This is a genomic window from Streptomyces sp. NPDC026062, assembly GCF_055568375.1.
Genome location: NZ_JBVHOQ010000013.1, coordinates 1 through 111,621 on the forward strand (window position 1 = coordinate 1; position 111,621 = coordinate 111,621).

106 protein-coding genes and 6 pseudogenes (1 of these 112 only partly in view) are annotated in these 111,621 nt (G+C 70.8%); 64 read left to right on the forward strand and 48 right to left on the reverse strand.

What is annotated here, in order from left to right; translation table 11 throughout:
• Positions 1-115 precede the first annotated feature (115 nt).
• The 8 genes from ACZ4LX_RS14180 to ACZ4LX_RS14215 all read left to right on the forward strand — a co-directional run bounded on the left by ACZ4LX_RS14180 (position 116) and on the right by ACZ4LX_RS14215 (position 6,961).
• Positions 116-760: an HAD family hydrolase gene (locus ACZ4LX_RS14180; RefSeq protein ID WP_467649965.1), complete on the forward strand. Its 645-nt coding sequence runs from the start codon at positions 116-118 to the stop codon at positions 758-760.
• 42 nt (positions 761-802) lie between these two features.
• Positions 803-2,002 carry an MFS transporter gene (locus ACZ4LX_RS14185; RefSeq protein WP_467649966.1) on the forward strand — a complete coding sequence of 400 codons (1,200 nt, stop codon included), beginning with the start codon at positions 803-805 and terminating at the stop codon, positions 2,000-2,002.
• Positions 1,971-3,140, forward strand: a complete 1,170-nt coding sequence (locus ACZ4LX_RS14190) for an acetoin utilization protein AcuC (protein WP_467649967.1) — start codon at positions 1,971-1,973, stop codon at positions 3,138-3,140. The genes ACZ4LX_RS14185 and ACZ4LX_RS14190 overlap by 32 nt, the downstream gene beginning before the upstream one ends.
• Positions 3,141-3,239: 99 nt before the next feature.
• Positions 3,240-4,055, forward strand: coding sequence for a phosphatase (locus tag ACZ4LX_RS14195; protein ID WP_467649968.1), 816 nt, complete (start codon positions 3,240-3,242; stop codon positions 4,053-4,055).
• Positions 4,056-4,183: 128 nt separating this feature from the next.
• Positions 4,184-4,396, forward strand: a complete 213-nt coding sequence (locus tag ACZ4LX_RS14200) for a helix-turn-helix domain-containing protein (protein ID WP_123460011.1) — start codon at positions 4,184-4,186, stop codon at positions 4,394-4,396.
• Positions 4,397-4,506: 110 nt separating this feature from the next.
• Entirely contained in the window at positions 4,507-4,605 is a 99-nt protein-coding gene (locus tag ACZ4LX_RS14205) for a 30S ribosomal protein bS22 (RefSeq protein ID WP_003948845.1), read from the forward strand.
• A gap of 232 nt (positions 4,606-4,837) precedes the next feature.
• Positions 4,838-5,917 carry an NAD-dependent epimerase/dehydratase family protein gene (locus ACZ4LX_RS14210; RefSeq protein ID WP_467649969.1) on the forward strand — a complete coding sequence of 360 codons (1,080 nt, stop codon included), beginning with the start codon at positions 4,838-4,840 and terminating at the stop codon, positions 5,915-5,917.
• Between the two features lie 15 nt (positions 5,918-5,932).
• Positions 5,933-6,961 carry a lysophospholipid acyltransferase family protein gene (locus tag ACZ4LX_RS14215; RefSeq protein WP_467649970.1) on the forward strand — a complete coding sequence of 343 codons (1,029 nt, stop codon included), beginning with the start codon at positions 5,933-5,935 and terminating at the stop codon, positions 6,959-6,961.
• 87 nt (positions 6,962-7,048) lie between these two features.
• Here the strand turns inward: ACZ4LX_RS14215 and ACZ4LX_RS14220 are convergent, their stop codons facing one another.
• The 3 genes from ACZ4LX_RS14220 to ACZ4LX_RS14230 form a co-directional block, all read right to left on the reverse strand.
• Positions 7,049-8,248: a DUF5667 domain-containing protein gene (locus ACZ4LX_RS14220; RefSeq protein WP_467649971.1), complete on the reverse strand. Its 1,200-nt coding sequence runs from the start codon at positions 8,246-8,248 to the stop codon at positions 7,049-7,051.
• A 224-nt stretch (positions 8,249-8,472) separates the two neighbouring features.
• Complete coding sequence (locus ACZ4LX_RS14225) at positions 8,473-9,249, reverse strand: ECF subfamily RNA polymerase sigma factor, BldN family (RefSeq protein WP_467649972.1); 777 nt, start codon at positions 9,247-9,249, stop codon at positions 8,473-8,475.
• 342 nt (positions 9,250-9,591) lie between these two features.
• Entirely contained in the window at positions 9,592-10,551 is a 960-nt protein-coding gene (locus ACZ4LX_RS14230; protein WP_467649973.1) for an HAD family hydrolase, read from the reverse strand.
• Positions 10,552-10,807: 256 nt separating this feature from the next.
• Between ACZ4LX_RS14230 and ACZ4LX_RS14235 the strand changes: the two genes are divergently transcribed.
• The 6 genes from ACZ4LX_RS14235 to hemB all read left to right on the forward strand — a co-directional run bounded on the left by ACZ4LX_RS14235 (position 10,808) and on the right by hemB (position 17,441).
• A complete protein-coding gene (locus ACZ4LX_RS14235; RefSeq protein ID WP_467649974.1) occupies positions 10,808-11,083 on the forward strand; it encodes a glutaredoxin family protein in 276 nt (91 codons plus the stop codon).
• A 272-nt stretch (positions 11,084-11,355) separates the two neighbouring features.
• Positions 11,356-12,120 carry a redox-sensing transcriptional repressor Rex gene (locus ACZ4LX_RS14240; protein WP_467649975.1) on the forward strand — a complete coding sequence of 255 codons (765 nt, stop codon included), beginning with the start codon at positions 11,356-11,358 and terminating at the stop codon, positions 12,118-12,120.
• Positions 12,117-13,613, forward strand: coding sequence for a glutamyl-tRNA reductase (locus tag ACZ4LX_RS14245; RefSeq protein WP_467649976.1), 1,497 nt, complete (start codon positions 12,117-12,119; stop codon positions 13,611-13,613). Before ACZ4LX_RS14240 ends, ACZ4LX_RS14245 begins: the two co-directional genes overlap by 4 nt.
• Positions 13,610-14,596 carry a hydroxymethylbilane synthase gene (hemC, locus tag ACZ4LX_RS14250; RefSeq protein ID WP_467649977.1) on the forward strand — a complete coding sequence of 329 codons (987 nt, stop codon included), beginning with the start codon at positions 13,610-13,612 and terminating at the stop codon, positions 14,594-14,596. Before ACZ4LX_RS14245 ends, hemC begins: the two co-directional genes overlap by 4 nt.
• The gene (locus ACZ4LX_RS14255) at positions 14,593-16,260 is read left to right on the forward strand and encodes a bifunctional uroporphyrinogen-III C-methyltransferase/uroporphyrinogen-III synthase (protein WP_467649978.1); all 1,668 of its coding nucleotides are present in this window, start codon (positions 14,593-14,595) and stop codon (positions 16,258-16,260) included. Before hemC ends, ACZ4LX_RS14255 begins: the two co-directional genes overlap by 4 nt.
• Before the next feature lie 182 nt (positions 16,261-16,442).
• A complete protein-coding gene (gene hemB, locus ACZ4LX_RS14260; protein WP_467649979.1) occupies positions 16,443-17,441 on the forward strand; it encodes a porphobilinogen synthase in 999 nt (332 codons plus the stop codon).
• 57 nt (positions 17,442-17,498) lie between these two features.
• Here the strand turns inward: hemB and ACZ4LX_RS14265 are convergent, their stop codons facing one another.
• From ACZ4LX_RS14265 to ACZ4LX_RS14280, 4 genes are all read right to left on the reverse strand, one after another.
• Positions 17,499-17,843: a hypothetical protein gene (locus ACZ4LX_RS14265; RefSeq protein ID WP_467649980.1), complete on the reverse strand. Its 345-nt coding sequence runs from the start codon at positions 17,841-17,843 to the stop codon at positions 17,499-17,501.
• A 159-nt stretch (positions 17,844-18,002) separates the two neighbouring features.
• Positions 18,003-18,809 carry a HEAT repeat domain-containing protein gene (locus ACZ4LX_RS14270; RefSeq protein ID WP_467649981.1) on the reverse strand — a complete coding sequence of 269 codons (807 nt, stop codon included), beginning with the start codon at positions 18,807-18,809 and terminating at the stop codon, positions 18,003-18,005.
• Between the two features lie 59 nt (positions 18,810-18,868).
• Positions 18,869-19,633 (reverse strand): DUF4232 domain-containing protein, encoded by a 765-nt coding sequence (locus ACZ4LX_RS14275; RefSeq protein ID WP_467649982.1) that lies wholly within the window; start codon positions 19,631-19,633, stop codon positions 18,869-18,871.
• 53 nt (positions 19,634-19,686) lie between these two features.
• The gene (locus ACZ4LX_RS14280) at positions 19,687-20,454 is read right to left on the reverse strand and encodes a DUF4232 domain-containing protein (protein WP_467649983.1); all 768 of its coding nucleotides are present in this window, start codon (positions 20,452-20,454) and stop codon (positions 19,687-19,689) included.
• 416 nt (positions 20,455-20,870) lie between these two features.
• Between ACZ4LX_RS14280 and ACZ4LX_RS14285 the strand changes: the two genes are divergently transcribed.
• Positions 20,871-22,397: a helix-turn-helix domain-containing protein gene (locus ACZ4LX_RS14285; RefSeq protein WP_467649984.1), complete on the forward strand. Its 1,527-nt coding sequence runs from the start codon at positions 20,871-20,873 to the stop codon at positions 22,395-22,397.
• A gap of 678 nt (positions 22,398-23,075) precedes the next feature.
• Entirely contained in the window at positions 23,076-24,092 is a 1,017-nt protein-coding gene (locus tag ACZ4LX_RS14290) for a MarR family transcriptional regulator (protein ID WP_467649985.1), read from the forward strand.
• Positions 24,093-24,107: 15 nt separating this feature from the next.
• Here ACZ4LX_RS14290 and ACZ4LX_RS14295 read toward each other — a convergent pair whose 3' ends face one another.
• From ACZ4LX_RS14295 to ACZ4LX_RS14305, 3 genes and pseudogenes are all read right to left on the reverse strand, one after another.
• Complete coding sequence (locus ACZ4LX_RS14295) at positions 24,108-24,905, reverse strand: DUF4253 domain-containing protein (RefSeq protein WP_467649986.1); 798 nt, start codon at positions 24,903-24,905, stop codon at positions 24,108-24,110.
• Positions 24,906-24,943: 38 nt separating this feature from the next.
• The gene (locus tag ACZ4LX_RS14300; RefSeq protein WP_467649987.1) at positions 24,944-25,183 is read right to left on the reverse strand and encodes a DUF397 domain-containing protein; all 240 of its coding nucleotides are present in this window, start codon (positions 25,181-25,183) and stop codon (positions 24,944-24,946) included.
• Positions 25,180-25,964 (reverse strand): annotated as a pseudogene (locus tag ACZ4LX_RS14305) (helix-turn-helix domain-containing protein). Before ACZ4LX_RS14305 ends, ACZ4LX_RS14300 begins: the two are co-directional and overlap by 4 nt.
• 152 nt (positions 25,965-26,116) lie before the next feature.
• Between ACZ4LX_RS14305 and ACZ4LX_RS14310 the strand changes: the two are divergent.
• Positions 26,117-26,530: an ATP-binding protein gene (locus tag ACZ4LX_RS14310; protein ID WP_467649988.1), complete on the forward strand. Its 414-nt coding sequence runs from the start codon at positions 26,117-26,119 to the stop codon at positions 26,528-26,530.
• A gap of 78 nt (positions 26,531-26,608) precedes the next feature.
• On the opposite strand, the gene ACZ4LX_RS14315 is transcribed toward ACZ4LX_RS14310, so the two are convergent.
• Together ACZ4LX_RS14315 and argS are read right to left on the reverse strand one after the other, a co-directional pair.
• Entirely contained in the window at positions 26,609-27,901 is a 1,293-nt protein-coding gene (locus tag ACZ4LX_RS14315) for a choice-of-anchor A family protein (protein ID WP_467649989.1), read from the reverse strand.
• Positions 27,902-28,243: 342 nt separating this feature from the next.
• A complete protein-coding gene (argS, locus tag ACZ4LX_RS14320) occupies positions 28,244-30,022 on the reverse strand; it encodes an arginine--tRNA ligase (RefSeq protein ID WP_467649990.1) in 1,779 nt (592 codons plus the stop codon).
• Between the two features lie 168 nt (positions 30,023-30,190).
• Here argS and lysS point away from each other — a divergent pair, with 168 nt between their 5' ends.
• Positions 30,191-31,954 (forward strand): lysine--tRNA ligase, encoded by a 1,764-nt coding sequence (gene lysS / locus ACZ4LX_RS14325; protein WP_467650030.1) that lies wholly within the window; start codon positions 30,191-30,193, stop codon positions 31,952-31,954.
• Between the two features lie 131 nt (positions 31,955-32,085).
• Here the strand turns inward: lysS and ACZ4LX_RS14330 are convergent, their stop codons facing one another.
• From ACZ4LX_RS14330 to ACZ4LX_RS14340, 3 genes are all read right to left on the reverse strand, one after another.
• The gene (locus ACZ4LX_RS14330; protein ID WP_467649991.1) at positions 32,086-33,639 is read right to left on the reverse strand and encodes a DUF2637 domain-containing protein; all 1,554 of its coding nucleotides are present in this window, start codon (positions 33,637-33,639) and stop codon (positions 32,086-32,088) included.
• Positions 33,640-33,967: 328 nt separating this feature from the next.
• On the reverse strand, positions 33,968-34,855 hold the full coding sequence (locus tag ACZ4LX_RS14335) for a DUF3558 family protein (protein WP_467649992.1): 888 nt from the start codon (positions 34,853-34,855) through the stop codon (positions 33,968-33,970).
• A gap of 135 nt (positions 34,856-34,990) precedes the next feature.
• The gene (locus ACZ4LX_RS14340) at positions 34,991-35,881 is read right to left on the reverse strand and encodes a prolipoprotein diacylglyceryl transferase (protein ID WP_467649993.1); all 891 of its coding nucleotides are present in this window, start codon (positions 35,879-35,881) and stop codon (positions 34,991-34,993) included.
• Positions 35,882-36,051: 170 nt separating this feature from the next.
• Here ACZ4LX_RS14340 and ACZ4LX_RS14345 point away from each other — a divergent pair, with 170 nt between their 5' ends.
• Entirely contained in the window at positions 36,052-37,245 is a 1,194-nt protein-coding gene (locus ACZ4LX_RS14345; protein ID WP_467649994.1) for an RtcB family protein, read from the forward strand.
• Between the two features lie 75 nt (positions 37,246-37,320).
• Here the strand turns inward: ACZ4LX_RS14345 and ACZ4LX_RS14350 are convergent, their stop codons facing one another.
• Positions 37,321-38,079, reverse strand: coding sequence for an SDR family NAD(P)-dependent oxidoreductase (locus tag ACZ4LX_RS14350; RefSeq protein ID WP_467649995.1), 759 nt, complete (start codon positions 38,077-38,079; stop codon positions 37,321-37,323).
• A 53-nt stretch (positions 38,080-38,132) separates the two neighbouring features.
• Entirely contained in the window at positions 38,133-38,468 is a 336-nt protein-coding gene (locus ACZ4LX_RS14355; protein WP_467649996.1) for a YnfA family protein, read from the reverse strand.
• A gap of 89 nt (positions 38,469-38,557) precedes the next feature.
• On the opposite strand from ACZ4LX_RS14355, the gene ACZ4LX_RS14360 reads away from it, so the two are divergent.
• Positions 38,558-39,079 carry a hypothetical protein gene (locus ACZ4LX_RS14360; RefSeq protein WP_467649997.1) on the forward strand — a complete coding sequence of 174 codons (522 nt, stop codon included), beginning with the start codon at positions 38,558-38,560 and terminating at the stop codon, positions 39,077-39,079.
• Positions 39,080-39,288: 209 nt separating this feature from the next.
• Here the strand turns inward: ACZ4LX_RS14360 and ACZ4LX_RS14365 are convergent, their stop codons facing one another.
• From ACZ4LX_RS14365 to ACZ4LX_RS14375, 3 genes are all read right to left on the reverse strand, one after another.
• On the reverse strand, positions 39,289-40,047 hold the full coding sequence (locus ACZ4LX_RS14365) for a Mut7-C RNAse domain-containing protein (protein ID WP_467649998.1): 759 nt from the start codon (positions 40,045-40,047) through the stop codon (positions 39,289-39,291).
• Between the two features lie 152 nt (positions 40,048-40,199).
• Positions 40,200-40,730 carry a GNAT family N-acetyltransferase gene (locus ACZ4LX_RS14370; protein ID WP_467649999.1) on the reverse strand — a complete coding sequence of 177 codons (531 nt, stop codon included), beginning with the start codon at positions 40,728-40,730 and terminating at the stop codon, positions 40,200-40,202.
• An 83-nt stretch (positions 40,731-40,813) separates the two neighbouring features.
• Positions 40,814-41,635, reverse strand: a complete 822-nt coding sequence (locus ACZ4LX_RS14375) for a DUF6597 domain-containing transcriptional factor (protein ID WP_467650000.1) — start codon at positions 41,633-41,635, stop codon at positions 40,814-40,816.
• 89 nt (positions 41,636-41,724) lie between these two features.
• Here ACZ4LX_RS14375 and ACZ4LX_RS14380 point away from each other — a divergent pair, with 89 nt between their 5' ends.
• The gene (locus tag ACZ4LX_RS14380) at positions 41,725-42,297 is read left to right on the forward strand and encodes a TIGR03086 family metal-binding protein (RefSeq protein WP_467650001.1); all 573 of its coding nucleotides are present in this window, start codon (positions 41,725-41,727) and stop codon (positions 42,295-42,297) included.
• Here ACZ4LX_RS14380 and ACZ4LX_RS14385 read toward each other — a convergent pair.
• The 5 genes from ACZ4LX_RS14385 to ACZ4LX_RS14405 all read right to left on the reverse strand — a co-directional run bounded on the left by ACZ4LX_RS14385 (position 42,230) and on the right by ACZ4LX_RS14405 (position 45,712).
• Positions 42,230-42,547 (reverse strand): hypothetical protein, encoded by a 318-nt coding sequence (locus ACZ4LX_RS14385; RefSeq protein ID WP_467650002.1) that lies wholly within the window; start codon positions 42,545-42,547, stop codon positions 42,230-42,232. The genes ACZ4LX_RS14380 and ACZ4LX_RS14385 overlap by 68 nt on opposite strands.
• A gap of 170 nt (positions 42,548-42,717) precedes the next feature.
• A complete protein-coding gene (locus ACZ4LX_RS14390; protein ID WP_467650003.1) occupies positions 42,718-43,254 on the reverse strand; it encodes a DUF3291 domain-containing protein in 537 nt (178 codons plus the stop codon).
• 49 nt (positions 43,255-43,303) lie between these two features.
• Positions 43,304-44,065, reverse strand: a complete 762-nt coding sequence (locus ACZ4LX_RS14395) for a helix-turn-helix transcriptional regulator (protein WP_467650004.1) — start codon at positions 44,063-44,065, stop codon at positions 43,304-43,306.
• A gap of 106 nt (positions 44,066-44,171) precedes the next feature.
• Entirely contained in the window at positions 44,172-44,780 is a 609-nt protein-coding gene (locus tag ACZ4LX_RS14400) for a hypothetical protein (protein ID WP_467650031.1), read from the reverse strand.
• Between the two features lie 344 nt (positions 44,781-45,124).
• Positions 45,125-45,712, reverse strand: coding sequence for a hypothetical protein (locus ACZ4LX_RS14405; protein ID WP_467650006.1), 588 nt, complete (start codon positions 45,710-45,712; stop codon positions 45,125-45,127).
• A 129-nt stretch (positions 45,713-45,841) separates the two neighbouring features.
• Here ACZ4LX_RS14405 and hemL point away from each other — a divergent pair, with 129 nt between their 5' ends.
• From hemL to ccsB, 7 genes are all read left to right on the forward strand, one after another.
• On the forward strand, positions 45,842-47,158 hold the full coding sequence (gene hemL, locus ACZ4LX_RS14410; RefSeq protein ID WP_467650007.1) for a glutamate-1-semialdehyde 2,1-aminomutase: 1,317 nt from the start codon (positions 45,842-45,844) through the stop codon (positions 47,156-47,158).
• Positions 47,155-47,856, forward strand: a complete 702-nt coding sequence (locus ACZ4LX_RS14415; protein WP_467650008.1) for a histidine phosphatase family protein — start codon at positions 47,155-47,157, stop codon at positions 47,854-47,856. Before hemL ends, ACZ4LX_RS14415 begins: the two co-directional genes overlap by 4 nt.
• Positions 47,857-48,327: 471 nt before the next feature.
• The gene (locus ACZ4LX_RS14420; RefSeq protein ID WP_467650009.1) at positions 48,328-49,590 is read left to right on the forward strand and encodes a polysaccharide deacetylase family protein; all 1,263 of its coding nucleotides are present in this window, start codon (positions 48,328-48,330) and stop codon (positions 49,588-49,590) included.
• Between the two features lie 67 nt (positions 49,591-49,657).
• Positions 49,658-50,266, forward strand: a complete 609-nt coding sequence (locus tag ACZ4LX_RS14425) for a TlpA family protein disulfide reductase (protein WP_467650010.1) — start codon at positions 49,658-49,660, stop codon at positions 50,264-50,266.
• Positions 50,267-50,270: 4 nt separating this feature from the next.
• Positions 50,271-51,032: a cytochrome c biogenesis CcdA family protein gene (locus ACZ4LX_RS14430; RefSeq protein WP_467650012.1), complete on the forward strand. Its 762-nt coding sequence runs from the start codon at positions 50,271-50,273 to the stop codon at positions 51,030-51,032.
• Between the two features lie 6 nt (positions 51,033-51,038).
• Positions 51,039-52,817, forward strand: coding sequence for a cytochrome c biogenesis protein ResB (gene resB / locus ACZ4LX_RS14435; protein WP_467650013.1), 1,779 nt, complete (start codon positions 51,039-51,041; stop codon positions 52,815-52,817).
• The gene (gene ccsB, locus ACZ4LX_RS14440) at positions 52,814-53,896 is read left to right on the forward strand and encodes a c-type cytochrome biogenesis protein CcsB (protein WP_467650014.1); all 1,083 of its coding nucleotides are present in this window, start codon (positions 52,814-52,816) and stop codon (positions 53,894-53,896) included. Before resB ends, ccsB begins: the two co-directional genes overlap by 4 nt.
• A 115-nt stretch (positions 53,897-54,011) precedes the next feature.
• On the opposite strand, the gene ACZ4LX_RS14445 is transcribed toward ccsB, so the two are convergent.
• The 5 genes and pseudogenes from ACZ4LX_RS14445 to ACZ4LX_RS14465 form a co-directional block, all read right to left on the reverse strand.
• The gene (locus ACZ4LX_RS14445; RefSeq protein ID WP_467650015.1) at positions 54,012-55,577 is read right to left on the reverse strand and encodes an ABC transporter substrate-binding protein; all 1,566 of its coding nucleotides are present in this window, start codon (positions 55,575-55,577) and stop codon (positions 54,012-54,014) included.
• Entirely contained in the window at positions 55,570-57,690 is a 2,121-nt protein-coding gene (locus tag ACZ4LX_RS14450) for a hypothetical protein (protein ID WP_467650016.1), read from the reverse strand. The genes ACZ4LX_RS14445 and ACZ4LX_RS14450 overlap by 8 nt, the downstream gene beginning before the upstream one ends.
• Positions 57,691-57,805: 115 nt before the next feature.
• Positions 57,806-58,261: a nucleoside deaminase gene (locus ACZ4LX_RS14455; RefSeq protein WP_467650017.1), complete on the reverse strand. Its 456-nt coding sequence runs from the start codon at positions 58,259-58,261 to the stop codon at positions 57,806-57,808.
• Positions 58,258-59,574, reverse strand: coding sequence for an aldehyde dehydrogenase family protein (locus ACZ4LX_RS14460; protein ID WP_467650032.1), 1,317 nt, complete (start codon positions 59,572-59,574; stop codon positions 58,258-58,260). The genes ACZ4LX_RS14455 and ACZ4LX_RS14460 overlap by 4 nt, the downstream gene beginning before the upstream one ends.
• A pseudogene (locus tag ACZ4LX_RS14465) lies at positions 59,572-60,264 on the reverse strand (type 1 glutamine amidotransferase domain-containing protein); the annotation flags it as partial. The pseudogene ACZ4LX_RS14465 and the gene ACZ4LX_RS14460, both read right to left, overlap by 3 nt.
• 181 nt (positions 60,265-60,445) lie before the next feature.
• Here ACZ4LX_RS14465 and ACZ4LX_RS14470 point away from each other — a divergent pair.
• Positions 60,446-60,910: a MarR family winged helix-turn-helix transcriptional regulator gene (locus ACZ4LX_RS14470; protein WP_467650018.1), complete on the forward strand. Its 465-nt coding sequence runs from the start codon at positions 60,446-60,448 to the stop codon at positions 60,908-60,910.
• Positions 60,911-60,965: 55 nt separating this feature from the next.
• On the opposite strand, the gene ACZ4LX_RS14475 is transcribed toward ACZ4LX_RS14470, so the two are convergent.
• Positions 60,966-61,364 (reverse strand): PLD nuclease N-terminal domain-containing protein, encoded by a 399-nt coding sequence (locus tag ACZ4LX_RS14475; protein WP_467650019.1) that lies wholly within the window; start codon positions 61,362-61,364, stop codon positions 60,966-60,968.
• 259 nt (positions 61,365-61,623) lie between these two features.
• Here ACZ4LX_RS14475 and ACZ4LX_RS14480 point away from each other — a divergent pair, with 259 nt between their 5' ends.
• The 3 genes from ACZ4LX_RS14480 (at position 61,624) to ACZ4LX_RS14490 (ending at position 64,743) form a co-directional block, all read left to right on the forward strand.
• Positions 61,624-63,081 (forward strand): menaquinone biosynthesis decarboxylase, encoded by a 1,458-nt coding sequence (locus ACZ4LX_RS14480; RefSeq protein ID WP_467650020.1) that lies wholly within the window; start codon positions 61,624-61,626, stop codon positions 63,079-63,081.
• Positions 63,078-63,995 (forward strand): menaquinone biosynthesis prenyltransferase MqnP, encoded by a 918-nt coding sequence (gene mqnP / locus ACZ4LX_RS14485; RefSeq protein ID WP_467650021.1) that lies wholly within the window; start codon positions 63,078-63,080, stop codon positions 63,993-63,995. Before ACZ4LX_RS14480 ends, mqnP begins: the two co-directional genes overlap by 4 nt.
• Positions 63,996-64,077: 82 nt before the next feature.
• Positions 64,078-64,743: a UbiX family flavin prenyltransferase gene (locus ACZ4LX_RS14490; protein WP_467650022.1), complete on the forward strand. Its 666-nt coding sequence runs from the start codon at positions 64,078-64,080 to the stop codon at positions 64,741-64,743.
• 11 nt (positions 64,744-64,754) lie between these two features.
• On the opposite strand, the gene ACZ4LX_RS14495 is transcribed toward ACZ4LX_RS14490, so the two are convergent.
• Entirely contained in the window at positions 64,755-64,889 is a 135-nt protein-coding gene (locus tag ACZ4LX_RS14495) for a hypothetical protein (RefSeq protein WP_326736853.1), read from the reverse strand.
• Between the two features lie 132 nt (positions 64,890-65,021).
• Between ACZ4LX_RS14495 and ACZ4LX_RS14500 the strand changes: the two genes are divergently transcribed.
• The 6 genes from ACZ4LX_RS14500 to ACZ4LX_RS14525 all read left to right on the forward strand — a co-directional run bounded on the left by ACZ4LX_RS14500 (position 65,022) and on the right by ACZ4LX_RS14525 (position 70,446).
• Positions 65,022-65,477: an Lrp/AsnC family transcriptional regulator gene (locus ACZ4LX_RS14500; RefSeq protein ID WP_467650023.1), complete on the forward strand. Its 456-nt coding sequence runs from the start codon at positions 65,022-65,024 to the stop codon at positions 65,475-65,477.
• A 49-nt stretch (positions 65,478-65,526) separates the two neighbouring features.
• On the forward strand, positions 65,527-66,690 hold the full coding sequence (gene mqnE / locus ACZ4LX_RS14505; protein ID WP_467650033.1) for an aminofutalosine synthase MqnE: 1,164 nt from the start codon (positions 65,527-65,529) through the stop codon (positions 66,688-66,690).
• Between the two features lie 125 nt (positions 66,691-66,815).
• Entirely contained in the window at positions 66,816-67,340 is a 525-nt protein-coding gene (locus tag ACZ4LX_RS14510) for a GNAT family N-acetyltransferase (protein WP_467650024.1), read from the forward strand.
• Positions 67,341-67,520: 180 nt separating this feature from the next.
• Positions 67,521-67,775, forward strand: a complete 255-nt coding sequence (locus ACZ4LX_RS14515) for a DUF4229 domain-containing protein (protein ID WP_467650034.1) — start codon at positions 67,521-67,523, stop codon at positions 67,773-67,775.
• Positions 67,776-68,234: 459 nt separating this feature from the next.
• Complete coding sequence (locus tag ACZ4LX_RS14520) at positions 68,235-69,581, forward strand: dicarboxylate/amino acid:cation symporter (RefSeq protein ID WP_467650025.1); 1,347 nt, start codon at positions 68,235-68,237, stop codon at positions 69,579-69,581.
• A 226-nt stretch (positions 69,582-69,807) separates the two neighbouring features.
• Complete coding sequence (locus ACZ4LX_RS14525; RefSeq protein ID WP_467650035.1) at positions 69,808-70,446, forward strand: TetR/AcrR family transcriptional regulator; 639 nt, start codon at positions 69,808-69,810, stop codon at positions 70,444-70,446.
• A 124-nt stretch (positions 70,447-70,570) separates the two neighbouring features.
• On the opposite strand, the pseudogene ACZ4LX_RS14530 reads toward ACZ4LX_RS14525, so the two are convergent.
• From ACZ4LX_RS14530 to ACZ4LX_RS14540, 3 genes and pseudogenes are all read right to left on the reverse strand, one after another.
• A pseudogene (locus tag ACZ4LX_RS14530) lies at positions 70,571-71,102 on the reverse strand (GNAT family N-acetyltransferase); the annotation flags it as partial.
• Between the two features lie 57 nt (positions 71,103-71,159).
• The gene (locus tag ACZ4LX_RS14535; protein WP_467650026.1) at positions 71,160-71,984 is read right to left on the reverse strand and encodes a MaoC family dehydratase; all 825 of its coding nucleotides are present in this window, start codon (positions 71,982-71,984) and stop codon (positions 71,160-71,162) included.
• Positions 71,985-71,989: 5 nt separating this feature from the next.
• Entirely contained in the window at positions 71,990-73,309 is a 1,320-nt protein-coding gene (locus ACZ4LX_RS14540; RefSeq protein WP_467650027.1) for a 3-oxoacyl-ACP reductase, read from the reverse strand.
• Between the two features lie 76 nt (positions 73,310-73,385).
• Here ACZ4LX_RS14540 and ACZ4LX_RS14545 point away from each other — a divergent pair, with 76 nt between their 5' ends.
• From ACZ4LX_RS14545 to ACZ4LX_RS14575, 7 genes are all read left to right on the forward strand, one after another.
• Positions 73,386-74,663: an acetyl-CoA C-acetyltransferase gene (locus tag ACZ4LX_RS14545; RefSeq protein ID WP_467650028.1), complete on the forward strand. Its 1,278-nt coding sequence runs from the start codon at positions 73,386-73,388 to the stop codon at positions 74,661-74,663.
• A 96-nt stretch (positions 74,664-74,759) separates the two neighbouring features.
• A complete protein-coding gene (locus ACZ4LX_RS14550) occupies positions 74,760-76,679 on the forward strand; it encodes an AMP-dependent synthetase/ligase (protein ID WP_467650029.1) in 1,920 nt (639 codons plus the stop codon).
• A 764-nt stretch (positions 76,680-77,443) separates the two neighbouring features.
• Complete coding sequence (locus ACZ4LX_RS14555; protein ID WP_467649354.1) at positions 77,444-78,388, forward strand: LLM class F420-dependent oxidoreductase; 945 nt, start codon at positions 77,444-77,446, stop codon at positions 78,386-78,388.
• A 10-nt stretch (positions 78,389-78,398) separates the two neighbouring features.
• Positions 78,399-79,184 (forward strand): SDR family NAD(P)-dependent oxidoreductase, encoded by a 786-nt coding sequence (locus ACZ4LX_RS14560; protein ID WP_467649352.1) that lies wholly within the window; start codon positions 78,399-78,401, stop codon positions 79,182-79,184.
• Between the two features lie 125 nt (positions 79,185-79,309).
• Positions 79,310-80,431 carry an LLM class flavin-dependent oxidoreductase gene (locus ACZ4LX_RS14565; RefSeq protein ID WP_467649350.1) on the forward strand — a complete coding sequence of 374 codons (1,122 nt, stop codon included), beginning with the start codon at positions 79,310-79,312 and terminating at the stop codon, positions 80,429-80,431.
• 254 nt (positions 80,432-80,685) lie between these two features.
• Positions 80,686-82,425, forward strand: a complete 1,740-nt coding sequence (locus ACZ4LX_RS14570) for an N-acyl-D-amino-acid deacylase family protein (RefSeq protein WP_467649348.1) — start codon at positions 80,686-80,688, stop codon at positions 82,423-82,425.
• Positions 82,422-83,885, forward strand: coding sequence for an aldehyde dehydrogenase family protein (locus ACZ4LX_RS14575; RefSeq protein ID WP_467649346.1), 1,464 nt, complete (start codon positions 82,422-82,424; stop codon positions 83,883-83,885). The genes ACZ4LX_RS14570 and ACZ4LX_RS14575 overlap by 4 nt, the downstream gene beginning before the upstream one ends.
• 51 nt (positions 83,886-83,936) lie before the next feature.
• On the opposite strand, the gene ACZ4LX_RS14580 is transcribed toward ACZ4LX_RS14575, so the two are convergent.
• Positions 83,937-84,668 carry a siderophore-interacting protein gene (locus ACZ4LX_RS14580; protein WP_467649344.1) on the reverse strand — a complete coding sequence of 244 codons (732 nt, stop codon included), beginning with the start codon at positions 84,666-84,668 and terminating at the stop codon, positions 83,937-83,939.
• Between the two features lie 349 nt (positions 84,669-85,017).
• On the opposite strand from ACZ4LX_RS14580, the gene ACZ4LX_RS14585 reads away from it, so the two are divergent.
• On the forward strand, positions 85,018-85,863 hold the full coding sequence (locus ACZ4LX_RS14585) for an LLM class F420-dependent oxidoreductase (protein ID WP_467649342.1): 846 nt from the start codon (positions 85,018-85,020) through the stop codon (positions 85,861-85,863).
• A gap of 83 nt (positions 85,864-85,946) precedes the next feature.
• Here ACZ4LX_RS14585 and ACZ4LX_RS14590 read toward each other — a convergent pair whose 3' ends face one another.
• Together ACZ4LX_RS14590 and ACZ4LX_RS14595 are read right to left on the reverse strand one after the other, a co-directional pair.
• On the reverse strand, positions 85,947-88,469 hold the full coding sequence (locus ACZ4LX_RS14590) for a DUF1963 domain-containing protein (protein ID WP_467649340.1): 2,523 nt from the start codon (positions 88,467-88,469) through the stop codon (positions 85,947-85,949).
• Positions 88,470-88,975: 506 nt separating this feature from the next.
• Positions 88,976-89,380: a type II toxin-antitoxin system PemK/MazF family toxin gene (locus tag ACZ4LX_RS14595; RefSeq protein WP_467649338.1), complete on the reverse strand. Its 405-nt coding sequence runs from the start codon at positions 89,378-89,380 to the stop codon at positions 88,976-88,978.
• 212 nt (positions 89,381-89,592) lie between these two features.
• Here ACZ4LX_RS14595 and ACZ4LX_RS14600 point away from each other — a divergent pair, with 212 nt between their 5' ends.
• Positions 89,593-90,357 carry a MerR family transcriptional regulator gene (locus tag ACZ4LX_RS14600; protein WP_467649336.1) on the forward strand — a complete coding sequence of 255 codons (765 nt, stop codon included), beginning with the start codon at positions 89,593-89,595 and terminating at the stop codon, positions 90,355-90,357.
• A 123-nt stretch (positions 90,358-90,480) separates the two neighbouring features.
• Entirely contained in the window at positions 90,481-91,572 is a 1,092-nt protein-coding gene (locus ACZ4LX_RS14605) for a hypothetical protein (RefSeq protein WP_467649334.1), read from the forward strand.
• Positions 91,573-91,695: 123 nt separating this feature from the next.
• Here ACZ4LX_RS14605 and ACZ4LX_RS14610 read toward each other — a convergent pair whose 3' ends face one another.
• Entirely contained in the window at positions 91,696-91,929 is a 234-nt protein-coding gene (locus tag ACZ4LX_RS14610; RefSeq protein WP_467649332.1) for a mycothiol transferase, read from the reverse strand.
• 98 nt (positions 91,930-92,027) lie between these two features.
• Positions 92,028-92,375 (reverse strand): annotated as a pseudogene (locus ACZ4LX_RS14615) (mycothiol transferase); the annotation flags it as partial.
• Positions 92,376-92,402: 27 nt separating this feature from the next.
• On the opposite strand from ACZ4LX_RS14615, the gene ACZ4LX_RS14620 reads away from it, so the two are divergent.
• Complete coding sequence (locus ACZ4LX_RS14620; RefSeq protein ID WP_467649330.1) at positions 92,403-92,864, forward strand: hypothetical protein; 462 nt, start codon at positions 92,403-92,405, stop codon at positions 92,862-92,864.
• Positions 92,865-92,918: 54 nt separating this feature from the next.
• Here ACZ4LX_RS14620 and ACZ4LX_RS14625 read toward each other — a convergent pair whose 3' ends face one another.
• From ACZ4LX_RS14625 to ACZ4LX_RS14635, 3 genes are all read right to left on the reverse strand, one after another.
• Complete coding sequence (locus ACZ4LX_RS14625; protein WP_467649328.1) at positions 92,919-93,992, reverse strand: hypothetical protein; 1,074 nt, start codon at positions 93,990-93,992, stop codon at positions 92,919-92,921.
• 300 nt (positions 93,993-94,292) lie between these two features.
• Positions 94,293-94,538 (reverse strand): DUF397 domain-containing protein, encoded by a 246-nt coding sequence (locus ACZ4LX_RS14630; protein ID WP_467649326.1) that lies wholly within the window; start codon positions 94,536-94,538, stop codon positions 94,293-94,295.
• Positions 94,535-95,401 carry a helix-turn-helix domain-containing protein gene (locus tag ACZ4LX_RS14635; RefSeq protein ID WP_467649324.1) on the reverse strand — a complete coding sequence of 289 codons (867 nt, stop codon included), beginning with the start codon at positions 95,399-95,401 and terminating at the stop codon, positions 94,535-94,537. The genes ACZ4LX_RS14630 and ACZ4LX_RS14635 overlap by 4 nt, the downstream gene beginning before the upstream one ends.
• Positions 95,402-95,536: 135 nt before the next feature.
• Here ACZ4LX_RS14635 and ACZ4LX_RS14640 point away from each other — a divergent pair, with 135 nt between their 5' ends.
• Complete coding sequence (locus ACZ4LX_RS14640; RefSeq protein WP_467649322.1) at positions 95,537-95,962, forward strand: ATP-binding protein; 426 nt, start codon at positions 95,537-95,539, stop codon at positions 95,960-95,962.
• A gap of 111 nt (positions 95,963-96,073) precedes the next feature.
• Here the strand turns inward: ACZ4LX_RS14640 and ACZ4LX_RS14645 are convergent, their stop codons facing one another.
• Entirely contained in the window at positions 96,074-96,280 is a 207-nt protein-coding gene (locus tag ACZ4LX_RS14645; protein WP_467649320.1) for a DUF7848 domain-containing protein, read from the reverse strand.
• Between ACZ4LX_RS14645 and ACZ4LX_RS14650 the strand changes: the two are divergent.
• Positions 96,242-96,406 (forward strand): annotated as a pseudogene (locus tag ACZ4LX_RS14650) (XRE family transcriptional regulator); the annotation flags it as partial. The gene ACZ4LX_RS14645 and the pseudogene ACZ4LX_RS14650 sit on opposite strands and share 39 nt — an antisense overlap.
• Positions 96,407-96,413: 7 nt before the next feature.
• A pseudogene (locus tag ACZ4LX_RS14655) lies at positions 96,414-96,497 on the forward strand (ATP-binding protein); the annotation flags it as partial.
• Positions 96,498-96,505: 8 nt separating this feature from the next.
• On the opposite strand, the gene ACZ4LX_RS14660 reads toward ACZ4LX_RS14655, so the two are convergent.
• Positions 96,506-97,033: a hypothetical protein gene (locus tag ACZ4LX_RS14660; protein WP_467649318.1), complete on the reverse strand. Its 528-nt coding sequence runs from the start codon at positions 97,031-97,033 to the stop codon at positions 96,506-96,508.
• An 84-nt stretch (positions 97,034-97,117) separates the two neighbouring features.
• Complete coding sequence (locus ACZ4LX_RS14665; protein WP_467649316.1) at positions 97,118-98,041, reverse strand: helix-turn-helix transcriptional regulator; 924 nt, start codon at positions 98,039-98,041, stop codon at positions 97,118-97,120.
• Positions 98,042-98,286: 245 nt separating this feature from the next.
• Between ACZ4LX_RS14665 and ACZ4LX_RS14670 the strand changes: the two genes are divergently transcribed.
• From ACZ4LX_RS14670 to ACZ4LX_RS14685, 4 genes are all read left to right on the forward strand, one after another.
• Positions 98,287-99,264 (forward strand): aldo/keto reductase, encoded by a 978-nt coding sequence (locus tag ACZ4LX_RS14670; protein WP_467649314.1) that lies wholly within the window; start codon positions 98,287-98,289, stop codon positions 99,262-99,264.
• Positions 99,265-99,431: 167 nt separating this feature from the next.
• Complete coding sequence (locus ACZ4LX_RS14675) at positions 99,432-100,283, forward strand: aldo/keto reductase (protein WP_467649312.1); 852 nt, start codon at positions 99,432-99,434, stop codon at positions 100,281-100,283.
• A gap of 291 nt (positions 100,284-100,574) precedes the next feature.
• The gene (locus ACZ4LX_RS14680) at positions 100,575-102,974 is read left to right on the forward strand and encodes an outer membrane protein assembly factor BamB family protein (RefSeq protein ID WP_467649310.1); all 2,400 of its coding nucleotides are present in this window, start codon (positions 100,575-100,577) and stop codon (positions 102,972-102,974) included.
• 222 nt (positions 102,975-103,196) lie between these two features.
• On the forward strand, positions 103,197-103,472 hold the full coding sequence (locus tag ACZ4LX_RS14685) for a DUF4333 domain-containing protein (protein WP_467649370.1): 276 nt from the start codon (positions 103,197-103,199) through the stop codon (positions 103,470-103,472).
• 115 nt (positions 103,473-103,587) lie between these two features.
• Here ACZ4LX_RS14685 and ACZ4LX_RS14690 read toward each other — a convergent pair whose 3' ends face one another.
• Positions 103,588-104,115, reverse strand: coding sequence for a GNAT family N-acetyltransferase (locus ACZ4LX_RS14690; RefSeq protein WP_467649308.1), 528 nt, complete (start codon positions 104,113-104,115; stop codon positions 103,588-103,590).
• Positions 104,116-104,341: 226 nt separating this feature from the next.
• Between ACZ4LX_RS14690 and ACZ4LX_RS14695 the strand changes: the two genes are divergently transcribed.
• A complete protein-coding gene (locus ACZ4LX_RS14695; RefSeq protein WP_467649306.1) occupies positions 104,342-104,953 on the forward strand; it encodes a TetR/AcrR family transcriptional regulator in 612 nt (203 codons plus the stop codon).
• A gap of 251 nt (positions 104,954-105,204) precedes the next feature.
• Positions 105,205-105,675, forward strand: coding sequence for an SRPBCC family protein (locus tag ACZ4LX_RS14700; protein WP_467649304.1), 471 nt, complete (start codon positions 105,205-105,207; stop codon positions 105,673-105,675).
• Positions 105,676-105,729: 54 nt separating this feature from the next.
• Here the strand turns inward: ACZ4LX_RS14700 and ACZ4LX_RS14705 are convergent, their stop codons facing one another.
• A complete protein-coding gene (locus tag ACZ4LX_RS14705; RefSeq protein ID WP_467649302.1) occupies positions 105,730-106,473 on the reverse strand; it encodes a GntR family transcriptional regulator in 744 nt (247 codons plus the stop codon).
• 161 nt (positions 106,474-106,634) lie between these two features.
• Here ACZ4LX_RS14705 and ACZ4LX_RS14710 point away from each other — a divergent pair, with 161 nt between their 5' ends.
• The 6 genes in view from ACZ4LX_RS14710 to iolD are tightly spaced (at most 32 nt apart) and all read left to right on the forward strand, a layout consistent with a single transcriptional unit that may run on beyond the window.
• The gene (locus ACZ4LX_RS14710; RefSeq protein WP_467649300.1) at positions 106,635-107,633 is read left to right on the forward strand and encodes a Gfo/Idh/MocA family protein; all 999 of its coding nucleotides are present in this window, start codon (positions 106,635-106,637) and stop codon (positions 107,631-107,633) included.
• A complete protein-coding gene (locus ACZ4LX_RS14715; protein WP_467649298.1) occupies positions 107,630-108,490 on the forward strand; it encodes a TIM barrel protein in 861 nt (286 codons plus the stop codon). Before ACZ4LX_RS14710 ends, ACZ4LX_RS14715 begins: the two co-directional genes overlap by 4 nt.
• Before the next feature lie 32 nt (positions 108,491-108,522).
• Positions 108,523-109,467: a 5-dehydro-2-deoxygluconokinase gene (gene iolC, locus ACZ4LX_RS14720; RefSeq protein ID WP_467649368.1), complete on the forward strand. Its 945-nt coding sequence runs from the start codon at positions 108,523-108,525 to the stop codon at positions 109,465-109,467.
• Positions 109,460-110,335, forward strand: coding sequence for a Cgl0159 family (beta/alpha)8-fold protein (locus ACZ4LX_RS14725; RefSeq protein WP_467649296.1), 876 nt, complete (start codon positions 109,460-109,462; stop codon positions 110,333-110,335). Before iolC ends, ACZ4LX_RS14725 begins: the two co-directional genes overlap by 8 nt.
• Before the next feature lie 11 nt (positions 110,336-110,346).
• Positions 110,347-111,186, forward strand: coding sequence for a 5-deoxy-glucuronate isomerase (iolB, locus tag ACZ4LX_RS14730; protein ID WP_467649294.1), 840 nt, complete (start codon positions 110,347-110,349; stop codon positions 111,184-111,186).
• A protein-coding gene (gene iolD, locus ACZ4LX_RS14735; protein ID WP_467649292.1) for a 3D-(3,5/4)-trihydroxycyclohexane-1,2-dione acylhydrolase (decyclizing) crosses the window boundary here: on the forward strand, positions 111,183-111,621 show its 5' portion. 1,418 nt of this gene lie beyond the right edge of the window; the window shows 439 of its 1,857 coding nt (coding positions 1-439); it begins with the start codon at positions 111,183-111,185; its stop codon lies beyond the right edge, outside the window. Before iolB ends, iolD begins: the two co-directional genes overlap by 4 nt.

Below are 111,621 nucleotides of genomic sequence, written 5' to 3' on the forward strand. Positions count from 1 at the left end.
TACTGCAGGGGGGACCCTGTGGGAGAGTAGGACGCCGCCGAACAATCATTGTGGAAAAGCCCCGTGCCCTTGTGGCACGGGGCTTTTCTGCGTTCCGACCGTTTAAGGTCATGACATGCGCTACGAACTGGTCATCTTCGACAACGACGGTGTGCTCGTGGACAGCGAGCCGATCGCCAACACCATCCTGTCCGGCTACCTCACCGAGCTCGGGCACCCCACCTCGTACGAGGAGTCCCTCCGCGACTACATGGGGTCCGCTGTGCACCGGGTGCACGACCTCGTCGACGAACGGGGCGGGGAGAAGCTGCCCGCCGACTTCGACGACACGCTCCACGCACGGATCTTCGCCGCCTTCCAGCGGGAGCTGGAACCCGTCCCCGGCGTGGAGGAGGTGCTGGGGGAGCTCGTCGCCGACGGGATTCCCTACTGTGTCGCCTCCTCCGGCAGCCACGAACGGATCCGGGTCAGCCACCGCAAGACGGGGCTCGACCAGTGGTTCGAGGAGGAGTGGATCTTCTCGGCGGAGGACGTGGGCCGGGGGAAGCCCGCGCCCGATCTGTTTCTCCTCGCCGCCGAACGGATGGGGGTTGCTCCCGAGCGGTGCGTCGTCATCGAGGACAGCCCGCTCGGCGTCGAGGCGGCCAGGGCCGCCGGCATGGATGTGTACGGGTTCACTTCGATGATGCCGGCGGACCGGCTGGCCGGTGTGACCGGGCATTTCTCCGACATGGGACAGCTGCGGGAATTGCTTGCCTGACGCGTCTACCCATGGGTAGAGAGTGGCTCTACGCTCGCGCACATGACAGATGCACGTTTGCGGCACGGCAGAGCTTCCCTCGCGTTGAGCTTCTTCGTGCAGGGCGTCACCTTCGCTCTCCTCGTCACCCGGATCCCCGCGATTCAGGACCGGTACGGGATATCCGACGGCCTGTTGCCCGTGTTCCTCGCGGCCGTGCCGATCCTGGCCGGGGTGGGCAGCGTGGTCACCGAGAAGGTGGTCGCGCGGGTGCGGCCCAGGGTGGTCCTGCGGTGGGCACAGCCGGTCGTGCTGCTGGCGCTGCTCGGCGTCGGTGCCGGGAGCGAGTTGTGGGAAGCGGCCCTGGCGCTCGGTGTGTTCGGGCTGTCCGTCGGTGCGTTGGACGCCTCCATGAACATGATGGGGGTCAGTCTCCAGCGGGCGTACGGGCGTTCCATCATGCTCGGCTTCCATGCCGCGTACAGCCTGGGCGGGATCGCCGGGGCGTCCATGGCGTGGGCCGGAGCGCACTGGGACCTGTCGCTGCTGGTCTCGTACCTTCCGGTGGTCGTGGTGCTGCTGCCCGTCGCGTTCATCGGGAGCCGGTGGTACGTCGAGGGGAAGCAGGAGGAGGAGCTGGGCGCGGAGCGGGGGACGGCCGGCTCGGTCTCCTTCAAGCTGCTGATGCCGCTCTGTCTGGTGATGTGTTTCGCGTACATCGGGGACTCGACGGTCTCCAACTGGAGCGCGAAGTATCTGCAGGATGTGCTCGGGAGTTCGGAGCAGCTCTCGACCGTGCCGTACAACGTCTACATGGTGACGACGCTGCTGGGGCGGGCTGTCGGGGACTTCGGGGTGCGGCGCTTCGGTGCTGTGGCCGTGGTGCGGTCCGGGAGCGTGCTGGCCGCAGCCGGGTTCGGGGTGGTGGCCGTCGCGGGCGGGGCCTGGATGGGGATGCTCGGGTTCACCATGCTGGGGCTCGGGCTCTGTGTGATCGTGCCGCAGACCTTCGCGGCCGCCGGGCGGATGTTCCCGGGGGCGAGCGATACCGCCATCGCCCGGCTGAACATCTTCAACTACGTGGGATTCCTGGTGGGCTCGCCGCTGGTGGGTGCGCTCGGGGATGCCTGGAGCTATCGGGGCGCGATGCTCGTGCCGATGGTGCTGGTGCTCGCGACGCTCGCGTACGCCAAGTCGTTCGGTGCGGAGCCTGCCCGATACGGTGGCGGGCATGAGCGGCCGCGCACAGTTGATGTGGGATGACGCAGTAACGGGATACGACTTCGGGGACAGTCATCCCATGGACCCGGTCAGGCTCGCCCTGACGATGGGGTTGGTGCGGGCGTTCGGTCTCGACCGGGCCGTGGACGTCGTGGCGGCCAAGGCGGCCGGGGACTCGACCCTGCGGCTCGTGCACCGGCCGGACTATGTGGCGGCCGTGCGGGCCGCGTCCGCCGATCCCCGGGCCGCGGACCAGAGCTACGGGATCGGGACGACGGACGATCCGGCGTTCGCCGGGATGCATGAGGTGTCGGCGCTGATCGCCGGTCAGTCGGTGGCGGCTGCCGAGGCCGTGTGGCGGGGCGAGACCGGGCACGCCGTGAACTTCACGGGCGGGCTCCATCACGCCATGCCCGGTGTCGCGGCCGGATTCTGTATCTACAACGATCCGGCCCTCGCCATCGCGCGGCTGCTGGAGCTGGGCGCGGAGCGGGTCGCGTACGTCGATGTGGACGTGCACCACGGGGACGGGGTGCAGGCCGCGTTCTGGGAGGACCCCCGGGTTCTGACGGTCTCGCTGCACGAGCACCCCCGGACGCTCTTCCCGCAGACCGGGTGGCCGCAGGAGACCGGTGCCGGGGCGGGTGAGGGTGGTGCGGTCAATGTGGCGCTGCCTGCCGGTACGGGGGACGCGGGATGGCTGCGGGCGTTCCACGCGGTGGTGCCGGAGCTGCTGGCGGACTTCCGGCCACAGGTGCTGGTGTCGCAGCACGGGGCCGATACGCACTTCGAGGACCCGCTGGCCCATCTCGCGGTGTCGCTGGACGCGCAGCGGGCCGTGATGGCGGCCTGCCACGACCTGTCCCACGCGTACGCGCAGGGGCGTTGGGTGGCGCTCGGCGGGGGCGGTTACGCGGTGGTGGACGTGGTGCCTCGGTCCTGGACGCATCTGGTGGGGATCGCCGCGCACACGCCGGTGGACCCGGAGTCGGTGATCCCGTCGTCGTGGCGGGACGAGGTCTACGCCCGGACTCGGCAGCTCGGGCCGGCCCGGATGACGGACGGGCGTACGCCGGAGTGGAAGGCGTGGGAGGACGGATACGATCCGGCCGACCGGCTGGACCAGGCGGTGCTTGCGACCAGGCGCGCGGCGTTCCCGCTGCGCGGGCTGCTGACCTGACCCGGAGCCCGGAGTGATGGCGCGTTCTGGTTGCGCCAACTGTGGGGCGTAAACCGGGTTTTGGTCCCTGGCCGCCGTGGGTGGGGGAGCATCGGCAGGGTGTTGAGCACCGGAGCGCTGCGTGCGCATCTGCTGGCGGCCCGGCTGGCCGGGCCCGTCGCCACATCGAGGGAATCGAGTCTGCGGAGCTATCGGCTGTTCGCGGCCAGGGATCCGAGGGTGACGCTCGGCCTCGATCCCGGACGGGGGTGGGGGGAGCGGGATCTGCTGCGGCTCATGGCCGACAGGTGCGGGGTCTCCGATGATCCCGCGCATGTCTCGGGTTCCGATGTGATCGATCCGGAGCGGACGGTGGCGGGGCTGGACGCGTTTGCCGAGCGGTTGTCGGATGCCGCGGCGCGGCGGTCGCCGGTGCTGTTCGGGACGGGGCATCCGCACCGGCTGCTCGGTTTCTACGCGGCGCTGGCAGACGCCTTGTCGGCGGTGGGATGTGCCGTGCTCACCCCCGCGCAGGGGCGACGTATCGACATAACGACCCGGTTCGGCGTACGCACTTACCACCTCGACTACGTACGGGGAGTCGCGATGGTGCGCGAACCCGGCGTGCGGATGCCCGGTGGTGGCACCGGCGCACATACCCACTCACCCCTGCCGCTGAGGGTGGCCCTGGAGGCCGCCGTGGACGCCCGGGGGCCGCTGCCGGAGCTCGTCGTGGGGGACCACGGCTGGGTCTGCGGGGCAGGTCAGCTGGGCATCGACGCGATCGGCCTGGCGGACACGGACGATCCGGCGCTGTTCGTCGGGGAGGCGGAGGGGCGGGTGTCGGTCGTCGTCCCGCTCGACGACGCCGTGCGTTCCGCGTACTACCTGCCGCTGACGCGCTATGTACTCAATCGGGCGTGTCTGTCACAGTAGGCGGCCGATCGTCTCTCCTCTTCCCCACTCGTATCACCCGCCCCTAACCTGGGGAGTGAGCGCACAACGACGAAGAGTCACCGGAGGGGAAGCCGGTGGGCGTCTCGTGCGGAAGGTACAGGTGGGTCATGGCTGCTGACAGCGAGAGGCCTCTCAACGAGGTCAAGTTTCTGACTGTGGCGGAAGTCGCCTCGGTCATGCGAGTGTCGAAGATGACCGTGTACCGCTTGGTGCACAGCGGTCATCTGCCGGCGATCCGGGTGGGCAGGTCCTTCCGGGTGCCGGAGCAAGCGGTGCACGAGTATCTCCGCGAGTCCTTCGTGGGGGTGGGGACGGCCTGACGTTCCCCTCGGATTACGTACCTCACGCGGTGGCGGGTAGGCTAGGCCGACGTAGGTCGTGTGGGCCCAGACGCCCCGCACCAGTGAAGAAGAAGTGAGCGAGGGTAGTCGTGGGCTCTGTTATCAAGAAGCGGCGTAAGCGGATGGCCAAGAAGAAGCACCGCAAGCTGCTCAAGCGCACGCGCGTTCAGCGTCGCAACAAGAAGTAAGCGAACGCAGTTCGTGACAATCGCAGCCCTCCCGCCGGTCCGGCGGGAGGGCTGCGGTGCTGTACGGGGAGTATCCGCGAAGGGTGCGCACATTCGGGCCAAGACGCGGAACCGGGCCGTCGCGCAGTCATCACAGGGCAACATCCACCCGCTACGGTGACGACCGGGGGAGTGTCCTTTCGCGGGCGCTGCCTCCACTCACCGCACAGAGGACCGACGGAAGGCGCTGATCTTGGGGAAGGTCGTGCTCGTCACGGGAGCGGCCCGGCAGCTGGGTGGCCGGTTCGTGCGGCGCATCCAGCGTGATCCGGACGTGGACCGGGTGATCGCGGTCGACGCGGTCGCGCCAGGACACCGGCTGGGCGACGCGGTCTTCGTCCGCGCGGACATCCGCCAGCCCGCCATAGCCAGAGTCATCGGCGAGCACGCGGTCGACACGGTCGTCCATCTCGACGTCAGCGCCAGGGCGATCGGGGCCCAGGGACGTACCGCGGTCAAGGAGACCAACGTCATCGGCACCATGCAGCTGCTCGGTGCCTGCCAGAAGGCGCCGTCGGTCCGGCGGATGGTGGTCAAGTCCAGCACGGGCGTCTACGGCTCCGCGCCCCGCGATCCGGCGGTCTTCCACGAGACCACCCCGCCCAAGTCCCTGCCCGGCGGGGGCTTCGCGAAGGACGCGGTGGAGGTCGAGGGGTACGTACGGGGCTTCGCCCGCCGCAGGCCGGACGTGGCGGTGTGCGTGCTGAGGTTCGCGAACATCCTGGGCCCCGATCCCGACTCGCCGCTCGCCGACTATCTGTCGCTGCCGGTACTGCCGACGGTGTTCGGCTACGACCCGAGGCTCCAGTTCGTCCACGAGGACGATGTCCTCGACGTCCTCGGCATCGCCGCGGGCGAACCGAGGCGCGGGACGCTGAACAGCGGCACGTTCAACATCGCGGGCGACGGAGTGCTGTTGCTCTCGCAGTGTTCGAGGCGGCTGGGGCGGCCGACGATGCCGCTGCTGCTGCCCGCTGTCACGTGGGTGGGGCAGGCGCTGCGGAGCGTCGGCATGACGGACTTCTCGCCGGAACAGGTCCGGCTGCTCACCCATGGCAGGGTGGTCTCCACGGTCCAGATGCGCGAGACCCTGGGTTTCCGTCCTCGGTTCTCCACAGCTGAGACCTTCGCCGAGTTCGCGCGCAGCCAGGGGCCGGGGCTGCTGCCGCCCGCGGCGGTGGGCCGGGCCGTCGACAAGGTGGCCGCGATGCCGTTCGCCGGGAGCACCGGTGGGTCCGGCGACGACACACACCCGACTCCGAGCGTCAGGTAGAGGAGCGCACCGACGATGGCGGATGCCAAGGTCATTCCGTTCGACGACGACCGTTCGCGGTCGGGGGGTGTGCCGCGCGCTGCGCGCAGGCGGCCCCCGGCACGGGGCACAGGGTCCGTCAGCGCCCTGCCCGGGCAGCCGGCGGCCGTGCCGTCGTCGCAGGAGGGGCAGGAGGGGGCTGTGGCTTCCGAGGGCGCGGGAGGCGGCGGCTGGGACCGTCGGATCGCGGGCGGGCTGGCGTTCCTGCGGCGGCGGGTCACGGGCGAGTACGACGTCGACGAGTTCGGTTACGACAAGGAGCTCACCGACCAGGTCCTGATGTCGGTGCTGCGGCCGGTGTACGAGAAGTACTTCCGGGTCGAGGTGAAGGGCATCGAGAACATCCCGTCGGACGGCGGGGCGCTCGTGGTGTCCAACCACTCGGGGACGCTGCCGCTGGACGGGCTGATGCTCCAGGTCGCGGTGCACGACAACCATCCGGCCGAGCGGCATCTGCGGCTGCTCGCCGCCGACCTGGTCTTCATGCTGCCGGTCGTGAACGAGCTGGCCCGCAAGGCCGGTCACACGCTGGCCTGTGCGGAGGACGCGGAGCGGCTGCTGCGGCAGGGCGAGGTCGTCGGCGTGATGCCGGAGGGGTTCAAGGGCCTGGGCAAGCCCTTCGGCGAGCGGTACAAGCTGCAGCGCTTCGGGCGGGGCGGCTTTGTGTCGACGGCTCTGCGGGCCGGGGTGCCGATCGTGCCGTGCTCGATCGTGGGGGCGGAGGAGATCTACCCGATGATCGGCAACTCGAAGACCCTGGCGCGGCTGCTGGGTACGCCGTACTTCCCGATCACGCCGACGTTTCCGTGGCTGGGGCCGTTGGGGGCGGTGCCGTTGCCGACGAAGTGGACGATCCAGTTCGGTGAGCCGATTCCCACGGACGGGTATCCGCTGGAGGCGGCGGAGGATCCGATGCTGATGTTCAACCTGACGGATCAGGTGCGGGAGCAGATCCAGCACACGCTGTACAAGCTTCTCGTGCAGCGGCGGTCGGTGTTCTTCTGACGCCGGTGCCCGGGGCGTCCTCGTGGGGCCCCGAGCACCGGGCCCGGACCGTGCCGGACGGGCTCTGCGGCCCATCCGGCGGTCTGTTCAGCTCCTGTCGTTCTCCGCGTCGATCCCGAGGCCGCCGATCAGGCCGGGGATCAGCGGCGGGAGGGTGATGTCCGGCGACGGAGCCGTGCTCGGGGTGTCCTGTGTCGGTGTGGTGGCGTCGGGCGACGGTGGGTCGAAGAGCCCGTCCGTGCCGCCGCCGAGCAGGCCTTCCGCGGGGGTGTTGCCCGAGTCCGACGGCCGGGGCGAGGAGCTGGTGTCCGTACCGCTGCTGCCGCGGGGGCCTTCGGGGGAGGAGGGGGACGGGGCGTGCGAACGGGAGGACGGGGCGCTGCCGGCGCCGGTGGTGCCGGACTCCTGGGATCCGTTGCTCGCCTCCGGGGGGCGGGGCAGCAGGGATTGCAGCGGTTCGACCTCGTCGTTTATGGCCGCGAAGACCGAACTGACCTGGTTGCCGACGTCGGTCAGCTGCAGGGGCAGGCTGTCGCGGAGGCTGCTCCAGCTGTCGCGGTGTGCGCGGGCGAAGGAGTCCAGGGTCTGGATGGGGCCGATCGTGCCGTCGCGTTCGTAGGCGGAGCGGAGGAGGCGGTGGCCTTCGGCGGCGTCGTGGGTCATGCCGTTGAGGGTGCGTCTGACCTCGCCGAGCTGTTCGTGGTCCAGGTCGCCGGAGCGGGCGCGCTCCATCAGCCTGCGGGCCTCGCTGAGCCGGGTCGAGGCCTGGTCGAGGTAGACCTCGCCGCGGTCCGTGTCGCCGTTGGCCAGGCCGAGGTGGATGTCCTCCATGCCGCGCTTGAGCCCGTAGAGGGAGTCACCCGGCAGGGCGTCGGAACTGGCCGCCGCCACTCCGCCGAAGGCCCCTGCGGCCACACCGACGGTGAGCCCGCCGGCTGCGAGGCTCTTCGTCCAGCGTGTCCTGGGGCGCAGTTTCCGGAGTGGCGAGGCCCGGTGGGCCCCCTTGCCCCGCTGTTCGGGCACCGTGGCGTCCGCGGCTGCGCCGCCCTCGGCGAACATGGCCTCCATGGCGGCGACGAGCTGGGCTCGCTGCACCACTTTGACTTCGGGATCCAACTCCGGCTTCGGTAGCTCACCGAGGCCGTTCGCCAAGGCCAACAGCGGTCCGGGGACGGCCTGTTCGGCCGGTTCCTCGGGCTGCGCGGCCGCCGCACCGTGGAGCGACTGCTCCTCCAGGGCCTGGGCGAAGGCGGCCGCCCGCCGGTGTGCCGAAACGTTTGCGATCACTGGCGGCACCTCCTCTCGTCATGACGGTCGACTCCCCTGTGAGTTCGGAAGGTTGCACACCTTGAGCGCATCCACTCGAATGAGTGAGCTTCTGCGGACATGGTGTGACGACAGGGGGCCTGCAACCGGCACAACGAGCGGCGCGGCACTTGGGTTACGCACGAAAGATGATCGGACCAGTGCGTGATGAACATATCGCCGAGAGTGACTCGGCTCGGGTGGGCTCAGCGGGCGTCGTCCGGAAGAAGTCGGGCAAGCGTGCGAACGGCGCGATACTGCAGGGTCTTGATCGCCCCCTCGTTCTTGCCCATCGCCCGTGCGGTCTCGGCGACCGAGAGGCCCTGCAGGAATCGCAGGGTGACGCACTCCTGCTGCTGGGGGTTGAGTCGGCGCACGGCTTGCAGCAGCGCGGCATTGGAGAGGGACTCCAGGACGGAGTCCTCGGGGCTGCGCTCGACCTCGTTGGCGTCGAGCATTTCGCCGGTGGTCACTTCCAGTCGGAAACGACTGGATTTGAAGTGGTCGGCGACCAGGTTGCGAGCGATGGTGACCAGCCAGGCGCCGAAGTCCCGGCCCTGCCAGGTGAAGGTGGAGATGCGCCGCAGGGCACGCAGGAAGGTCTCACTCGTGAGGTCCTCCGCTGTCGCCTTGCCGCCCACCCGGTAGTAGATGTAGCGGTACACGGTGTCGCTGTACTGGTCATAGAGGCGGCCGAAGGCGTCGGCCTCGCCGGCCTGTGCGCGCTCGACGAGATCCATCATGCGGGCGCTGTCGCTGTCGGCGGTCGGCCGGCGGACGGCGGACGTGGTCGTTGCGCCGCGGTTGCTGCGTCTTCCGACCGCCGCGCTGCGTTCGGCCAGGGCGTAGCAGGGGCCGGCAGGTGCAGGGGTGGCAAAGGCGGGTACGGCGTACGCGGTGGGGACGAAGCCGCGCAAACGGTCGGCGACCGTCGCGCGCAGCGTAGCCAGGCCCGAGGCGTCAACCCCGACGTGTGGGTACACGGGACTCCCAGAGGCAGAGCTTCCATCACGTTCAGTGCGAAACCGTCACTCGTCGTGGTGAGTGGTGGGTTCCGGAATGCGTCTGAGGAGAATAACGCTTCGTACAGGCAGTGCTACACCCAGTTGCTCAAATCACCGATTACGTCGCTTCTTTAGCGACTATTCGACGCATTAGCTAACACATCGCGATCGGTTATTGATCGGATTACTTCGGGATCTGCCTGGAGCCGCGACAGGTTGTGGTCGAGTGCGGGTAACCCGACTGGCCGGAGCGGTCGGTGGGCAGGGGGTCCCGATTGGTGGCGGGGGCCGGGCGTGGCCCGGCCCCCGCCGGGTGGTCCGTCAGCGGCGGCGGCGGTGCAGGGCGACGGCCGCCGCGGTGCCGCCCGCGAGGGCGCCCACGCCTGCCGCGGCCGGGATGCCGACCTTGGCGGCCTTGCGGCCGGTCCGGTAGTCGCGCAGCCGCCAGTCCAGGGCGCGCGCGTGCTTGCGGAGCTTGGTGTCCGGGTTGATCGCGTACGGGTGCCCGACCAGGGACAGCATCGGGATGTCGTTGTGCGAGTCGCTGTACGCCGCGCAGCGGGCCAGGTCCAGGCCCTCCGCCGCGGCCAGCGCGCGTACCGCCTCGGCCTTCGCCGGGCCGTGCAGCGGTTCGCCGACCAGGCGTCCGGTGTAGACGCCGTCGACCGACTCGGCGACGGTGCCCAGCGCGCCGGTCAGCCCGAGCCGGCGGGCGATGATCGTGGCCGTCTCCACCGGGGCGGCGGTGACCAGCCAGACCTTCTGGCCGGCGTCGAGGTGGGCCTGGGCGAGGGCGCGGGTGCCGGGCCAGATGCGGTCGGCCATGTACTCGTCGTAGATCTCCTCGCCGATCGACATCAGCTCGGAGACGCGGTGGCCCTTGACGATGGACAGGGCGCTGTCGCGCGCGTCCTGCATGTGTTCGGGGTCCTCGACGCCGGCCAGCCGGAACCAGGCCTGCTGCCAGGCGAACCTGGTGAGCTCGCGGCGTTCGAAGAACTTCCGTTTGTACAGCCCGCGGCCGAAGTGGAAGATCGCCGCGCCCTGCATGACGGTGTTGTCGAGGTCGAAGAAGGCGGCGGCCCGGTCGTCCCCGACGACGGGGAACTCGGGTTCTTCCGGCTCGCCGGGGTGTGTGTCGGAGGCGGCGTCCTCGGCAGCGGCGGACTGCTCGGCGGCGAGCGAGGACTTCCGTGCTGCCTCCGCCGCTGCTTCGCCTGCCAGCACGCTGCGTGCTGTCGCGGAACGCCTACGCGGTGTGAGCCATCCAAGAGCGGCCATGCCGTGAGCATAGCCAGTCGCCCCGCTCCATCCCGACCTGCCGGGATGCGGTGGCGTGAACTCTCGGAGGCCGGTGCGTTGAACGGGCGATTCGGGGCGTACCGGTCCAAGGTCCTTCCGGGGCCGGTGTGCGGCAGGTCCAGGGGTGTTCCGAGGGTGTCGGATGCGGCTTCGGGTCCGGATCGGGGGCGGTCCGCCGCCGGGGCGGGCCGGGGGTGGACCGGGCGCGGCCCGGGGGCGGCGCAGAATGAAAGGCATGAGTGCCCTGCTGCGTCGTACGAAGAAGAAGCCCGCCGACCGCGTGGTCACCCTGGTCGGGAAGCCGGGGTGTCACCTCTGTGACGACGCCAGGGCGGTGGTGCGGGCGGTCTGTGAGGAGACCGGCGCGTCCTGGGAGGAGAAGGACATCACCCGGGACGAGGAGCTGTACAAGGAGTACTGGGAGCAGATCCCCGTGGTCCTCGTTGATAACGAACAGCACACGTTCTGGCGGGTGGACGCGGCAAGACTGCGCAGCGCGCTGCTTTCCTGAGTGAAACCCGGTTACCATCGTGGGCGTTTTGAGTGGTCTCGGGGGCGTGGCTGTGAGGAGTGTGTTCCGCTTTGCCCCCTTCGGGCCCGCAACGGGCTGATGCGGTCCTCGGTTCCTGGATCGCGCGACGTGTATGCGTGACCCCGGTCACTTTGACCGGACAAAACGGACACCATCTTTGTGCACGCGTTCACAAAGACATAGCCTGCATTCGACGGGGCGGTCTTGGGACATACGGCCGCCTGCAGCCCCGCTCATCCCGCAGGAGCACCGTGGCAACTGGCCGAAATCACCGACCGGCGACCCGTAGCCGAGGAATTCCCGAGGCCACCGTCGCCCGACTTCCGCTGTATCTCCGCGCACTGACCGCGCTCTCCGAGCGCTCGGTGCCCACGGTCTCCTCCGAGGAGCTCGCCGCGGCGGCGGGGGTCAACTCCGCGAAGCTGCGCAAGGACTTCAGCTATCTCGGCTCGTACGGGACGCGCGGCGTCGGCTACGACGTCGAGTATCTCGTCTACCAGATCTCGCGCGAACTCGGCCTCACCCAGGACTGGCCGGTCGCCATCGTCGGCATCGGAAACCTCGGGGCGGCGCTCGCCAACTACGGCGGTTTCGCCTCCCGCGGCTTCCGTGTCGCCGCGCTGATCGACGCCGACCCGGCGATGGCCGGAACGCCCGTCGCCGGGATCCCGGTCCAGCACGCCGACGACCTGGACCGCATCATCAGCGAGAACGGGGTGTCGATCGGTGTGATCACCACACCGCCCGGCGCCGCCCAGCAGGTCTGCGACCGGCTCGTCGCCGCCGGCGTCACCTCCATCCTGAACTTCGCCCCGACCGTGCTCTCGGTCCCCGACGGCGTCGACGTGCGCAAGGTGGACCTCTCCATCGAGCTGCAGATCCTCGCCTTCCACGAGCAGCGCAAGGCCGGCGAGGAGGCCGCCGACAGCGTCCCCGACCCGGCCGCGCCGCCCGTGCGCGCCACCGGCGGACGGAAGGGCCCTGACGGGGACATGCCTGCGGTGATGCCGGCATGAGTCTCCTTGTCGTGGGCCTGAGCCACCGCAGCGCACCCGTCGCCGTGCTGGAGCGGGCCTCGCTGTCCGCCGACAGCCAGACCAAGCTGCTCCAGGACACCCTTGCCGCGGAGCCCGCGGCCGAGGCCGCCGTCCTCGCCACCTGCAACCGCATCGAGCTGTACGCCGACGTGGACAAGTTCCACGCGGGCGTCGCCGAGCTGTCCACCCTGCTCGCCCAGCACAGCGGCGTCGGGCTGGACGAGCTCACCCCGTACCTCTATGTGCACTACGAGGACCGGGCCGTCCACCACCTCTTCTCGGTGGCCTGCGGACTGGACTCGATGGTCGTGGGCGAGGGCCAGATCCTCGGCCAGATCAAGGACGCGCTGGCGCTGGGGCAGGAGCTCCACACCGCCGGCCGGCTGCTGAACGACCTCTTCCAGCAGGCTCTGCGGGTCGGCAAGCGCGCCCACAGCGAGACCGGGATCGACCGGGCCGGGCAGTCGCTCGTCACCTTCGGTCTGGAGCAGCTCGCCGACGGGCGCGACCCCGCGGCCTGGGCGAAGGGCAAGCGCGCCCTGGTGATCGGCGCGGGCTCGATGTCCTCGCTGGCTGCCGCGACCCTGGCCCGTACCGGCGTCGCCGAGATCGTCGTCGCCAACCGCACCCGGGCCCGCGCCGACCGGCTGGTCGAGATCCTGGGCCAGGACGGCGGTACGGGAGTGGCCGCCCATGCCGTGGAGATGGACGCGGTCTCCGACGAACTGACACGTGCCGACGTCGTCGTCTCCTGCACCGGCGCCACCGGGCTCGTGCTGAGTGCCGAGGCCGTCGCCGCAGCGCTCGGGCTGGACTTCGACTCCGCGTCCGAGGCGCCCGCCGCGCCCGTACCCGCGCCGGCCGCCGAGCCCGACCAGCAGCACGCCGCCTGGGTGGAGAACGGTTCCGCCACCGCGACCGCGCAGGCCCGAGCCGTGCGCCGGATCCCGGCCCAGTCCACCGGCCCCGTCCGCCTCGCTCTGCTGGACCTCGCCATGCCGCGCGACATCGACGGCGGCGCCGCCCGCCTCGACGGTGTGCGCCTCGTCGACATCGAGTCGCTCGCGGAGGCGTCCGCGGACGCCCCGATGGCCGCCGATGTGGACCAGGTGCGCACCATCGTCGCCGACGAGGTCGCCGCCTTCGGCGCCGCCCAGCGCGCCGCCCACATCACCCCCACCGTCGTCGCCCTGCGCACGATGGCAGCCGGAGTGGTCGCGGGCGAGATCGCACGGCTGGACGGACGCCTTCCCGACCTGGACGAGAAGCAGCGCGCCGAGATCTCGCAGACCGTGCGCCGCGTCGTCGACAAGCTCCTGCACGCGCCCACCGTGCGGGTCAAGCAGCTCGCCAGCGAGCCCGGCGGCGCCGGGTACGCCGATGCGCTGCGGGAACTCTTCGACCTCGACCCGCAGACGGTGGCCGCCGTCTCCCGGGCAGACCTGAACGACCCGAATAGAGGGCGGTCATGACCGACAACTCACCCCTGGGCGCGGGGTCCACCCAGCCGCTGAGGCTGGGGACCCGGCGCAGCAAGCTCGCCATGGCGCAGTCCGGCCTGGTGGCCGACGCGGTCAGCGAGGTGACCGGGCGCGCCGTCGAACTCGTCGAGATCACCACGTACGGGGACACCTCCCGTGAGCACCTCGCGCAGATCGGCGGCACCGGTGTCTTCGTCGCGGCCCTGCGCGACGCGCTGCTGAGCGGCGACGTGGACTTCGCCGTCCACTCGCTCAAGGACCTGCCGACCGCGCAGCCCGACGGCCTCGTGCTGGCCGCCGTGCCGGTGCGGGAGGACCCGCGTGACGTGCTGGTGGCGCGCGACGGGCTGACCTTCGGGCAGCTGCCGTCCGGTGCCCGCGTCGGCACCGGCTCGCCGCGCCGCATGGCGCAGCTCAACGCGTACGCCCGCGGTCACGGCCTCGACATCGAGACCGTGCCGATCCGGGGCAACGTCGATACGCGTATCGGATTTGTACGAAGCGGGGAACTCGACGCGGTGGTACTCGCCGCGGCCGGGCTCAGCCGCCTCGGACGGAGCGGTGAGGTGACCGATTTCCTGTCGGTCGACACCGTTCTGCCCGCTCCCGGCCAGGGAGCACTGGCGATCGAGTGTGCTGCCGGCAGCACCGACCTCGCCGCCGCACTCGCCGAGCTCGACGACCCGTACACCCGGGCCGCCGTGACCGCCGAGCGTGCCCTGCTCGCCGCCCTGGAGGCCGGCTGCTCCGCACCTGTGGGTGCGCTGGCCGACCTCCTGGCCGACGGCCAGGCTGTCAACGAACTGCGCCTGCGCGGTGTCGTCGGTTCCACCGACGGTTCCACGCTGGTCCAGCTGTCCACCACCGGTCCCGTCCCCACGTCGCACGACGACGCGGCGGCCCTCGGTCGCGAACTCGCGGCCGAGATGCTCGCCAAGGGTGCGGCCGGTCTTATGGGGGAGCGAGCACTTTGAGCCCCACCGGCCACGCCGCATCCGATTTTCCCGTCCTGTCCGCAGGGCACGTCACCTTCCTCGGCGCCGGTCCCGGCGACCCGGGACTGCTGACTCTGCGCGCTGTCGAGGCGCTTGCGAGCGCGGACGTTCTTGTCGCCGAGCCGGACGTTCTCGGTGTCGTCCGCTGCCATGCGCGGGCAGGCGTAAGCACGCCTGAGCTGACGGTTGTTGACGCACAGTCAACAGCCGCCGGGGTGCCCGTTCTCAGGGACGCGGTCAATCTTGTCATGGAGGCCGCGAAGGGCGGCAGGCGGGTCGTGCGTGCCGTCTCCGGCGATCCCGGACTGGACGGCAACGCGGGCGGCGAGATGCTGGCCTGCGCCGCCGCGGGCATTCCCTTCGAGGTCGTGCCGGGTGTGGCCAACGTGGTGGGCGTGCCCGCGTACGCGGGGGTGCCGCTGCGCGACGCGCAGGGCGCGGACGTCCGCTTCATCGACGCCCGTACCGCGTCGGACCGCTGCTGGAGCGAGGTCGGCGCGAGCGACTCCACCTGTGTGATCTCGACGCAGCTCGACGCGGTGGCCGCGGCCGCCGGTGAGCTGGTCTCGGCGGGCCGCAAGCCCGACACCCCGCTGACCGTGACGGTCGCCGGTACGACGACGCGCCAGCGCACCTGGACGGCGACGCTCGGCACGATCGCCCAGGTCTTCAAGCAGGGCAAGATCCTGCCCTCGCCGGACGGGCACCAGCCCGTCATAGCCGTGGTCGGGGAGCGCAGCTCCGCCGCCCAGCGCGACCAGCTCGCGTGGTTCGAGTCCAAGCCGATGTTCGGCTGGAAGGTGCTCGTGCCGCGTACGAAGGAGCAGGCGGCGTCGCTCTCCGACCAGCTGCGTTCCTACGGCGCGGTGCCGCACGAGGTCCCGACGATCGCCGTCGAGCCGCCGCGTACGCCCCAGCAGATGGAGCGCGCGGTCAAGGGCCTGGTCACGGGCCGCTACGAGTGGATCGCCTTCACCAGCGTGAACGCGGTGAAGGCGGTCCGGGAGAAGTTCGAGGAGTACGGGCTCGACGCGCGTGCCTTCGCCGGGATCAAGGTCGCGGCCGTCGGCGAGCAGACCGCGGCGGCGCTGGTCGACTTCGGTGTGAAGCCGGACCTGGTGCCCTCCGGGGAGCAGTCCGCCGCCGGTCTGCTGGAGGACTGGCCCCCGTACGACCCGGTCTTCGACCCGATCGACCGTGTCTTCCTGCCGCGTGCGGACATCGCCACCGAGACCCTGGTGGCCGGGCTGATCGAGCTGGGCTGGGAGGTCGACGACGTCACCGCGTACCGCACGGTCCGCGCCTCGCCGCCGCCCGCCGACACGCGTGAGGCCATCAAGGGCGGCGGTTTCGACGCGGTGCTCTTCACCTCGTCCTCGACCGTGCGCAACCTGGTCGGCATCGCGGGCAAGCCGCACAACGTGACGGTCATCGCGTGCATCGGCCCGGCCACGGCGAAGACCGCCGAGGAGCACGGCCTGCGCGTCGACGTGCTCTCCCCGGAGCCCTCGGTGCACAAGCTGGCCGAGGCCCTGGCCGAGTTCGGCGCCCGGCGCCGGGACGCGGCGAGGGAGGCCGGCGACCCGGTGACGCGGCCGAGCGAGCGTCGTCCGGGTGCGCGGCGGCGGCGTACGACGACCTGATCGGGTGCGACCCGTGCGGGGCCCGGCTGCTTCTGCGTGAAGCGGCCGGGCCCGCCGTCGTTCCGGGATCTTTCCCGCGGGCTTCCCGCAGTCCTTCCGCGATCCTTCCGCTGTCTTCCCGTGCCCTTTTCCCGGCGCGGGTGTCGGTAAGAGCGTGATGTGTACGGGTCTAGTCTCGAAGGATGACTGTGTACGGAAACTTCCCCGGCTCTCGCCCCCGACGGCTGCGGACGACCCCCGTCATGCGGCGCATGGTCGCCGAGACCCGGCTCGACCCGGCCAATCTGATCCTGCCCGCGTTCGTCCGCGAGGGCATCAGCGCCCCCGTCCCCATCGCGGCCATGCCGGGCGTGCGGCAGCACACCCTGGACACCCTGCGGAAGGCCGCCGTGGACGCGGTCTCGGCGGGCGTCTCCGGAATCATGCTGTTCGGTGTGCCGCTGGAGGAGAAGAAGGACGCCCGGGGCACGGCGGGCACCGACCCGGACGGCATTCTTCAGCTCGGTCTGCGCGCGGTGCGCGAGGAGGTCGGTGACGATCTCGTCGTCATGTCCGACCTCTGTCTGGACGAGACCACCGACCACGGCCACTGCGGCGTGCTGACCGAGGACGGCCGTGTCGACAACGACGCGACGCTGGAGCGGTACGCGGAGATGGCCCAGGTCCAGGCCGACGCGGGCGCCCATGTGGTCGGCCCCAGCGGCATGATGGACGGCCAGGTCGGCGTGATCCGCGACGCGCTGGACCAGACCGGGTACGAGGACGTGTCGATCCTCGCGTACACGGTGAAGTACTCCTCCGCGTTCTACGGTCCGTTCCGCGAGGCCGTCGGCTCCTCGCTCAGGGGCGACCGCAAGACGTACCAGCAGGACCCGGCCAACGTCCGCGAGTCGATGCGCGAGCTGGCGCTCGACCTGGCCGAGGGCGCGGACATGGTCATGGTGAAGCCGGCCGGCCCGTACCTCGACGTCCTGGCGAAGGTCGCGGACTCGGTGGACGTGCCCGTGTGCGCGTACCAGATCAGTGGCGAGTACTCGATGATCGAGGCCGCCGCGGCGAAGGGCTGGATCGACCGGGACGCGGCGATCCTGGAGAGCCTGACCGGTATCCGGCGGGCGGGTGCGCAGATGATCCTGACGTACTGGGCGACGGAGGTCGCGCAGAAGCTGGGGCGTCGCTGAGGGAGGGCCGGCGGCACGGTACCCCCGGCCGGCGTGCCGTGCCGGGGACGGCTGGGCTCAGGGCCAGTCGATCAGCGCGGCGAACGCCACGGAGGAGATGAACACCGTGGCCGGGGCGAGCACGGCGAGCGGGACGGCGGTGGCCGGCCGCCTGCCGCTGAGCGCCCAGCTCGTGACCAGCACGGCCAGGGCCAGGGTGAGCCCCCAGGTGAGCACGGGCCAGGCGGTGTCGAAGCTTGAGTCGAAGCGGTCCGACTGGGCCTCCGAGCACGCGTCGCAGGCCATGGGCGAGAACGCGCCGAAGATCCGGGCGAAGAACGCGAGCGGCAGCGTGACGAGCGTCGAGATCAGTGCGGCGATCCAGGTGCGCGGGCGCCGGGGAGTCTGGGTTCCTTCGGGCATGCGTACGAGTCAACTCGGTCCGGGCGCGCGCCGCATGAGTCGTCGTACTCAGCCGCGCGGGGCGGACCGAGCCGTTCGGCGGCCATGATTCCAGGTGGGCCTGTGGGCCTGTGGGCCTGTGGGCCTGTGGGCCTGTGGCCGGTTCGCCGGTGAGTCCGGCTAAACGGCTGTCCGTTCGGAGAACTCGATGGTCTCGCGCACGTCGTCGTGCGGGTCGTCGGCCATCCGCCGGAGCAGTTCCTCGACCCCGGGTGTGGACCAGCGGGACACGGCCGCGACCAGGGAGGCCCGGACGCCCGGGTCGGGATGGTCGGCCAGGTGGGCCAGTTGGCCGATCGGGCCGCGGCGTCGGTAGCCGAGCCAGTGCAGGGCGTCGCGGAGCTGGGCGGGGTCACCCGGTTCGCCCGCCGCCTCGATCCGGGCGAGCAGGACGGGAGTTGCGGGCGCCGGGCCGTCGAACGGGTGCGGTCGACGGCGGCGCAGGCGCTGTGAGCCGTACTCGCCGCGTACGCGGCAGCCGTCACAGGTGCACGGCTTCCGCGTGTGCGAGTCCGGGAAGTAGCGCCAGCCGTTCACCTGGCGGACGGCGCGTATGCGGTGGACCTCGGCCCGGGCGGCGGCTCTGGGGAGGAAGACCTCCCAGCCGCGGGGGTCCTCCAGGGCGGCCACGCGGCGCACTGCCTCGCCCGCCGTGGTGGCGGTGTGGGCGCGGCCCGGCCGGTTGCCGTAGTGGCCGACCGTGACGGGTTCGGTGTCCGGCAGCCGCAGATGGACGGCGACGAGGCCGCGCGGGCCGCCGCGGCGGGAGAGCTCGCGCAGCCACTGGTGGGTCAGTGTGTGGGAGGGCAGGACCGGGAAGCAGAACAGGCCCTTGCCCCCGTCGTGGCCATGACTGACGGCCCGTATCCCGGACTTGCGGATACGGGCCGCGTTCGCTGCGGGCGTCAGGTGGACGAACATGGCCATGGCGTCGAGGCTACGGGCCGGTCTGCGGGTACGGCCAGCGGGTTCTTCCCGGCCGTGGCTCAGTAGGTGAGCGCGTCCGCCATGTCGGTCTGCCAGTAGGTGACGAAGCCGTTGTCGTCCCAGGAGGTGGCGGTGGGGAGCGTCAGTTCGGCCGGGGTGCCGGTGGAGCCTTCGGGGCTCCTGCCGGAGAAGTTCACCTGAAGGTGCGTGGCCTTGCGCGGTTCCGGTCCGGCGCCGGGCTCACCGGTCAGACCGATGGCCGCGTACGCGGACCGGCCCGGCTCCAGCGTGACGACCGCCTGCGGCCGGCTGTCCTCCAGGATCGGGAAGACGGCCTGCGCGTCGTCGAAGCGGAGCTTGGGCGCGTAGTACGCGTAGCAGGGGCGGTCGCCCGTGTTGGTCACCGTCAGCAGCAAGTGGTTGATGGGGCGGCTCACCTTCGTGACGGTGGTCCTGGTGTTGCCGCCGGTGCAGGTGACGGGGGTGCGGTCGCGGTTCGCGGCGGTGTCCGTGCTGGTGTCCGTACTGCCCGTGTTGCCCGTGCGCTGTGTGGAGCCGGTGGTGTTCTCTCCGCCGGTCCTGGCGGGGGAACCGGCGGGGGGAGCGGTCGGCTCGGGCGTGCTGCCGGTGTGGGTGCCGGTGGTCTTCTCCGTCGCGGCCGGCGCGGGGGGCCGGGACTGTTCGGCTGCCGTGTGTGCTGCCGGAGCGGCCGCACCCGCCTTGGTGCTGTCGCTGCCGGCGTCACTGCCGCACGCGGTGAGCGAGAGGGCGGCCAGGAGGGCGGTGGCGGCGAGGGCGGTGGTGCGGATGCGGTTGCTGCGCATGGTGGTACTCCCCGTGAAGTGCGGTGGTGGTCGTGGTCGGTGATTTGCGGTGCTCAGTACTGGAGGGCTTCGTCCATGCTCATCTGCCAGTAGGTGACGGTCAGGCTGCTGTCCACGAACGTGCTCTTGGCGAGCCGCACCTTGACCGCCGAGCCGGTGCCGTCGGAGTTGCCGTCGCGGTTCTGGAAGCTGACGTTCAGGTCCTGGGTCTTGTATCCGCCGGAGCCGCTGCCGTCGGCCGAGGAGGTCATGACGCCGGTGTAGACGGACTCGCCCGGGTTGATGGTCGCCACCGCCTGCGGCTTGCTGTCGTCGAAGGTCTTCGGAACGGACTGGGCCTCGCCGAACTGCAGGTAGGGGTAGAAGTAGGCGTTGCAGGCCTTCGAGCCGGTGTTGGTCATCGTGAGCAGCATGTGGTTGAGCGGCCGCTGCACCGCGGTCATCGTCAGCTTGGTGTTCGCTCCGGTGCAGGCCGTCGTGACCACCCCGTTGTCGCTGCCGGCCGGCTTGTCCTCAGCCTTGTCGCCGGAGTCCGAACCGGAACCGGAACCGGAATCCGATCCGGAGTCCGAACCGGAACCGTTGCTCGAACCGGCGGAGTCCTGGCCCTGGTCGGCGGACGGCTCCGTCGCGTCCTTGTCGCCGGAGCCGCCGGTGCTCCCCGCCGGGGTCTTGGAGGACGAGTCGGGGGAAGCGGAGGCGAGGGCGTCGTACGGTGCCGGGTCGTCGCTCTGGCAGGCCGTCAGGGAAAGCGAGGCGATCAGCGCGACGGCTCCGAGAGCGGAGGTGCGGGCGGCGCGGCGGAAGGTGGCAGTACGCATGAGAGGCAATTCCGTTCGTTGAGTGCTGCGGAGTGTGGGGCGCCGCTTTGGCGCACCGGGGACTGACGGATGTACTGGACAATGACGTGTGGTCAGAGGGTCCACAGGAGTGTGATGACGGTCGTGACGCAGGCGATCAGTACTCCTGTGGCCACCGCGTCGGTGAGGCTGAGTCGAGGACGAGTACGCACGGCGGCTCCCGGGGACGGGCAAGTTGGTGGGTGTACGAGTCGCGCTGCTCGCCCTGGCCGGGGTGCCGCTGCGGTGTGTTCCACCATCGTGTCCGGCCCTCGGATCCGAGGGCAACGGCTGTCGGCCGGTACGGGACGCTGGAACGGAAACATGGCCTCTGACCTGCGATGACAGCACCTGCCTGGGACGCCGTTCCGGGAGGGTAGGAGAGGGGAACGGTCAGGGTGGGCACGGAGATCCAGGACTTCGCGGCGTTGCTCAGGGGGCTGAAGCAGCGCTCCGGGCTGAGCTATGGAGGCCTCGCCCAGAAGCTGCACATGAGCACCTCCACGATTCACCGGTACTGCAACGGGGAGGCCGTCCCGCACGACTACGCGCCGGTCGAACGCTTCGCGCGGGTGTGCCGTGCGGGGGCGGACGAGCTGGTGGCGTTGCACCGGCAGTGGATCCTGGCCGACGAGGCCAAGCGGCGAGGAGCCCGGAAGACGGAGGCCGCGGCCGGGCCGGCCGCGGAGCCGGCGGCAGGATCGGGGGCGGCGGCAGGAGCGGGTGCGGGGGCCGCGTCGGAGCTCGCGTCCGCTGCCTCGCCCGTGGCGGGCCCCGCGTCCTCGCCGGAGCAGGTGAACCGACCTCAACCGGAACCGGAACCTGATTCGGAACCGGAACCGGAACCAGATTTGGATTCGGAACCGGAACCGGTGCCTGCGCCCGGACCGGAGAGGGACGCGGAGCCGGCGGCCGAGGACGTGACGCCGGATGCGCGCCCACCGGGTACCGGGCGTCCACCGCGGGGCCGGCTCTCCGGCAAGCGGCTCCGGGTCCTGCTCGCCGCCGTAGCGGTCGTGGCGCTCACCGTCCCCACCGCGCTGGCGATCAGTCACTACGCGGGCGGCGACCGCACCCACGACGAGGGGAAGGAAACGTCGCTCAGCGTCTTGCCCACGCCGTCGAGCAGTCCGAGCGGCAGCACCACCTCTCCGTCCCCGAGTCCTTCGAAGCCCTCGCCGTCCGCGACCGGCGGGTCCGCCTCACCCTCCGCCACGGCCGCGAAGTCCACGGCCCCCCAGGGGTCGGAGGGCCGGAAGGACGGGAAGAGCACCGGATCCCGGGGTGTGCCGGTGACCGCCGCCATCAGCTCGTACAACTGGGATTCGCCCTGCGGGCAGTACTACCTTCTCGACGGCGACCCCCGGACCATGCCGCCGGTGCCTCCGATCCAGGACCGGCGGAACTGGTCGGCGCAGCTGGGCGGGGTGGACGCGGGGAACATGCGGCTCGAACTGACCCTTCAGGGCGCTTCGCAGGAGGCGGTCGTGCTGACCGCGCTGCATGTGCGGGTGGTGAATCAGGCCCCCGCCCTCGACTGGCCCGCCTACACGATGGGGGAGGGCTGCGGGGGCGGCATCGTGCCGCAGACGTTCGACATCGACCTGGACGACAGCCAGCCCGTCTCGCACCCGGTCGCCGGTGAGGACGCCGGCAGGGTCGTACCGGCGAAGAACTTCCCGTACCAGGTGAGCTCCACCGACGTGGAGGTGTTCCACATCAACGCGCACACCGAGGGCCACGATGTGACCTGGTTCCTGGAGCTGGACTGGTCCAGTGAGGGCCGGCGCGGGAAGCTGACCATCGACGACGGCGGCAAGCCGTTCCGTACGAGCAGCATGAAGGACCGGCCCGTGTACGAGTACCGGTCGGACACGGCCGAGTGGGAGGACATCTCGGACTCGCTGGAGGGCCAGGGCAACTGACGGCGGCGGCGGGGCACCGCCGGTCCCGGCGCGGTCGACGGTGCGAGGGCGACCTCGGCGCCGTCGACCGGGTGCCCCAGCCGGTCCGCATGCAGGTCAGCAGGGCGTCAGCGGTCACATTCCTTCACAGCCCGCAAGGGTCGGTGCGTTCCTCCATGGGCTGGGGAGAGGGCCCCGCGCGTCCTCAGATTCACACGCGTTCAGGTGGCGTGCACACGGTGTGACCTGCATGGGGGGATGGGCGGACCGTGCGACGGTGGCGCAGTCCCCGGTCTGGGTCCTGTGTCTCGGGGCTTGGGGCTTGGGGCTTGGGTCCCGGGCTTCGAGTTTCGAGACGCGAGCTGCGAGGTGCGAGGTGCGAGCTTCGAGGTGTGGGAGGGGCTGTTCACTCGTTCGAGGGGCGGTGGGGCGGGTCCGGCCCGGAGCTTGAGACCCGAGATACGAGCTTCGAGACGCGAGCCGCGAGATTCGAGCGCCTTCTTTTAACCGGCCACTGAATACAGGGGGGTTGGGGAAACCTCCCCTACCTCCCTGACCTGTAACGGCGAGCAAGTATGACTAATGGTGACGGCTTGCGACGGAGCGTCGCGACTGTCTACGGTGCGAGAACGAAGCGACCCCGACTGGTGTTGAAAGCACCGAGCCGGGGTCTGACCCCAAGATCGAAAAGGCGATCCCGTGGCTTCCCAGGATTTTAGTCCCGCCCTGCCCGCGCCCGCAGTGGCGGCCCCGTACCCGATGGCCCAGCCCGGCTACGGCAAGCGCTCCACCCCGGACCAACTCCCTCCTCATCCTGATGACTTCGCTCTGCTGCCCGTGCGCGAGCGGTACATCGCGGGGTTCATCGACCACCTTCCCGAGGGCGCGTCGATGAGCGTGAAATGCCTCGCCAAACAGATCCCGCTCTACGGCCAGCAGGCCATCGCCTCCGCCCTGACCGCCCTGTCGGTGGCCGGGCATCTGCGCCGCGTGCGGTGCGCGGTCGGTGTCGGCGACGAGACGCGATGGGTGTTCCGCACCTTCTGGTCCCGCACCGCCAGGGACAGCGAGTGGTGGGCCGCCCACCTCACACCGGGAACACCCCAGTCGGTACCAGCTCCTGTGCCCGCGCCCATGCCTGTGCCTGTGCCCGCGCCCGTGCCTGTGCCCGCCCCGCACTCGCAGCCCGAGCCCGCCCCCGTGGCAGTCCCCGTACCCATTCCCGTACCGCGTGCCGCACCCGAACCGGTGCCGGTGCCGGAGGCTTCCTCGCCCGCCTACCTGGCGCTCGCCCGGCTCGGGCACCTCGACACACGGCTCACGCTCTCCGCCGACGACTGCACGGCCCTCCAGGAACTCGCCGAGCGCTGGTTCGCCCACGGCGTGAACGCCGACTACCTCACCAGCGCCCTCACCGCCGGACTGCCCGCCCACGTCGACTCACCCATCGGCTTCGTCCGCCGACGCCTCATCGACAAACTCCCGCCCGCCCTGCCCACCACACCCACCCCGCCCCCGGCCGGAACCCCCACCCCGCGCGTGATGATGGAATGCACCGACTGCGGCGCCCCCGGCCCCGCCACAGCACTCCCCGACGGCCTCTGCCGCCCCTGCCGCCAGCCCAAGACCCACACGGAGACCACGGTGGCACCCCCCGCCGAACGCGACGTCACCACACTCGTCGCCGGACTCCGCGACCTCCTCAAAACCCCCTGAGCCGCTCCTGGGGGCTCAGTCCCACCAGAACGCCCACGTCTCCTGGTTCAGCAGAGCTTTCTCCGCATACGCCTCCAAGGTGTTGAGCGTGGACTGCTGGATGTTGTCCGGGCAGAACGCGAAGTGCTCGGCGGCCAGGGCCTCGGACTCGGCGATGGTGGTCGGGGGACGGCTGACCGAGACGATCATCGTGTCGAAGCCAAGCACCACGATGCGGGCTCCGAACCGGTCCTCCCAGGAGCGCAGCACCGCGCAGAGCCTGGCCACGTCGTTCTCGTGGTTGAGCGGGCCCGACCAGCCGATCGCCGCCGGTATGTCCGCGCTGCGGCGTGCGGGCACGAGCGCCGCCCGTACCCCGGCCATCGGGCCGTCCGGTGCCGTCAGCTGGTCCGCGATCTCCGCCGCCAGCGCGTCGGGGGTGTCCGGTCCGGCCGCGGCCGGTACGGGCGCCAGGCCCGGCCACTCGGCTTCCTCGTCGTCGAGGTCCAACTCGTCGGCGGCGTACGCCTCCCACGCCTCGCTCAGCACGTCCTCGGCGTCGTGGTCCCCCGGATACGACGTCCGGGCCGGGCCGAGATCCCAGGCCTCGGGCCACTGGGTGCGCATCCCGCCGTCGATCAGGACGGGCAGCAGCCCGACCGGCCGCCCCGTCGCGCGCAGGGCGGCCCATGTGCCGGGGGACGCGGGCTCGTCCGCGTACCAGAGAAGGGGTTCGTGCCACGTCTCGTCGATCGTGGTGTCCACGTAGGTGCCGGGCGGGAGTTGGAGACCTGCGTCGGCCGGGGAGCGGAGAGGATTCGGAAGCGTCGCCATAGTGGTGACTCTAAGTGCCCCCACTGACAGTCATGCCGTCAGCCGCCCACGTACCCCGTGAACGCGGTCCAGGCGGCGGGGGCGAGCGCGAGCGCGGGACCTTCGGGGTTCTTGGAGTCGCGGACGTGGATGGTGGTGGGGTGAGCAGCCACCTCGACGCACGCGCCACCTTCGCTGCCGCTGTAACTGGACTTGCGCCAGTCGTAGGCGACTTCGAGGCAGGCCCCGCCCTCCTCGCTGCTGTAGCTGGATTTGAACCACTGACGTGTGGTGCTCATAACTCTCCTAGCAGCCGGTCCAGCAAGCCCTTCGTATCCTCGGTGTTGAGGGCTGGGTCCGCAGCATCGCATATTTCTGCGCCAGGATGCTGACCTCGTCGGGGTCTCCGACGAGCTGGCTGCCGCGCTGCGTCTCCGTGTAGGCGAGGTGCTGGTAGTCCGGTGTTTCGAGCAGGATGAACGGCCCATCCAAGGCCGCGTGAGTGTGGCGCCCCAGCGGCATGATCTGGAGAGTGATGCCCGGCCGTTGGGCATCCGACAGGAGGCGTTGCAGCATCTCCGCATATACCTCGTCGCCGCCGAGACGGTCCAGGAGGACGGCTTCGGACACGACGAAGCTCGTAGTCGGTGGGTTCTTTCTGCTCAGGATCTGCTGCCGTTCGACACGTGCCGCGACCTGTGCCTCGATCTCGTCCTCGCACATGATGGGCACCTTGCAGCGGAAGACCGCCCGTGCGTAGTTCTCCGTCTGGAGCAGCCCCGGCAGTACCTGGTTCTCGAACCAGGACAGCGCCAGCGCCGTCCGCTCCAGGTCCATGTACTGCTCCGCCCACGCCGGGATCAGATCCACCTCCGGCATGTTCTCCACCGCCGTCGCCAGCGCCCCCTTCGTATCCAGGATGCGGTCCAGTTCGCGGGCCAGTGGGGGGAGCAGGGCGCGGCGGCCCTGTTCGATGGAGGCGATGGTTTCGGGCTGTACGCGGGAAAGGTCCGCGAGTTGGCGCTGTGTCAGCTCGGCCGCCGTGCGGAAGCGGGCCACCAGCGCGCCCACGAGCTTCATGGCCGACGCGTTCCTGCGCTGCCGATTTCTGGGGTGCATACGGTCCCCACTCCCCACCCTTGTCCGTACTTCACGCCTCGTCGACCCGTACAACCAAGCTGTACGGGTCGACGCACTGCCCCAGCGTAGTCACGGAGTGTGACTCTCGTCCCATGAACGAGACGATGCAACTCCCTCTCCTGCGCGAGCGGTTCTACCGGCGCGAACGCAGATCCGTGCGGGCCGCACGGGAGTTCGTGCGGGAGGCCGTCGTGGAAGGGGGTTGGCTCGCGGCGCGGGTCGACGACGTGCTGCTCTGCGTGAGCGAGCTGGCCACCAATGCCCTGGTGCACGGGGTGCCGCCGGGGCGCGGGTACCGGTTGCGGCTGCTGCTCGGGGAGGAGGAGCGGGTGTTGCGGGTCGAGGTGCACGACAGTGGGGACGGGGCGCCGGTGGCTCGGGAGCCGGACGGCGAGGGCGAGTCGGGGCGGGGACTGCTGATCGTGGCAGCGCTCTCCGATGAGTGGGGGGTCGGGGAGCGCAGCCCCGGGAAGGTCGTCTGGTGCCTGTTCCGCGGGGAGCGGTGACGGTGGCCGGAGGGCGGTGAGGGGTGGTGCGGGAACGCCGCACCACCCCTCACCCCTCACTCCTCAACGCCTCCTGCGTCAGGCCTGCTTGCGGCGGCGGGCCGCCACGACGAGGCCGGCGCCCGCGGCGAGTACCACCGCGCCGCCGATGACGATCGGGATCGTGCCGTTGGAGCCGGTCGAGGCCAGGTCGCCGCTGTCACTTCCGGGCGCGCCCGGGGTGGAGCTGCCGGACGGGGCCGGAGTGGTCGGCGTCGCGGACTCGGACGGGCCGGCGGACGGGCCGCTGGACGGGGTGGAGCTTCCGGACGGCGTGCTCACCGGGGCCGACGGGGTGCCCGTCGCCGGAGGCGTTGTCCCGGGGGTGCTGCCCGGGGTCGTGCCGGGGGACGGGTTCTCCACGCCGGGGACCTCGGGGAGGCAGCCGGTGAAGGGGAAGTGGTGCGTCTCGGCCCCGCCCGAACCGTGCAGGGAGGCCACCCACACCGAACCGTTGACCGGTGCGGCCGATCCCAGCTCCAGGTGGGCCTTGGGGGCGAGCACGCTGCCGGGCCAGGCGGCCTGGCTGTTCTTGATGACCTTGGTGGCTTCGGGGAAGTTCCACAGCAGCTTGGCCCGTACGGCACCGTCCGACGCGCTCTGGAGCTTGTCGTCCAGGACGAAGTCCTTGCCGGCCGACAGGAAGAAGCCCGTGGTGCCCGCGGTCGCCATGTCGTACTCCTGGCCTGCGACGTTGACGATCGTCGTCGCCCCGGCCGGGACCTTGATGAAGACCTCCTTGGCCTTCTCCAGCTGGTCGGCGGGTACGGAGAAGACGTTGCGGCCGCTGTCGCCGCCCTCCAGCGTCAGCCGGTTCCCGTCGAGCCGCACCTGGGCGCCCGAGGTCGTGGACTCCTGGCCCAGCGCGGTGGAGTAGGACCCGAGCTTGGCGAACTCCGCCTCGAAGTCGATGAGGTCGGCCTTCTGGCTGAAGGTGCCGTTGTGCAGATCGACGGCCCGGCCCGAGACCTTGCCGCCGACGACCGCGTTGCCCTTCATTACGACGGTGGCCGAACCGCCGTTGACCAGGTCGCCCCGGACGACGAGCGAAGCCCGGCCGGGCAGGGCGTCGACCTGGGCTGCCGACAGTTCGTTGGCGACGCTGAACCCGCCCCGGAAGTCGGCGTTGCCACCGACGGCCACGGCACCCTCGGCGTCGGGGGAGTGGACATCGTCCCCGAGGACGAACTCGCCGTACTTGCCGACGATTCCGAAGGCGTCGGTGGTGCAGTCCGCCTGAGCGGGGGTGGCCTGGGCGGCCGGAGCGACGGTGAGCCCGAGTACCAGGGCGCCGCCGAGCGCTGCGAGCGCGGCGGTGGTGGGTATACGCATGAGGCGTGGTTCTCCCGCGGGGCAGTTATGAAGGTTCTGTGGTGACTTCGGTCATGATCGCCCTTCATTCGGAAATTGGTCAATACCAATGAGGGGTTTCCGCCCGGTACGCGGCAAAGCGTCGACGTTCGGACCACGTTGGCCGCTGAGGAGCCCGACTTCCGCCGGTCGCGGCCGACTTCGCGGTGGGGTGGCGAAGCCCGTCGTGGACGCGGCGCACCGCCCCGCTGACGCCCGACGCACATGACAGAAGGCGCGGCCGTCCTTCGAGGACGGCCGCGCCTTCATGCGCGCCGCCGCACCCCGGCCGAACCGGCGGGGGGTGCGGCGGCGCGGAACGGCTCAGAGCCGCTCGGGGGTCCTGATGCCGAGCAGCGCCATGCCCCGGTGCAGGGTGCGGGCGGTGAGCTCGACGAGGAAGAGACGGTTCTCGACGACCTCGGCGGGGTTGTCGTCGCTCAGGACCTGGCACTGGTCGTAGAACGTGGTGAGGTGCGAGGCGAGCTGGTAGAGGTACGCGGCCAGCTTGTGCGGTTCGTACCCCGCCGCCACCTCGGAGAGGACCTCGCCGAACTGGTCCAGGTGCAGACCCAGCGCCCGCTCGGCCGGGGCCAGCTCCAGCTCCGGGTGCGCCACCGGCTTCGCGTCGCCCGCCTTGCGCAGGATGGAGCGGATCCGGGCGTACGCGTACTGGAGGTACACCGACGTGTCGCCGTGCAGCGACACCATCTGGTCCAGGTCGAACTTGTAGTCCCGCACGGCGGAGGTCGACAGGTCCGCGTACTTCACGGCGCCGACACCGACGTACCGGCCGTTCTCGACGATCTCGTCCTCGGACAGACCGATCTTCTCGGCCTTCTCCCGGACCACGGCCGTCGCCCGCTCGACCGCCTCGTCGAGAAGGTCCTCCAGCCGGACCGTGACACCCTCACGGGTCTTGAACGGCTTGCCGTCCTTGCCGAGCACGGTGCCGAAGGCGAGCTGGTGCGCCTTGACGTCCTCGTTCAGCCAGCCGGCCCGGCGGGCCGTCTCGAAGACCATCTTGAAGTGCAGGGACTGCCGTGCGTCCACCACGTACAGCAGGGTGTCGGCCTTGAGGTTCTGCACCCGGTCGCGGATCGCGGAGAGGTCGGTCGCCGCGTAGCCGTAGCCGCCGTTCGTCTTCTTGACGATCAGCGGGACCGGGTTGCCGTCCGGGCCCTTCACATCGTCGAAGAAGACACAGAGCGCACCCTCGGAGCGGACGGCGACACCCGTCTCCTCCAGGATCCGGCAGGTCTCCTCCAGCATGTCGTTGTAGCCGGACTCGCCGACGATGTCGGGGTCGTTGATCTCCATGTCGAGCTTGTCGAAGACCGAGTAGAAGTAGATCTTCGACTCGTCGACGAACCGCTGCCACATGGCGAGCGTTTCCGGGTCACCGGCCTGGAGCGCGACGACCCGGTCCCGCGAACGGGCCTTGAACTCCTCGTCGGAGTCGAAGAGGGCGCGCGACGCCTTGTAGAGCCGGTTCAGGGACGACATGGCGGCTTCGCCGTCGGCCTGGCCGTCGTCACTCTTGTGGTTCAGCTGGTCCGGGTGCTCGGTCAGATACTGGATGAGCATGCCGAACTGGGTGCCCCAGTCGCCGATGTGGTGCCGCCGCACGACGGACTCACCGGTGAACTCCAGGATCCGCACCATCGCGTCACCGATCACGGCGGACCGCAGATGACCGACGTGCATCTCCTTGGCCACGTTCGGCTGGGCGTAGTCGATGACGGTCGTCCCGGCGGCGGCGTTCACCGGCACACCGAGCCTGCCCTCGTCGTCCGAGGCACGGGCGGCGAGGGTCTCGATGATCGACTTGTCCGAGAGCGTGATGTTCAGGAAGCCGGGGCCGGAGACCTCGATGTCCTTGATCAGCTCCGTCGCCGGGAGGGCGGCCGTGACCTGGGCGGCCAGCTCGCGCGGGTTGCCCTTGAGCTTCTTGGCGAGCGCCAGGATGCCGTTGGCCTGGAAGTCGGCCCGGTCGCTTCGGCGCAGCAGCGGGTCCGCGGTACCGGCATCCGGCAGGGCTGCCGTCAGGGCGTCCGCCAGCTGCTGCTGGAGCGTGGAAGCGAGGGAAGGGACCGAGGCCATGGGCTGGCTGCCGTTTCCGTAGGGGTACAGGGGATGGACCCAAGTATCCCACGGCCTGTAAAGCGGTTTACGCCTCCGGGCGCGCGCCGCCGTAAAGCCGTTTTCGCACTGTGGGCGGTACCTGGGAGAATGGGCGACGCCCCTATGAGTCCTACAAGAGAGAAGGACGTGCCGACCGTGGCTCAGAGTCAGAGCAGCACCGAGACCGACTGGGTCTCCCGCTTCGCGGACGAGGTCATCGCCGAATCGGAGCGTCGTGCGCCTGGCAAACCGGTCGTCGTCGCGTCCGGCCTCTCCCCGTCGGGCCCGATCCACCTCGGCAACCTCCGCGAGGTCATGACCCCGCACCTGGTCGCCGACGAGATCCGCCGCCGCGGGCACACCGTCCGGCACCTGATCTCGTGGGACGACTACGACCGCTACCGCAAGGTGCCGAACGGGGTCGAGGGGATCGACGCCTCCTGGGCCGAACACATCGGCAAGCCGCTGACCTCGGTGCCCGCCCCGGCCGGTTCCGCGTATCCGAACTGGGCCGAGCACTTCAAGGCCGCCATGACCGCGGCCCTGGACGAGCTGGGTGTCGAGTACGACGGGATCAGCCAGACCGAGCAGTACCTGGCGGGCACGTACCGCGAGCAGATCCTGCACGCGATGCGCCACCGCGCGGACATCGACGCCGTCCTGGACCGCTACCGCACCAAGAAGGACCCGGCGGCGGCCGGAGCCAAGGGCGGCAGGAAGCCGCAGCAGAAGAAGGCCGACGAGGCCGAGCTGGAGGCCGAGGCGGGTTCCGGCGCGGCCGCCGAGGACGACGGCAGCGGCGGCTCGGCCGGCTACTTCCCGTACAAGCCCTACTGCGGCAACTGCGAGAAGGACCTCACCACGGTCACGTCGTACGACGACGAGAGCACCGAGCTGAACTACACCTGCACGGCCTGCGGCTTCGCCGAGACGGTCCGGCTGAAGGAGTTCAACCGGGGCAAGCTCGTCTGGAAGGTCGACTGGCCGATGCGCTGGGCGTACGAAGGCGTGATCTTCGAGCCGAGCGGAGTGGACCACTCCTCGCCCGGCTCGTCGTTCGTCGTCGGCGGCCAGATCGTCCGCGAGGTCTTCGACGGGGTGCAGCCGATCGGACCGATGTACGCCTTCGTCGGCATCTCCGGCATGGCGAAGATGTCCTCCTCCAAGGGTGGCGTGCCGACCCCGGCCGACGCGCTGAAGATCATGGAGGCGCCGCTGCTGCGCTGGCTGTACGCGCGCCGCAGGCCCAACCAGTCCTTCAAGATCGCCTTCGACCAGGAGATCCAGCGGCTCTACGACGAGTGGGACTCTCTGGGCCGCAAGGTCGCCGACGGCTCCGTGCTGCCGGCGGACGCCGCCGCGTACGCGCGGGCGATCGGCACGGCCGCCGGTGAGCTGCCGAGCACGCCGCGACCGCTGCCGTACCGGACCCTCGCCTCGGTCGCCGACATCACCGCCGGGGCCGAGGACCAGACGCTGCGCATCCTCGGCGAGCTGGACCCCTCCACGCCGCTGGCCTCGCTGGACGAGGTCAGGCCGAGGCTGGACCGGGCCGAGAACTGGATCACCACCCAGGTCCCGGCCGAGGCCCGCACCATCGTCCGCGAAGAGGCGGACCAGGAGATCCTCGGTTCGCTGGACGAGCAGGGGCGCGAGTCGCTGCGGCTGCTCCTGGAGGGGCTGGACTCGCACTGGTCGCTCGACGGGCTGACCACGCTCGTCTACGGCGTACCGAAGGTGATGGAGGGGCTGGAGCCCGACGCCAAGCCGACCCCGGAGCTGAAGGCGGCACAGCGGTCCTTCTTCGCGCTGCTGTACCGGCTGCTCGTCAGCCGGGACACCGGCCCGCGCCTGCCCACCCTGCTGCTCGCGGTGGGGGCGGACCGGGTGCGGAGGCTGCTCGGCGCGTAGCCGCGCTGCGGTGCGTGACCGCGTGCGCAGGCACGTACGCGGCCATGGACGTACGACGAAGGGCCGTCACCCGGATCAGCGGGTGACGGCCCTTCGTCATGGGCGGGTGCGTGGTGCCGCGGCCCATCCGCTCACGCGATGTGCTCGGCCTCCAGCTCGGCGTGGTAGCGGTTCTTGAAGCCCTGGATCAACTGGCGGAGCAGCGCCACGCTGCGCGGGTGCTGCATGTTGTAGCCGTCCGACAGATGTATGTCGAGGGCCTCGATGCTGGGGTACGTGCTGTGCTGCTTCACGAAGTCCGCGAAGACCTTGTAGGCGGTCTCGCTGAACTCCGCGTCCTCCTGCGCCCACTCGTCGGCCCACTCGTCGGCGGCGTCCACGACGGGCGTCGGCTGCTGCCGTACCTGCTCCTGGACCGGGATCTGCTCCTGGACCGGCACCGGGACGGGGACCTGGACCTGCTCCGGGACCTGCCCCTGGACCTGAGCCTGTTCCGGGACCTGCCCCTGGGACTGGATCTGTCCCTGTGCCTGTGGCTGTGGCTGTGGCTGTGCCTGTGGCTGGCCCTGTCCCTGGACCGGGAACTGTCCCTGGGCCTGGCCCTGGATCTGCGCGTTGTCGCCCTCGGGGGTCAGCGGTGAGTGCTCGGTGCGGGGGCCGGGCACGGCGCCGATCGTGCCGACGTTGCCCAGCGGACGGGTACGGCCACCGGGGCCCGACGGGATCATCACCGGACCGTGCTCAACACCCTCGACGTACGCCGGGTCGTAAGAACCCGCGTACGCCCCCTCCTGAACCTGCGCCGCGAACCACGGGCTCTCGTGCGAGCCGGGGCCCTCCACGGGCTGCTGCTGCTCCTCCACCCATTCGCCACCGGCAACCGTCCTGGCGTGCTGCTCCTGCTGGGGGGCGTAGGCGAGTTCGGGCTGCGGGGCGGCTGTCTCCACGGCGGCGGGAGCCGGAGCGGCGGCCTGAGCCGAGGCCGGGGCCGGGGGCAGCAGGGCGGGTTCGATGCCCGCTGCGGCGAGTCCGGCGGGGCCGGTGTCGGCGAGGGGGACGCCGTACTTGGCGAGACGGAGCGGCATGAGGGATTCGACGGGGGCCTTGCGGCGCCAGTTGCGGCCGAAGCGGGCCTGGAGGCGGGCCTGGTAGATCAGCCGGTCCTGTTCGAGCTTGATGACCTGCTCGTAACTGCGCAGCTCCCACAGCTTCATCCGTCGCCACAGCTTGAAGGTGGGGACGGGGGAGAGAAGCCAGCGGGTGAGGCGGACGCCCTCCATGTGCTTGTCGGCCGTGATGTCGGCGATGCGGCCCACCGCGTGGCGGGCGGCCTCGACGGCGACGACGAACAGGATCGGGATGACGGCGTGCATGCCGACGCCGAGCGGGTCGGGCCAGGCGGCTGCGCCGTTGAACGCGATCGTCGCGGCGGTCAGCAGCCAGGCCGTCTGGCGCAGCAGCGGGAACGGGATGCGCAGCCAGGTCAGCAGCAGGTCCAGCGAGAGCAGGACGCAGATGCCCGCGTCGATGCCGATCGGGAAGACCAGCGAGAAGTTCCCGAACCCCTTCTCCAGGGCGAGCTCGCGCACGGCCGCGTACGAGCCCGCGAAACCGATCGCCGCGATGAGCACCGCACCTGCGACCACGAGCCCGATGAGTATCCGGTGCGTACGTGTCAGCTGCATCGCGGCCACCCGCGACCCCTCCCCAATTCTCTGTCTCCGACGTCCGTTCCAGCGGGACGACTTCGAGTTCCGGCGGGCACAGCCTGGCACATGCCTGCGCGGTGCGTTGCGCGGGGAGGGGCGAAGCCCGGTCCTCGGGCGAGGGCCGGGCTTCGCAAGACCGCTTCTTCGGGGGAGGGTTGGGGCGGTCGGCTACCGCTGCCGAACGCCGCTCCCGGATGCCTCGCGGCCGTGCGACGACTGTCCGTTCCGGCGTGCCGTTTCCTTGCGCCTTCCCTTGGCCGTTCCCTTGCGCCGGGTGAGTGCGCCGGGTGAGTGCGCGGGGCGGTCAGTCCGTCTTCGTGGCCGAGGACTTGGCCTTGGCCGTGCTCTCGTCCGTGGCCTTGGCCGTGCTCTCGTCCGTGGTTTTGGCCGTGGTCTTGGCACCGGCCTTGTCCGTGGTCTCGGCTCCGGTCTTGGCCTTGGCGGACTGGGAGGGCTTCGGCGAGCCGCTCGGCTGCGTGTCTCCGTTGGCGGTGGCGACCGAGGCGACCGCCTCCTTGGCGGCCTTCTCGGCGCCCTTCAGGATGTCGGCTGCGGACGGGGTCTTGGCTCCCGCGTAGCCGGCGCCGTTGTAGTTGAGGGTGACGACGACGTTCCCCGTACGGGCGACGATGGTCGCGTACTTGAAGTCCTCGCCCGTCTTGGTGAGGTCGTACGTGATCCGGGTGGCCTGCTCGCCGATGGAGTCGACGGGGGCGGTGGCGAGCTTCTTCGCACCTTCGGCCGCCTGGGCCTTGGCGACCTGCTTCGTGTAGTCCGTACCGGCGCGGTCCGCACCGCTGCCCAGGGCCTGGTCCGAGCTGTAGCGGGTGAAGCCGACGTCGAGCCAGCGGTACTGGGAGCCCTTGATGCCGTTGTCGTCGAGGCCGTTCCACGAGCAGCCGCCCCGGGCGGACGAGTCGCTGGACTTGCCGCGGGTACCGCTCTTGGTCTTGGCCGAGGGCACCAGGGACTTGACCGTCTTCGCGGTGATCGACTTGCACGGGTCGGGCAGCGTGGCGAACCTCGCCGGCGCGACGGCCGGTTCCGTCTTCGTCGCGTCCGGTGCGGCGGACGCGGAGGAGGCGTCGTCCTTCTTGCCGTCGGAGTCCGACGAGCAGCCGGCGACGACGAGCATCACCGGGACGGCGGCGCAGGCGAGTATGCGGGTGAGTCGCGGGGCTGATCGGTGCATGGTTCCTTCACTCGGGTGGAGCGGCGGTCGGGCAGTGCAGGAGGGCCACGGTACGACGGACAGGCGCCGGATGCCGCCTCGGCCGGCAGGCCCGCCGGGCGGCCGGCGCCCCGTCCGGGACGGCCGGGGGCGGGACTATTCGCTGAAGGTGTCGACCAGCTTCTCGCCCAGTGCCTGGGCCTTCTCCTGCAGTTCCTTGCTGTCGGGGACCTCGGTGGAGAGGACCGGCTGCGCGGTGTACTCGATGGTGACGATGACGTTCGATGTGCGGAATACCACGCTCACCGTGCGGTGCTGCGCGGTGGAACCTGCCCGGGTGAGCACATCGTCCAGGAACGCGCTGTCTCCGAGCGTGTCCAGGACGCGGGGCTGAAGATTCTCGGCGGGGCTGCCGGATGTGCCGCCGTCCGAGGCGTCGCCTCCGGCGTCATCCGCGGTGCCGGTCGCGGTGCTGTCCGGGGAGGTGCCGGAGTCCGGCGTCGCGCCCTTCTTCCCGTCCGTACCGCCCTCGCCCTTGGCTCCGGCCTTCCCGCTCCCGGTGGGGGAGCCGCCGGGCGAGGCCGTTCCCTTGTCCGCGTCGTCGGCCGGGAGGGAGGCGGAGGGGAGATCTGCGGCCTCCTCCTTCTTCGCGTACACCTCGCGGGCGCGGTCCTCGTCGCTCACGGACGGGTCGTACGAGACGACGCGCTCGAAGTCGATGGCGACGCTGCTGGAGGCGTCGGGCGCGTCGGACGTCCATCGGCAGCCGACGCGGCGGTCCGTGTCGAAGGTTCCGGCGGGCGTTCCCTCGTACACCTTGTCCTGCTGGGCCTCGGGCAGTTGCGCGGCGCCGGGAAGCAGGTCCTTGAGGGTGGCGAGGGGGATGGCCCGGCAGGCCTCGGGGAGGGTGAGGTACTTGCCCGGGGGCGCGGCGGAGGTGGTCAGGGTGCCGGGCTTGCTGTCGGAGGCGGACACGTCGCCTTCGGTGCCGGCACTACAGCCGGCGACGAGTGCCGCGATCAGCACGGCGCCGGGTACGTACGCCATTCGTCGCACGGTCCTGGGCTCCCTTCGCACGAAAAACGGTTGCCGCTCGCTGGCGGCCGATGGACACAATGTGTATCGCACGCGCCGCTGTGAATGCCGGTCGGCCGACTCATTTGCCGACCTTGGCACCGGTTTTGCGTTTTCAGGCTTTTCGGGGGGATCGAGGAACTATGTCGTATGTAGAGGTGCCGGGTGCCAACGTGCCCATCCGTATGTGGGCCGACCCGGCTTCGGTCGAGGACGTCGCGATGCAGCAGCTGCGCAACGTCGCCACCCTGCCCTGGATCAAGGGGCTCGCCGTGATGCCGGACGTGCACTTCGGCAAGGGCGCCACGGTCGGCTCGGTGATCGCGATGCATGGTGCGGTCTGCCCGGCGGCGGTGGGGGTGGACATCGGCTGCGGAATGTCCGCGGTGAAGACCTCGCTGACCGCCAACGACCTGCCCGGCGACCTGTCCCCGCTCCGCTCGAAGATCGAGCAGGCCATCCCGGTGGGCCGCGGGATGCACGACGATCCGGTGGACCCGGGGCGGCTCCCCGGTCTGGCGGCGAGGGGCTGGGACGACTTCTGGGCGCGGTTCGACGGGGTGGCCGATGCGGTCAAATTCCGTCAGGAACGTGCCATGAAGCAGATGGGAACGCTCGGCGGGGGGAATCACTTCGTCGAGTTCTGTCTCGATGAGGCAGGTTCGGTCTGGCTGATGCTGCACTCCGGGTCTCGGAACATCGGCAAGGAACTCGCCGACTTCCACATCGGCCAGGCGCAGCAGCTGCCGCACAACCAGGGTCTGATCGACCGCGACCTGGCGGTGTTCCTCGCGGGCACCCCGCCGATGCAGGCCTACCGCAGCGACCTCTTCTGGGCGCAGGAGTACGCGAAGCTCAACCGTGCGGTCATGATGACGCTCTTCCAGGATGTGGTCCGCAAGGAGTTCAAGAAGGCCAAAGTGACCTTCGAACCGGTCATCTCCTGTCATCACAACTATGTGGCGGAAGAGCGGTACGAGGGCATGGATCTGCTGGTCACCCGTAAGGGGGCCATCCGGGCCGGCTCGGGTGACTTCGGTATCATCCCGGGCTCGATGGGCACCGGCTCGTACATCGTGAAGGGCCTCGGCAACGAGAAGTCCTTCAACTCGGCCTCGCACGGCGCGGGGCGGAAGATGAGCCGCAACGCGGCCAAGCGGCGCTTCTCGACGAAGGACCTGGAGGATCAGACGCGGGGCGTGGAGTGCCGCAAGGACTCCGGAGTCGTGGACGAGATTCCGGGTGCGTACAAGCCCATCGAGCAGGTCATGCGGCAGCAGCGCGACCTGGTCGAGGTCGTCGCGAAACTGAAGCAGGTCATCTGCGTGAAGGGCTGAACGCGGAGTGCCGGTGGCGGGGTGAGGCTTACAGGGGGAGCCTCACCCCGCGCAGTCGGCTGCGCGCAGGTGCGTTCAGGCCGTGCGGTGGACCTTGGAGTTGGAGGCCTGGGCACGGGGGCGGACCACCAGGAGGTCGATGTTCACGTGGCTGGGGCGGGTGATGGCCCAGGTGATCGTGTCGGCCACGTCGTCCGCGGTGAGGGGGGCGTCGACGCCCGCGTAGACCTTGGCGGCCTTCTCGGTGTCGCCGCGGAAGCGGGTGGTGGCGAACTCGTCCGTCTTCACCATGCCGGGGGCGACCTCGATGACGCGGACCGGGGTGCCGACGATCTCCAGGCGGAGGGTCTCCGCGAGGACGTGCTCGCCGTGCTTGGCGGCCACGTAGCCGCCGCCGCCCTCGTAGGTGGAGAGGCCGGCGGTCGAGGAGAGGATGACCACCGTGCCGTTCCCGCTCGCGGTGAGGGCGGGGAGCAGGGCCTGGGTGACGTTGAGCGTGCCGATGACGTTGGTCTCGTACATCTGGCGCCAGTCCGCCGGGTCCCCGGTGGCCACGGGGTCGGCCCCGAGCGCGCCGCCGGCGTTGTTGACGAGGACGGCGAGGGTGCGGAACGCGGTGGCGAACTCGTCGACCGCGGTGCGGTCGGTGACGTCCAGGGCGTAGGCCGTGGCCTCGTGGCCCGCCTCGGTGATCTCGGCGGCGAGCGCCTCGATGCGGTCCTTGCGGCGGGCGGTCAGCACCACGCGGAAGCCGGCGGCCGCCAGCTGCCGGGCGGTCGCGGCGCCGATGCCGCTGCTTGCTCCGGTGATGACGGCGATGGGGGATGCGGCCATGGCGGGCTCCTCGGACTGCTGGTCGGTACGGGGTCAGGATAGGCAGGGCGCGGTCAGTGGTTGCGGGGGGCGTACATGATCACGGCCATACCGGCGAGGCAGATCAGCGCACCCGTCACGTCCCACCGGTCGGGCCGGTAGCCGTCGGCGGCCATGCCCCAGGCGATCGACCCCACGACGAAGACCCCGCCGTACGCGGCGAGCACCCGCCCGAACTCGCCGTCCGGCTGGAGGGTGGCGGCGAATCCGTAGGTGGCCAGGGCGATGATGCCCCCGCCGATCCAGGCCCAGCCCCGGTGTTCGCGGACCCCCTGCCAGACGAGCCAGGCGCCACCGATCTCGAACAGGGCGGCGACGAGGAAGAGCGCGAGGGAGCGGACCACAGACATGGGGGAAGGGTGTCATGGGCGGGCACCCGAGGACGCGCCGAACCAATCGGTATATATGGATAATTCGGGATGATCTGTATCTTCGGGGCATGGTAGTGATGCGTAAGGCTCTGCTGGGTGTGTCCGCCGCGGCGACGATGGCGTCGGCGGTGGCGCTGGGTGCGGGCGGGACGGCCGACGCCGTCGGCGCGCCCGTCGGTACTCCGGTGGGGCGGAACATCGCGCCGGAGGCGGATGTGTCGCACCACGGGCATGTCTCGTTGGCGGGTGCCTGGCTGGGGGTCGTGCTGCGCAGCGAGAACCGCGGGCCGGTGGACCTGGCCGGAGTCACCGTGCGGCTGCGGGTCTCCGTACCGCTGGCGGATCGCCAGGAGCTGCCGCAGGCCTGCCTGCGGGCCGACCGGGCGACCGTGCTGTGCCGGATGGGTGCCCTGCACGCGGACGGTTCCGAGCAACGGCGGCTCGCCCTCGGGCTGCGGCTCGCGGACCGGCCCACGGAGGTGGTCGTGCGGATCGACACCGTGTGGAACGGCGGGGCGACGGACCGGAACGCGAAGAACAGTGAGCACGAGGTGCTGGCGCTCGCGACGGGTGACGAGTACGTCTTCTGACCGGTCGGCCGACGCGGACGGGGTGGCCCCGCCGTCCGGTCGGCCACCCCGTCGGGGCGTGTGGCTGTCAGGGGCGGGACATGCGGGTCGGTGCCACCGACCCGGCTGCCGCGGATCGCGTGCGGAGCGTGCTGCGCGAGCAGCTGGTCCCGCGTGAGGGTGACGGTGACGGCGGCGCTCCGGCCCCAGGTGTACCGACCCGCGTGCGGTCAGGGCCGGTCGAGCGTGCCCGGTCCGGTCAGGGTGTCGCCGAAATCGCGGACCGCTTCGGTGACGATCGCCTCCAGACGGGCGTGGTGGGCTCCGCGCCAGTACACCCGGCCGCACTCCGTGCACTGGGCGAAGACGTCGTACGACCGCTGCGTACCGTGTTCCAGATGCGTGCTGACGGATTCCTTGTCGGCTGCCGCGAGCGGCCCGTTGCATGCCGTGCACCGCGTCCACGGGGCGAGGACCGGCGCGAAGCGTTCCAGTACGTCACGCAGCTGGGCGTCCGGGCGGTCGCTGTAGACGTACGCCCCCGCCCAGATTTCCCGCCGGTGCAACAGCCCCCGGTCCCGGGAGAGCAGGACCCGCCGCTCGCTCGCCGAGCGGGTGGCCAGGGCGGGGTCGCCGATGTCCTCGCTCTCGTACGCCGCGTCGACCCCGAGCAGCCGCAGTCGCCGCGCGAGCGTGCCGAGGTGGACGTCGAGCAGGAAGCGCAGGGGCGCGCCCGGCACGCTCTGCGGCCGTTGGACGGCTTTCACCTCGACCGTCTCGCCCGCGGCGGGGATGTGTGAGACCGGCACGGGCCGTCCGTCGACGAGGAGCTCTCCGGCCTCGGTGAGCGGAACACCCAGTGATTCGACGACGTGCCCGAGGGTGGACGAGCCGTCGGTGGTCACGGTCGTCCGGCCCCGGCGGCGTTCGTGTGCGACGAAGAGGCGTAGTCCGGGGGCGACTTCGAGGTGGATCTCGGGTCCGTTCACCTGGTCAGGATGTCATTGGGGCGGGGAGCCGGCCACGGGATTCGGGCGCGGGGGCGCAGGTGAGCGGGCGGGCGCTCGCGGGGCGTCGGGCGCGGAGGGCGTCGGTGTGCGCGGAGGCCCTCTGCTCCCGCGTGCGCTTCGGCTCTCCCCGGTCAGCGGTCCGGGTGGAGGTCCAGCCGCCAGTCGTGGGTCAGCAGCGGGTGTCCCGGCGGGTACTCGACCTCGCACTCGCCCATCAGCAGGAATCCCGTCCTGCGGCACACGCCGTTCGACGCACCGTTGTCCACGGACGGGTAGGCGTGCAGGTAGCGGTGCTTGTCCTCGGCGCGTGCCCGCTCGGCCACGGCCGCCGTCGCGATCGACGCGATGCCCCGGCCCTGGAACTCCGCGAGAACGGCCCACCCTGTCTCGTACACCTCCTGGCCCTGCCAGGTGCGCTCCCAGAAGCCGATGGTGCCCACGGCCTCGGCCTCGCCGGGCAGCGCGATGCGGAACATCCTGCCCCGCCCCGTACGGTCCGCGCTCAGCGCGACATAGCGGCCATGACGTCCTATGAGCTGTTCCTCCGACTCCGGGCCGCCCAGGTGATCCATCAGCTCCGGTGCGTTGGCGCGGCGGAGCAGCTCCAGGTCGTTCTCCGACCAGGGCTCGATCCGCACTGAGGATGCTTTGGTCCGCTCCATGTCAGAACTCTAGGACGGGCCACTGACATCGACGTGTGCGAGCACGAGTGCGGGCGTGAGCGCGTTCTGCGGTACGGGCGTGTTCAGCGGGCGGTGAGCATGGTCGGCGGGACGCCGACCGTCGCCGTGAAGTCCCTGACCAGGTGCGCCTGGTCGCTGTACCCGAGTTCCGCGGCGAGCCTCGCCCAGTCCACCGCCGGATCCGACTCGGCGCGCTCCAGCGCCTCGTGGATGCGGTAGCGGAGGATGACCCACTTGGGGCCGACGCCCACATAGGTGGCGAACAGCCGTTGCAGGGACCGCACCGACAGCCCCTCGGCGCGGGCCAGTTCGTCCACGCGGCGGACCGTGCGGTCGGTGCGCACCAGGTCGACCAGGGCCATGGCGCTCTCGGCCTGCGGATCCGGTTCCGGGCCGAGCGCCAGCAGGTACGCGTCGAGCGCCTCGACCCGCGCGTCCTCGTCCCCGGGGTCCAGCACGGCCGACGGCGGGGCGGGTGGCGCGAACACCTCGGCTGCGGGGACCCGGCGCCCCGTCCACTCGGACACCGGCCGGTCCGGTGCGAACGGCCGGAAGCCGCCCGGCCGGAACTGCACACCGCAGACCCGCCCCCGCCCCTCCAGCTTCTGCGTGAAGAGCTCCAGCCCGATGCCCGAGACCTCCGCGAACCCGGCGTCCTCGTCGGCGCAGCCCGCGTACCGCTCGAAGACCAGGTTGACGCTGGGGTGCGGGACCAGCTGGGAGGCGTACGGCTCGCGCAGGTCCCAGTCGATCAGCCAGTAGTGCTCAAGGTAGGGGCGCAGCGCGGGGGCGGGCTCGCGGCGCCGGAAGCGTACGTGCGTGAACAGTTCGGGGGCGTCGACGATGCCCCGGGTGTCGCGTCGGGGACCTTGGGAGCCGGGCATGGCTGCCGATCCTATGACGCGGCGTACTTCGTGTCCCGGCTGTCGCGTTTCTTCAATACGCGGGCCGTCGGCGGATGCATGGTCGAGGCATGAAGAAGATCAGTGAATTGCTGGATGCGGCAGCCGGCAGCGCCCTGCCCGTGGTGCGCGGGATCGACGACAGCCGGCTGGGTGACCCCACACCGTGCGCGGAGTACGACGTCCGTGCGCTGATCAGCCACCTCGTCCAGGTGGTCGTCAACTTCACCGCGCTCGCGGCCCGGGAGGACGCGGAGTTCGGCCGGACCCCGGACGCGGTCACCGGGGACTGGCGGAACCGCTTCGGTGAGCAGACCGCCGCGCTGGTGGCCGCGTGGGCGGTGCCGGGCGCCGACGAGGGGACCGCGGGTTCCATGGGGTTTCCCGCCCGGACCGTGGGTCACATGGTGCTCGGTGATCTGACCGTGCACGCCTGGGACCTGGCGCGCGCCACCGGCCAGGAGTTCGTGCCGGACGCGGCCGTGGTGGACGAGATCGTCCCCGCCATGGAGGGAATGGCCCCGAAGGCCCGCGAGGCGAAGATGTTCGGCGAGCCCTTCCCCGTACCGGACGGTGCTAGCCCCTTTGCGCGGGTGCTGGCGCTGACCGGTCGTGACCCCGAGTGGCAGCCGCCCCGGGGGTGATGCCGGTGGCCGGAATGTGCGTGTCCGCCGACGTGGGGCCGTCGTAGAGCGTGCCGAGGGACGCGTAGGCGCTGTCCACGATCCGCTCGGCGTCGACGAGCATCGCGCGTTCGGCGAGGCGGGCGGCCTGGTGCGTGTACGGGGACGGCGGCGCCGGGTGACGCCGCCGCCACCAGCTCGCACACACCGCGTAGCTGCCGCTGGCGAAGATCAGCACGGGAATGGAAAGCGCCGGCAGCGTGTCGCCCACGGCAGGCCCCCTTCAGAGTCGATGCCTCCAGCATCGGCAGGTTCGACAGGTCAGCTGAAGATCATTCTTCGGCCAATGAATGGCCTGATACGACTGGCTGACGGACGCCCTTCGTGCGGGTGGGCGGCGGGGGTCGCGTGTGCGGGGCCGCGTCTCCGGCGGGAGTGTGTTCAGCGGGACGTGTGTTGGGCGGGAGTGTGTTCAGCGGGCGAGCCGGCTTCGCCGCGGCCGTTCCCGGATGTGCCGGGGAGCTCGGTCGGCGGGGGGTGCGGGGACCGGAAGGTGAACGCCCCGGGGCCCTCCCCGGCATCGCGGATCAGTGCGATGCGGTCCATCGCCTCGCCGATGCTCGGGCGGTGACCTGCCGGGACCCACCACAGTGCGTGGTGGAAGTCGGCCAGCCGCTCGAACCATTCCCGGCGGCGCGCCAGCACCTTGAGGTGATCGCTGCGGTATGTGAAGTTCCGCAGCGCCTCGACCGATTCCCAGACCGAGCAGTTGATCAGGAGCATGTCGTCGTCGCTCTCGGGGCGCAGGTCCGTCGCGTCGGACCCGCTGTCGTCGACCATGCGCCAGACGAAGCCGGGAGCCTGATCGGCGACCGCGTTGATCTCCGGGAGCTGGGCCACGAAGTCGGCCAGCTGGGGGCTGTCGAGCGGGGCGAGGATGCGCCCGACGTTGACCTGGGCAAGGTGGAATTGGCTCACGGGGGCAAGCATGCCCGGGTGAGCCTTCTAAAGTCAACGGATGCTTTTTTTAGACTTCGGGTGCGACCTCGGGCGCGACCTCGGGTGCGGCCTGGGGGGTCACTCCGGATGCGGGTTCAGGTGCGGGTTCAGGTGCGGGTTCGGGTTCGGGTGTGGCATCGGGCGTGGCTTCGAGAGATACGCAGCAGCCGCGCGGCAGCGGATCCATCGCGGCGCGCCAGTCCCTGCCGCCCGGCAGCCCGGCGAGCAGGCCCTCGATCCCGGCCAGGTTCATCCCGCAGACCAGGGCGGGGAACTGATCGGCCAGCGCGTGGAACGGGCAGTTGCTCAGCCGCACCTTCCCGCCGTCCCGGAACGGTTCGTAACCGCGTGACCGCAGGGCCTCGACCGGATCCTTCGCACTGTCCGAAGTGCCCCCCTCGGCCTCCCCGGCCGCCCTTGCCGCCGCCTGGAGTTCACCGTCGAGCCCGGCCCGCTCCACCACCTCGGCCAGGAGCCGGCTCGCCGTGTCGTAGGACCGGGGCGGCACCGAGACCGTGCGCTCGCCCTCGGCCCTCCGGTACAGCTTCGACGGCCGCCCGGCGCCCGGACCGCTGCGGCCCGAAAGCCGTCGGAAGCGCACGTCGAGCAGTCCGGCCTCGACCAGTTTGTCCAGATGGAAGGCGGCCAGCGAGCGGGAGACCCCGACCGCCTCGGCCGCGGCGTCCCGCCCCACGTCCCCCGGTGTCCCGGTGACGTGCCGGTACAGTCCGCGCCGCACCGGATCCCCCAGTACGACCAACGCCTCCAGGGCGGCATCCTCGCTGCTCACGGCCTAATTCTATAACCAACGACGATTGACGCCGCTGGGCCGCGGAGGCGTGGGAAGCGGAGGCGTACGGAGCGAAGTCGGAGTATCCGGCGCGCCCGTCCGTGCGTCAGGCCGCCAGGGGCACGTCACACGCGCAGTGGCGGAATTCCAGACCGAGTTCGCGGTCCACGGCCGCGCTCGAACGCGTGGCGGCTTCGGCGACCTTCTCCCAGGAGCCGTACTTCATGTAGAGCTGATCCGCTGTCGGGCCGAGCGGGTTGCCGTACTTCTTCTGATTGCGCGCCTCCAGCTCCGCGACCTGTTCCGGAGTCATGCCGGCGCGGACGATGTCCTTGGCGTCGTTGCGCATCTGGACCAGGGTGCGGGCGATGTCCTCCTCCGAGCGCCCCTCGGCACGCATGGCGCACTCCTGGCGCTCCATGTCGGCCAGGAGCTGGTGGTAGCGCATCCGCTGGTCGCGGGCGATCTCGCGTTCCTCCGGGGTCTCGCTCCGGATCAGACACACGACCGGTTCGGGGCTGGTGCAGTCACCGTGGTCGGGGGCGGCCTGGGAGACCGGGGCGACGATGACCGAGCCGCAGCCGGCGGACGACCGGCACGGATGTGCGGTGTACGCGGCGGCGGAGGTGGTCTGCAGGGGGAGGAAGGCGGCTTGGGCGACCAGCAGCGTGGGAACCACGCGGCGGGCCAGCGAGCGCAGGCTGGTCCATGACATGCGCTCATCGTTGGGCAGCCGGGCGTGCGACCGGAGCAGGACGAGGCCGAAGTCCTCCCCGCAGGCGGCCGAGACCACTCTGCCGAGTGAAGCGAGCCGGTGGCGCAGGCGCAGGCGCAGGCGCAGGCGGCGCCGCCTCCGGACCGCTGCCCCGTCCGGCCGGTCTCGTTGCGCGTGCTGCGGATTCAGCGTGCCGCCGGCTGCCCCGCCGCCACCCGGAACGCCGGCACGGAGAGCGGCGGAGCCGTACGCCCCTACCTGGACCGGCAGGCTGTACCCCCTCTACCTGGACCGGCGGAGCCGTACGCCCCTGAACTCGGCCGGCAGAACTCAGGGTTCAGGGTTCAGGGCCACACCAGGCAGTACGCCTGGTGTCCCGCGTCGTGCAGACGATGGCTGAAATCTTGCCATTCGTGCAGCAGTTGGTAGACGTTGAACGCGTCACGCGGGCCACCCCGGTCCGGGACCGTCGACCAGATGAAGGCCGCGGCGCCCACGGACTCCTCGCCCACGTCGCGCAGCGGGTCCACGACCGTCATGGGGAGCTTGACCACCGCGTAGTCGGGGTGCAGGACGACCAGCTCCAGCGGCGGGACCTTGTGCAGAGGTATGCCCTGTATGCCGGTGAGGACCATCGCGGCCACCGTCTCCGGCTTGATCTTGGTGAACATGCCGCCCATGCCCAGCTCGTCGCCGCCGAGCTCCTCGGGGCGCATGGAAATGGGCACGCGTGCGGCCGTGGCCCCGTCGGGAGCCCCGAAATACTTGTAGGTCACCCCCACCCGACCGCCACTCCTGCTTCCGGCCCCGGCCGGCCCGCCGGCGGCCTGTGTGCCCTGCTTCCGCTCAGCCTCGCGCCGGTGCCGACCTCGCCGGGCAGGCTCGGGCCCCAGGTCGTCGGTCCCTTCGCCCACTCCGCCACCGCGATGCATATCTCATCCACCCGACTACTAACTAGGAGACACAGCCCCCGCCGCGCAACCCGATCATCGTGTCAGTGACCTCCCCCGCGGGCGTGCGGTGAAACACCTGTCCGCAAGTCCGTCCGCGGCTCTGACACCATGGCATGTGTGAGCTTTCCCAATGACGCCCCAGTTTCGCAGACGCTTTTCGACCGCGCGTCCCTCGTGACGCCCGGTGGCGTGAACTCTCCTGTACGTGCCTTCCGGGCCGTGGGCGGTACGCCCCGCTTCATGGTGTCCGGCAAGGGTCCGTACCTCACTGATGCCGACGGTCGTGAGTATGTCGACCTCGTGTGCTCGTGGGGGCCGATGATTCTCGGCCATTCCCACCCCGATGTCATCGCCGCCGTCCAGGAGGCCGTCGCCCGCGGCACCTCGTTCGGTACGCCCGGCGAGGGCGAGGTCGCGCTCGCCGAGGAGATCGTGGCCCGGGTCGAGCCCGTGGAGCAGGTGCGGCTCGTGTCGTCCGGCACCGAGGCGACCATGTCCGCGATCCGCCTCGCCCGAGGGTTCACCGGCCGGGCGAAGATCGTGAAGTTCGCCGGCTGCTACCACGGTCACGTCGACGCGCTGCTCGCCGCCGCCGGGTCCGGGGTGGCGACCTTCGGGCTGCCGGACACGCCGGGTGTCACCGGCGCCCAGGCCGGCGACACGATCGTGCTGCCGTACAACGACCTGGAGGCCGTACGGGCCGCGTTCGCCGCGCAGCCCGGCGAGATCGCCTGTGTGATCACCGAGGCCTCGCCGGGCAACATGGGCGTCGTGCCGCCGCTGGACGGCTTCAACGCGGGGCTCAAGGAGATCTGTGCCGCCAACGGCGCGCTCTACATCTCCGACGAGGTCATGACCGGATTCCGTACGTCGAAGGCCGGCTGGTTCGGCATCGACGGGGTGCGGCCCGACCTGATGACGTTCGGCAAGGTGATGGGCGGCGGCTTCCCGGCCGCGGCGTTCGGCGGCCGTGCCGACGTCATGGCGCACCTGGCGCCCGTCGGCCCCGTCTACCAGGCGGGCACCCTCTCCGGTAACCCGGTCGCCACCGCCGCCGGTCTCGCCCAGCTGCGTCTGCTGGACGACGCCGCGTACGCGAAGGTCGACGCGGTCTCCGCGGAGATCCGGGGACTGGTGAGCCGGGCCCTGGACAAGGAAGGCGTCGCGCACACCGTGCAGGCGGCGAGCAACATGTTCTCCGTCTTCTTCACGGACGGCCCGGTCCGCAGCTACGACGACGCCAAGCGGCAGGAAGCCTTCCGCTTCACGGCGTTCTTCCACTCGATGCTGGCGCAGGGTGTCTATCTCCCGCCGTCCGCGTTCGAGTCGTGGTTCGTCTCGACCGCCCACGACACCCGGGCCGTCGAGCGGATCGCCGCCGCGCTGCCCGCCGCAGCCCGCGCCGCATCGGAGGCCACCGCATGAGCGAGACCAGCAGCAGCACCGGACGCAAGGACATCACCGTCGTCCACCTGATGCGCCACGGAGAGGTGCACAACCCGGAGGGCGTGCTGTACGGGCGCCGTCCCGGCTACCACCTCTCCGAGCTCGGCCGGCAGATGGCCGACCGGGTCGCCGAGCACCTGGACAAGCGCGACATCACACATGTCGTCGCCTCCCCGCTGGAGCGGGCGCAGGAGACGGCGACGCCGATCGCCAAGACGCACGGCCTGGACCTCGCCACCGACGAGCGGCTCATCGAGGCCGCCAACGTCTTCGAGGGCAAGACCTTCGGTGTCGGCGACGGGGCGCTGCGCAAGCCGGACAACTGGAAGCATCTGACGAATCCGTTCCGCCCGTCGTGGGGCGAGCCGTACGTCGAGCAGGTCGTACGGATGATGAGCGCCCTGGACGCGGCGCGCGACGCGGCCCGCGGTCACGAGGCGGTGTGCGTCAGCCACCAGCTGCCGATCTGGATCGTCCGCAGCTTCGTCGAGCGGCGGCGGCTGTGGCACGACCCGCGCAAGCGGCAGTGCACGCTCGCGTCGCTGACCAGCTTCACGTACCAGGGCGACAAGATCGTGTCGGTCGGGTATTCGGAACCGGCCCGGGACCTGGTGCCGGCGCATCTGCTGGCGGGGGCGAAGCCGGTGAAGGGCGCGTCGAAGGGGTTCGGCGCGTAGCCGGCGCCGTTGGCCGGGGTCTCCCGGTCCGGGGCCGCCCCGGTCCGCTCCGGCCCGTGGGCGGGCCCGGGTGGCACCCGGTGGCCGTGCTGTCCTCAAGCGCCGGACCGTCCTGGGGCGGCCCCCGCCGCGGTCCGGGACGGGGTCGCCGGGGCGGGCCTGAGGTGGCCGCCGCGGTCCGGGACGGGGCCGCCGGGATGGGCTTCGGGTGGCCGCTGGGACGGGCCTGATGCGAGTGCTATCGGCCTGTCCGCTGATCGTTTGTGAGCCGACCGGGCGGAATTCCGCCGTCCGGAGTTTCGGCATGCGGTTTTTGAGGGTTTCGGAGTCGGTCTTGCGTTCGGTCATGGTCTGGGTCTGGTTCCGTAAAGAATTGTGTGCTAATTCGCGGAACCCTCGTGTTGCTTCATCCATCTAAGCGTTTGTCAGTTTGTATGGACTTGAGGCAAAACGACCGCAGATGGGAACGGTATGCGCGACATCAGCCGAAGGGGTTTGCTCGGAGCCGGTCTTGGGGCGGCGGCCGCCGTCGGGGTGGCGGGATGCGGTTCCTCCGGCAAGCCGGATACGGGAGGGGCCGGGCCGGACAGGGGAGCCAAGGGCGACAAGGGTGCCGACGGTGCGGTCAAGGGCAACGGCCCCGCCAAGAAGGACGTCCGCGCCATCGGGGACGGTTCCACCGCCGACACCGGCAAGCAGCCGCACCAGCCGTCCGCGCCCGTGCCGCTCGAACCGGGCCAGAAGCCTCCGCAGTTCGTGATCTTTTCCTGGGACGGTGCCGGCGAGGTCGGCAACGGACTGTTCCCGCGCTTTCTGGAACTCGCCAAGCAGCACGACGCGGCGATGACCTTCTTCCTCTCCGGGCTCTATCTGCTGCCCGAATCGAAGAAAACCCTCTACCGGCCGCCCAACAACCCCATCGGCGCCTCCGACATCGGCTATCTCACCGACGGTCACATCAAGGAGACGCTGAAGAACGTGCGCCAGGCCTGGCTCGACGGGCACGAGATCGGCACACACTTCAACGGGCATTTCTGCGGCGGTTCCGGATCCGTGGGCAACTGGTCCGCCTCCCAGTGGCAGAGCGAAATCGATCAGTCGGTTTCCTTCGTCACCGAATGGCGCACCAACACCGGCTGGACCGACCTCGATCCGCTGCCTTTCGATTACCGGAAGGAACTCGTCGGAGGCCGCACTCCCTGTCTGCTCGGACAGGACAATCTGCTGCCCACCGCGAAGAAGCTGGGCTGGCGCTACGACGCCAGCTCGCCCGGCGGCACCCAGGTCTGGCCCACCAAGCGCATGGATGTCTGGGATCTGCCGCTCCAGGGCATCCCGTTTCCCGGGCACACCTTCGAGGTGCTCTCCATGGACTACAACATCCTGGCCAACCAGTCGCAGAATTCGACCAGGGGAATGCCGTCCCGGTATCCGGGCTGGCGCGACCAGGCCACGCAGTCGTACATCAGCGGTTTCCAGCGCGCGTACGAGACGAACCGTGCGCCGTTCTACATCGGAAACCACTTCGAGGAGTGGAACGGCGGCATCTATATGGATGCCGTCGAGGACGTGCTCAAGCACATCGCGGGGAAGCCGGATGTGCGCCTCGTCTCCTTCCGGCAGTTCGTCGACTGGCTCGACGTCCAGGACCCGGCGGTGCTGGCGAAGCTCCGTTCGCTGGAGGTCGGACAGGCGCCCGGCGGCGGCTGGGACGCGTTCTTTAAACAAGCCTGACAACGGGCTTTACGGGCAGCGAGGGGGGTGCCCAAGATCCCCGAATCCGTCATGCGAAACTTTTCACATGAGCTATGGCCGCGCACCCCGACGCCGCTTCACCCTGCTCGCCGCCCCCGCGGCGGCCGTCGTGCTCGCACTGACGCTGAGCGCGTGCGGTTCGGGCAACAAGATCGGTGGCGGTGGCGACACGAACTTCGTCACGGGCACCGGCGGGATCTCCACCGCAGCCAAGGGTGAGCGCGCCGACGCGCCGAAGCTCGACGGCAAGGGACTGGACGGCAAGCAGCTGGACCTCGCCGACTACAAGGGCAAGATCGTCGTCCTCAACGCCTGGGGCTCGTGGTGCGCCCCGTGCAGGCTGGAAGCGAAGTACTTCACCAAGGTGGCGGAGGAGACGAAGGACCAGGGCGTCCAGTTCCTCGGGGTCAACACCCGCGATCCGGAGCCTGCCCAGGCCCTCAGCTTCGAGAAGGACTTCAACGTCACCTACCCCAGCTTCTACGACCCGACCGGCAAGCTCCTGCTGCGCTTCCCCAAGGGGACGTTCAAGCTGCAGTCCATCCCGTCGACCGTCGTCATAGACCGGGAGGGCAAGCTGGCCGCACGCTTCGTGGGCCCGCTCGACGACACCAACCTGCGCAAGATGCTCGACCCGCTGATCGCGGAGAAGTGATCAGGTGATCACCCTCGCCGCCGCCGCGCAGAACGAGACGGTCCTGAGCGGGGCCCTGCTGGTGGCCCTGCCCATCGCCCTGCTCGGCGGACTCGTCTCCTTCTTCTCGCCGTGCGTCCTGCCCCTCGTGCCCGGCTACCTCAGCTACGTCACCGGGGTCAGCGGCGCCGACCTGGCCGACGCCCGGCGCGGACGGATGGTCGCGGGCGCCTCCCTCTTCGTGGCCGGCTTCACCGCCGTCTTCGTCTCCGGGGGCGCGCTCTTCGGATTCTTCGGCGACACGCTCCAGGCGAACAGCGGGCCGCTCACCAAGGTCCTCGGCGTGCTGATGATCCTCATGGGGGTCTTCTTCATGGGCCTGATGCCGTGGATGACCCAGCGCGAGTTCCGTATCCACCGGAAGCCGGTCACCGGCCTGGTGGGTGCCCCGCTGCTCGGCGCGCTCTTCGGGATCGGCTGGACCCCGTGCCTCGGGCCCACGCTCAGCTCGGTGAGCATCCTGGCCATGGACCAGGGCACCGCGGGACGCGGGGCGATACTGACCGTCGCCTACTGCCTCGGCCTGGGCATCCCGTTCGTGCTCGCCGCCGTCGCCTTCCGCAAGGCACTCGGCGCGTTCGGCTGGGTCAAGCGCCACTACGCCTGGGTCATGCGCATCGGCGGCGGCATGATGATCGTGACCGGGCTGCTCCTGCTGACCGGCGCGTGGGGCAGCATGATGCAGGAACTACAGGGCTGGTCCGCCGGCTTCACGGTGGGGATCTGAGTACCGATGAGCAACACCACGTCCAACCCGTCCCAGGAGCGCGAGCGCCCCGATGAGCGGGAGGTGCGCGCCGAGCAGGACCGGGAGACCGCCCGGGAGCTCGGCGCCGCCGGCTCCCAGCTCTCCACCGCCCCGCGCGAGGAGGCCCTGGCGAACCTTCCCGCCATGGGTGTCATCGGCTGGGCGCGCTGGTTCTGGCGCCAGCTGACCTCCATGCGCGTCGCGCTGATCCTGCTCTTCCTGCTGTCGCTCGGCGCCATCCCCGGCTCGCTGATCCCGCAGAACAGCGTCGACGAACTGAAGGTGCAGACCTTCAAGGGGCTGCACACCACCGTCTCGCCGATCTACGAGAAGCTCCAGTTCTTCGACGTCTACAGCTCGGTGTGGTTCTCCGCGATCTACATCCTGCTGTTCGTCTCCCTCATCGGCTGCATCGTGCCGCGCACCGGCACGTTCGTCGGCCAGCTGCGCAGCCGCCCGCCGGGCGCCCCCAAGCGCCTGACCCGGCTGCCCGCGTACACCACCTGGCGCACCGAGGCCGAGCCCGGGGAGGTCCACGAGGCCGCGCTCCGGATGATGCGCAGGCGCCGCTACCGGGCCCATGTCGCGGGGGACGCCGTCGCGGCCGAGAAGGGCTATCTGCGCGAGGCCGGGAACCTGATGTTCCACATCGCGCTCATCGTGATGCTGGTGGCCTTCGCCTGGGGACAGCTCTACAAGTCCGAGGGCGCCAAGCTCGTCGTCGAGGGCGACGGCTTCTCCAACACGACCACGCAGTACGACAACTTCAAGTCCGGCTCGCTCTTCGACGAGGACTCGCTGGCCCCCTTCAGCTTCACGCTCGACGACTTCATCGGTACGTACGAGCGCAGCGGCCCCCAGATCGGCACGCCCCGGACGTACGAGGCGCGCGTGACGTACTCCAAGGGTGCCTACGGCAAGCCGGAGAAGAAGGTCATCAAGGTCAACGAGCCGCTTGTCGTCGACGGTACGAAGGTCTACCTCAACGCCCACGGCTACGCGCCCGTCATCTCCGTCAAGGACGGCAGGGGCAAGGAGGTCTACAAGGCCGCCGTGCCGCTGCTGCCCCGCGACAACAACGTCACCTCGTCCGGCGCGATCAAGGTGATGGACGGCTACCGCGACAAGAACGGCAAGAAGGACCAGCTGGGCTTCCAGGCGTTCTTCGTGCCGACCTTCGCCGGAAACGGCAAGGGCACGATGTTCTCGCAGTTCCCGGCCGCCGACATGCCGGTCCTCGCGCTGAACGGGTACCACGGCTCGCTCGGCGTCGACTCCGGGCTGGCGCAGAACGTGTACCAGCTCGACAAGTCGAAGATGACCGAGTTCAAGGACTCCAAGGGCAAGCAGCTCAAGCAGCGGCTGCTGGTCGGCGAGACGATGAAGCTGCCCGACGGAGCCGGCTCGATCACCTTCGAGGGACTCCAGGAGTGGGCCAGCTTCCAGATCTCGGAGCAGCCCGCCAGCGGCTGGGCGCTCACCGGGGCCGTCGGTGCGATCGCCGGACTCGCCGGCTCCCTGTTCATCCAGCGGCGCCGGGTCTGGATCCGTGCCGTACGCGGCGCGGACGGTGTCACCGTCGTCGAGATGGCGGGACTCGGCCGCAGCGAGTCCGCGAAGCTTCCCGAGGAGCTGGCCGATCTCGCGGTCACGCTCAACGCCGTGGCGCCCACCGCGCCCGGCCCAGACCCCGACCCCGATCCGGACCCCGGCACCCCTGTCGCCGCGTCCTCCGCAGAACCTTCCGAAGGGGCTGAGAAGTGAATCTCGCCGCCGCAACCAACGAGAATCTGGCACACACCAGCAATGTGCTGATCTACTCGTCGATGGCCGTCTACACCCTGGCCTTCTTCGCGCACATCGCGGAGTGGGTGTTCGGGTCCCGCAGTAAGGTCGGCCGTACCGCCGCCGAGCTGACCGCCGAACAGGCCGCCGCCGGTACGGTGAAGGTGCGGGTCGCCCAGAAGGGCGGTACCACCGCCGTCCTGGAGCGGCCGAAGATCGTCACCCGTTCCGCGGCCGGTACGCGCGATGTGTCGGACGGTCCCGGTGCCGCCGGCGGCACCTTCAAGGGCGACCTCTACGGGCGGATCGCGGTCTCGATGACCGTGCTCGCGTTCCTCGTGCAGGCCGGCGGCGTCGTCGCCCGCGCCATGTCCGTGCAGCGTGCCCCCTGGGGCAACATGTACGAGTTCTCCATCACCTTCTCCACGGTGGCGGTCGGCGCGTACCTGGCCCTGCTCGCCCTGAAGAAGAACGTCCGCTGGATGGGCCTGATCCTGGTCACGGCCGTCCTGCTGGACCTCGGCCTGGCGACCACGGTGCTCTACACCTCCAGCGACCAGCTGGTGCCCGCGCTGCACTCGTACTGGCTGTGGATCCACGTCTCCACCGCCATCATCTGCGGCGCGGTGTTCTTCATCGGCGGCATCGGCACCCTGATCTACCTCTTCCGCGACAGCTACGAGAGCAAGATCGCCAACGGGGGCACGCCGGGTACGTTCGCCCACTCCGTGCTCTCCCGGATGCCGTCCGCCTCCAGCCTCGACAAGTTCTCGTACCGGATCAACGCCGCCGTCTTCCCGCTGTGGACGTTCACGATCATCGCGGGCGCGATCTGGGCCGGTGACGCCTGGGGCCGCTACTGGGGCTGGGATCCCAAGGAGGTCTGGTCCTTCATCACCTGGGTCGCGTACGCCTGCTACCTGCACGCCCGCGCGACCGCCGGATGGAAGGGCCGCAAGGCCGCCTACCTGGCGCTGATCGCCTTCGGCTGCTGGATCTTCAACTACTACGGCGTCAACATCTTCGTCACCGGCAAGCACTCCTACGCCGGAGTCTGAGCCGCACGGACACCACGGCTGCCCGCTCCCGCTCCGGCGGAGGCGGGCAGCCGTTTTCCGTATCGCCGTTCTCAGTGCCGGGCGTGTGCGGGCAGCCGTCCCGGTCCCCCCGGGGTCAGGGCGCCGAGGACGGGGGCAGGCACTGCTCCTTCGGCGGCGCGCCCTCCGGCCAGGCCAGTGCCGAGAACCGCTGGTGCGGCTGGTCCGGTGCCAGCTCCACCACCGGGACGGCCTTGTTGTACGGGTTGCCGTGGTTGTCCAGGCAGATCCAGCCGCTGGCCCCCCGCAGCCGCAGGGAACCCTTCACCCGGGGCCACTGGCCGCCCACGTCCTCCAGGCCCGGCAGTTCCTTCCCGTCCCCGGTCGCCCGCCGGATCCCCGCCACCGCCAGCGTCATCGCGTCATGGGCGATGATCAGCTGCCCGTCGGTCAGGTCGTCGTGCCCGGTCGGCCCGATCGGACCGACCGGCTTCTTCCCCACCTCCGCCAGCAGCGCGGTGAAAGCCCGGTAGTCCTCCGCCGAGCCGCCGGTCGGCTGCTTCCCGCCCGCCGCCACCTCGGGCCAGGCGTCCGGATGGGCCAGCGAGGCGTAGCGGACGGTCACCTTGCGCCGCAGCGCGTTCCGGTCGAGCTTCTTGTCGTCGCCCAGGTACGAGCCCTCGTCGCCGGTGAGCACCGTGAAGCGGCGGCTCTGACAGCCGCGCGCGCCCAGCGCGTTGACGAACTGGCGCAGCTGGACGTGGCGCCCGGCGAAGAACACCGTGTCCGTGTCGGTGTCGCAGATGAGATGGGTGATCTGCTCGAAGGTGTTGGCGGTGGTCCCCTCGTCGTACGGATCCTTCCGCGAGGTGAACAGCTGCGGTTCGTACTTCGACCCCTTCAGCAGGTTCCGGAACGCCGACTTCAGGGTGTCCGTGTAGTGGTCGCCGCTGCGGGTGTCCTGCACCAGCAGTGCCTTGTCGGCCTTCACCTCACCGAACGAGGCCAGTGCCCTGGCCTCGTCCCGGTTGGTCGGTGACACCCGGGCGAGGCCGGGGAACGGGTCGCCGTCCGGGCCGTTGGCGATGTCGTCGGCGGTGATCGTGGTGCCCACGACCGGTATCCCGGCCCGGGTCAGCTCCTTCACGGCCTCCTTGGTCTGCGTGCTGCTGATCGCGACTCCGGAGACCGCGCGCAGCCGGTCGGGAGCGGCCGTCATCCTCAGCAGCCGGTCCACGACCGGGCGCCACCGCAGGCTGTTGTTCCCGATGTTCGCGAGTACCACCCGGATCTGCGGGACCTGCCCGTTCGCGTGGTGGTTGGCCCGGTACTGCGCGGCGAACGCCCCCTGGAGCTCGTGCAGCACCTTCGTCCGCATGGACGCGTCGGTCGAGGTCAGCGGGAGCAGCAGGGCCACGGTCGCGTACCGGCCCGGCTTCAGGGAGGCGTTCTCCCGGCCGATCGCCGCGGCGGCCGATGTCAGATGCGACTGTCCGAAGTCGTAGCCGCTGCCGGACACCCCGACGCATTCGTCGCTGCCCTGGGGCCGCTCCACACCTGGCGCGCAGGAGCGGTCCTCGGGTTCGGTGAGGCGGTCGGCGCCGTACCAGCCGGCCGTGACCAGCAGGGCGGTCACCACGACCGAGGTGACGATCTTCTGCCGGGTGGTCCACCACAGGCGGTACCGCAGCGGGTTACGCATCCGGACCACCGCCCCCCGGGCCGCCCGGTCCGGTCCGGGCCGGGGCGGGTGCTCCCGGCGGCATGGACAGGGCCCGCCAGGCACGCAGGTCGCGCGGCCAGTGCGTCGCCGCGTCCCAGAGCACCGCGTGCCCCGTGGCGTGCCTGCCGGACAACTGCCGCAGCTCGTGCGCCATCTTGTCGATCACCTCTTCGTCGGGCAGCGCCAGCGGATCGGAGAGCAGCCAGACGGCGTGGAGCAACCGCCTCAGCTGCAATTGGAGTTCGGCGTCCCGCTCGGCGAGCCCGGCGAGCGCGTCCCGTTCGTCGTCCGATGCGGGCGCCCGCCCCAGCGCGACGGCCCGCCGGGGATCGGGTCCGGTGCTGCCCGGCGGGCGTGGGCAGGGCGCCGAGGCGATGAACCGCAGGGCGTCGAGCCAGCTCCGCACATCGGGCCCGGCGAACCGCACCCGCAGATGCGTGACGCAGTCCTCCGTCGCGCCCAGCACCAGCTCCTGGTGCAGACGGTGCGGCTCGCTCGGGCAGGCGCCCCCAGTGGCGTACGCCGAGCGCAGCGTCTCGTGCACCGCGCGCCACACCGCGTAGTACGGGGGGTCGTCGTCCTGGAACCGAAGCCGGTGCAGCAGCAGCGACCGCAGCAGCGGATCGGCGACGAAGTGCTCGGGCCCCACCGGCCAGTCCTCCGACCGCAGCGTGTCCCGCACGCGCAGGGCCACATCACCGTCCAGCGACTCCCCGCGCAGCCGGGTGGTGGCCAGCAGCCGTGCCGAGTCCTCGCCGTGTGCGGCGGCCAGCACGCTCAGCACGTCCGGGCGCTGTCCGGGGATCAGCCGCTCCAGCAGCTCGTCGGCCACCCGGACCGGCGGGCGGTCCTCCCGCAGTTCCACCGTGCGCTCCAGCAGCGCCCCCGGCACCAGCGCGCCCGGATCCGGTGACTCGCCCGCCGCCTGCGCCAGCAGGGCCACCCCGAGGGGGCGTCCGCCCGTCAGCCGGTGCACGCCTCGGGCCAGCCCCGCGGGGGTGCGGCCGTGCGGGTCGTGCCGGTCGAGTGCGGAGCGCACATGGCCGGCGTCCAGCGGGGTGAGGCCGACGGCGAGGATCCCGGACGTCACCTCCGTGCCCCGCGTCCAGTGCGAGGAGTGCGCCACCTCGGGCAGCCGCCGGCGCACCGCGTGGCTCAGCCCCACGTGGTCATGGACGCGGGACGAGGCGAACACCGCGATCTGGTCCCGGGCCCCGCCCGTGCGCTGCCGCAGCAGCGGTTCGACCAGCCGGCGGCCCAGCCGGGTGTGCGCGTTGTCGAGGAGCAGGACCGGACGGCCCCGCCGGGCGCCGCGCGCCATCCCCCGGTACGCACGCACCAGGTCCTCGACCAGGGCCAGCACCAGATGGTCCTCGGCGCGGCGGCGGAGATCGCCGCCGCGCTCGAAGTCGACGGCGAGCTGCCGCAGCCCGATGCGTCCGTTGCCGCCCGCGTGGGGATAGGTGCCGTACCAGTCGGCCGACCGCCGCTGGAACCGGCTGAAGGTCTCCTCCAGCACCGTTTCCACGGTCGCCTCGGCCACCGTGCCCGCCATCGGGGCCATCGAGTCGAACGCCCCGGCGGCCAGCTTCGTCAGGACCTTGGTGACCCAGCCGGTCGCGGCGTCGCCCCGGCTGTCGAGCGTCGCCAGCACCGGGCCGAGCGACTGGAGGTCACGCTGGGCCCGCGACTCGTCCTCCCGCCGCCAGGACACCGACGCCACTGCCACCAGGCCCAGGCTGAGGCGGGGGAACTGCACCGGGCGGGCGGCGTGCACCCGCGCCGTGAGCTGGGTGGCGAGCTCCGGCAGCACCCCTGTCACGGGTGTCCAGCCGGGTCCCGGGTCCGAGGGCGGCAGCACGGCCTCGCAGTCGACCAGGGCGACCGGGGTGATCTCCCGGTACAGGCTGCGCAGTTGCTTGAGGACGGCCGTCTTGCCCATGCCCCGGCCGCCCGTCAGTACGGCGACGGGCGGATCGTCGCCGTGCTCGCAGACGACCCGCCGCGAACCGTGTGGAGTGAGACCTGTCAGTCGCGCCGCAAGCCCGTCGTCACCGAAAACCGCCTCGCGCCCGTACAGATCTCTCTCCACAGCACCCCCAGCTCCGCCGCCCATTCCGATCTGCCACTCCGTCAACACCAGGATATCGACTGGGTGTTGGAGGAGGGTGACGATTTTCGAACGATTGGCGGGGGTAACGACCGGCTCAGTCCTCGCCGATGTCCTCGTTCCACAGCTCCGGGTGCTCGGCGGTGAATCCGCGCATCAGCTCCACGCAGGCGGCGTCGTCGAGCAGCACGATCTCCACCCCGTGGCGGGCCAGCCAGTCGTGCCCGCCCCGGAAGGTCTCGGCCTCGCCGATCACCACCCGCGAGATCCCGAACTGCCGTACCAGTCCCGAGCAGTACCAGCACGGGGACAGTGTCGTCACCATCGTCGTGCCCCGGTACGAGCGCTGCCGCCCGGCTGCCCGGAAGGCCGCCGTCTCGGCGTGCATGGACGGATCGCCGTCCTGTACCCGCCGGTTGCGGCCCCGTCCCAGCAGCGTCCCGTCCGCCCCGTACAGGGCGGCGCCGATCGGGACACCGCCCTCGGCGAGGCCGGCCCGCGCCTCGCCGAGGGCGGTCGCGAGCCACAACGCGTCCCGGCCGGGCGTGCTCATGAGGGCATCGGGGTGTCGAGGACGGCCTTGCGGTGGCTGAACGTCTCCAGGGAGTACCGGCCGTGGTAACTGCCCATCCCGCTCTCGCCGACGCCGCCGAACGGCAGGTCGGAGACGGTGAGATGGGCCAGCGGCAGCCCGATGCCGACCGCGCCCGACGAGGTCTCGCCGATCAGCCGCTCACGTACGGCGTCCGAATCGGTGAACGCGTACAGCGCCAGCGGCTTGTCGCGGTCGTTGATGAACGCGATCGCCTCGTCCAGGCCGCCGACCGTGACGATCGGGAGCACCGGGCCGAAGATCTCCTCCCGCATCACGGGTGCGTCCGGCGCCACGTCGGCCAGCACGGTCGGCGCGATGTACTTGCTGTCCCGGTCGTACGTCCCGCCGGCCACCGTGCGGCCCGAGTCCAGCAGGGCCGTGAGCCGGTCGAAGTGGCGGTGGTTCACGATCCGCCCGTACTCCGGGTGCGTCGAGGCGTCCGCGCCGAACAGCCCCTCGATCGCGGCCGCGAGGGCGTCCGCGAGGGCGGCGCCGGTCTCCGGGTCGGTCAGTACGTAGTCGGGGGCGACGCAGGTCTGGCCCGCGTTCAGGAACTTGCCCGCCGCCAGCCGGCCGGCCACCGCCTTCAGATCGGTGTCCCGGTCCACGAACACCGGTGACTTGCCGCCGAGTTCGAGTGTGACGGGGGTGAGGTGCCTCGCGGCGGCGGCCATCACGATCCGGCCCACCGTGCCGTTGCCGGTGTAGAAGATGTGGTCGAAGCGCTCCGCGAGCAGTGCGGTGGTCTCGGGGACCGCACCTTCCACGACGGCGACCGCGTCCGTGTCCAGGTACCGGGGCAGCAGCCGCGCGACGGCTGCGGAGGTCGCGGGCGCCATCTCGCTCGGCTTCACGACGACCGCGTTGCCTCCGGCCAGCGCGCCGACGACCGGGGCGAGCAGCAGCTGCGCCGGGTAGTTCCAGGGCGCGATGACGAGCACGACACCGAGCGGATCCTGCACGGTGCGGGCCTTCGCGCGGCCCAGTGAGGCCGGTACGGGGGCGGGCTCGGGCCGCAGCCAGTCGGCCAGGTGCTCCAGCGTGTGGTCGATCTCGCGGATCGTGAAGTCGATCTCGGTGCGGTACGCCTCCTTGCGGCTCTTGCCGAGGTCGGCGTGGAGCGCGTCGGCGAGGTCGTCACCGTGCTCGGTGAGCAGCGCGCGCAGCTGCCGGAGCTGCCCCGTGCGCCAGTCGAGGCTCTTGGTGCGGCCGGTACGGAAGGTGGCGCGGAGGCGGTCGACGGTCTCGGCCGGGGACTCGGCGGGGGCCAGTGCGGCGACGATCTCGCGGGCGAGCTGCTCGGAGGAGGCCGGGTTCTGGCCGGTGTGCAGCGTGCGGTCGGTGACGGTGTGCGGGGTGAAGGGGGCGGCGGCCGTGTAGTCGGCGCCGAGCCCGGTGAGCCGGTCCTCCAGCAGCCAGGGCGCCTTGCCGGCGAGGCCGCCGATGGTCTCCTCAGCGTTGCTGAACCCGGTCATGCGGTAGCCGGCGAAGGGCCAGGAGCCGTCCTCGTGCCGGGCGGCGAGCAGGGCGGCCGGGGCGTGGCAGAGCACGCCGAGGTGCGTACCGGATGCGAGCGCGGTGGTCAGCAGCCGTCCGGAGGGCTCGCTGACGGCCAGGTCCTCCATGGGCCCGTGGCCGCCGGGGTAGAAGACGGCGTCGTAGCGGTCGGGGCGGATGTCCTCAAGACGGGCCGGGGAGCGGAGTTCGGGCCCGATCGCGTCGAGGTACGCGGCGACGGCGTCGGCCCGCTCCTGTCCGCCGTTGGCGGCGGCTGTCAGGCTGCCCGCGTCGACGGTGGGGGTGACGCCTCCGGGGGTGGCGAGGGTGAGGGCGTAACCGGCTTCGCTGAAGACCCGGTGCGGAGCGGCCAGCTCCTCGGCCCAGAACCCGGTGGGGTGGGTGGTGCCGTCGTTGAGGGTCCAGTGGTCGGCGCCGGTGAGAACGAACAGTACGGAGGGCATGGGGGTACTCCCTGCGAGCGGCGAGCGGTGAGGTGCGGTGTGGGGGATGCGGGGTGCGGGGGCGAGTGCGTGCGGCGCCGCCGCGAAACTTGATATGCTCAAGCAATACAGTTCATGTAACTGCCAAAAATTGAGCATGTCAAATAAATGCCGGCGGATGCCGATCGAAGAATGGCCGACCATGACCACCGAACCGACGCCCCGCGCCGCCACTGCTCCGGACGATCAACCCGCGCCGACCCCTGACGACCTCCTGGAGCCGCTGGCCCTCGTCGTCCGCGGCCACCACGACGACCTCACCGCCGTCGCCGCCCGTCATGGTCTGTCGACCTCGCAGGCCCGTGCGCTGATCGCGCTCAACGAGCCCATGCCGATGAGTGCGCTCGCCGCCCATCTGGTGTGCGACGCGTCCAACGCCACCGGCCTCGTCGGCCGCATGGAGGCCCGCGGCCTGGTCAGCCGCGCCCCCGCCCCCGGCGACCGCCGTTCCAAGGTCGCGAGCCGCACCCCCGAAGGCACGGAGCTCGCCCACACCATCCGCGCCGAGATGCGCGCCGTCCACGGCGCCCTCGAAGCGCTCACCCCGCAGGAGCGCACAGCACTGCTGCCCCTGCTCAGGAAGCTGGGGCAGCAGTTGTACGCGTGATCCGGCCCGGGGCCGGCTCCCGTTCCCGGACCGGGAAGCGGGACGGAAGGACCGGTCAGGAAGCGGGCGGGGGAGTCCCCTCCGGGCCGCTCTCCCGCCGCTTGAGCTCGTCCTCGCGGCGGCGCAGGTCCGCCTCCCAGTCCTTGAGGACGGCCTCGTCCTTCTCGTTCTCGTCCTTGAGCGACTTCAGGAAGTCGGGGTTGTCGTCCGGCGCCACCCACGGCTGACGGTGGTTGCGGTGCCACTCGGACGGCGTACGGCCCCCGGCGGGCACCTCGCGCATCTTGCCCGCGGCCAGCCACACGATCGGGCCGACGATCCAGAACAGCAGGATGATGAAGACCCAGGCGATCTTCGGCAGGTGCTTGGCCTCGTCCTCGGGGGTGTTCAGGCAGTCGATGAACGCGTAGATCGTCAGCGCCAGGGGCAGGAGATAGATCAGAGCCCGGAACATGGTGGAAGGTCCCCCCGAAGAGAGTTGGCGGGGCAATGTCCCACCCCGGTGACGGGCCCAGGGTAGCGGGTGTCGTCCGCGCCCTACGGCGAGCGGGAGCAGCCGGGCGGGACGGCCGCGCGGCGGAGCGCGGCCGGGAGCGGGCTCACGGCTCGCGGCGGCCGGGCAGCCGGTTTTCCGGGGTGCGGCCGGGGCGGCCGGTGGCTGACGTGGGGGAGCCCTGTCGGCCGATGCCGGGGAGGATGCCAAACTTGACCGCATGGCTTACGACGATCTTCGATCCCTCCTCCGGGCTCTGGAGCGCGAGGGCGAGCTCAAGCGCATCAAGGCCGAGGTCGACCCCTACCTGGAGGTCGGTGAGATCGTCGACCGGGTGAACAAGGCCGGCGGGCCCGCGCTGCTCTTCGAGAACGTCAAGGGCTCCTCGATGCCCCTGGCCATGAACGTCTTCGGGACCGACAAGCGCCTGCTCAAGGCGCTCGGGCTGAAGTCCTACGCCGACATCAGCGACAAGATCGGCGGGCTGCTCAAGCCCGAGCTGCCGCACGGCTTCGTCGGCGTCCGGGAGGCCTTCGGCAAGCTCGGCACGATGGTGCACGTACCGCCGAAGAAGGTGAAGAGCGAGAACGCGCCCGTCCAGGAGGTCGTCCTCACCGGCGACGACGTGGACCTGGACCGGCTGCCCGCGCTCTTCACCTGGCCCAAGGACGGCGGCTCCTTCTTCAACCTGGGGCTCACCCACACCAAGCACCCCGAGACCGGCGTCCGGAACCTGGGGCTCTACCGCCTCCAGCGCCACGACCGCCGCACCATCGGCATGCACTGGCAGATCCACAAGGACAGCCGCAACCACTACCAGGTGGCCGCCAAGCGCGGTGAGCGGCTGCCCGTCGCCATCGCCTTCGGCGCGCCGCCCGCGGTCACGTACGCCTCCACCGCTCCGCTGCCCGGGGACATCGACGAGTACCTCTTCGCCGGGTTCATCCAGGGCAAGCGCATCGAGATGGTCGACTGCAAGACCGTCCCGCTCCAGGTCCCGGCCAACGCCGAGGTCGTCATCGAGGGGTGGCTGGAGCCCGGGGAGATGCTTCCCGAGGGGCCGTTCGGCGACCACACCGGCTTCTACACGCCGCAGGAGCCGTTCCCCGCGCTGACCATCGACTGCGTGACCATGCGGAAGCGGCCGCTGCTCCAGTCCATCGTGGTGGGCCGGCCGCCGACCGAGGACGGGCCGCTGGGGCGCGCCACCGAGCGGTTCTTCCTGCCGCTGCTCAAGATCATCGTGCCGGACATCGTGGACTACCACCTGCCCGAGTCCGGTGGTTTCCACAACTGCGCGATCGTCTCGATCGACAAGAAGTACCCGAAGCACGCCCAGAAGGTGATGAGCGCCATCTGGGGTGCGCACATGATGTCGCTGACGAAGCTGATCGTGGTCGTGGACTCCGACTGCGACGTCCACGATCTGCACGAGGTGTCCTGGCGGGCACTCGGCAACACCGACTACGCGCGTGACCTCACGGTCGCCGAGGGGCCCGTCGACCATCTCGACCACGCCTCCTACCAGCAGTTCTGGGGCGGCAAGGCGGGCATCGACGCGACGAAGAAGTGGCCCGAGGAGGGCTACACCCGGGACGGGGGCTGGCCGGAGATGGTCGAGTCCGACCCGGACACGGCGGCGAAGGTCGACCGCCGGTGGAAGGAATACGGACTGTGAGCGCCGCCGAAGCGACCCTGGGATCGGGGCCCGCCCAGCCGAACAGCAAGGTCAGGGCGTTCCTGCGGCTCGTGATGATCGAGCACTCGGTCTTCGCGCTGCCCTTCGCCTACATCGCCGCCCTGACCGCGATGTTCCTGGACGACGAGTCGATCCACTGGGCGACGCTGCTGCTCGTCACCGTGGCCATGGTCGGGCTGCGCACGTTCGCGATGGCGGCGAACCGGATCATCGACCGGGAGATCGACGCCCGCAATCCGCGTACCGCCAACCGTGAGCTGGTGACGGGCGCGGTGTCGGTGAAGTCGGCGTGGACGGGCGCGCTCGTCGCCGTCGTGGTCTTCCTCGGCGCGGCGGCGCTGCTGAACCCGCTCTGTCTGGCACTGGCGCCGCTCGCGGTCGTACCGATGGTCGTCTACCCGTACGGCAAGCGGTTCACGAACTACCCGCACGCGATCCTGGGCATCGCCCAGGCCATGGGGCCCGTCGGCGCCTGGCTGGCCGTGACGGGCAGCTGGTCGTGGGACGCGGTGATCCTGGGTCTCGCGGTCGGCGTCTGGATCGGCGGCTTCGACCTGATCTTCGCCTGCCAGGACGTGCAGGCCGACCGGGCCCACGGGGTGCTGTCCGTCCCGGCGCGCTTCGGCGTTCCGGCGGCGCTGTGGGGCGCGCGGGTCTCCCACGTGGTGACGACGGGCCTGCTGGTCTGGTTCGGGCTGGCCACGGGCGCCGGGCTCTTCTACTGGATCGGCATGGCGATCGTCGCGGTGGCCTTCGTGTACGAGCACCGGGTGGTGCGGCCGCACGATCTGTCGCGGCTGAACCGGGCGTTCTTCCAGGTCAACGGGTTCATCGGGATCGCCCTGTTCGCGTGTGCGCTGCTGGACCTGCTGGTGCGCGGTCTGACGGTGTAGCACCCGTACCGGGACCGAACTCCTGACACGCCCCTGTCCCGGGGCGGCGGATAGGCTCGGGGGTGTGGATTCCGGTACTTCAGTGAGTCAGCAGCGGCGAGAGCCTTGGATTGTCGGGGTTTCGGGCGCTTCGGGCACCCCATTCGCCGCTGCCGTGCTTCGCGGCCTGCTGGCCGCGGGGGAGAGTGTCGATCTGGTGGTGAGCCGCGCCTCGCGGCTGACGCTGCTGGACGAGACGGGGATCGCGTTCCGCGACGCCCACTGGCAGGAGGACCTGCGGGGCTGGCTGGCGCGGGGGGCGGACGGGAAGCCGCACACCTTCGACGTGGACGTGTCCGGGGTGCGGCACTGGGCGGCCGGCGATCTGGCGGCCGGGCCGTCCTCGGGGTCGTATCCGGCGAAGGGGATGCTGATCGTGCCCGCGTCGACGGCGTGCGTGGCGGGGGTGGCCCTCGGGCTCTCGAAGGATCTGCTCCAGCGGGCCGCGAGCGTGACGCTCAAGGAGCGGCGGAGGCTGGTCGTCGCGGTGCGCGAGACACCGCTGAACGGGCAGACGCTGAGGCACATGGTGACCCTGGACGAGGCGGGCGCGGTCGTGCTGCCCGCCTCTCCGGCGTTCTACGCGGGGGCGACGCACATCCAGGATCTGGTGGATTTCGTCGCGGGGCGGGTGCTGGACGCGGCAGGGGTGCCGCACCTGCTGTACCGCCGCTGGGAGGGGGAGCTCGGTGGCGGCTCCCGCGGCTGATCCGTGTGGGGTCAGCGCTTCTTGGGGGTGCGCGGGTTGCGGGTCTTGTCGACCCGGTGGGCCGCGGCGGGCTGGTGGGCACGCGAGCGGTTGGCCAGGTCCTGCAGCTCGCGCATCCGGGCGTAGGCCATCTCGATCGTGTACACGGTGTATCCACTCCTGAAGATTCGAAAGCGTTTTTTGGAAGTTCGAGAAGATTTGCAGGCTCCGGCGCCTGCATGCCTTAGATTCTATACATAGACTCGCGATACTGCTGAATAATGGAAGGTTTCAGTCACATGGACGCGGTGGACAGGCAGCTCATTCAGGCCCTCAGGGAGAACGGCAGGGCCTCGTACGCCGAGCTGGGACGGCTCGTCGGGCTCTCCGGGCCCAGCGTCACCGACCGCATCAACCGGCTGGAAGTCGCCGGTGTCATCACCGGTTACCGCGCCACCGTCGACGCGGCCTCCCTCGGCCTCGGGGTCACGGCGCTCATCGGTATCTCGCTCTCCGACGCGGCCGACCACGAGGACGTGGCGCGCCGGCTGAAGGACCTCGCCGAGATCGAGGACGCCTGGTTCATCGCGGGCGACGACTCCTACATGCTCAAGGTCCGGGTCGGTGACGTGGACGGGCTGGAGAAGACCATCCGCAGGCTCAGCGGTACCAGGGGCGTCTCGCGGACGCGTACGACGATCGTGCTCTCCACGAAGTGGGAGAACCGGGTCGGAGACCTTCCCGAGGAGGGCTAGGCGTACGGTGAGCTGAGTCTGTTACGAAGAGGAAATGGGAGGCGCCCTAGTGGACGCGGGACTCAAGCGCGAGCTGGAGCAGAAGGTCCGGGACGGCGAGCGGCTGTCCCGCGAGGACGGGATCGCGCTCTACGAGTCCGACGACCTGGCCTGGCTCGGCGGTCTGGCCCATGAGGTGCGTACGCGGAAGAACGGCGACGTCGTCCACTTCAACGTCAACCGTCACCTCAACATGACCAACGTGTGCACCGCCTCGTGCGCGTACTGCTCCTTCCAGCGCAAGCCGGGGGAGAAGGACGCGTACACGATGCGCATCGAGGAGGCCGTCCGCCTCGCGAAGGCGATGGAGGGCGAGAGCCTCACCGAGCTGCACATCGTCAACGGGCTGCACCCCACCCTGCCGTGGCGCTACTACCCGCGTTCGCTGAGCGCGCTGAAGGAAGCGCTGCCGCAGGTCTCCCTGAAGGCGTTCACCGCCACCGAGATCCACCACTTCGAGACCATCTCCGGCCTCTCCGCCTCCGAGATCCTCGACGAGCTCATCGAGGCCGGTCTGGAGTCGCTGACCGGTGGCGGTGCGGAGATCTTCGACTGGGAGGTCCGCCGGCACATCGTCGACCACGCCACCCACTGGGAGGACTGGTCGCGCATCCACCGGCTCGCCCACGAGAAGGGTCTCAAGACCCCGGCGACGATGCTGTACGGGCACATCGAGGAGCCCCGTCACCGCGTCGACCACGTGCTGCGGCTGCGTGAGCTCCAGGACGAGACCGGCGGTTTCCAGGTCTTCATCCCGCTGCGCTACCAGCACGACTTCGTGGACATGAAGGACGGCAAGGTCCGCAACAAGCTCCAGGCGCGCACCACGATGGCGACCGGCGCGGAGGCGCTGAAGACCTTCGCGGTCTCCCGGCTGCTGTTCGACAACGTCCCGCACGTCAAGGTCTTCTGGGTGATGCACGGTGTGCAGACCGCCCAGCTGGCGCTCCAGCACGGCGCGGACGACATGGACGGCTCGGTCGTCGAGTACAAGATCACGCACGACGCGGACAACTACGGCACGCCGAACAAGCTGGGCCGTGACGATCTGCTGGACCTGATCCGCGACGCCGGCTTCCGGCCCGTGGAGCGCAACACCCGGTACGAGATCATCCGCGAGTACCCGGGCCCGGACGCGGACCGGCGCGAGTCGCCGCAGCCGATGCGGGTCTGAACCGGCGCGCGCCCCGTCGCGCGCGCACCGCTGTACGAAAGCTCCGGCCGCCGTCCCCGGCCGGAGCTTTCTCGCGTTTCGGACGCTGGTTGAGCCTCATGGTCCGTAAGGGTTAATCTGCGTTTATGGCACTTACATTTGAGCTTGATCCCGCGTTCGACCTGTCCCTCCGGGACGGCATAGCCACGCTCTGGGCCGATGTGTCCAACGCGGGCGGCGCGGTGGGCTTCGTGCCGCCCGTGACGGCCGAGGACGTCCGGTCCGAGCTGGTCAAGCATCTGGCCGCGATGGCCGATGGCCGGACCCGGCTGCTCGTCGGCCGGGACGAGGAGGGCGCCGTCGCCGCCACGGCCTTCCTCACCCACAACACGCACCGGCTGATGAGGCACTGGCTCTGGATCTACACCGTGATGGTCCACCCCCGGCACCAGGGCCGGGGCTACGGACGCGATCTGATGGCCGCGGCCGCCGACGCCGCGCGCACCGTCGACGGCATCGAGGCCATCCGGCTCACCTGCCGGGGCGGCACGGGCGCCGACCGCTTCTACGGGGCCTGCGGATACAAGGAGGTCGGACGGGTGCCGGGGGCGATCCGGGTGGCCGAGGGGGACGACCGGGACGACGTCATCATGCTGCTGCCGCTTCGCTGAGCACGCACGCGTGGGCGAATGCCCCGGCGTGCGCGTGCGTGCGGGCACACGCGTTGGCGCAGCCCTCCGAACTGATCGATTGTGGGTCATGCTTCACTGGTCGGGCAGGACCTGTCGTACGAAGAGAGAAGGCCAGCTGTGTCCGCTGCCAAGCCGAGCGCAACCGTCCGGTACACCGCGATGCGTCTGAGCATCTTCGTCGGCTGCCTCGTCGTCGCCGCCATCGCCGTCAACTTCGGGCTCATCCCATCCGGGGCGGGGGGATCCAACGCCGTCTGGGTCGTCCTGCTCGCGCTGGTGCTCTCCGCGCCGCTCAGCTACGTCCTTCTGCGCAAGCAGCGTGACGAGATGTCCGAGCAGATCGTGTCCACGGTCGGCCGCGCCAAGGCCCGCCTCGAATCGAACCGCACGCGCGAGGACAGCGTCACCCAGTAGTGGTTCGGTGAGGGCGGAGTAAGGAACTTGTAAGCTTCCTCACACCCACTTCATTCTTCTCGAAACCCCAGCACCGGAGCGACCGCTCCTGTACTGGGGTTTTCGCGTTCCCGGGACGGGCGTTGGCCGTGAACACGCCTGTGTGCGGGTGCTCCGGCCCCTCCCGTAGCCCAAAGAAGACCTTTGAGGTTCTCAAAGTTCAAGTGTTAACGTGTTCGACATGAAGACAGCCGTGCGCCTCAGTCCTACCGCGAGCATCCCGCTCGTGGAGCGCCTGCATGTCGATCTCTGCCGCTGTATGTCCGCGGTCTGTTGCCGCAACGTCTGAACCGGCACCATGCAGCGGCGCCGCCCTGTCCGAACCTGATCCACCGGACAGACCCCGACACGGGCGCCGCACCCCCCGTCCCCCGCACTGCGCCCTCGTGCGTCCCGATGCGTCACATCTGGAGTGTGTCCGTGTCCGCGAACCCCGCGTCCGCCACCACCGATGAGCCCTCCGGCTCCGGTTTCCGCATACCCAAGGTCCCGTTCTGGGCCCAGATCGTCGCCGGTCTCGTCCTCGGTGTCCTGCTCGGCTGGCTCGCCCGCAGCCAGGACATCAGCTGGCTCTACACCACGCTCGACAAGGTCGGCCACATCTTCGTCCAGCTGCTGAAGCTGGCCGTCGCGCCCCTCGTCTTCTTCGCGATCCTGGTGTCGATCACCAACCTGCGCAAGGTCAACAACGCCGCCAGGCTGGCCACCCGCACGCTGCTCTGGTTCATGATCACCTCGCTCATCTCGGTCGCCATCGGCCTCGCGATCGGCCTGATCACCAACCCGGGCTCCGGCACCGGCCTCACGCCGAAGGACGGCAAGCTCCCCGAGCACTCCGGCTCCTGGCTCGACTTCCTGACGGGCATCATCCCGGACAACGTGATCACACCGTTCGCCGAGCTGAACGTCCTCCAGATCGTCTTCATGGCCGCCGTCGCCGGCGTCGCCGCTCTCCAGCTCGGCGAGAAGGCCCAGCCGATCCTCACCCTCAGCGAGTCGGTCCTGGAGCTCCTCCAGAAGGCCCTGTGGTGGGTCATCCGCCTCGCCCCCATCGGCACCGTCGGCCTCATCGGCTACGCCATCGCCGACTACGGCTGGGACCTGATCGGCAAGTACGCGACCTTCACCGCCGACGTCTACATCGGCTGCGCCCTGGTGATGTTCGGCGTCTACCCGCTGCTCCTCTCCACCGTCGCCAAGGTCAGCCCGCTCCAGTTCTTCAAGGGCGCCTGGCCCGCGATCCAGCTGGCCTTCGTCTCCCGCTCCTCGGTCGGCACGATGCCGGTCACCCAGAAGGTCACCGAGCGCCTCGGCGTCCCGAAGGAGTACGCCTCCTTCGCGGTCCCGTTCGGATCGACGACCAAGATGGACGGCTGCGCCGCGATCTACCCGGCGCTCGCCGCGATCTTCATCGCGCAGATCTTCGACGTGCAGCTGGGTGTCGGTGACTACATCCTCATCGCGTTCGTCTCGGTGATCGGCTCGGCGGCCACCGCCGGTCTCACCGGCGCCACGGTCATGCTGACCCTCACCCTGTCGACGCTGGGGCTCCCGCTGGAGGGTGTCGGCCTGCTGATGGCCATCGACCCGATCCTGGACATGATGCGGACCGCCACCAACGTGGCGGGCCAGGCCCTGGTCCCGGTGATCGTCGCGGCCCGCGAGAAGATCCTCGACCACGACGCGTACAACTCGGCCTCGGCCTCCCCGGTCGACGACGCCGAGGTGCGCGACACCGAGCCGGAGCGCGTGGCGGTTCCCGCGTAACGCCGCACGCACGATCCATCGGAAGCGCCCCCGGTCCCGGACCGGGGGCGCTTTCCGTTCCGCCGCGACCGTCCGGCCGCCCCGGCGGGGGCGGTGCGACGGCTTTTGGCCGTCCGGGCCCGCGAAACCGGCTCCGTACGACGGCGGGGCGGCCCGCGCCGTACGCTTACCGAGGAGTAGGGCGGCGCGGGAGGAATTCGACGTGGGTGCTGTGAAGAGCAAACGGATGCCGCGCGCGGTGCGTGAGCAGCAGATGATGGACGCCGCGGTGCAGATCTTCGGGCAGCGCGGATTCCGGGCGGCCTCGATGGACGAGATCGCCGAGCTGGCCGGGGTGTCCAAGCCGTTGGTCTACCTCTACTTGAATTCCAAGGACGAACTCTTCTCCGCCTGCATCAGGCGCGAGGCGAAGGCGCTGGTCGAAGCGGTGCGGGCGGAGGTGGATCCCGGTCGGACCGCCGACCGGCAACTGTGGTCAGGACTCACGGCGTTCTTCACGCACACCGCCGAGAACCCGGACGGCTGGGCGGTGTTGTACCGCCAGGCGCGGACGCACGGAGAGCCGTTCGCCACCGAGGTGAACGTGATGCGTGAGGAGATCGTTGCGTTCGTGACGGGTCTGATCGGCGCCGCGGCGCGCGAGGCGCACCGTGATCCGGCGCTCCCCGACGGCGATGTGACCGGGCTCGCCCAGGCCTTGGTCGGCGCCGCGGAGGCGCTTGCCGGCTGGGCGAACGAGACTCCGGGCGTCACGGCCAAGGAGGCGGCGACCACCTTGATGAACTTCTCCTGGGCCGGCCTGGAGAACCTGATGAACGGCCGCCCCTGGCAGCCCCGGGGCTCGGGGAGCACACGCGCGTCCTGATCCCGGACCGGTCCCCGCGAGGCCCGGAGCCGGTGCGGCAGGGGTGCTACGGGATGCCGCCGGAAGCCCCGGGCCCCGGCCCCGCCCAGGGTGAGCCGGGGCCGGTCCTGCGGGCAGGCAGGTCCCGCAGGTCCCGGAGCATGACGGCGAAGGCGGGGGAGTCCGGGAACGGCTGCCGGCTTCCCGTCCTGCGATACCCCCCACGTCTCGTACAGAGCGTGCACCTTCGGGTGGCTGAGGTCGACCAGGAGGACGGCGAGTGCTTCGGGGCGGTCCTCGATCAGCGCTTCGTGCAGGCGCTCGGCGATTCCGGTCCTCCGCCAAGGTGGCCGCACCATCAATTCGGACACGGAGAAGGTGGACGTGTCGGCCGGCGGACGGCTCACATGCTCGCGCCACCACTCCCGGCCCGGTGCGGCCGGAGCCCCGTACGCGAATCCCACCGGCTCGGCGCCGTCGTAACCGATGACGCAGACGAAGTCCTGGTGGCTGCCCCAGTGTTCGACGAACCACGGAAAGCGCTGGTTGAACTCGTCGTCGAGCTCGTCGGCGTAGGCGTGGGCATGCACGTCCAGGAGGGTCTGCCGAATGGCCGGCAGGTCCTTGTGGCCGAAGCGGTACAGGCGGACGGGTGAAGTGGTCAACGGGTGCTCCATTTCCGGCTCTGCGGCGCTCCCCGCTCACGAGCCGGTCCACCGCGCCGCAGTCGCACGCTACCGCTCCGCCGTCCCCGTGAGGTGGACGCGTTCGCCCCCGGCGCCCCGGAGCTGGAAGGCCGTGCCGTCCGAGGCGTAGGTGACGGTGCCGGGCAGCAGGACGGGGGCCCTGAAGTCGGCCCGTACGGTGCGGACCAGGTGGGGCTGCGGGGTTTCGGCGAGGCAGCGGGCGACCGTCCACATGCCGTGGGCGATGGCGCGGGGGAAGCCGAACAGGCGGGCGGTCAGCGGGTACAGGTGGATCGGGTTGCGGTCGCCGGACGCGGCTCCGTAGCGGCGGCCGAGGTCGGCGGGCAGCTGCCAGTCGGTGACCGCGGGGAGCGGCGGTGCGGGGTTCGCGGGTCCGGGGGCTGTCTCCGTACGCGTCGCGTGGCGGGACAGATAGCCGCTGCGGGACTCCCACACCAGCGCGCCCGCCAGCCTCGCCTCGGTGACCATGGTGACCTCGGTGCCGCGCCGGTGCGGTGTCAACGCCTCCGCGTACACCGTGAGTTCGAGGTGATCCGTGGCGTGCGGCGGGCGGTGTGCGGTGATCTCGATCCAGGTGTGGACGAGTCCGGCGACCGGCAGCGGGAAGCGGCGCCGGATCATCAGCCGCATGGCGAGCGGGAAGGCCAGGACGTGCGGGTAGGTGACCGGGAGGGGGCCGGCGGCCTCCTCGGGGAAGCCGCAGATTCCGCGGTACGCGGCCAGGGGACCGGGGGCGATCGGTGCGGCCGGCAGGTGCAGGCGGTCGGCCGGCAGTACGGCGTCCGGCCTGCCCGCCTTCTTGAACGGGGAGGTGACGGCGCCGCGCGCCAGGGAGAGGGCCAGACTCGGCATCCGCGTCACGCTCCCAGCAGGCTCTGGCCGCAGACCCGGACGATCTGGCCGTTGACGGCGCCGGACGCGGGCTGGGCGAACCAGGCGGTCGTCTCGGCGACGTCGACCGGGAGGCCGCCCTGCGAGAGGGAGTTCATCCGGCGGCCCGCCTCCCTGATGAACAGCGGGACCGCGGCGGTCATCTTCGTCTCGATGAAACCGGGGGCCACCGCGTTGACGGTGACGCCGTGGTCGGCGGCGGCGCGTGGGGCGAGCGAGCGGACCAGGCCGATGATGCCCGCCTTGCTGGCCGCGTAGTTCGTCTGGCCGTTGTTGCCCGCGATGCCCGCGATGGAGGCGGTGGCGACGATCCGGCCGCCCCGGTTGACGGTGCCGGCCTTCAACAGGGCGTCGGTGGTGCGCAGGACGCTGTCGAGGTTGACATCGATGACCTGGGCCCAGCGCTCGGCGGCCATGTTGGCGAGCCGCCGGTCGCGGGTGATGCCGGCGTTGTGGACGAGGATGTCGAGGCCGTCCGGTGCGGCGGCCGCGATGCGTTCGGCCGCGTCGTCGGCGGTGATGTCCAGCGGCAGGGGGGTGGCGCCGAGCCGGTCGGCGGTGCGGACCAGGTCCTCCTGGGCCTGCGGGACGTCCAGGCAGATGACATGAGCACCGTCCCGGGCCAGGACCGAGGCGACCGAGGCGCCGATGCCCCGGGCGGCGCCGGTGACCAGGGCGGTGCGGCCGGTGAGCGGGGCCGCCCAGTCGGCGACGGGGTCGGGAGCGGCGTCGGTCACCTCGATGACCTGGCCGCTGATGTACGCCGACCGGGGCGACAGCAGGAAGCGGAGGGTGGAGCCCGCACCCTCGACCGATCCGGTGGCGACGCGCAGCAGTTGAACGGTGGCGCCCTTGCCGATCTCCTTGCCGAGTGAGCGCACGAAGCCTTCGAGGGCCTGCTGGGCGGCGGCCTGGTGGTGGTCGTCCGGGGACGGGTGCGTGCCGATCACGACGATGCGGCCGCCCGTGGCGAGGGAGCGGACGACCGGGTGGAGCGCCGCGTGTACGGCTCCGAGTCCGGCGGGGGTGTCGACGGCCGTCGCGTCCAGGACGATTCCGGCGGGCCGGTCGGCGTGTGCCACGATCTCCGGTTCGCAGCCGGCGAGGACGGCGCCGAGCTCCTCCGTGACGGTGGATTCCCCGGCGGTGAGGTGGATGACGGGACCGGGCAGCGCCGGGGTCTCCAGCGTCCAGCGGCGCAGCCGGGCGGGCTGGGGCAGGCCGAGTCTCCGGGTCAGGAATCGGCCGGTTGCTGTGCCTGTCAGGTGCAGATAGCGGTCGGCCATTGTCCGGACTCCTTGCTTCGTCGTAGATTTACTCTTGAGTAAGGTTACTCAAGAGTCAGGAGCTGGTCGAGATGAGTTGGTCGAGTTGATCCCCCTCGCGCTTCCGCAGCCTCGCAGGGTCGCGGTCATCGGCGGCAGCCGTATCCCCTTCGCACGTTCGGACGGGCCGTACGCACAGGCCTCCAACCAGCAGATGCTCACCGCGGCGCTGAACGGTCTGGCCGAGCGGTTCGGGCTCCAGGGGCAGCGGGTCGGCGAGTTCGCCGCCGGCGCGGTCCTCAAGCACAGCCGGGACTTCAACCTGGCCCGGGAGACCGTCCTCGGCTCCTCGCTCGACCCGCGCACCCCCGCGTACGACCTCCAGCAGGCCTGCGGCACCGGCCTCCAGTCCGTCATCACCGCAGCCAACAAGATCATGCTCGGCGCGGTCGACTCCGCGATCGCGGGCGGCGCGGACACCACGAGCGACGCACCGCTCGGCGTCAACGACGAGCTGCGCCGGCTGCTGCTGTCGGCCCGGCGCGCGAAGTCGACGGGCGGCAGGATCAAGGCACTTGCGGGCGTACGCCCCCGCCACCTCGTCCCGGACATGCCGCGCAACGCCGAACCCCGCACCGGCCTGTCGATGGGCGACCACGCCGCGGTCACCGCCCGGCAGTGGGACATCGGCCGCACCGAGCAGGACCTGCTCGCCGCCACCAGCCACCAGCGCCTCGCCGCCGCGTACGACCGGGGCTTCTTCGACGACCTCGTCGTCCCCCACCTCGGCCTGGAGCGCGACCAGAATCTGCGGCCGGGCTCCACGGTGGAGAAACTCGCCACGCTGAAGCCGGTGTTCGGCACGGACCACCCGGACGCGACGATGACGGCGGGCAACTCGACCCCGCTCACGGACGGCGCCGCGACGGTCCTGCTGGCGAGCGAGGAGTGGGCCGAGCAGCGCGGCCTGGAGCCGCTGGCCCACCTCTCCCTGTACGAGACGGCCGCCGTCGACTACGTGGGCGGCGAGGACGGGCTGCTGATGGCGCCCGCGTACGCCGTGCCGCGCCTGCTGGAGCGGGCCGGGCTGGGGATCGAGGACTTCGACCTCTTCGAGGTCCACGAGGCCTTCGCCTCCCAGGTGCTCGCCACGCTGGCCGCCTGGGAGAAGCAGGGGCTGGCGCCCGTCGACCGGGAGAAGCTGAACGTGGCCGGGTCCTCCCTCGCGACCGGCCACCCGTTCGCCGCGACGGGCGCCCGCATCGTCGCCACCCTCGCGAAGCTCCTCGCGGAACGCGGCACCCCGGGCCGCGGGCTGATCTCGATCTGCGCGGCGGGCGGCCAGGGCGTCACCGCGATCCTTGAACGCGCTTAGCGCGTACCGAAGCCGAGCAAGGTTCGGTGATGGCGTCAGGGACTGCCGTCAGCCGGAGCAGGTGAACCGCCCGACCCCGACGTTGAGGAGCCGCACGTGTCCACGCCACCCGCCACTTCCGTACCCTCCGCACCCTCCGCCCCCGTCCTGGTCGAGCCGACGAAGGTCAGGGCGGCCGACGGCAGCGTCCAGCAGGCCTCCGTACCGGCGTTCGCCCCGGCCGTGCGCCGCGGCTCGCTCGCCGAGATCCCGTTCGACAACGCCCGCGAGGCGCCCTCGGACGCCGTACTCAGCCGCAAGCAGCCGGACGGCAGCTGGCGGGACGTGACGGCGGCCGAGTTCGCGGCCGAGGTCCTCGCCGTCGCCAAGGGCCTGATCGCGGAGGGCCTGCGGGGCGGCGACCGGATCGCGATCATGGCGCGTACGACGTACGAGTGGACACTGCTCGACTTCGCGTCCTGGGCCGCCGGTCTGATCACCGTCCCCATCTACCCGACCTCGTCCGCCTTCCAGGCCCGCTGGATCCTCCAGGACTCCGGCGCCGCCGCCTGCATGGTCGAGACGGCGGAACAGGGCCGCGTCATCAGCCAGGAACGCAAGCAGCTCGGCGAGCTCACCCACCTCTGGCAGTTCGACACGGGCACGCTGGGACGGCTGAAGACGCTCGGCAAGGACATCCCCGACGACGCGGTCGCCGCCCGCCGCGCCACCCTGGAACCGGAGACCCCGGCCACCCTCATCTACACGTCGGGCACCACCGGCCGCCCCAAGGGCTGCGTCCTCACCCACGGGAACTTCTTCGCCGAGGTCGACAACGCCATCGAGCTGCTGCACCCGGTCTTCAAGTCCGTCAGCAAGTACCCGGCGTCCACCCTGCTGTTCCTGCCGCTGTCGCACGTCTTCGGCCGGATGGTCGCGATCGGCTGCCTGCGCGCCAGGGTCCGCCTCGGCCACGCCCCGTCGATCAAGACCGAGGACCTGCTCACCGACCTGGCGGGCTTCAAACCGTCGTTCCTGCTGGCCATCCCCTACGTACTGGAGAAGGTCTACAACACCGGCCGGGCCACCGCCGAGAAGATGGGCCGCGCCTCGTCCTTCGACCGGGCGGCGCGGATCGCCCAGCGTTACGGCCAGGCCGTCGAGGCAGCCGAACACGGCAAGGGCCCCGGCCCGGGGCTCGGTCTGCGCGCCGCACGCGCCCTCTACGACCCACTGGTCTACCGCCGCATCCGGGCCGCGCTCGGCGGCCAGGTCCGCTACGCGATCTGCGGCGGCTCCCCGCTGGGCCGCCGGCTCGCCGCGTTCTACGCGGGCGCCGGTGTCGAGATCTTCGAGGGCTACGGACTGACGGAGACCACCGCCGCCGCCACCGTCACCCCGCCGCTCAAACCGCGCCTCGGCACGGTCGGCTGGCCGCTGCCCGGCACCGCCGTACGCATCGCGCCCGACGGCGAGGTGCTGCTCAGCGGGGGCCAGGTGTTCCAGGGCTACTGGGACTCGGAGCGCGGCCGGGCCGTACCGGTCATGGACGGCGGCTGGTTCGCCACCGGCGACCTGGGCACGCTCGACGAGGACGGCTACCTCACCATCACCGGCCGCAAGAAGGACATCATCATCACATCGGGCGGCAAGAACGTCACCCCGGCCCCGCTGGAGGACTGGCTGCGCGCCCACCCGCTGGTCAGCCAGTGCATGGTGGTCGGTGACAACCGCTCCTTCATCACCGCCCTGATCACCCTGGAACCCGACGGGCTCTCCCACTGGCGGCAGATGAAGAAGAAGCAGGACGTCCCGCTGCGCGAACTCGTCCACGACGAGGAACTCCGCTCGGCGCTCCAGCGCGCGGTGGACGACGCCAACCGGCTGGTCTCGCGCGCCGAGTCGATCCGCAAGTTCACGGTCCTGCCGGTGGACTTCACCGAGGAGGGCGGGCACCTGACGCCGTCGCTGAAGCTGAAGCGGGATGCTGTGGCGCGGGACTTCGAGGCGGAGATCGAGGAGCTGTACCGGAAGTAGCGCGTCGTTGCGGGGCCCTTGGGCGGGCGGCAGCGGTGTTCCTGGCGTCGGGGACCCTGCCTGTTGCCCCGAACCGGGGCGCGGGGTTCCGTCCTCAATCGCCGGACGGGCTTGGTGTGTGCGGGTCGCCCCGTGGGTGCGGGTGCTCCGTGTTGCCGGGTTTGCGTCACCCCGGTGGGTGGGGGTCCGGTGCCCCTCCGGGGCGTCTCCTCGAACGACGAACGTTCTGCCGGTACGCGATGGAACCCGGGTCGATGTTCGTCGTTCTGCGGGGACTCCCCTGCACGGCCCCGGCCCCGCCCGTCGTGCGTCTGCGACCAGTCGCAGGCCGGCGTCGTCCCTCTTTGTCTGCGGGGTCGTCCCACCGGGGTGCAGACGTGCGACCGGGCTGGGTGGGGGCGTGCAGGGGAGTCCGCAGGGAATGGCGTACGACCCGGGTTCCACTTACGTTCCCGGGTGAACACGCCATTTCTGAGGAGACGCCCCGGAGGGACCCCACCCCCACCCACCGGGCAACCGCGCACCCCGCGGAGCACCCGCACCGAGCCCGTCCGGCGATTGAGGACAAAGACCCCAGCCCGGACCGGGGCAAGGCCAAGGACCCCCGCTGCCGCCCGCCCAAGGGCCCCGCCCCGGGCCGGGGTGAGGTCCAGGAAGTCCATCCCCTTGCCTGATGGGGCGTCAGGTACGACGATGGCCCCGCTTGTTATGTGACGAGCCGTCAGATTCGCGTCAGGGTCATTCCAGGGGAAGGAGGCCGTTCGGTGCCGATACTGCCCGCCGGACCGCTGTCGTACGGGATGCAGCTCCCGATCCAGTCGCAGAGCGCCATCTACGCGGAGCCGTGGGAGGCCGGGGCCACCCCGGCCGATCTCGCCGAGATCGCCCGCACCGCGGACAGGGCCGGGTTCACCTACCTGGCGAGCTGTGACCATGTCGCCATCCCGCGCAGGCTCGCGGAGGCGATGAGTACCGTCTGGTACGACCCGGTGGCCACGCTCGCCTATCTCGCGGGGATCACCGAGCGCGTGCTGCTCATGAGCCATGTCGCCGTCGTCGGACTGCGGCACCCGCTGGCCACCGCCAAGCAGTACGCCACCCTCGACCATCTCAGCGGCGGCCGGCTGATCCTCGGGGTGGGCGCCGGGCATGTGCGGGAGGAGTTCGAGGCGCTGGGGGCGGACTTCGAGGGGCGGGGCGGGGTGCTCGACGAGAGCGTCGACGCGCTCAGGGCCGCACTCGGGCCCGAGGAGTATCCGGAGTTCGCCGGGGAACGGTTCGCCTTCAGCGGGCTCGGGCAGCTGCCCCGGCCGGCCCAGGAGCGGGTGCCGGTCTGGGTGGGCGGGTCGTCGCCCGCCGCGGTGCGGCGGGCGGCCGTGCGGGGGGACGGATGGCTGCCGCAGGGCGATCCGAGGGCGAAGCTGCCCGCCCAGATCGCCCGGCTGCACGCGCTGCGCGAGGAGGCGGGGGTGGACCGGCCGATCGTCGTCGGGGCCATCACCGAGCCGCTGTACGTGGGGGAGCCGGGCTGGTCCGTGGGGCGTCGCACGCTCAGCGGGAAGCCGGAGGCCGTCGCCGAGTCGCTGCGGGAGTACGGCGCGATGGGGGTGCACCAGATCCAGGTGCGCTTCCGCAGCCGCGGCAGAAGTGAACTGACCGATCAGATGGCGGCGTTCGCCGCCGATGTCGCACCTCACCTCGACAGCTAGGAGTCAGGCCATGGGCAAGCTGGACGGACGGACCGTACTGATCAGCGGCGCGGCGCGCGGGCAGGGCGAGCAGGAGGCGCGGCTGTTCGCCGCCGAGGGCGCGCGGGTGGTGATCGCCGATGTGCTCGACGAGCAGGGCGAGGCCCTTGCGAAGGAACTGGGGGAGGAGACCGCGCTGTTCGTGCACCTGGACGTGAGCCAGGAGGCGGACTGGCAGGCCGCCGTCGCCGCCGCGAAGGGGGCCTTCGGGAGGATCGACGGGCTGGTGAACAACGCGGGGATCCTGCGTTTCAACGAGCTGGTGACCACGCCGCTCGAAGAGTTCCAGCAGGTGGTGCAGGTCAACCAGGTGGGTGCCTTCCTGGGGATCAGGAACGTCGCGCCCGAGATCGAGGCGGCGGGTGGCGGGACCATCGTCAACACCTCGTCGTACACCGGGCTCACCGGCATGGCGTTCGTCGGTGCGTACGCGGCGACCAAGCACGCCGTGCTGGGGCTCACCAAGGTGGCGGCGGTGGAGCTGGCCGCGAAGGGCATCCGGGTCAACGCCATGTGCCCCGGTGCCGTGGACACCCCGATGACCAATCCGGCGGCGCTGGACCCGGACGCGGACCCGGTGGAGACGGCCGAGGCCGTGGGGGAGCTGTACAAGAAGCTCGTGCCGCTCGGGCGGATCGGCCGGCCCGAGGAGGTGGCGGCGCTCGCGCTCTTCCTGACCTCGGACGACTCCTCGTACATCACCGGGCAGCCGTTCGTCATCGACGGCGGATGGCTGGCCGGCGTCAGCCTCTTCTGACCGTGCCGCCCACCCGGTGCCACCTGACGGAGTATCAGGTATTGACGGGTCGGGGTGTCGGTGGAACAGTCGGACGCATCAGAATCTGACGATGTGTCAGAAACGATTGAGGACGGTGAACCCCCTTGGAATTCGGGCTCTTTGTACAGGGGTACGTGCCCGCCGCGCGGGCCAAGGCCGACCCCGGGGCAGAGCACAAGGCGCTGATCGAGGAGACCGAGTACGTCATCCAGGCGGACAAGTCCGGCTTCAAGTACGCCTGGGCCTCCGAGCACCACTTCCTGGAGGAGTACTCGCATCTCTCGGCCAACGATGTGTACCTGGGCTATCTCGCGCACGCCACGGAGCGCATCCACCTCGGATCCGGAATCTTCAACCCGCTCGCCCCGGTCAACCACCCGGTGAAGGTGGCCGAGAAGGTCGCCATGATGGACCACCTGTCGGAGGGGCGCTTCGAGTTCGGCTCCGGACGCGGGGCGGGCACCCACGAGATCCTGGGGTTCATGCCGGGCATCACCGACATGAACCACACCAAGGAGCTCTGGGAGGAGACCATCGCCGAGTTCCCCAAGATGTGGCTCCAGGACGAGTACGTCGGCTTCCAGGGCAAGCACTGGTCGCTGCCGCCGCGCAAGATCCTGCCCAAGCCGTACGGGAAGTCGCACCCGGCGATGTGGTACGCGGCCGGCTCACCGCCCTCGTACGCGATGGCGGGCAGGAAGGGGCTCGGCGTGCTGGGCTTCAGCGTGCAGAAGGTCTCCGACATGGAGTGGGTCGTCGAGTCCTACAAGAACGCCGTCAAGGACGCCGAACCGGTCGGTGACTTCGTCAACGACAACGTCATGGTGACCTCGACCGCGATCTGCGCCGAGACCCACAAGAAGGCCGTCGAGATCGCGGTCGGCGGCGGGCTGAACTACCTCCAGTCGCTGCTGTTCCGCTACCACGACACGTTCCCCCGGCCGGAGGGCATCCCCGAGTGGCCGGAGCTGCTGCCGGAGTACTCCGAGGAGATCATCGAGCTCCTGATCGCCGAGGAGCTGATGATCTGCGGCGACCCGGACGAGGTCCTGACACAGTGCCGTCGCTGGGAGCAGGCGGGGGCGGACCAGCTGAGCTTCGGACTGCCGATCGGGATCAGCCCCGAGGACACGATCAACTCGATCAAGCTGATCGGTGAGCACGTGATCCCGAAGATCGACACGGATCCGGTGCACCGGACGACGCGGTTCCGCGACGCGGCGTAGCCGGTCGGGGGCGCGCGCCTTCGGGGGCGCGCCCCCCCGTATCTCCGTACCCCCGCTCCTCGATCGCCGTAAGGGGCTTGATCCTGCCCGGGTGGGGCTCGGTTCCGCCCGGACGCGGCTCGATCCTGCCCGGCTCGGCTCAAGTCCGCGGGCGGCGTCTTCCCGGACCGCCGCTCCGCGAGCCGGGGTGCGTACCGCGGCCGTACGCACCCCGGCGCACACCCATGTTTGGACACCAGGGAAAGGACCCCGTCATGCTCGACCACCTCATCCGCGGAGCGACCGTCGTGGACGGCACCGGCGGGCCCTCCTACCTCGCGGACATCGGCATCAGCGCCGGCCGCATCGCCGTCATCGCCGAGCCGGGGGCCGTCGCCGAGGAGGCCGTGACCTCCGAGGACGCCACCGGCCTCGTCCTCGCGCCCGGCTTCGTCGACCCGCACACCCACTACGACGCCCAGCTCTTCTGGGACCCGTACGCGACTCCGTCGATGAACCACGGCGTCACCACCGTCGCCGGCGGCAACTGCGGGTTCACTCTCGCCCCGCTCCATCCGGACCGGCCCGAGGACGCCGACTACACCCGCCGCATGATGTCGCGGGTCGAGGGCATGGCGCTCAAGGCCCTGGAGGAGGGCGTCGACTGGAGCTGGTCCAGCTTCCGTGAGTACCTGGACGCGCTCGACGGACGGATCGCCGTCAACGCCGGATTCATGGTCGGTCACTGCGCGCTGCGCCGCCATGTCATGGGCGCGGAAGCGGTCGGCGGGCAGCCGACCCCGGCCCAGATGGACGCCATGCTCGCGCTGTTCCACGACGCGATGGACGCCGGGGCATGGGGGCTGTCCACCACCCAGTCCTCCACCCACTCCGACGGCGACGGACAGCCGGTCGCCTCCCGGCACGCGCTCCCCGAGGAACTGCTCGCGCTCTCCCGCGCCGTCGGCGAGCACGAGGGGACCCAGCTCGAAGCGATCGTGGCCGGATGCCTCGACCAGTTCTCCGACGACGAGATCGACCTGTTCGTCGACATGAGCGCCGCGGCCGGCCGCCCCCTCAACTGGAACGTCCTGACCATCGACGCCGCCGTCCCCGAACGCGTACCGCGCCAGCTGGTCCCCAGCGAGCGCGCCCGCCGGGCGGGCGGCCGGATCGTCGCGCTGACGATGCCGATCCTCACCCCGATGAACATGTCGCTCGGCACGTTCTGCGCGCTCAACCTGATCCCGGGCTGGGGCGACATCCTCGCCCTTCCCGTGCCCGAGCGCATCGAGCGGCTGCGCGACGCGGACACCCGCGCCGAGATGCTGCGCCGCGCCAACAGCAAGGAGGCGGGCGTCTTCCGCCGCCTCGCGGACTTCGGGCGGTACGTCATCGGCGACACGTACAGCGCGGAGAACGAGGGCCTGAGCGGGCGCGTGGTCAGGGACATCGCAGCCGAGCGCGGCCAGGACCCCTTCGAGTGCCTGGTCGGGATCTGCGCGGCGGACGGACTGCGTACGGTCCTGTGGCCGATGCCCACCGACAACGACCCCGACTCCTGGGCGCTGCGGCAGCGGACCTGGGAGCACGAGGACGTCATGCTCGGCGGCTCCGACGCGGGCGCCCATCTGGACCGGATGTGCGGCGCCCCGTACACCACCCGCTTCCTCGGGGACTGTCTGCGCGGCCGGAAGCTCGTCCCGCTCGAACAGGCCGTCAGGATGCTGACCGACGAACCGGCCCGGCTCTTCGGGCTGCGCGACCGGGGGCGTGTCGAGGAGGGCTTCCACGCCGACCTGGTGCTCTTCGACCCCGAACGCATCGACGCGGGCCCCGCCACCCTCGTCCACGACCTGCCGGGCGACAGCCCCCGGCTCGACTCCAAGGCGCTCGGCATCGTGTCGGTCCGGGTCAACGGGGTGGAGACCCTGCGCGACGACAAGGTGACCGGCGCGGTTCCCGGGACGGTGCTCCGTTCCGGCCGGGACACCCGGACGGTGAGCACGGTATGACCACCGCAGCCCAGCGCCTGTTCATCGACGGCGAGTGGACCGAACCCGCCGCAGGCCACTACGAGGTGGTCGACCCGGCCACCGAGGAGACCGTCGGCCTCGCCCCCGAGGCGAGCCGTGCGCAGGTGTACGAGGCGGCCGCGGCGGCCCGTGAGGCCTTCGGCCCCTGGTCCCGTACCCGTCCCGAGGAACGCGCCGCGATCCTCGACCGTGCCGCCGGTCTGATGCAGCGCGACTTCCTCGCCCACGCGGCCCTCGCGCAGGCGGAGAGCGGCGCCACCACCGGTACGGCCCGGGGCATGCAGGTCGCCGTCGGCGCCGCCCGCTTCCGGCGGTACGCGAAGGGGGCGCTGGAGCCGGTCGAGGAGGCCGTGGCGCCGCAGATCAACGAGGCGGGCCCGATGGGCCGGGCCGGGATCTTCGGGGCGCTCGCCGTCCGCCAGCCGGTCGGCGTGGTCACCTGCATCACCTCGTACAACAACCCCTGGGCCAACCCGGCGGGCAAGATCGCACCGGCGCTCGCGATGGGCAACACGGTCGTCGTGAAACCGGCCCCGCAGGACCCGCTCTCCGTCTACCGGATGGCCGAGGCCCTCGCGGAGGCGGGCGTACCGGCCGGTGTCGTCAACGTGGTCAGCGGTGCGGGCCCGGAGGTGGGTGAGGCGGCGGTCGACTCCCCGGACGTCGACATGGTCAGCTTCACCGGCTCCACCTCGGTCGGGCAGCGGATCGCGGAGGTCTGCGGCCGGTCGATGAAACGGCAGCTGATGGAGCTGGGCGGGAAGGGCGCCGCCGTCGTGCTCGACGACGCGGACCTCGACTCGGCGGTCGCGGGGATCGGGACGACGTTCTCGTTCTACAGCGGACAGATCTGTACGGCTCCGACCCGCGTCCTGGTCCAGAGAGGCGTCCAGGACGCGCTGATCGAGAAGCTGGCCGCGTACGCCGGGTATCTGAAGGTCGGTGATCCGAGGGCGAAGGGCACGGTCGTCGGCCCGGTCATCTCCGCCGCGCACCGCGACCGCGTCGAGTCGTACGTGGAGCTGGGCCGCAAGGAGGGCGCCCGGGTCGTCACGGGCGGCGAACGCCCGGACCCGACCGGCCGGGGTTTCTACGTCGCGCCGACGCTGCTGGCGGACTGCACCAACGACATGCGGGTGGCGCGCGAGGAGATCTTCGGCCCGGTCGTGGTGGTCGTCCCCTTCGACGACGAGGAGGAGGGCATCACGCTGGCCAACGACAGCGACTACGGACTGATCGACTACGTCTGGTCCGGCGACGTGGCCCGCGCCTTCCGCGTCGCCCGCCGGCTGCGTGCGGGCGGGGTCGGGGTGAACACCATCGGCCGCAACATGGAGGCCCCGTTCGGCGGGTTCAAGCGGAGCGGTGTCGGCCGCGACGTGGGCTCGTACGCGCTGCACGCGTACAGCGAACTCCAGTCGATCGTCTGGCCGGGCTGAGGCGGGGGCGGGCGCGGGATCCGTCCGAGCGGGTCCCGAAGCCGGTCCCGCTCAGCTCGCACGCCAGTAACCCAGCGCGTGGACACGCTCCTTGGCGACGGACAGCTCCCTGCGCACGTACCCCGAGAGGGATCTCGTCGTCGCCGTGTCGCAGGCGATCCAGACGTACGCGTCGGACGGATCGGCGCCCAGCAGCTCCGGGAGTCCGGCCTTCACCGAGTCGACCAGCCCGGCGCCCCGGTGGTTGCGTTCGACCCGGTGGAGGGTGTGATGGGCGGGGTCCAGGCGGAGCGGGGGCTTCTCGTCCGACCCGGGCGGGGTCTCGAACCAGATCGTCGCCGGGGTGTCCGGGACCGCGCCGAGCAGGGAGTTGATCGCCGGCAGGGAGGCCGGGTCGCCGATCACGAAGAGCCGGGAGGGTGCCGGCCGGGGGAGGGCGAAGCCGGTGCCCTGGAGGGTCGCGTCAATGGTGTCGCCCGGCTCGGCCGCCCGTGCCCAGTCACTCGCCGGTCCGTCGTGCAGTGCGAAGTCCAGGCCGAACATGCCGGTCTCCGGTTCGGGATCGACCAGGGTGTAGGCGCGCTGACGGGGCTTCCCGTCGCGCTCGAACCAGAGCCGGACCCACATGGTCGGATGGGCGCGCCCGATCGTGGAGAGCATCCCGCCGTCGGTGACGTACACACGCCGGAAGCCGTCGGTTATCCGCTCGGTCGCGATCACGGTGAAGGTGAAGTCCCGCCCCCGCATCAACTTGAGGACGACGCCCTCCCAGCCATGTCCCACAGCCGCACCCTCTCCGCCCGGACCGGTCTATTTAGGTAAGCCTAACTTGGAGTGGTGTTCCTGGGGAAGGCGTGTTCCGGATCAGTTCAACGACCTTGTAAAGCAAGAGTCATGACGGGCCCTCACGCAGGTGGCGACCGGTCGCCACTTCGCTGTGCCGGAGCCTGCCCGGATTCCGCTCGGCCCGTCCGGCCCGCCCGGCCGGTCCGACCGCGATCACGGCCGGCGCGACGCCCGTGACGCGCCCACCCCGACCCCGCCCTCCCCGATGGCGCGCCGAGGTCTCGGCTTTGCGCACCGCACGGCATACGTTGGAGCCGCCACCAGACGACCACGGAGGTGTCCTCGTATGCGGATCGCCACAACGATCTTCCTCACCGACGAAACGATCACACCGGTGCGGCTCGCGCACCAGCTGGAGCAGCGGGGATTCGCCGGGCTCTATCTTCCGGAACACACCCACATCCCGGTGAGCCGGGACACCCCCTACCCGGCGGGTGGCGAGCTGCCACCCGAGTACGGCCGCACCCTGGACCCGTTCGTCGCCCTCGGGCAGGCCGCGGCGGTGACCGAACGGCTGGCGCTCGGCACCGGGATCACGCTGATCACCCAGCACGACCCGATCGATCTGGCCAAGCAGATCGCCACCCTCGACCACCTCTCCGGCGGCCGTTTCACCCTGGGTCTCGGCTTCGGCTGGAACGTCGAGGAGGCCGCCGACCACGGGGTGACCTGGTCGACCCGCCGCGAGCTGGGCCGGGACCGGATGGCCCTGATGCGCGCCCTGTGGGCGGACGAACCCACGGCGTACGAGGGAGAGTTCGGCTCCGTCCGGTCCAGCCACGCCCACCCGAAGCCGTTGCAGCGACCGCGCGGCCCGGTGGTCGGTCCGCGCACCCTGATCGGCGGCGCGGCCGGACCCAAACTGTTCGCGCACATCGCGGAGTACGCGGACGGCTGGATGCCCATCGGTGGCCGGGGCCTGACGGAGTCCGTGCCCGCGCTCCGTACGGTCTGGGAGGCGGCGGGCCGCGACCCGAAGGACCTCCAGGTCATCCCGTACGCGGTCCTGCCGAGCCCCGGCAAGCTGGCCCACTACGCGGACCTGGGCATCGAGGAGATCGTCCTCCAACTGCCTCCGGCCGCCGAACCGGAGGTCCTGCGGACGCTGGACGCGTACGCGGAGTACCTCTAGGTTCTGCCGTCACATGCCACGGGGTCGTGGACTCGGCGCCCCTCGGAGCAGCCCACAGGATGTCGCACATTCCCCCCGGAGCGTCAGGGGTTGGAGAACATCTGGACGTGGACGCGGTCGAAGCGGCGGGCGGCGAGGTCCTGGCGGGTGAGGGTCCAGTAGAGGATCGCCATGGGGAAGCCGGCCCACTGGGCGAGCAGGACCCAGTTCTCCGGGTCCGCGCGGTCCGGCTCGTGCTCGCCGAGCGCGGAGTCGGCGACGGGGTCGCCGTAGCCGTCGAAATCGTCGGCGTAGCCTCCGAACTGCCACGCGGTGCCGTCCCCGTGCTCTAGCCAGACGTCGCACAGTGTCTCCGCGTGGGGGTGCCGCGCGATCACCTCGTCCTCGGGCGGTGTGGACGGCAGCGAGACTCCCCGGGCGAGCCGGAGTTCGCCGATCCTGTGGAGTTCGGCGTCCAGGCCTTCCGGGGTGTCGTACTCGTAGACGTCGTGGCTCAAGGAGACCTCCCGCTCCTCCACCGGGGTTCCGGCCGGGATGTAGACGGCGCCGCCCTCCGGTTCCATCTCCAGATCGGCGTTGGCGAAGAGGAGGACCTTGCCGTCGGGCGGGAGCGGCAGATCGGTCGTGCCCGGTGGAATGGCGGCGAAGTCGACGGTCGCGATGAGCTGTTGGTCCCACGCGCCGTTGTCGCCGGGATCCGGGACGTCCGGCGGGAGCATCAGGGGGCCGCCGAGCGTGGCGATCACGGGGGCGCTCGCGTCGGCGGCGGTGAGCAGGACCGGACGGGCGAGGCCGAGCCAGCGGTCCACGTCCGCCGCGGGCACGCCCTCTTCGACGGCCTTGCTCTTGAAGCGGTGGAGGACCCGGAGGACGCGGGCGGGCAGCGTCCGCACCGCCGGGGGCAGTACGCCCGCGCCGAACTCCCAGCCCGGTTCGGGGGCCGCGACCCCCGGTTCGGGGGCCGCGACCCCCGGTTCGCCCGCTTCCGCGAGCCACTCGGCCGCCGAGTCCCGTACCAGCGGCTCGGTGCTCTCCAGCGCCGCCCGCGCCTCGGCCCGGGCGCCCGGGTCGTCGCCGAGCACACGCCGTGCGGGCGCGCGGTGCCAGGTGCGGCCGAGGGCGAGCGAGGTCAGGCGCGGGCGCAGAGTCTCCGGGATCACTGGGAAACGGGCCAGGAGGGGGAGGATCATCGCGATCGTGTCGGGGCCGTCGTCCTGGCACTCCTCGTCGCCGTCGGCGCGCAAGAACTCCATGGCCAGGCCTGGGTGTTCGGCGAAGAACGGCCACCACCGCCCGGCGTCCCGCGCAGTCAGCTTCTCCCCCAGGCACGGGCCGTGGGACGGCTCCCTGCGCGTGATCAGGAGCGCGGCGAGCCGCCGGTCGGCGTCGCGCATCCCCGCCTCGCGCAGCGCGTCCCGTACCGCCCGGACATCGGGCACGCGCGGGAGGAACTCGCTGATGCCCGGCCAGAATTCCTCCCCGTCCGTACGGGACCCGGCGGCCCGCGTGTCCAGCTCCGCCAGGACCTCGGCGTCGGCCGGCAGCGCTGTCGGCGGTACGGGAACGACGCCCGCGCCCTCGCGCCTGAGCCTCGCGCGGGCGAGGGCGCTGCGCAGCGGCCCGGCGTATTCCGGTTCCTCCTCCCGTCGCACACGCAAGGCGTCCTCGATGGCCTCGGCGCCTCCCTCGGCATCGGCCAGGGCGCGCAGGACCTCGTCGAGTCTGTCCGGCGGGACGGTCCGCAGGTGCGTTCGCAGCAGGCTCACTTGGCGCTCCTCGGGCAGCCAGGCCAGCGCGGCGAGGGCCTCGACGCGCACTCCGGCGTCCTCGTCGACGGCCAGCGCGGCGAGGAGACCGGCGTGCCGCTCGGGGGCGGAGCCGCAGCGGACGGCCACGAACGCGCGCGCCCGGGCACCGGTCGCGGGGGCGACCTCGGCCAGGATGTCGGCGTGCCGGGCGAGGAACGCGTCGCCGGCGTCGCTCTCCATGAACAGGTTCCACAGGACCCCTTGCGCGTTCGGGGCGCCGGGCAGCAGCGTGGCGAGTGCCGTGCGCGCGGGGTTCGCGCCCGGCGTGCCGCCGGCCCGTGCGATGTCGTGCAGGAGCTGGGGGGTCCAGCGAGCCCTGGTGCGCCGGGCTGCCGGGGACAGGGAAGTGGTGGTGAACGCCGTCTGTTCCGTCAGCGTGGCGAGCCAGGCGCCGGAAGACCGCCGGGCGGGGTCGGAGTGGGCGAGCGCGTCCAGCACGTGGCCGAACCGGGCGAGCACGGCGGGCGGGGCGTACTCGTGGACGACCAGCCGCGCGGTCCTGGCGGCCTCGGCACTCCACTCGGGCTCCGCCTCCGCGACGCGGGCGATCTCCTCTTCGCGCCACGTGTGCTCGCGCCCGGCGACCAGCTTCGCGGCGGGCGCGGTCCCCAGCCCGTACAGCGCGTCCAAGGACTGCTCCTCCCCGCCGTGCAGGACGTACGCGAGCGGGGCGTCGAAGGCGTGCGCGGACTTGAGCGGTGCGAGACAGGTGCGTATCGCGGCCTCGATGTCGGCCGAGACGTCCACGCCTTCCGAGGACTGCGCGGCTGTGGTGATTTCTGTCATGTCCTGGGGCATGCAGGGAATCGTAGGTGCGGACCAACACGCTGTCGAAAGCGCGGAGTTGTACGGCGCACGGAGGGTCTTCCTCGACCGCCTCCGCGACGGCGACACGCTCACCGTCCAGGAAGTCGACCGCCCCGGCCGCAACCTCCTCGACGGGCTGATCGTCCTCAACGACCTCTTCCAGCGCGGCATCGCCGTCAAGGTTGTGGAGGGCACCGCCGCCGGCGAGCACACCAAGCACTCCCTGATCCGGGGCCTCGCGCTCGCACGCGCCGCGCACAGGCGCCGCGGCGTCGTACACAAGACCCTCAGCCGCATCCCGTGGCCCGCCCCTTCCGGCGGGTTACTCGTTCCCCGGTGTCCGGGCCAGGGCGCGGCCCGGACACCCCTGGGTGCTGATGGGGCGTCCGGGTGCTACCGGGTGCTGAGGGCGCGGCCGGTGCATCCCTGGGTGCTGATGGGGAGCCCGGGCGTCGCCGGGTGCCTGCCACGGCGGGGGGTGTCGGGTCCTTCTCCGGCTACCCGGGATCACCGAGCCGGAGAGCGTCCCTCATCTCGCTGAGCCTGGCGGTCGCCGCCGGGGTCCACTCCCGCACTTGCTCGGTGAGCCGGAGCGCATCGTCGACCTCGCTGAGCTTCGCGGAGGACAGGACCCCCGCCCGCTCCATCAGATCGTCCCGGGAAACCGTCGTCAGCCAGGTGCACGGGGTGAAGCCCGGACGCGGGAACGCGAGCCGCAGCACGCCTTCGAACGGGAGCCCTTCATCCGCGCCCACGGTCACTTCGACGCCCAGACCGCTGAGGTCGACGCCCGCCGGAGCGACGACCTGCATCACCCGGAAGCCGGAGGCTTCGTCCCCCGACAGCAGGACGACCAACCTCCGCTCGTCGAACTGGACCCACCAGACCTCACCACGTTGCACAAGCCCTCCAGAGACGGACCGGAGCCGGACGCCGCGCACGCGGTGGCCGCAGTTCGCAGCGTAGACCCTGCCCACGCGACCGCCCGCGGCGCTCGGTTCGTACGCCGTCGTGACCTGCTGCCCGGCGTCTCCGGCTTGCGCTTTCCGCTGCGTCAACTCCTACGGTCAGGTGTGCGGCCGGAGAAACCGGCCCGGTGAGGGGAGGCGCGGCCATGGCCTGGTCGATCGCTGAGGTGGTGCGGATGTCCGGGGTGACGTCCCGGACGCTGCGGCACTACGACGAGATCGGCCTGCTGCCGCCCGCGGGTATCGCGAGCAACGGGCACCGCTACTACGAGGAGGCCGGACTGCTGCGCCTCCAGCGGATCCTGCTGATGCGGGAGCTGGGCCTGGGGCTGCGTGAGATCCGGCGCGTGCTGGACGAGCGCACCGACCCGGTGAGCGCCCTGCGCGAGCACCACGGGCGGCTGCGTGAGGAACGCGACCGGCTCGACACGCTCGTCCGGACGGTCGAGCGGACCATCGCCGAACTGGAGGAAGGAAAGGACGGCAACGACATGGCCGGGATCAACAGGCCGGAGAACCTGTTCGAGGGCCTCGCGCACACCGCCGAGGAGGATGCCGAGGTGCGCGAGCGGTGGCCGGAGGCGTGGGAGGAGGCCCGCAGGTCCAGGGAGACGATGACCGGTGCGGACCAGGAGGCGTGGCAGCGCGAGGCCACCGCGCAGATGATCCGCCTCGCGGAGTTCATGGTGGCGGGCACACCGGCCGCCGACCCCGCCGTGCAGGCGGAGACCGACGCCCACTACCGGAGCATCTGCCGCTTCTGGACACCGAACGCGGAGGCCTATGTGGGCCTGGGCCGGATCTACGTCGACGACCCCCGGATGCGGGTCAACTTCGACCGGATCGCCGAGGGCCTGGCCGCGTACCAGTGCGAAGCGATGACGCTCTACGCGGAGGCCCGTCTGGGCTGACCGGCCGGTGCCTGAGCTGAGCTGACCGGGGGTCCGGGCGCGGCCGAAGTGCCCGGGGTGCCGGGGTGCGGCTGCCGGGGGGTGCTCGGTGACCTCGGATCTCAGGCGTCTAGGGTCACGCCCATGACGAGGACCACGCGCCCGCGCCCTCTCGATGTCGAGGCGCTCTTCCCCGAACTGGCGGACTTCCGGGGAACGACCACCCGGCTCCATCCGAGGCCGGGCGAACCGAAGGTGTCGGACAGTTCCGTGGGTGGTCCTCTGCTGTGGCCGGCGGACGAGCCATGGCCGGTGTGCGACGAGGCCCACGCCCGTGGGCGTGGCCGACGCCCGGCCGACATCCGCCGCTACCGGCGGATTCTGGCTGACGCATGGGCGCGCGAGCAGGCCCCCGGCCCGACGGACGAGGAACGGACGCTCCTGGGCGAGCTGGGCCGGAAGCACCGGATCCCCGGGGTCTCCGACACCGATCCGCTGCCGATGATCGGCCTCGCGCAGCTGTACCGGCGGGACGTGCCCGACCTGCCGAAGGGGCCGGGCGACTGCGATCTGCTCCAGGTGTTCTGGTGTCCCTTCGACGCGCACGGACCTGGCCGGCACGACCTGTCGCCGCACCTGCGCTGGCGGCGGTCGTGGGAGGTCGGCGAGGTGCTGACCGCACCGCCGCAGCCACTGGTCGTCGGGTCGGACGGCTTCGTGCCCGAGCCCTGTGTGCTGCACCCGGAGCAGGTGGTCACCTACCCGTTCTCCGGCCTTCTGCCGGAGGCATTGGGCGCCCGGATCGACGCCTGGGAAGAAGCCCTCGAAGAGGAAGCCTTTGAAGAGGAAGCCTTTGAAGAAGAGGCCTTTGAAGCGGAGGTTCTTGACGAGGACGCCGGGCAGTCGACGGACGAGAGCGTGACGGAGCCGATTGGCTACCAGTACGACCTGTCCATCCCGCCCGGCTGGCGCGTGGGCGGTTTCGCCTCCTGGCACGCCACCGACCCCTCGCCCATGGATTGCCTGAGCTGTACGGCACCGATGCACCTGCTGCTGACCATCGACAGCTCGGAATGGGACGGCGGCAGCGGCAGCTGGAAACCGCTGGAGGACCTGAACCGGCCCACTCACGGTGCCGCCACTCCCACGGAGGTCACGGTGGGCCGCTGGGGTGAGCTCAACGTATTCGCCTGCCCCGAGGAGCCGGAGCACCCCCATCGCTGGAGCATCCAGTAGCGGGCCGCACCCGGGGGCCCGCGCTCGGGAGGCCCGCGCTCGGGAGGCCCGCACCCGGGGGCCGCACCGACAAATCCGCCCCGCTCGTCCCCGCTCGTCCCGCTCGGCCGCCCGAGAACTCTCCTAGAAGGTGAGGTCCTTGGGCGCACCCTCGCCGACGCCGCCGTCCACTGCCTCACGAAGGAGGTCCGCGTGGCCCGTGTGGCGCGCGTACTCCTCGATCATGTCCAGGAGCATGGCCCGGACGCTGGGCGTGCGACCGTTCGGCCAGGTGTAGGACGCCGGTCCGTCGAGCCCGCGCTCCTTGATGACATCGGCGACGAGCTCGCGCGATCGCTCGACAGCGTCCCGCCACACTGCGTAGACATCATCTGGGGAGTCCAGAGCCCGGTGCGCCATTCCCAGTCGGGGTCGGCGTCGGCGTCCACGGCATCCCACGGGGCGCCGTACTCCTGGCCGGCCAGCTTCACGGCCAGCCAGTCCGCCTCGACCAGGGCCACATGCTTGACGAGGCCGCCGAGCGTCATCGAACTGGCCGCCGTGTTCGCGCGCAGAGCCTCCGCGTCGAGCCCCGCCGTCTTCCAGGCGACGGTCCGTCGGTTGCGCTCCAGAACCGCACGTAGAGACTCTGCCTCGGTGAGGCTTTCGGCCTGGCCCGGCAGGGTAGTTGACTCGCCCATGGCGAGGAGAACAGCCGGGCGCGGTCCTCTGCTGACGGTCTTGAGAACTGTCTGGCGACTCCGGCACTGCGCGATGGTCTGGCGGGAGCTCGACCCTCTGACTTCCCGAGTTCGCCTGCACATTCGGATTTCGAGAGCGAAGCTCGGTTCATGAATGTTGCACTGTGGTCGGCAGCCATCACCGGTGGCACCGCGCTGTTCGGCGTCGCCCTGGGCACGGGCCTGACCCTGTTCGGCGAGCGAGCGAAGTGGCGCCGCGAATCGCGTCGGACTGAGCAACGAGAGCGTGCCGAGCGGCTGGAGGACTTCCTGCTTGCCATGGAACAGGCCAAGCAATTGGTCGCACGCGCCACTCTCGGCAACATGGCGGAAGTCGAGCCTGTGAGAGAGGAGTTCGAGCAGCTCATGGCGTCGGTGGCGCTCAAGGTCCTGCGTATACAACTGGTTGAGCCGGCGCCTGTGGCGATCGGTGTGAAGGCAGTGCACACAGCGGCCGTACGAGCGATGGCCCGGTCAACTGACAGCTTGAGCACACAGTGGCTCGATGAATTGACAACAGCGCTGGAGAGCTTGATTCAGGTCTGTCGTGGCGCAGTCCTGGACCAGCCATAGCCGCCAGGCCCGTCCTCCGTTCCCGTTCCGGGACGGTGCGACCAGGGACTCCCGTCAGGCACCGAGCGGGTCCGGCCCCGTGCCTCCGCCGCACTCGTCGCAGTTGCCCGGCTTCGGCGCCCTGAACGCGCGGTCGCAGCCGTCGCAGTTCTGCAACGGCACGGGCCGGTACGCGGCGGGCAGGGAGCGTCCGGACGGCAGCGAGACGGTGAGCCGGTGCCTCAGCAGATGCGCGGGGAACCGTACGGGCCGGGGCAGATCCTCGGTGAGCGCCTTGCGTACGGCGTCGGGCGAGGCATCCCGCTCGAACCAGGCGGCCACACCGGGGACGAGGAAGTCGATCTGCTCCTCGGTCAGGCGGAGTTCGGCGTCCTGCTTCTGTAGCCCGACGAGGAGGAGCGCGGCAGCCTGGAGGAGCTGCGGCCGGGGATTGAGCGGCTGCGGAAGCGGGGGCCGAGGCGGCTTCTTGGCGGTGGGCGCGGGGACGCGGGGGAGCGGGGCGGGTTCTACGGAGTCTGTGGGCTCTGCGGGGCCTGTGGCGTCCGTGGGAGGCGCCGGGGCTGGAAGCGGGGCAGGGATCGCGGCCGGGATCGGAATCGGGATCGCGGCCCGGTTCGGGACCGGGATCGCGACCGGGACCGGGACCGGGACCGGGACCGGCCCGAGGGTGGGATTCGGTGCTGGTGCTGGTGCTGGTGCTGGTGCTGGTGCTGGTGTCGGGGCCGGTACCGGACCCGGGCGGGGCTTGCGCGGCCTGGTTGTCTCCGCCTTGGCGCCGGCTGCGGGGTCCGGGTGGTTGTACGAAACCGTGCGCGTGTACACCTTGCCCTCCGGCGAACGCACCCGGGTGCGCTTCAGGTAGCCGTGTTCCTCCAGCTCCCGCAGGGCTGCGGCGATGCGATGCTCACTGTCGGCGGGCAGGCGGGCGGCCAGGGCCTTGATGCCGATCTTGGCGCCGGGCGGCAGCGACTGGATGTGGAGGCCGAGGCCCCGGGCAGCGAGCGAGAGCTCGCTGTGCTGGCTGAGGTGGTTGCCCACGACGGTGAAACGTTCGGTGTGGCGGACGTTGACATGCTCGACGCCAGAGGGCGGGCAATAGGGGGCCGCGATAACCTGCGAGGTATCCATCGGGAAGGGACTACTTCCGTGTTGGTCAGGCCCCCGCTCGGGATTGTCGTCCCGGCGGGGGCCGTCAGCTGTCTGAAGTTGGTGCGGCGAGCATATGCCAGGCAACCGGGGCAGAATCCAGCCCAGTTGGCGAACCTCACCCGTGCGGGTGACGCGCCCTCCGGGCGGGGTTGGTGGGTAGTGAGTTCTCTTCCAAGAGCCTTTAAAAGCCTTTACGTCGTGCGTCACCGGGACGCGGGAATCCACGACGTGGGGTGCCGCATCGTGGATTCCCGCGTCCCGGTGACGGGCGTTCCGGGGTCAGTTCTGGCAGGCGTACGTGAGGAAGGCGGACCAGACGGCGGGGGTCACGTCCATGTGGGGGGCTTGGGGGTTTTTGGAGTCGCGGATGTGGATGGTGGCGGGGGAGGTGGCGACCTCGATGCAGTTGCCGCCTTCGCCGGTGCTGTGGCTGGACTTGCGCCAGTCGTATGCGACCTCGATGCAGGCTCCGCCCTCGCCGCTGCTGTAGCTGCTCTTGAACCAGTGCAGTTGCTCGGTGTTCATAGCTCTCCCAGCATCTTTTCGATGAGTGTCAGGGACTCCCTCGGGGTGAGAGCCTGCGCTCGGATGATCCCATAGCGCTCGCTGAAGACTCGGACTGATTCTGGATCGGTAATCAGCCGGGGGTTGCCATAGAGCTCCGTGTAGGCGGCCTGAGATCGCCCCTTGGGCGTAATCAAGGTGAACGTGCCGTCAATCGCAGGGTGTTCCTCTCGATCGGTCGGCATCACCTGAATCTCCACGGTGCGCAGGCGACCGATGCGCAGGAGTTGTCGCAGCTGTTCTGCATGTACGGCCCGCCCTCCGATGGGGCGGCGTAACGCTGTTTCCTCCAGCACGTAGCTGAAGGTCGGCGCGGGCCAGCGCTCGAAAATTTGCTGTCGTGCCAGCCGGTCAGCGACGCGTTTCTCGATGGTTTCCTCGTTCAGGAATGGGCGTCTCTGGGTGAATACAGCCCGCGCGTAGTCCTCCGTCTGCAGCAGACCGGGAACGACCTGTGAGCTGTACTCGTGCAGCGCGACCGCCTCCGCCTCGGCCCGCGCATAGTCCCGGAACCAGTCCGGGTGACGCGTCCGCACCTGCGTCAGCGCCTTCTGTACGTCGTCCGCCGCGGCGATCAGGACCCCGCCCGCGCCGGTCGCCCGGTCGACGCGTTCAAGAAAGTCCGGCTGAGGTGTCCGTACTCCCCGCTCCACCGCCGACACGAGGTCTTCCCCGCAGTGCGCCGCCAGGCCCAGTTCCCGTTGGCTCAGGCCCGCGCGTTCGCGCAGGACCTTGATCTGTTTGCCCAGCGCTCTGAACAGGTGCGCCGTACCGTCCGACTCGGCCGGCCGCTCCGGTCGTTCTTCGCGTTCCGCGTTCGCCATCTGCCCCGTACCGCCTCTGTCTGTCCGGTCACGGCCCGACAAGCCCGTACAGCCGTCGGCAGGGATCCGTACAGCTTCAGGGAGTCGTGGTGTCACTCCTGGTCAGCGTACGAGTACGCAGACACGCTGAGTCACATGAACGCCGAAATCACCCGTGAGTGCACCGAGTTCGTCCAACGCTTCTCCGCCACCCGCCGAGGCGTCCGGCTCGCGCGCCGGCTTGCGGTGCACCAGCTGGACGAGTGGGGAGTGCCGTACGGGAGTGAGCTGTCCGACAACGTGGCGGTGATCGTGGCCGAGCTGGCGGCGAACGCGGTGGCGCACGGGTACGTAGCGGGGCGCGACTTCGAGCTGCGGCTGACAGCGGGCGCGGGCAGGGTCCGGATCGAGGTGTCGGACGCGCGCGGGGAGCGGTGGCCGACGCTGCGCGCCCGAGGGGCTGGTGCGGAGACGGGCCACGGCCTGCATCTGGTCGAGGCGCTGGCGGCGCGATGGGGCGTGGCCGAGCGCCTGATCGGGAAGACGGTGTGGGCGGAGTGTGCCATGGACGTCAGCACGTGAAGGTCCTTCCCTGCCGGGACTGGCAAGGACGGGAAGCCTCGGTCGGCCACCCGGCAGGGACGGGGAATGGGGTGGGTCGCAGTGGTACGGAGCCTGGGCGAGCGGGACGGGTCAGGTCCGCCGCCAGGACCGGGTGATGATCTCCCGGTAGGTGTGGTGGGACGGGTTCTGGCCGCAGTGCCGCAGCACCCAGTCCTGCGGTTCGGCGAAGTCCTCGCTCGTCGGCGAGGTCTCTCCGTCCACCGCGCACTGCATCGCGTACAGGACCGGCTCCGCGTCAGGCTCACCGGCACCCCGGGCATCGACGTCCGTACCCACGAAGCCATGCGCTACAAGTCCGTCTACCGCGCCGACGACCAGTAGTTCGTCAACGCCCACGCCTGGGGCGTCAACGCTGACGCCGCCCCCGTACGGCAACTTCGCCGACACGAGACAGGCGGCATGAGCGCCGTACGGGAGCGAGCTGTCCGACAACGTGGCGGTGATCGTGGCCGAGCCGGCGGCGAACGCGGTGGCGCACGGGTACGTATCGGGGTGTGCGCCCTACTCCTTCATGCAGACGTCCTCGAAGGCCGACAGGGTGATCACGCCGGAGTCACTGAGGGCCTGGTAGCTCGCGACCAGGGTCCAGCCGCGCTGCTTGAGTACCGTCCGGCTGCTGTCGGTATCCCCGGTGTCCGGGGCCTTGCGTTCCTCCGGTGACCGGGTCTGTTGCCAGTCGCGCTCACCGAGCTCGTCCAGCACTGCCTGGTAGCGGTCGACATCGGCCGCGGTGGCGTCGGTGCCGTACCCCTTGTAGCTGACGGCGCACGACTTCAGTGAGCCGGCGGGAGCGTCTTCGAACCCATCACCCCACCCTGGTGCGTTCGCCGGAACGCGCGCGTCCGCAGCCGAGGTGTTGATGTCGGTGCGCACGACGTCCTTGGTGAGCGGACCGGTGCCCTTCGGCCGGGGCTTTACCGAAGTCGGGGCGGAGGCAGCCCTGGCGTCGGCGTCGCTCGTGCCGCAGCCTGCGGCTCCGAACGAGATGACCGCTGTGACTGCCGCGGCAGCCCACGTCGTTCTGTGCACAGCCGTACCCCCCAGCCTCGAAGAGCCGGGTGCCCCACGATGATATGAGGAGTGTGTCACGGGGGACGGACAGGGCCTGCCCCTTCATCCGGCTGCTCCGCCGGCGTCGGCCGGAGTGGTCGAGGACGTCGGGGACGCCGTGGGCGCGGGCCGGGGTGCGGTCATGTCGAGGAGGAGCAGGGCGTCGTGGTCGGGGCTGCCGGGTTCGGCGGTGTACACGCCGATGCGCTGACCGGGCGTGCCCTCCACCTGAAGGGACTGGGACGTGAGGGTGAGCGCGCCGACCAGCGGGTGCTGGAAGGTCTTGTGGGCGGGCTTGCGTCCGGTCACCTCGTAACGCTCCCAAAGGCCCGCGAATTCGGGGCTCTTGAGGAGGAGTTCACCGACGAGCCGGGTGAGATCGGGGGCGTCGGGGGCGATGCCGGCGATGGCCCGCAGCCGGGCGACACAGGCGGTGATCTGGCGGTCCCAGTCGGTGAAGAGGCCACGGGCCGCAGGGTGCAGGAAGAGGTAGCGGGCCAGGTTGCGTCGGGTGGCCGGCCAGTCGTCCAGGCCCGCGTACAGGGCGAGGCCGCCGGGGTTCCAGGCGAGCAGGTCCATGCTGCGGCTGATGACGTAGGCAGGGTTCGGACGGAGCGATTCGAGCAGCAGCTTGAGGTGGGGGCGCACGGTGCGGCTCGGGGCGGGCGGCGGCTCGGGGGCGTAGCGGGCGGCGCGGGCGGCGAGCTCGCGCAGATGCTGGTGTTCCTGGTCGTCCATCCGCAGGGCTCGGGCGAGGGAGTCGAGGACGGCGGGGCTGGGACGGGTCTCCTTGCCGCGTTCCAGGCGTACGTAGTAGTCGATGCTGATGCCGGCGAGGGTGGCCAGCTCCTCGCGGCGCAGGCCGGGGGTGCGGCGGATACCGGTACCGACGGTGAGACCGGCGGATTCGGGACTGGTCCGGGTGCGGCGGGCGCGCAGATAGCTGCCCAGCTCGGCGCCCTCGCTGTTCGCGCTCCGGTATGCCATGGCTCCAGTCTCGCTCGCACACGGCCCGGCGCGCGGGGGTGAGGGGGGCCCTGTCGTTGCCCCCGAAGAGTTCGCCCTGCCACACCGGCCCGATCCGGGTGAAGCTGGACACGCGGGACACCGGCAGGGACCCCGACACCCGGATCCCGCCGTCGGCCTGCTCAAGAGCGAGCTGCCGGGCCGGGCGGGACCGGGCCGGGCGGGAGCCAAGGCGGCGGGTGACGCCACGATGCGGAGAGGACGATATGCGTTACATCAACCTGCGTGACCTGGAGGTTTCCCGGATCGGGCTGGGTGCGATGGGGATGTCCCACGGCTACACCGGCTCCGGTACCGACGACCCGGAGTCGATCAGGACCGTGCACCGGGCGCTTGAGCTGGGTGTCACGCTCATCGACACCGCCGAGATCTACGGCCCCTACACGAACGAGGAGCTGCTGGGCGCGGCCCTGAAGGGGCACCGGGGCCAGGTGGTGCTGGCCACCAAGTTCGGCCTCGTGTCCCACGGAGGTGAGGGGGCGTGGAACCTGGACTCCCGCCCGGCGAACATCCGTACCGCCGTCGAAGGCTCCCTCAAGCGGCTGGGAACCGACTACATCGACCTCTACTACCAGCACCGCGTGGACCCGAACACTCCCATCGAGGAGACCGCGGGCGCCGTCGGTGAACTGATTGCCGAGGGCAAGGTGCGCGCCTTCGGTCTCTCGGAGGCCGGGCCCGACACGATCCGCCGCGCCCACGCCGTCCAGCCGGTGACCGCCGTCCAGTCCGAGTACTCCCTGTTCACCCGGGGGGTCGAGGAGCGTGTCCTGCCCACGCTGCGGGAGCTGAACATCGGCCTGGTGCCCTTCTCCCCGCTGGGCCGCGGCGTCCTGACGGGCACCGTCCGTTCCACCGACCAGTTCGACGAGAACGACTTCCGGCGCGACAATCCGCGCTTCACCGGTGAGAACTTCCGGCGCAACCTCGCCCTCGCCGACGAGGTCAAGGCCATGGCCGACGAGGTGGGCGCGACGCCCGCCCAGGTGGCGCTGGCCTGGCTGCTCGCCCAGGGTGAGGACATCGCCCCGATCCCGGGCACCAAGCGCGTCAGCCGGGTCGAGGAGAACGTCGCCGCCGACGCGATCACGCTGACCGCCGGGCAACTCGACCAGCTCAGCAGCCTGCCTCCTGCCGCCGGTGACACCCACACCGAAGCCCAGGCGCGCATGCTCGAACGCTGACCTCCCGGATGCTGGCCTCCTCACCCTCGGAGGTCCCCCGTTCGGAGCAGCGCCTCTTGATGCGTGCGGCCGGGATGTGCGGGCCCAAGACGCCCGCGTGGAGAACCGGCCCTCACGGCCCTCATCACCGCCTGACCCCCCGACCCCCTACGTAAAGGAGCAACCTCATGCAGTCCGTAACCCTGAACAACGGTGTCGAGATGCCGCTCCTCGGCTTCGGCGTCTACCAGATCCCCGCCGACGACACCGAACGCGCGGTCTCCGAGGCACTCGCCGCCGGATACCGGCTGCTGGACACCGCCGCCGCGTACGGCAACGAGGAAGCCGTCGGCCGGGCGATCAAGTCCAGCGGCATCGCCCGCGAGGACCTCTTCGTCACCACCAAACTCTGGGTGCAGGACGCCCCTGCCGAGGACAACACCCGCCGCGCGTTCGAGACGTCCCTGGGCAAGCTCGGTCTCGATCACCTCGACCTGTATCTGATGCACCAGCCGTTCGGCGACGTCTACGGCCAGTGGCGGGCCATGGAAGCCCTCAACCGCGAAGGCGCCGCGAAGGCGATCGGTGCCGCCAACTTCTACCCCGACCGGCTGCTCGACCTGATCTTCAACAACGAGATCACCCCCGCCGTCAACCAGATCGAGACCCACCCGTTCTTCCAGCGCGCCGACTACCAGCGCCTCATGGGTGAACACGGGGTCCAGATCCAGTCCTGGGGCGGCTTCGCCGAGGGCAAGAACGACCTGTTCACCAACCCCCTGCTGGCCGAGATCGGCAAGGAGCACGGCAAGTCGGTCGCACAGGTCGTCCTGCGTTGGCTCACCCAGCGCGGCGTCGTCGCCATCCCCAAGTCCGTCCGCGCCGAACGCATGGCGGAGAACTTCGACATCTTCGGCTTCCGGCTCACCGACGAGCAGATGGCCCGGATCGCCACCCTTGACACCGGTGCCTCGCTGTTCTTCGACCACCGCGACCCCGAGATGGTCGAGTGGCTCGCCAAGCGTCGGCTGGACGCCTGATCCGTACCCACGGCGGGCCTGACCCGCTACCTACCGCGGGCCTGACCCGTAGCCACAGAGGGTGCGGGTAGGTCGTGCCGTAGGCCCTTGCTCGCCCTCGTCCGGTCAAGCGGGACCGGGAGCCCAACTGCCAAGCACTGCCCACGTGATCACCGGCGGCGGAGGGCGGGTGACGCCTGGACAGGTGCGTCCCAGTGGCCCCGTCGATGCTTCCCTCTCCCGCCCGACCCGTTCTGGCATGATGCGCTGGCAGCGGTCCGGGAGGGCTGTGCCGTGCGCAGAGGAGGGGCCTTGTTCGACGGACTGGAGCCGGAGGACCCGCGGCAGGTGGGGCGGTACCGGATCGTGGCGCGGATCGGCGCGGGCGGCATGGGGCAGGTCTATCTGGGGCGTTCGCCCGGTGGCCGTCCGGTCGCGCTGAAGGTGGTACGTCCGGAGCTGGCCCGGGACCTGGACTTCCGGCGTCGCTTCGTTCGCGAAGTGACGGCGGCCCGCAGAGTGAACGGGGCTTTCACCGCCGGGGTCGTCGACGCCGAACCCGACGGCTCCCCGGCCTGGCTGGCGACCGTCTACGTATCGGGTGTGTCGCTGGGCGAGGCGGTTGCCCAGCACGGGCCGTGGCCGGCCGAGCACGTGCTGGCGCTCGGCGCCGGTCTGGCCGAGGCACTGGAGGCGATCCACGCCGCCGGTGTCGTGCACCGCGATCTGAAGCCCTCCAACGTGCTGCTGGCCCCCGACGGCCCCCGAGTGATCGACTTCGGCATTTCGACTGCGAGTGAGGCCAGCGCGCTCACCCATACCGGCATGACGATCGGCACGCCCGGTTTCATGTCCCCGGAACAGCTCACCGGCCGGTCCATCGGGCCCGCCAGCGACGTCTTCGCGCTCGGCGCGGTACTGGCCTACACCGCTGTCGGCATCGGCCCGTTCGGTACCGGCACCCCCCACGCCCTGCATTTCCGCGCCGTGTACGAGGAGCCCGACCTCGACGCTCTTCCGCCGAAACTGCGCCGGATCGTGGCGGCCTGCCTGGCCAAGGAGCCCGATCAGCGGCCGGCCGTGGCCGAACTGCTGCACCGGATGACCACCCCGGACGAGGGGGACACGGCCGAACCGACGCCCCTGCTCACCGAGCCCGACTGGATGCCCGACGCGGTCGACCGGCTGGTCCGGGAAAAGGCCGCCACCCCTCTGCCCCGCAACCCCACCCCGACGCCCGCAGCAGCGACCCCGACGCCGATACCGACGTCGCCCCCGACCCCGACGCCGATACCGACGTCGCCCCCGACCCCGACTGCGCCGGACCTACCTGCCGCACTCCACGAAGCCACGCCCGAACCGGCGCAGATGCCTGCCGCGACCGCGACGCCCGGCACCTCGCCGGTTACCGACACGTCTCCTGCCGCCGGCACCTCTCCGTCCACCGCCCCGGCCCTGCACCACGCACCGACGCGGAGCGCCGCCCCGGCCCTGCACGACGCGCCCACGCAGACCGCCGACCCCGCCGTGCAAGGACCGGGCGGCACGTCTCCTCCCCTCTCCCGGCGCGGTGTCCTGTTGGCCCTGGCGGGTACAGCAGTCGCCGCCGGAGTCGCCGTCACGGTCTGGAAGACCGCCGACAGGGGTTCCGGCGCCGCAGGTTCGCCCTCCGCCGTCCAGCCCTCCGCACGGAAGTCCGTCCGTGCCACCACACCACCGGCCCCCAGAAAGCCCGGCCGGCCACTCTGGTCCTTCCGGACAGACGACGAGGTGATGACGATGCCGACCGTCGCGAACGACGTCGTCTACTTCGGCAGCAACGACAACAACCTGTACGCGCTGGACGCTGCCACGGGCAGAAAGCGCTGGTCCCTCGACACCGGCAGTGTCGTCTACTCCTCGTCCGCCGTCGTGGGCGAAACGCTCTACGTGGGCACCTACCTCAACGGTCTGTACGCGGTGGACGCCGCAACCGGCAAGAAGCGCTGGGTCTTCGCCGACGGATCGATCTTCTCGTCGCCGGTCGTGGTCGACGACGTCGTCTACGCCGGAAGCAGCGACGGGCGCCTCTACGCGGTGGACGCGGTGACAGGAAAACGGAAATGGAGCTTTCGCTGCGGCAAGAACGGCGATGTGACAGAGACGCCGACCGTGGTGAAGGGCGTCGTGTACTTCTCCAGCGACGACGATCACCTCTATGCGCTGGACGCCGGGACGGGCAAGCGCCGTTGGGCCTTCCCTGTCCTCGACGGCGTGAACTCCGCCCCGGTCGTGGCCAACGGCCTGGTCTACGTCTCCAGTAGCCGCTTGTACGCGGTGAACGCGGCGACGGGCAAGCAGCAGTGGTCCCTCGCCGGTTCCAAGTACAAGAACGTAGGCACCGGCAACCGCGCTCTCATGTCGCCGACCGTGGCCGGTGGCGTGGTGTACGTCGGCGACAGCATCGAGTACCTGTTCGCGCTGGACGCCGCGACAGGCAAGAAGCGCTGGGCCTTCGAGACCGAGAGCAGTGTCTTCCCCGCTCCGGCTGTCGCGGACGGGGTGGTCTACGTGTGCAGTGCGGACAGCCATCTGTACGCGGTGGACGCGCGCACAGGGAAGAAGCGCTGGGCCTTCCGGACAGGCGCTGCTCTGGAGTCCTCCCCGACGGTGGCGGGCGATGTGGTCTACGTCGGCAGCAAGGACCACACCCTGTACGCCATCCAGACGTGACACCGGGCAGCACCTGATCAGCTCGGTCGGTGGACCCGGTGGACCCGGTGGACCCGGTGGAGCGGGCCCGTCGGTGGCCGGCCGCTGCCGGCAGCGGGAACCGGGGCGGTGTCTTTGCGCGTCCCGGTGCATGACATGAACATTTCTTGACCTAGGGGGAGACCGATGCGGCAGTCGACCGGAGGCCGGATCGCTGTAGGAACAGCGGGGGCCTTGCTGACCGTGCTGTTCGCCGCGGGTTGCTCGGTCAGCGCGGGCTCGAAGTCGGTGAGCAAGGACGAGGTCGCCAAGCAGGCCTCGGCCGCGCTGGGCAAGCAGGTCGGCCGCGAGCCCGACGACATCACCTGTGAGGACGACCTGAAGGCCGAGGTGGGCGCCACCATCCGCTGCGAACTCACCGACGGTGGCGAGAAGCAGGGCATGACGGTCACCGCGAAGTCGGTCGTCAACGGCAAGGTCAGCATGGACTTCAAGGTCGACGACGCCCCGGGCGGATGAGGTCGATCACGTTGCCGAAGACGAGACCGCTCACGTTGCCCTGAAGGCGTCGAGGTGACCTTCAGTGCATGCGGCACGTCCGCATACGCGTCCTGGGGTGTGTCCTCCCCGGCCGTCAGTCGCCGAGGACGCGTTCCCACAGCAGCCCGTCCCGCCAGCTTCCGTCGAGGAAGATCGCGGAGTGCGCGACGCCGTACGGGCTGAACCCGTTGCGGCGCAGCACCCGTTGTGACGGAAGGTTCTCCAGGTTGGTGGACGCCTCGGCGCGGTGCAGCCCGAGTTCGTCCGCCATCAGCCGGAGCGCGAGCCCGACCGCGAGCCCGGCGTGCCCCAGGTTCTGGGCGGCGCCGGTGATCCAGTATCCGACGGAGCCCCGGCGCAGGTGCGGCTGAGGCAGGATGCCTCCGACGGTGATCTGGCCGATCACCTGGTCGTCCGCGAGCACCACGCCCGGCCAGACCGTGCCGGCCCGGTGTCCGGCCAGCAGCCCGTCGATCCGCTCCGCCTGGCCCTCCGGGGTGAAGAAGGCGGCCGGCTGCGCCGGTTCCCACGGCCGGAACGCCTCGAAGTCACGCACCCGGTGTGCGGCGATCGGGCCGGCGTCGGTGGGCTCGATCAGGCGGATCCGGGTACTGCCACGCATGGACTGATCCTCTTCGCGTTGCGTCGGACGAGAGGGCAAACCTACGCGAGGGCTCCCGCACCGCCCCCTTCCTCTCCTTCCCTCTCCTTCTTCTTCGCCCTCTCCGTGATCGCCTCCACCACCAGTAGGCATCCGCGCACATCCTTTTCGCTACTGCCGTTGCGCAATGGTGAGGTCGGGGCTACCTTCGTTTTACGAGACGGTCGTAGCGAAAAGGGAGGGGCGCATGGAACCGGCAGTCCGGCGTGGCCGGCCGCGCAGTGAGGCGGTGGACGCCCGAATCACCGAGGCGGCCCTGGAGTTGCTGCTCGCACGCGGCTACGACGCCTTCTCCGTCGACGAGGTGTCGGTAAAGGCGGGAGTCGCCAAGACCACGTTGTACCGGCGCTGGCCCACCAAGGATCACCTCGTCGTCGCCGTCGTGGCGCGGATGCAGGACGAGGTCCCCGTCGAGTACCGGGGCGACGTGCGCGCCGATCTCACGCGCTACCTCCACGCGATCGTCGACGGCCTCGAACGGATGCGGCTCGCGGGGCCCCCGGCGTCGTCGGGGGACGCGTCCGCCGGGCTCGTCGCCGAGGTCGCCGCCGCCGCCGCGCGACACGCGGACATCGGCTCGGCGGTGCAGGCGATGTTCGTACGGCGGAACGCCCTGGTGCTCCGCGTCATCGAACAGGCCCGTGACGAGGGTGAGTTGCACCAGGATGTCGAGCCCGAAGTGGTCTTCGACCAGTTGGCCGGTGCGCTGTACTACCGGCTGCTCATCACCGGCCGGCCCATCGGTGCCGCGTACGTCGAACGGCTCGTGACCAGTGTGCTGCGGGGCGCCGCCGCCTGAGGCGGGCGATGCCGTGCGGCTCGTACGCCGTACACCATGACGAGAGGAAGTCCACCGATGAACACCGTCTTACCGCCCACGCCGGCCGAATCAACCCCGGCCCAGGATCCGCCCTCGACCCAGGCACCGAGCCAGGCACCGGCCCAGAGTCCCCCTCCCTCTCCCCCTTCCGCTCCCGTCCGGCGCCGCAGGCGTCGCGTACTCCTCGGGGCCGGAGCGGCGCTCGTCGCTCTTCTCGGCGGGTACACGGCGTGGAGCAACACCCATCCCGTCGGCTGACGGCCTCCATCGAGATCGAGGCCTCGTCCGACGAGGTCTGGCGGGTGCTGGCCGACCTGCCCGCCTATCCGGAGTGGAACCCGTTCATCACCTCGTCGGAGGTGACATCGGAGGGAGGCCGTCTCCGGGAGGGCGCGACCCTGCGCAACGTGCTGCACGACCGGACCGGGGACACCGTCTTCACCCCGGAAGTCCTGACCTCGGAACCCGGCCGGGAGCTGCGGTGGCTCGGGAAGATCGGGCCCGGCTGGATCGCGGACGGGGAACATCGGTTCGTGATCGAGGAGCTGGGCGGTCACCGCGTCCGCCTCACCCAGAGCGAGTCGTTCACCGGGGTCGCGGTGCCGTTCGCCGAAGGGAAGTTGAGGGCTGACACCCTTCCGCAGTTCCGCGCGATGAACGAGGCCCTGGCCCGGCGGGCCGAAGCCGGGACGGGTGACTGACGCACCCGGGCCGTCCAGGCGTCCGCGCGCCCTTGCCCTCGACGGCCGTTGAGTTCAGTGCCCGGTCAGCGTCATCTCGAAGGAGTACCGGGACGCCCGGTAGCGGTGCGAACCGAACTCCACCGCGCGCCCCGCGTCACCCTGGACCGTGCGTTCCATGGTGAGCAGGGTGCCGCCGCGTCCCTCGCCCAGCAGCCGGGCCTCCTCCGCCGTGGCCCTGCGCGCCCCGACGGTCTGACGGGCGGTGCGCAGGGAGACGCCGGCCCGTCCGAGCAGTTCGTAGAGCCCGAACTCGGTGAGGTCGTCCACCGTCAGGGGCGCCAGGTCCGCCGGCAGGTGGTTGTGCATGACGGCGATGGGTTCGTCGTTCGCGTAACGCAGCCTGCGCAGGGCGATGGTGGGCGTCCCCGGTTCGACTCCGAGGGCGATCGCGACGGTGGCCTGGGCGGGCACGGTCTCCATGGACAGCACCTCGGTACGGGGCCGGCGGCCGTCCCGCTTCAGGTCCTCGAACAGGCTGGTCAGCTCCGTCTGCCGGCGCACCCGGTTGTTGACGACCTGGGTGCCCACCCCGCGCCTGCGGGCGAGGAGCCCCTTGTCGACGAGGTGCTGCATGGCCTGACGCATCGTCGGACGGGAGAGGCCGAACCTCTCCGCCAGGGCGATCTCGTTCTCCAGCCGGGTACCGGGCTTCAACGTGCCCGATTCAATGAGCTGTTGGAGCTGCTGGGCGACCTGGAAGTACAGCGGTACGGGACTGCTCCGGTCGATGCTTATCAGCCTGGTGAGCGATTCCATGAGGGCTCCTCGAAGCGTGGTACCAGGCGTTCAGTATGGCGCACGGTTCGACTCAAGCTCAGTACGTGTATATGTCAGAACAATTGCTTGACTCATTGTGACGCCGAGGATACAAATCAGGGACAGGCATCCACTCCTCCCCGAACCGGAGGCATTTGCGCATGCGCATCGGACTCATCGGTACCGGCCGGATCGGCACCTTCCACGCCGAGACCCTGATCGGACTGCCCGCCGTGAAGCGGGTCGTCCTCCATGACTCCCTTGAACACCAGGCACGGGCCCTGGCCGTCAAACTCGGTGCCGAGCACGCGCCCGATCTCGACGGGCTGCTGGGTTCCGGCCTGGACGCCGTCGTGATCGCCGCCCCCACCGCCGCCCACGCCGATCTCGTACGGGCCTCGGCCGCCGCCGGACTGCCCGTCTTCTGCGAGAAGCCGATCGCCGGAACGCTCGCCGGGACCCGGGCCCTGCTGGCGGAGCTCGACCGCACGGGCGTCCCCCTCCAGGTCGGCTTCCAGCGCCGCTTCGACGCCGGGTACGCCGCCCTGCGCGATGCCGTCGCCGCCGGTGAGCTGGGCTGGCTCCACACCGTCCGGGCCGTCACGGCGGACCCGGCGCCGCCACCGGCCGGATACCTGACCACCTCGGGCGGGATCTTCCGCGACTGCGCGGTCCACGACTTCGACATCGTGCGCTGGGTCACCGGCCGTGAGGTCGTCCAGGTCAGCGCCACCGGCGCCAACCGGGGCGAGTCCTGCTTCACCGCCGCCGGAGACGTCGACACCGCCGTCACGGTGCTCACCCTCGACGACGACACCCTGGTCACCTGCACCGCCACCCGTTACAACGGCGCCGGTTACGACGTACGGATGGAGGTGGCCGGCTCCACCGGCACCCTGGCCACCGGCCTCGGCCCCCACGCCCCCCTCCGCTTCACGGCGGGCGGGCCGCAGCCCGGATCCGTCTCCCACGACGGATTCCTCAGCCGCTTCCGTGACGCGTACGTCGCCGAGCTGACCGCCTTCACCGAGGTCGCCGCGGGTGCCCGCCCCAGTCCCTGCACCGGCCACGACGCACTGGCCGCCCTGCTGGTCGCCGAGGCCGCCGACCGGTCGTGCCGCACCGGCCGGCCCGTACGAGTAGAGGAGGCGGGCCGATGATCCGCGTCGCCGGTGCCCCCATCTCCTGGGGTGTGTGCGAAGTCCCCGGCTGGGGGCACCAGATGGCCCCGCAGCGGGTGCTGGAGGAGATGGCCGCAGCGGGGCTGGCCGCCACCGAGTTCGGGCCCGACGGCTTCCTGCCGCAGGATCCGGACGCCCGCGCGGAACTGCTGGCCGGTCATGGACTGGCCGCCGTCGGCGGGTTCGTCCCCGTCGTCCTCCACGACCCCGGACGCGACCCGCTGCCCGAGGTCCGCCGCGCCCTGGCCGGATTCGGGTCCGCCCGGACCCTGGTCCTGGCCGCCGCCACCGGGGCCGACGGCTACGACGCCCGCCCCGAACTCACCCCGCGGGAGTGGGACACCCTGCTGGCCAACCTCGACCGGATCGCCGCCCACGCCCGCGCCGAAGGGATCACCGCCACCCTGCACCCGCACATCGGCACGATGGTCGAGGGCCCGGACGAGATCGCACGCGTCCTCACCGGCAGTTCCGTCCCCCTCTGCCTGGACACCGGCCATCTGCTGGCCGGTGGCAACGACCCCGTGGCCCTGGCCCGCCGGGCCGCCGACCGCATCGCCCACGTCCACCTCAAGGACGTCGACGCGGCGCTCGCCGCCCGCGTCCGGGCCGGGGACATCACGTACACACAGGCCGTCCGGACCGGCCTCTACCGGCCGCTCGGCCAGGGGGACGTGGACATCTCCGCGATCACCGAGGCGCTCGGCGCGGCCGGCTACACCGGATGGTACGTACTCGAACAGGACACCGTCCTCGACGCCGAACCTCCTCCGGGCGAGGGCCCGTTCGCCGATGTCGTGGCGTCCCTGGCCCAGCTGCGCGAGGTGACGTCGTGACGGCCGGGGAAACCGCGCCCGAGGTGCTGGTCATGGGACGGCTCGGGGTGGACCTGTACCCCCTCCAGCAGGGGGTGGGCCTGGCCGACGTCGAGACTTTCGGCAAGCAGCTGGGCGGCAGCGCCGCCAACGTCGCCGTCGCCGCCGCCCGGCACGGCCGCCGCACCGCCCTGATCAGCCGCACCGGGCAGGACCCCTTCGGCGACTACCTCCGGTCCGAGCTGCGGGGGTACGGAGTCGACGCGGCCCGGGTCCGCCCCGTCCCGGGGCCCCCGACCCCGGTCACCTTCTGCGAGGTCTTCCCGCCCGACGACTTCCCCCTCTGGTTCTACCGCCCGCCCGGCACCCCGGACCTCCAGATCCGCCCCGAGGAACTGGACCTGGACGAGGTGCGCGCGGCCGGACTCCTGTGGGTCACCGGCACCGGGCTCTCCGCCGGACCCAGCGCGGCAGCCCACCTCGCCGCCCTGATCGCCCGCGACCGGTCGGGGATCACCGTCCTCGACCTCGACTACCGGCCCGGTCTCTGGTCCTCTCCCGAAGCCGCCGGATCCGCGCTGCGGTCCGCCCTCGCGGGAGCCACCGTGGCCGTCGGCAACCTCGACGAGTGCGAGGCGGCCGTAGGCCACCGCGACCCGGACGCGGCGGCCGACGCCCTGCTCGCCACCGGCATCGAACTGGCCGTGGTCAAACAGGGACCCGCCGGGGTGCTGGCCCGCACCGCCACCGAGCGGATCGTGGTCGCGCCCCACCCCGTCCGCGTCGTCAACGGCCTCGGAGCGGGCGACGCCTTCGGCGGCGCCCTGTGCCACGGCCTGCTCGCGGGCTGGCCGCTGGAGCGGACCCTCCGCTTCGCCAACGCCGCGGGCGCGTACGTCGCGGGGCGGCTCTTCTGCGCCCCCGACATGCCGACCACCCGGCAGGTGGAGGACATGGTGGAACACGCCCACGCCTCCGGAGCGGCACCCCATGCGTGACGGAGCCCTCCAGACCCTGACGGAGACCCGGGCCCGGCGGCCCGAAGCGATCCTGGAGGCCGCCCGGCGCCGCAGCCGGCGCCCGCTGGTCAAGCCCTCCGGGCGGCTGATGCTGGTGGCCGCCGACCATCCGGCCCGGGGCGCCCTCGCCGTACGCGGCCGCCCCGACGCCATGGCGAACCGCGCCGGACTCCTCGACCGCCTGCTGACCGCCCTGGAACGCCCGGGAGTGGACGGGGTACTCGGCACCCCCGACGTGCTGGAGGACCTGCTGCTGCTCGGCGCCCTGGAGGACAAGGTCGTCATCGGCTCGATGAACCGGGGCGGCGTGCCCGGGACGGTGTTCGAGATCGATGACCGCTTCACCGCCTACGACGCCGCCTCGATCGAGGAGATGGGCTTCGACGCCGGGAAGATGCTCCTGCGCATCGATCCGGCCGACGCCGCCACCGCCTCCACCCTGGAGGGCTGCGCGGACGCCGTCTCCTCCCTCGCGGACCGCCGGCTGACGGCCCTGGTCGAGCCCTTCTGGGTCACGCGTACGGCGGACGGGCAGGCGGTCAACGACCTGCGCCCCGAAGCGATGGTCAGGGCGCTGGCCATCGCCCAGGGCCTCGGCCGCACCTCCGCCTACACCTGGCTGAAGGTTCCCGTGGTCGACCACATGGAAGCGGTGATGGAAGCCTCGACGCTCCCCGCGCTGCTGCTCGGCGGAGACCCGCCGGGCACCCCCGACCGGACGTTCGCCTCCTGGGAGAAGGCACTCCGGCTCCCCACCGTGCGCGGCCTGGTGGCCGGCCGGTCCCTGCTCTACCCGCCCGACGACGATGTGGCCGCAGCGGTGGACACCGCCGTCGGCCTGCTGTGAGAGGAGGCGCCATGGACGGCCATCAGCCCGCGGGCAGCACCGCACACGGCCCCTGGTCCGTGGACACCGGCATGCGGCACACAGGGCTCCGGGTGCTGGAACTCGGCCCCGGCGGCTCGGAGTCCTTCGGTACGCGCGCATGCGAGGCGATCGTGCTCCCCCTGTCCGGCTCCTGCTCCGTGCGCTGCGGCGCGGAGACGTTCGAACTGGCCGGGCGCCCCGGCGTGTTCGAGGGCGTGAGCGACTTCGCGTACGTTCCCCGGGGCAGCGAGGCCGTCATCAGCAGCCCCGGCGGCGGCCGCTTCGCGCTGGCGAGCGGCACGGCCCGGCGTGATCTGCCGTTCCGCCGGGGACCGGCCGAGGGGGTACCGGTCGAGACCCGCGGCGCGGGCTCCTGCCGCAGGCGGATCCACAACCTGGCCAGTGCCGACGGTTTCGCGTGCGACCACCTGATCGTGGTGGAGGTCCTCACCCCGGACGGGAACTGGTCGAGCTATCCGCCGCACAAGCACGACGAGCACACCGCGACCGAGTCGGAGCTCGAAGAGATCTACTACTTCGAGATCGGCCGGGGCGGCTTCGGGCTGCACCGGCTGGGCGGCAGCCCGCCCGGCCCCGCCGGGGAGACGGCCGAGGTCCGCACCGGTGACGTGGTGCTGGTGCCGGACGGCTGGCACGGCCCGTCGGCCGCGCTGCCCGGCTACCCCATGTACTACCTCAACGTCATGGCGGGCCCGCACGACGAGCGCGCCTGGCGGATCACCGACGACCCGGCACACGCCTGGATCCGCGAAACCTGGAAGGACGCCCCGGCCGCCACCGGGGGACCGTCCGCCGAAGGAGTCTCATGATCCGGCTCACCGTCGCCCAGGCACTCGTGCGGTTCCTGGCCGCCCAGCACACCGAACGGGACGGGGAGAGCCGCCGCCTGTTCGCCGGCTGCTTCGGGATCTTCGGGCACGGCAACCTCGCCGGGCTGGGGCAGGCGCTCTGGGAGAACCGCGACCTGACGTACCACCAGGCCCGCAACGAACAGGCGATGGTGCACACCGCGGCCGCGTACGCCCGGATGACCGACCGCCTCTCGACGTACGCCTGCACCTCCTCGGTCGGCCCCGGGGCCACCAACATGGTCACCGCCGCCGCCGGAGCCACCATCAACCGGCTCCCGGTGCTGCTGCTGCCCGGGGACACCTTCGCCACGCGCGTCGCCGAACCGGTCCTCCAGCAGCTGGAGATGCCGTGGGCGGGGGATCTGAGCGTCAACGACGTCTTCCGGCCCGTCT

Coding starts and splice junctions, on each gene's coding strand:
- ACZ4LX_RS14455 (WP_467650017.1), bottom strand. CDS start 58,261: ATGAGCACGCCCGGCCGGGACGCGTTGTGGCTCGCGACCGCCCTCGGC.
- ACZ4LX_RS14690 (WP_467649308.1), bottom strand. CDS start 104,115: ATGCGTGGCAGTACCCGGATCCGCCTGATCGAGCCCACCGACGCCGGC.
- hemL (WP_467650007.1), top strand. CDS start 45,842: ATGGCATGTGTGAGCTTTCCCAATGACGCCCCAGTTTCGCAGACGCTT.
- hemB (WP_467649979.1), top strand. CDS start 16,443: ATGACTGTGTACGGAAACTTCCCCGGCTCTCGCCCCCGACGGCTGCGG.
- ACZ4LX_RS14400 (WP_467650031.1), bottom strand. CDS start 44,780: ATGTCATGGACCAGCCTGCGCTCGCTGGCCCGCCGCGTGGTTCCCACG.
- ACZ4LX_RS14715 (WP_467649298.1), top strand. CDS start 107,630: ATGATCCGCGTCGCCGGTGCCCCCATCTCCTGGGGTGTGTGCGAAGTC.
- iolC (WP_467649368.1), top strand. CDS start 108,523: ATGGGACGGCTCGGGGTGGACCTGTACCCCCTCCAGCAGGGGGTGGGC.
- ACZ4LX_RS14280 (WP_467649983.1), bottom strand. CDS start 20,454: ATGCGTACTGCCACCTTCCGCCGCGCCGCCCGCACCTCCGCTCTCGGA.
- ACZ4LX_RS14190 (WP_467649967.1), top strand. CDS start 1,971: ATGAGCGGCCGCGCACAGTTGATGTGGGATGACGCAGTAACGGGATAC.
- ACZ4LX_RS14575 (WP_467649346.1), top strand. CDS start 82,422: ATGACCACCGCAGCCCAGCGCCTGTTCATCGACGGCGAGTGGACCGAA.
- ACZ4LX_RS14315 (WP_467649989.1), bottom strand. CDS start 27,901: ATGCGTATACCCACCACCGCCGCGCTCGCAGCGCTCGGCGGCGCCCTG.
- ACZ4LX_RS14535 (WP_467650026.1), bottom strand. CDS start 71,984: ATGCCGAGTCTGGCCCTCTCCCTGGCGCGCGGCGCCGTCACCTCCCCG.
- ACZ4LX_RS14695 (WP_467649306.1), top strand. CDS start 104,342: ATGGAACCGGCAGTCCGGCGTGGCCGGCCGCGCAGTGAGGCGGTGGAC.
- ACZ4LX_RS14295 (WP_467649986.1), bottom strand. CDS start 24,905: ATGGCGACGCTTCCGAATCCTCTCCGCTCCCCGGCCGACGCAGGTCTC.
- ACZ4LX_RS14725 (WP_467649296.1), top strand. CDS start 109,460: ATGCGTGACGGAGCCCTCCAGACCCTGACGGAGACCCGGGCCCGGCGG.
- ACZ4LX_RS14380 (WP_467650001.1), top strand. CDS start 41,725: ATGAAGAAGATCAGTGAATTGCTGGATGCGGCAGCCGGCAGCGCCCTG.
- ACZ4LX_RS14620 (WP_467649330.1), top strand. CDS start 92,403: ATGAATGTTGCACTGTGGTCGGCAGCCATCACCGGTGGCACCGCGCTG.
- ACZ4LX_RS14265 (WP_467649980.1), bottom strand. CDS start 17,843: ATGCCCGAAGGAACCCAGACTCCCCGGCGCCCGCGCACCTGGATCGCC.
- ACZ4LX_RS14350 (WP_467649995.1), bottom strand. CDS start 38,079: ATGGCCGCATCCCCCATCGCCGTCATCACCGGAGCAAGCAGCGGCATC.
- ACZ4LX_RS14710 (WP_467649300.1), top strand. CDS start 106,635: ATGCGCATCGGACTCATCGGTACCGGCCGGATCGGCACCTTCCACGCC.
- ACZ4LX_RS14605 (WP_467649334.1), top strand. CDS start 90,481: ATGACGAGGACCACGCGCCCGCGCCCTCTCGATGTCGAGGCGCTCTTC.
- ACZ4LX_RS14415 (WP_467650008.1), top strand. CDS start 47,155: ATGAGCGAGACCAGCAGCAGCACCGGACGCAAGGACATCACCGTCGTC.
- ACZ4LX_RS14245 (WP_467649976.1), top strand. CDS start 12,117: ATGAGTCTCCTTGTCGTGGGCCTGAGCCACCGCAGCGCACCCGTCGCC.
- ACZ4LX_RS14625 (WP_467649328.1), bottom strand. CDS start 93,992: ATGGATACCTCGCAGGTTATCGCGGCCCCCTATTGCCCGCCCTCTGGC.
- argS (WP_467649990.1), bottom strand. CDS start 30,022: ATGGCCTCGGTCCCTTCCCTCGCTTCCACGCTCCAGCAGCAGCTGGCG.
- ACZ4LX_RS14640 (WP_467649322.1), top strand. CDS start 95,537: ATGAACGCCGAAATCACCCGTGAGTGCACCGAGTTCGTCCAACGCTTC.
- ACZ4LX_RS14630 (WP_467649326.1), bottom strand. CDS start 94,538: ATGAACACCGAGCAACTGCACTGGTTCAAGAGCAGCTACAGCAGCGGC.
- ACZ4LX_RS14705 (WP_467649302.1), bottom strand. CDS start 106,473: ATGGAATCGCTCACCAGGCTGATAAGCATCGACCGGAGCAGTCCCGTA.
- ACZ4LX_RS14445 (WP_467650015.1), bottom strand. CDS start 55,577: ATGCGTAACCCGCTGCGGTACCGCCTGTGGTGGACCACCCGGCAGAAG.
- ACZ4LX_RS14345 (WP_467649994.1), top strand. CDS start 36,052: ATGTCGTATGTAGAGGTGCCGGGTGCCAACGTGCCCATCCGTATGTGG.
- ACZ4LX_RS14600 (WP_467649336.1), top strand. CDS start 89,593: ATGGCCTGGTCGATCGCTGAGGTGGTGCGGATGTCCGGGGTGACGTCC.
- ACZ4LX_RS14480 (WP_467650020.1), top strand. CDS start 61,624: ATGGCTTACGACGATCTTCGATCCCTCCTCCGGGCTCTGGAGCGCGAG.
- ACZ4LX_RS14235 (WP_467649974.1), top strand. CDS start 10,808: ATGAGTGCCCTGCTGCGTCGTACGAAGAAGAAGCCCGCCGACCGCGTG.
- ACZ4LX_RS14300 (WP_467649987.1), bottom strand. CDS start 25,183: ATGAGCACCACACGTCAGTGGTTCAAATCCAGCTACAGCAGCGAGGAG.
- ACZ4LX_RS14515 (WP_467650034.1), top strand. CDS start 67,521: ATGCGTCTGAGCATCTTCGTCGGCTGCCTCGTCGTCGCCGCCATCGCC.
- ACZ4LX_RS14670 (WP_467649314.1), top strand. CDS start 98,287: ATGCGTTACATCAACCTGCGTGACCTGGAGGTTTCCCGGATCGGGCTG.
- ACZ4LX_RS14570 (WP_467649348.1), top strand. CDS start 80,686: ATGCTCGACCACCTCATCCGCGGAGCGACCGTCGTGGACGGCACCGGC.
- ACZ4LX_RS14425 (WP_467650010.1), top strand. CDS start 49,658: ATGAGCTATGGCCGCGCACCCCGACGCCGCTTCACCCTGCTCGCCGCC.
- ACZ4LX_RS14230 (WP_467649973.1), bottom strand. CDS start 10,551: ATGGCCGCTCTTGGATGGCTCACACCGCGTAGGCGTTCCGCGACAGCA.
- ACZ4LX_RS14665 (WP_467649316.1), bottom strand. CDS start 98,041: ATGGCATACCGGAGCGCGAACAGCGAGGGCGCCGAGCTGGGCAGCTAT.
- resB (WP_467650013.1), top strand. CDS start 51,039: ATGAGCAACACCACGTCCAACCCGTCCCAGGAGCGCGAGCGCCCCGAT.
- ACZ4LX_RS14500 (WP_467650023.1), top strand. CDS start 65,022: ATGGACGCGGTGGACAGGCAGCTCATTCAGGCCCTCAGGGAGAACGGC.
- ACZ4LX_RS14270 (WP_467649981.1), bottom strand. CDS start 18,809: ATGGCCATGTTCGTCCACCTGACGCCCGCAGCGAACGCGGCCCGTATC.
- ACZ4LX_RS14355 (WP_467649996.1), bottom strand. CDS start 38,468: ATGTCTGTGGTCCGCTCCCTCGCGCTCTTCCTCGTCGCCGCCCTGTTC.
- ACZ4LX_RS14330 (WP_467649991.1), bottom strand. CDS start 33,639: ATGCAGCTGACACGTACGCACCGGATACTCATCGGGCTCGTGGTCGCA.
- ACZ4LX_RS14185 (WP_467649966.1), top strand. CDS start 803: ATGACAGATGCACGTTTGCGGCACGGCAGAGCTTCCCTCGCGTTGAGC.
- ACZ4LX_RS14675 (WP_467649312.1), top strand. CDS start 99,432: ATGCAGTCCGTAACCCTGAACAACGGTGTCGAGATGCCGCTCCTCGGC.
- ACZ4LX_RS14540 (WP_467650027.1), bottom strand. CDS start 73,309: ATGGCCGACCGCTATCTGCACCTGACAGGCACAGCAACCGGCCGATTC.
- ACZ4LX_RS14360 (WP_467649997.1), top strand. CDS start 38,558: ATGGTAGTGATGCGTAAGGCTCTGCTGGGTGTGTCCGCCGCGGCGACG.
- ACZ4LX_RS14560 (WP_467649352.1), top strand. CDS start 78,399: ATGGGCAAGCTGGACGGACGGACCGTACTGATCAGCGGCGCGGCGCGC.
- ACZ4LX_RS14215 (WP_467649970.1), top strand. CDS start 5,933: ATGGCGGATGCCAAGGTCATTCCGTTCGACGACGACCGTTCGCGGTCG.
- ACZ4LX_RS14475 (WP_467650019.1), bottom strand. CDS start 61,364: ATGTTCCGGGCTCTGATCTATCTCCTGCCCCTGGCGCTGACGATCTAC.
- ACZ4LX_RS14275 (WP_467649982.1), bottom strand. CDS start 19,633: ATGCGCAGCAACCGCATCCGCACCACCGCCCTCGCCGCCACCGCCCTC.
- ACZ4LX_RS14335 (WP_467649992.1), bottom strand. CDS start 34,855: ATGCACCGATCAGCCCCGCGACTCACCCGCATACTCGCCTGCGCCGCC.
- ACZ4LX_RS14405 (WP_467650006.1), bottom strand. CDS start 45,712: ATGCATCGCGGTGGCGGAGTGGGCGAAGGGACCGACGACCTGGGGCCC.
- ACZ4LX_RS14420 (WP_467650009.1), top strand. CDS start 48,328: ATGCGCGACATCAGCCGAAGGGGTTTGCTCGGAGCCGGTCTTGGGGCG.
- ACZ4LX_RS14200 (WP_123460011.1), top strand. CDS start 4,184: ATGGCTGCTGACAGCGAGAGGCCTCTCAACGAGGTCAAGTTTCTGACT.
- ACZ4LX_RS14590 (WP_467649340.1), bottom strand. CDS start 88,469: ATGCCCCAGGACATGACAGAAATCACCACAGCCGCGCAGTCCTCGGAA.
- ACZ4LX_RS14340 (WP_467649993.1), bottom strand. CDS start 35,881: ATGGCGTACGTACCCGGCGCCGTGCTGATCGCGGCACTCGTCGCCGGC.
- ACZ4LX_RS14635 (WP_467649324.1), bottom strand. CDS start 95,401: ATGGCGAACGCGGAACGCGAAGAACGACCGGAGCGGCCGGCCGAGTCG.
- ACZ4LX_RS14585 (WP_467649342.1), top strand. CDS start 85,018: ATGCGGATCGCCACAACGATCTTCCTCACCGACGAAACGATCACACCG.
- iolB (WP_467649294.1), top strand. CDS start 110,347: ATGGACGGCCATCAGCCCGCGGGCAGCACCGCACACGGCCCCTGGTCC.
- ACZ4LX_RS14180 (WP_467649965.1), top strand. CDS start 116: ATGCGCTACGAACTGGTCATCTTCGACAACGACGGTGTGCTCGTGGAC.
- ACZ4LX_RS14370 (WP_467649999.1), bottom strand. CDS start 40,730: ATGGAGCGGACCAAAGCATCCTCAGTGCGGATCGAGCCCTGGTCGGAG.
- ACZ4LX_RS14510 (WP_467650024.1), top strand. CDS start 66,816: ATGGCACTTACATTTGAGCTTGATCCCGCGTTCGACCTGTCCCTCCGG.
- ACZ4LX_RS14525 (WP_467650035.1), top strand. CDS start 69,808: ATGCCGCGCGCGGTGCGTGAGCAGCAGATGATGGACGCCGCGGTGCAG.
- hemC (WP_467649977.1), top strand. CDS start 13,610: ATGACCGACAACTCACCCCTGGGCGCGGGGTCCACCCAGCCGCTGAGG.
- ACZ4LX_RS14470 (WP_467650018.1), top strand. CDS start 60,446: ATGACCACCGAACCGACGCCCCGCGCCGCCACTGCTCCGGACGATCAA.
- ACZ4LX_RS14310 (WP_467649988.1), top strand. CDS start 26,117: ATGAACGAGACGATGCAACTCCCTCTCCTGCGCGAGCGGTTCTACCGG.
- ACZ4LX_RS14375 (WP_467650000.1), bottom strand. CDS start 41,635: ATGCCCGGCTCCCAAGGTCCCCGACGCGACACCCGGGGCATCGTCGAC.